98 protein-coding genes and 2 tRNA genes (1 of these 100 cut by a window edge) are annotated in these 115,343 nt (G+C 71.1%); 26 read left to right on the top strand and 74 right to left on the bottom strand.

Annotated features, from left to right (window positions below):
- Window positions 1-152: 152 nt before the first annotated feature.
- Entirely contained in the window at window positions 153-1,307 is a 1,155-nt protein-coding gene (locus tag ACFWU9_RS18590) for an ABC transporter substrate-binding protein (protein WP_384319798.1), read from the bottom strand.
- A 386-nt stretch (window positions 1,308-1,693) separates the two neighbouring features.
- Here ACFWU9_RS18590 and ACFWU9_RS18595 point away from each other — a divergent pair, with 386 nt between their 5' ends.
- Both ACFWU9_RS18595 and ACFWU9_RS18600 read left to right on the top strand, forming a co-directional pair.
- The gene (locus ACFWU9_RS18595) at window positions 1,694-2,461 is read left to right on the top strand and encodes a GntR family transcriptional regulator (protein WP_384319602.1); all 768 of its coding nucleotides are present in this window, start codon (window positions 1,694-1,696) and stop codon (window positions 2,459-2,461) included.
- A 110-nt stretch (window positions 2,462-2,571) separates the two neighbouring features.
- Window positions 2,572-3,825 carry an alpha/beta hydrolase family protein gene (locus tag ACFWU9_RS18600; RefSeq protein ID WP_384319604.1) on the top strand — a complete coding sequence of 418 codons (1,254 nt, stop codon included), beginning with the start codon at window positions 2,572-2,574 and terminating at the stop codon, window positions 3,823-3,825.
- Window positions 3,826-3,895: 70 nt separating this feature from the next.
- On the opposite strand, the gene dusB is transcribed toward ACFWU9_RS18600, so the two are convergent.
- Window positions 3,896-4,966 (bottom strand): tRNA dihydrouridine synthase DusB, encoded by a 1,071-nt coding sequence (gene dusB, locus ACFWU9_RS18605; RefSeq protein ID WP_384319800.1) that lies wholly within the window; start codon window positions 4,964-4,966, stop codon window positions 3,896-3,898.
- Window positions 4,967-5,136: 170 nt separating this feature from the next.
- On the opposite strand from dusB, the gene ACFWU9_RS18610 reads away from it, so the two are divergent.
- Window positions 5,137-6,651, top strand: a complete 1,515-nt coding sequence (locus ACFWU9_RS18610; RefSeq protein ID WP_384319606.1) for an MFS transporter — start codon at window positions 5,137-5,139, stop codon at window positions 6,649-6,651.
- An 18-nt stretch (window positions 6,652-6,669) separates the two neighbouring features.
- On the opposite strand, the gene ACFWU9_RS18615 is transcribed toward ACFWU9_RS18610, so the two are convergent.
- Complete coding sequence (locus ACFWU9_RS18615) at window positions 6,670-7,524, bottom strand: helix-turn-helix transcriptional regulator (RefSeq protein ID WP_384319608.1); 855 nt, start codon at window positions 7,522-7,524, stop codon at window positions 6,670-6,672.
- A 101-nt stretch (window positions 7,525-7,625) separates the two neighbouring features.
- Here ACFWU9_RS18615 and ACFWU9_RS18620 point away from each other — a divergent pair, with 101 nt between their 5' ends.
- Entirely contained in the window at window positions 7,626-9,098 is a 1,473-nt protein-coding gene (locus ACFWU9_RS18620) for an MFS transporter (RefSeq protein ID WP_384319610.1), read from the top strand.
- Window positions 9,099-9,183: 85 nt separating this feature from the next.
- Here ACFWU9_RS18620 and ACFWU9_RS18625 read toward each other — a convergent pair whose 3' ends face one another.
- The 3 genes from ACFWU9_RS18625 to ACFWU9_RS18635 all read right to left on the bottom strand — a co-directional run bounded on the left by ACFWU9_RS18625 (window position 9,184) and on the right by ACFWU9_RS18635 (window position 11,368).
- Window positions 9,184-9,444, bottom strand: a complete 261-nt coding sequence (locus ACFWU9_RS18625) for a DUF6243 family protein (protein ID WP_384319612.1) — start codon at window positions 9,442-9,444, stop codon at window positions 9,184-9,186.
- 231 nt (window positions 9,445-9,675) lie between these two features.
- Window positions 9,676-9,891, bottom strand: coding sequence for a hypothetical protein (locus ACFWU9_RS18630; RefSeq protein ID WP_384319614.1), 216 nt, complete (start codon window positions 9,889-9,891; stop codon window positions 9,676-9,678).
- A gap of 94 nt (window positions 9,892-9,985) precedes the next feature.
- On the bottom strand, window positions 9,986-11,368 hold the full coding sequence (locus ACFWU9_RS18635) for a glycine--tRNA ligase (protein ID WP_384319616.1): 1,383 nt from the start codon (window positions 11,366-11,368) through the stop codon (window positions 9,986-9,988).
- Between the two features lie 141 nt (window positions 11,369-11,509).
- Here ACFWU9_RS18635 and ACFWU9_RS18640 point away from each other — a divergent pair, with 141 nt between their 5' ends.
- From ACFWU9_RS18640 to ACFWU9_RS18655, 4 genes are all read left to right on the top strand, one after another.
- Entirely contained in the window at window positions 11,510-12,523 is a 1,014-nt protein-coding gene (locus ACFWU9_RS18640; RefSeq protein ID WP_384319618.1) for a metal ABC transporter substrate-binding protein, read from the top strand.
- Window positions 12,524-12,693: 170 nt separating this feature from the next.
- Window positions 12,694-13,464, top strand: a complete 771-nt coding sequence (locus ACFWU9_RS18645; protein ID WP_384319802.1) for a metal ABC transporter ATP-binding protein — start codon at window positions 12,694-12,696, stop codon at window positions 13,462-13,464.
- A 2-nt stretch (window positions 13,465-13,466) separates the two neighbouring features.
- Window positions 13,467-14,399 carry a metal ABC transporter permease gene (locus tag ACFWU9_RS18650; RefSeq protein WP_384319620.1) on the top strand — a complete coding sequence of 311 codons (933 nt, stop codon included), beginning with the start codon at window positions 13,467-13,469 and terminating at the stop codon, window positions 14,397-14,399.
- Window positions 14,400-14,457: 58 nt separating this feature from the next.
- Window positions 14,458-14,934 (top strand): Fur family transcriptional regulator, encoded by a 477-nt coding sequence (locus ACFWU9_RS18655; RefSeq protein ID WP_384319621.1) that lies wholly within the window; start codon window positions 14,458-14,460, stop codon window positions 14,932-14,934.
- A 43-nt stretch (window positions 14,935-14,977) separates the two neighbouring features.
- Here the strand turns inward: ACFWU9_RS18655 and ACFWU9_RS18660 are convergent, their stop codons facing one another.
- The 9 genes from ACFWU9_RS18660 to ACFWU9_RS18700 all read right to left on the bottom strand — a co-directional run bounded on the left by ACFWU9_RS18660 (window position 14,978) and on the right by ACFWU9_RS18700 (window position 25,442).
- On the bottom strand, window positions 14,978-15,856 hold the full coding sequence (locus ACFWU9_RS18660; RefSeq protein ID WP_384319623.1) for an isoprenyl transferase: 879 nt from the start codon (window positions 15,854-15,856) through the stop codon (window positions 14,978-14,980).
- A 13-nt stretch (window positions 15,857-15,869) separates the two neighbouring features.
- Complete coding sequence (gene recO / locus ACFWU9_RS18665) at window positions 15,870-16,619, bottom strand: DNA repair protein RecO (RefSeq protein ID WP_384319625.1); 750 nt, start codon at window positions 16,617-16,619, stop codon at window positions 15,870-15,872.
- Window positions 16,620-16,697: 78 nt separating this feature from the next.
- Window positions 16,698-17,399, bottom strand: coding sequence for a response regulator (locus ACFWU9_RS18670; protein ID WP_384319627.1), 702 nt, complete (start codon window positions 17,397-17,399; stop codon window positions 16,698-16,700).
- Complete coding sequence (locus ACFWU9_RS18675) at window positions 17,396-18,745, bottom strand: sensor histidine kinase (protein WP_384319629.1); 1,350 nt, start codon at window positions 18,743-18,745, stop codon at window positions 17,396-17,398. The genes ACFWU9_RS18670 and ACFWU9_RS18675 overlap by 4 nt, the downstream gene beginning before the upstream one ends.
- A gap of 64 nt (window positions 18,746-18,809) precedes the next feature.
- Window positions 18,810-20,984 (bottom strand): MMPL family transporter, encoded by a 2,175-nt coding sequence (locus tag ACFWU9_RS18680; RefSeq protein ID WP_384319631.1) that lies wholly within the window; start codon window positions 20,982-20,984, stop codon window positions 18,810-18,812.
- Between the two features lie 174 nt (window positions 20,985-21,158).
- The gene (locus tag ACFWU9_RS18685) at window positions 21,159-21,854 is read right to left on the bottom strand and encodes a TerB family tellurite resistance protein (protein ID WP_384319633.1); all 696 of its coding nucleotides are present in this window, start codon (window positions 21,852-21,854) and stop codon (window positions 21,159-21,161) included.
- Between the two features lie 154 nt (window positions 21,855-22,008).
- Window positions 22,009-23,793, bottom strand: a complete 1,785-nt coding sequence (gene leuA, locus ACFWU9_RS18690; protein WP_384319635.1) for a 2-isopropylmalate synthase — start codon at window positions 23,791-23,793, stop codon at window positions 22,009-22,011.
- Between the two features lie 257 nt (window positions 23,794-24,050).
- Window positions 24,051-25,016 (bottom strand): GTPase Era, encoded by a 966-nt coding sequence (era, locus tag ACFWU9_RS18695; RefSeq protein WP_384319637.1) that lies wholly within the window; start codon window positions 25,014-25,016, stop codon window positions 24,051-24,053.
- Between the two features lie 69 nt (window positions 25,017-25,085).
- Entirely contained in the window at window positions 25,086-25,442 is a 357-nt protein-coding gene (locus ACFWU9_RS18700; RefSeq protein ID WP_384319639.1) for a cytidine deaminase, read from the bottom strand.
- 301 nt (window positions 25,443-25,743) lie between these two features.
- Between ACFWU9_RS18700 and ACFWU9_RS18705 the strand changes: the two genes are divergently transcribed.
- The gene (locus tag ACFWU9_RS18705) at window positions 25,744-27,150 is read left to right on the top strand and encodes a polysaccharide pyruvyl transferase family protein (protein WP_384319641.1); all 1,407 of its coding nucleotides are present in this window, start codon (window positions 25,744-25,746) and stop codon (window positions 27,148-27,150) included.
- Between the two features lie 46 nt (window positions 27,151-27,196).
- On the opposite strand, the gene ACFWU9_RS18710 is transcribed toward ACFWU9_RS18705, so the two are convergent.
- From ACFWU9_RS18710 to hrcA, 12 genes are all read right to left on the bottom strand, one after another.
- The gene (locus ACFWU9_RS18710; protein WP_384319804.1) at window positions 27,197-27,550 is read right to left on the bottom strand and encodes an MmcQ/YjbR family DNA-binding protein; all 354 of its coding nucleotides are present in this window, start codon (window positions 27,548-27,550) and stop codon (window positions 27,197-27,199) included.
- A gap of 20 nt (window positions 27,551-27,570) precedes the next feature.
- Window positions 27,571-28,857, bottom strand: a complete 1,287-nt coding sequence (locus tag ACFWU9_RS18715) for a hemolysin family protein (protein WP_384319643.1) — start codon at window positions 28,855-28,857, stop codon at window positions 27,571-27,573.
- Window positions 28,854-29,351: an rRNA maturation RNase YbeY gene (gene ybeY / locus ACFWU9_RS18720; RefSeq protein ID WP_384319645.1), complete on the bottom strand. Its 498-nt coding sequence runs from the start codon at window positions 29,349-29,351 to the stop codon at window positions 28,854-28,856. The genes ACFWU9_RS18715 and ybeY overlap by 4 nt, the downstream gene beginning before the upstream one ends.
- 42 nt (window positions 29,352-29,393) lie before the next feature.
- Window positions 29,394-30,425: a PhoH family protein gene (locus ACFWU9_RS18725; RefSeq protein WP_384319647.1), complete on the bottom strand. Its 1,032-nt coding sequence runs from the start codon at window positions 30,423-30,425 to the stop codon at window positions 29,394-29,396.
- Between the two features lie 250 nt (window positions 30,426-30,675).
- Window positions 30,676-33,333 carry a GH92 family glycosyl hydrolase gene (locus tag ACFWU9_RS18730; RefSeq protein WP_384319649.1) on the bottom strand — a complete coding sequence of 886 codons (2,658 nt, stop codon included), beginning with the start codon at window positions 33,331-33,333 and terminating at the stop codon, window positions 30,676-30,678.
- 147 nt (window positions 33,334-33,480) lie between these two features.
- Entirely contained in the window at window positions 33,481-34,593 is a 1,113-nt protein-coding gene (locus tag ACFWU9_RS18735) for a carbohydrate kinase family protein (RefSeq protein ID WP_384319650.1), read from the bottom strand.
- Between the two features lie 115 nt (window positions 34,594-34,708).
- Entirely contained in the window at window positions 34,709-35,617 is a 909-nt protein-coding gene (locus tag ACFWU9_RS18740) for a ribonuclease Z (RefSeq protein WP_384319652.1), read from the bottom strand.
- 2 nt (window positions 35,618-35,619) lie between these two features.
- Window positions 35,620-35,979, bottom strand: coding sequence for a histidine triad nucleotide-binding protein (locus ACFWU9_RS18745; protein WP_384319654.1), 360 nt, complete (start codon window positions 35,977-35,979; stop codon window positions 35,620-35,622).
- Window positions 35,980-36,062: 83 nt separating this feature from the next.
- Window positions 36,063-36,803, bottom strand: a complete 741-nt coding sequence (locus ACFWU9_RS18750; RefSeq protein ID WP_384319656.1) for a 16S rRNA (uracil(1498)-N(3))-methyltransferase — start codon at window positions 36,801-36,803, stop codon at window positions 36,063-36,065.
- Window positions 36,800-37,873, bottom strand: a complete 1,074-nt coding sequence (locus tag ACFWU9_RS18755) for a nitronate monooxygenase (protein WP_384319658.1) — start codon at window positions 37,871-37,873, stop codon at window positions 36,800-36,802. Before ACFWU9_RS18755 ends, ACFWU9_RS18750 begins: the two co-directional genes overlap by 4 nt.
- A 96-nt stretch (window positions 37,874-37,969) precedes the next feature.
- Window positions 37,970-39,103, bottom strand: a complete 1,134-nt coding sequence (gene dnaJ / locus ACFWU9_RS18760) for a molecular chaperone DnaJ (protein WP_384319660.1) — start codon at window positions 39,101-39,103, stop codon at window positions 37,970-37,972.
- Complete coding sequence (gene hrcA / locus ACFWU9_RS18765) at window positions 39,104-40,120, bottom strand: heat-inducible transcriptional repressor HrcA (RefSeq protein WP_383640995.1); 1,017 nt, start codon at window positions 40,118-40,120, stop codon at window positions 39,104-39,106. It lies immediately after the preceding gene.
- 163 nt (window positions 40,121-40,283) lie between these two features.
- Here hrcA and ACFWU9_RS18770 point away from each other — a divergent pair, with 163 nt between their 5' ends.
- Together ACFWU9_RS18770 and ACFWU9_RS18775 are read left to right on the top strand one after the other, a co-directional pair.
- Window positions 40,284-41,003 (top strand): MBL fold metallo-hydrolase, encoded by a 720-nt coding sequence (locus tag ACFWU9_RS18770; RefSeq protein ID WP_384319662.1) that lies wholly within the window; start codon window positions 40,284-40,286, stop codon window positions 41,001-41,003.
- A 15-nt stretch (window positions 41,004-41,018) separates the two neighbouring features.
- Window positions 41,019-41,849 (top strand): DUF3097 domain-containing protein, encoded by an 831-nt coding sequence (locus tag ACFWU9_RS18775; protein ID WP_384319664.1) that lies wholly within the window; start codon window positions 41,019-41,021, stop codon window positions 41,847-41,849.
- A 491-nt stretch (window positions 41,850-42,340) separates the two neighbouring features.
- On the opposite strand, the gene hemW is transcribed toward ACFWU9_RS18775, so the two are convergent.
- Together hemW and ACFWU9_RS18785 are read right to left on the bottom strand one after the other, a co-directional pair.
- Complete coding sequence (gene hemW / locus ACFWU9_RS18780) at window positions 42,341-43,573, bottom strand: radical SAM family heme chaperone HemW (protein WP_384319666.1); 1,233 nt, start codon at window positions 43,571-43,573, stop codon at window positions 42,341-42,343.
- A gap of 62 nt (window positions 43,574-43,635) precedes the next feature.
- The gene (locus ACFWU9_RS18785) at window positions 43,636-45,789 is read right to left on the bottom strand and encodes a SpoIIE family protein phosphatase (RefSeq protein WP_384319668.1); all 2,154 of its coding nucleotides are present in this window, start codon (window positions 45,787-45,789) and stop codon (window positions 43,636-43,638) included.
- A 267-nt stretch (window positions 45,790-46,056) separates the two neighbouring features.
- Between ACFWU9_RS18785 and ACFWU9_RS18790 the strand changes: the two genes are divergently transcribed.
- Window positions 46,057-46,770 (top strand): two-component system response regulator, encoded by a 714-nt coding sequence (locus ACFWU9_RS18790; protein WP_384319670.1) that lies wholly within the window; start codon window positions 46,057-46,059, stop codon window positions 46,768-46,770.
- Window positions 46,771-46,821: 51 nt separating this feature from the next.
- On the opposite strand, the gene ACFWU9_RS18795 is transcribed toward ACFWU9_RS18790, so the two are convergent.
- Complete coding sequence (locus ACFWU9_RS18795; RefSeq protein ID WP_384319672.1) at window positions 46,822-48,711, bottom strand: AMP-dependent synthetase/ligase; 1,890 nt, start codon at window positions 48,709-48,711, stop codon at window positions 46,822-46,824.
- 245 nt (window positions 48,712-48,956) lie between these two features.
- The gene (gene lepA, locus ACFWU9_RS18800) at window positions 48,957-50,822 is read right to left on the bottom strand and encodes a translation elongation factor 4 (RefSeq protein ID WP_384319674.1); all 1,866 of its coding nucleotides are present in this window, start codon (window positions 50,820-50,822) and stop codon (window positions 48,957-48,959) included.
- Window positions 50,823-51,023: 201 nt separating this feature from the next.
- Between lepA and rpsT the strand changes: the two genes are divergently transcribed.
- Window positions 51,024-51,290, top strand: a complete 267-nt coding sequence (rpsT, locus tag ACFWU9_RS18805) for a 30S ribosomal protein S20 (protein ID WP_189108282.1) — start codon at window positions 51,024-51,026, stop codon at window positions 51,288-51,290.
- A 284-nt stretch (window positions 51,291-51,574) separates the two neighbouring features.
- Here rpsT and holA read toward each other — a convergent pair whose 3' ends face one another.
- Window positions 51,575-52,561 carry a DNA polymerase III subunit delta gene (gene holA / locus ACFWU9_RS18810; protein WP_384319676.1) on the bottom strand — a complete coding sequence of 329 codons (987 nt, stop codon included), beginning with the start codon at window positions 52,559-52,561 and terminating at the stop codon, window positions 51,575-51,577.
- A 69-nt stretch (window positions 52,562-52,630) separates the two neighbouring features.
- Here holA and ACFWU9_RS18815 point away from each other — a divergent pair, with 69 nt between their 5' ends.
- Window positions 52,631-52,885, top strand: coding sequence for a hypothetical protein (locus ACFWU9_RS18815; protein ID WP_384319678.1), 255 nt, complete (start codon window positions 52,631-52,633; stop codon window positions 52,883-52,885).
- A 72-nt stretch (window positions 52,886-52,957) separates the two neighbouring features.
- Here the strand turns inward: ACFWU9_RS18815 and ACFWU9_RS18820 are convergent, their stop codons facing one another.
- The 7 genes from ACFWU9_RS18820 to leuS form a co-directional block, all read right to left on the bottom strand.
- Window positions 52,958-53,839 (bottom strand): YceI family protein, encoded by an 882-nt coding sequence (locus ACFWU9_RS18820; protein WP_384319680.1) that lies wholly within the window; start codon window positions 53,837-53,839, stop codon window positions 52,958-52,960.
- Between the two features lie 173 nt (window positions 53,840-54,012).
- Window positions 54,013-54,840 (bottom strand): arylamine N-acetyltransferase, encoded by an 828-nt coding sequence (locus ACFWU9_RS18825; protein ID WP_384319682.1) that lies wholly within the window; start codon window positions 54,838-54,840, stop codon window positions 54,013-54,015.
- An 88-nt stretch (window positions 54,841-54,928) separates the two neighbouring features.
- Window positions 54,929-57,439 carry a ComEC/Rec2 family competence protein gene (locus ACFWU9_RS18830; protein ID WP_384319684.1) on the bottom strand — a complete coding sequence of 837 codons (2,511 nt, stop codon included), beginning with the start codon at window positions 57,437-57,439 and terminating at the stop codon, window positions 54,929-54,931.
- Complete coding sequence (locus ACFWU9_RS18835) at window positions 57,436-58,158, bottom strand: helix-hairpin-helix domain-containing protein (RefSeq protein ID WP_384319686.1); 723 nt, start codon at window positions 58,156-58,158, stop codon at window positions 57,436-57,438. Before ACFWU9_RS18835 ends, ACFWU9_RS18830 begins: the two co-directional genes overlap by 4 nt.
- A gap of 687 nt (window positions 58,159-58,845) precedes the next feature.
- Window positions 58,846-59,691, bottom strand: coding sequence for a DegV family protein (locus ACFWU9_RS18840; RefSeq protein WP_384319688.1), 846 nt, complete (start codon window positions 59,689-59,691; stop codon window positions 58,846-58,848).
- A 295-nt stretch (window positions 59,692-59,986) separates the two neighbouring features.
- Window positions 59,987-60,820, bottom strand: a complete 834-nt coding sequence (locus ACFWU9_RS18845; RefSeq protein ID WP_384319690.1) for a hypothetical protein — start codon at window positions 60,818-60,820, stop codon at window positions 59,987-59,989.
- 208 nt (window positions 60,821-61,028) lie between these two features.
- Entirely contained in the window at window positions 61,029-63,920 is a 2,892-nt protein-coding gene (gene leuS, locus ACFWU9_RS18850) for a leucine--tRNA ligase (protein ID WP_384319692.1), read from the bottom strand.
- A 562-nt stretch (window positions 63,921-64,482) separates the two neighbouring features.
- Here leuS and ACFWU9_RS18855 point away from each other — a divergent pair.
- Both ACFWU9_RS18855 and ACFWU9_RS18860 read left to right on the top strand, forming a co-directional pair.
- Window positions 64,483-66,066 carry a hypothetical protein gene (locus ACFWU9_RS18855; RefSeq protein ID WP_384319694.1) on the top strand — a complete coding sequence of 528 codons (1,584 nt, stop codon included), beginning with the start codon at window positions 64,483-64,485 and terminating at the stop codon, window positions 66,064-66,066.
- Window positions 66,063-67,658, top strand: a complete 1,596-nt coding sequence (locus ACFWU9_RS18860; protein WP_384319695.1) for an NADH-ubiquinone oxidoreductase-F iron-sulfur binding region domain-containing protein — start codon at window positions 66,063-66,065, stop codon at window positions 67,656-67,658. The genes ACFWU9_RS18855 and ACFWU9_RS18860 overlap by 4 nt, the downstream gene beginning before the upstream one ends.
- An 84-nt stretch (window positions 67,659-67,742) precedes the next feature.
- Here the strand turns inward: ACFWU9_RS18860 and ACFWU9_RS18865 are convergent, their stop codons facing one another.
- Together ACFWU9_RS18865 and ACFWU9_RS18870 are read right to left on the bottom strand one after the other, a co-directional pair.
- The gene (locus tag ACFWU9_RS18865) at window positions 67,743-68,642 is read right to left on the bottom strand and encodes a putative RNA methyltransferase (RefSeq protein WP_384319697.1); all 900 of its coding nucleotides are present in this window, start codon (window positions 68,640-68,642) and stop codon (window positions 67,743-67,745) included.
- A 75-nt stretch (window positions 68,643-68,717) separates the two neighbouring features.
- Window positions 68,718-68,790: transfer RNA gene (locus ACFWU9_RS18870), tRNA-Ala, on the bottom strand.
- A 119-nt stretch (window positions 68,791-68,909) separates the two neighbouring features.
- Here ACFWU9_RS18870 and ACFWU9_RS18875 point away from each other — a divergent pair.
- Window positions 68,910-70,214, top strand: coding sequence for a glycosyltransferase 87 family protein (locus tag ACFWU9_RS18875; protein ID WP_384319699.1), 1,305 nt, complete (start codon window positions 68,910-68,912; stop codon window positions 70,212-70,214).
- A 32-nt stretch (window positions 70,215-70,246) separates the two neighbouring features.
- On the opposite strand, the gene ACFWU9_RS18880 is transcribed toward ACFWU9_RS18875, so the two are convergent.
- The 3 genes from ACFWU9_RS18880 to ACFWU9_RS18890 form a co-directional block, all read right to left on the bottom strand.
- Complete coding sequence (locus tag ACFWU9_RS18880; protein ID WP_031231688.1) at window positions 70,247-70,480, bottom strand: hypothetical protein; 234 nt, start codon at window positions 70,478-70,480, stop codon at window positions 70,247-70,249.
- 3 nt (window positions 70,481-70,483) lie between these two features.
- On the bottom strand, window positions 70,484-70,648 hold the full coding sequence (locus tag ACFWU9_RS18885) for a hypothetical protein (RefSeq protein WP_384319701.1): 165 nt from the start codon (window positions 70,646-70,648) through the stop codon (window positions 70,484-70,486).
- Between the two features lie 82 nt (window positions 70,649-70,730).
- A complete protein-coding gene (locus tag ACFWU9_RS18890; RefSeq protein ID WP_384319703.1) occupies window positions 70,731-72,227 on the bottom strand; it encodes an MFS transporter in 1,497 nt (498 codons plus the stop codon).
- 111 nt (window positions 72,228-72,338) lie between these two features.
- Between ACFWU9_RS18890 and ACFWU9_RS18895 the strand changes: the two genes are divergently transcribed.
- Window positions 72,339-73,226: a helix-turn-helix transcriptional regulator gene (locus ACFWU9_RS18895; RefSeq protein WP_384319806.1), complete on the top strand. Its 888-nt coding sequence runs from the start codon at window positions 72,339-72,341 to the stop codon at window positions 73,224-73,226.
- Window positions 73,227-73,247: 21 nt separating this feature from the next.
- Here ACFWU9_RS18895 and ACFWU9_RS18900 read toward each other — a convergent pair.
- The 6 genes from ACFWU9_RS18900 to ACFWU9_RS18925 all read right to left on the bottom strand — a co-directional run bounded on the left by ACFWU9_RS18900 (window position 73,248) and on the right by ACFWU9_RS18925 (window position 77,207).
- Window positions 73,248-73,320, bottom strand: a tRNA-Ala gene (locus ACFWU9_RS18900).
- A gap of 132 nt (window positions 73,321-73,452) precedes the next feature.
- Window positions 73,453-74,106 (bottom strand): histidine phosphatase family protein, encoded by a 654-nt coding sequence (locus tag ACFWU9_RS18905; RefSeq protein ID WP_384319808.1) that lies wholly within the window; start codon window positions 74,104-74,106, stop codon window positions 73,453-73,455.
- Window positions 74,103-74,534: a ribosome silencing factor gene (gene rsfS / locus ACFWU9_RS18910; protein ID WP_384319705.1), complete on the bottom strand. Its 432-nt coding sequence runs from the start codon at window positions 74,532-74,534 to the stop codon at window positions 74,103-74,105. Before rsfS ends, ACFWU9_RS18905 begins: the two co-directional genes overlap by 4 nt.
- 75 nt (window positions 74,535-74,609) lie before the next feature.
- Window positions 74,610-76,349 carry an LCP family protein gene (locus ACFWU9_RS18915; protein ID WP_384319707.1) on the bottom strand — a complete coding sequence of 580 codons (1,740 nt, stop codon included), beginning with the start codon at window positions 76,347-76,349 and terminating at the stop codon, window positions 74,610-74,612.
- Window positions 76,350-76,368: 19 nt separating this feature from the next.
- Window positions 76,369-76,995, bottom strand: coding sequence for a nicotinate-nucleotide adenylyltransferase (gene nadD, locus ACFWU9_RS18920; protein ID WP_384319709.1), 627 nt, complete (start codon window positions 76,993-76,995; stop codon window positions 76,369-76,371).
- Between the two features lie 38 nt (window positions 76,996-77,033).
- Entirely contained in the window at window positions 77,034-77,207 is a 174-nt protein-coding gene (locus ACFWU9_RS18925; protein WP_384319810.1) for a hypothetical protein, read from the bottom strand.
- 186 nt (window positions 77,208-77,393) lie between these two features.
- On the opposite strand from ACFWU9_RS18925, the gene ACFWU9_RS18930 reads away from it, so the two are divergent.
- Window positions 77,394-78,509, top strand: coding sequence for a M48 family metallopeptidase (locus ACFWU9_RS18930; protein ID WP_384319711.1), 1,116 nt, complete (start codon window positions 77,394-77,396; stop codon window positions 78,507-78,509).
- A 43-nt stretch (window positions 78,510-78,552) separates the two neighbouring features.
- Here the strand turns inward: ACFWU9_RS18930 and ACFWU9_RS18935 are convergent, their stop codons facing one another.
- The 11 genes from ACFWU9_RS18935 to rplU form a co-directional block, all read right to left on the bottom strand.
- The gene (locus ACFWU9_RS18935; RefSeq protein ID WP_384319713.1) at window positions 78,553-79,647 is read right to left on the bottom strand and encodes a hypothetical protein; all 1,095 of its coding nucleotides are present in this window, start codon (window positions 79,645-79,647) and stop codon (window positions 78,553-78,555) included.
- Between the two features lie 139 nt (window positions 79,648-79,786).
- Window positions 79,787-80,380, bottom strand: coding sequence for a hypothetical protein (locus tag ACFWU9_RS18940; protein WP_384319715.1), 594 nt, complete (start codon window positions 80,378-80,380; stop codon window positions 79,787-79,789).
- A 70-nt stretch (window positions 80,381-80,450) separates the two neighbouring features.
- Complete coding sequence (locus tag ACFWU9_RS18945; RefSeq protein WP_384319717.1) at window positions 80,451-81,743, bottom strand: glutamate-5-semialdehyde dehydrogenase; 1,293 nt, start codon at window positions 81,741-81,743, stop codon at window positions 80,451-80,453.
- 93 nt (window positions 81,744-81,836) lie between these two features.
- Window positions 81,837-82,364 (bottom strand): hypothetical protein, encoded by a 528-nt coding sequence (locus ACFWU9_RS18950; protein ID WP_384319719.1) that lies wholly within the window; start codon window positions 82,362-82,364, stop codon window positions 81,837-81,839.
- A 145-nt stretch (window positions 82,365-82,509) separates the two neighbouring features.
- Window positions 82,510-83,637, bottom strand: a complete 1,128-nt coding sequence (gene proB, locus ACFWU9_RS18955; RefSeq protein ID WP_384319721.1) for a glutamate 5-kinase — start codon at window positions 83,635-83,637, stop codon at window positions 82,510-82,512.
- A gap of 179 nt (window positions 83,638-83,816) precedes the next feature.
- The gene (locus ACFWU9_RS18960) at window positions 83,817-85,964 is read right to left on the bottom strand and encodes a hypothetical protein (RefSeq protein WP_384319723.1); all 2,148 of its coding nucleotides are present in this window, start codon (window positions 85,962-85,964) and stop codon (window positions 83,817-83,819) included.
- 159 nt (window positions 85,965-86,123) lie between these two features.
- A complete protein-coding gene (locus ACFWU9_RS18965; protein WP_384319725.1) occupies window positions 86,124-87,626 on the bottom strand; it encodes an SDR family NAD(P)-dependent oxidoreductase in 1,503 nt (500 codons plus the stop codon).
- A 294-nt stretch (window positions 87,627-87,920) separates the two neighbouring features.
- Window positions 87,921-89,957: a glycosyltransferase family 4 protein gene (locus tag ACFWU9_RS18970; protein ID WP_384319727.1), complete on the bottom strand. Its 2,037-nt coding sequence runs from the start codon at window positions 89,955-89,957 to the stop codon at window positions 87,921-87,923.
- Between the two features lie 435 nt (window positions 89,958-90,392).
- Window positions 90,393-91,829, bottom strand: a complete 1,437-nt coding sequence (gene obgE / locus ACFWU9_RS18975) for a GTPase ObgE (RefSeq protein WP_384319729.1) — start codon at window positions 91,827-91,829, stop codon at window positions 90,393-90,395.
- A 142-nt stretch (window positions 91,830-91,971) separates the two neighbouring features.
- On the bottom strand, window positions 91,972-92,229 hold the full coding sequence (gene rpmA / locus ACFWU9_RS18980) for a 50S ribosomal protein L27 (protein WP_329387750.1): 258 nt from the start codon (window positions 92,227-92,229) through the stop codon (window positions 91,972-91,974).
- Window positions 92,230-92,243: 14 nt separating this feature from the next.
- Complete coding sequence (gene rplU, locus ACFWU9_RS18985; RefSeq protein ID WP_078077375.1) at window positions 92,244-92,567, bottom strand: 50S ribosomal protein L21; 324 nt, start codon at window positions 92,565-92,567, stop codon at window positions 92,244-92,246.
- Window positions 92,568-92,860: 293 nt separating this feature from the next.
- Between rplU and ACFWU9_RS18990 the strand changes: the two genes are divergently transcribed.
- Together ACFWU9_RS18990 and ACFWU9_RS18995 are read left to right on the top strand one after the other, a co-directional pair.
- Window positions 92,861-93,916, top strand: coding sequence for an acyltransferase family protein (locus ACFWU9_RS18990; protein ID WP_384319731.1), 1,056 nt, complete (start codon window positions 92,861-92,863; stop codon window positions 93,914-93,916).
- 48 nt (window positions 93,917-93,964) lie between these two features.
- A complete protein-coding gene (locus ACFWU9_RS18995; protein ID WP_384319733.1) occupies window positions 93,965-94,564 on the top strand; it encodes an acyltransferase in 600 nt (199 codons plus the stop codon).
- 66 nt (window positions 94,565-94,630) lie between these two features.
- Here the strand turns inward: ACFWU9_RS18995 and ACFWU9_RS19000 are convergent, their stop codons facing one another.
- The 8 genes from ACFWU9_RS19000 to ACFWU9_RS19035 all read right to left on the bottom strand — a co-directional run bounded on the left by ACFWU9_RS19000 (window position 94,631) and on the right by ACFWU9_RS19035 (window position 108,034).
- Window positions 94,631-95,914, bottom strand: coding sequence for a nucleotide sugar dehydrogenase (locus ACFWU9_RS19000; protein ID WP_384319735.1), 1,284 nt, complete (start codon window positions 95,912-95,914; stop codon window positions 94,631-94,633).
- Window positions 95,911-97,545 (bottom strand): glycosyltransferase family 2 protein, encoded by a 1,635-nt coding sequence (locus tag ACFWU9_RS19005; protein WP_384319737.1) that lies wholly within the window; start codon window positions 97,543-97,545, stop codon window positions 95,911-95,913. Before ACFWU9_RS19005 ends, ACFWU9_RS19000 begins: the two co-directional genes overlap by 4 nt.
- A complete protein-coding gene (locus tag ACFWU9_RS19010) occupies window positions 97,542-99,122 on the bottom strand; it encodes a glycosyltransferase family 4 protein (RefSeq protein ID WP_384319739.1) in 1,581 nt (526 codons plus the stop codon). Before ACFWU9_RS19010 ends, ACFWU9_RS19005 begins: the two co-directional genes overlap by 4 nt.
- On the bottom strand, window positions 99,112-100,137 hold the full coding sequence (locus ACFWU9_RS19015) for a Gfo/Idh/MocA family protein (RefSeq protein ID WP_384319742.1): 1,026 nt from the start codon (window positions 100,135-100,137) through the stop codon (window positions 99,112-99,114). The genes ACFWU9_RS19010 and ACFWU9_RS19015 overlap by 11 nt, the downstream gene beginning before the upstream one ends.
- Window positions 100,134-101,252 carry a DegT/DnrJ/EryC1/StrS family aminotransferase gene (locus tag ACFWU9_RS19020; RefSeq protein ID WP_384319744.1) on the bottom strand — a complete coding sequence of 373 codons (1,119 nt, stop codon included), beginning with the start codon at window positions 101,250-101,252 and terminating at the stop codon, window positions 100,134-100,136. The genes ACFWU9_RS19015 and ACFWU9_RS19020 overlap by 4 nt, the downstream gene beginning before the upstream one ends.
- A 348-nt stretch (window positions 101,253-101,600) precedes the next feature.
- The gene (locus tag ACFWU9_RS19025; RefSeq protein ID WP_384319745.1) at window positions 101,601-105,857 is read right to left on the bottom strand and encodes an Rne/Rng family ribonuclease; all 4,257 of its coding nucleotides are present in this window, start codon (window positions 105,855-105,857) and stop codon (window positions 101,601-101,603) included.
- Window positions 105,858-106,101: 244 nt separating this feature from the next.
- The gene (locus tag ACFWU9_RS19030) at window positions 106,102-106,884 is read right to left on the bottom strand and encodes a TIGR03936 family radical SAM-associated protein (protein ID WP_384319747.1); all 783 of its coding nucleotides are present in this window, start codon (window positions 106,882-106,884) and stop codon (window positions 106,102-106,104) included.
- 130 nt (window positions 106,885-107,014) lie between these two features.
- The gene (locus ACFWU9_RS19035; RefSeq protein ID WP_384319749.1) at window positions 107,015-108,034 is read right to left on the bottom strand and encodes a hypothetical protein; all 1,020 of its coding nucleotides are present in this window, start codon (window positions 108,032-108,034) and stop codon (window positions 107,015-107,017) included.
- 420 nt (window positions 108,035-108,454) lie between these two features.
- On the opposite strand from ACFWU9_RS19035, the gene ACFWU9_RS19040 reads away from it, so the two are divergent.
- Complete coding sequence (locus tag ACFWU9_RS19040) at window positions 108,455-109,429, top strand: SGNH/GDSL hydrolase family protein (RefSeq protein WP_384319751.1); 975 nt, start codon at window positions 108,455-108,457, stop codon at window positions 109,427-109,429.
- Between the two features lie 176 nt (window positions 109,430-109,605).
- Here the strand turns inward: ACFWU9_RS19040 and ACFWU9_RS19045 are convergent, their stop codons facing one another.
- The 3 genes from ACFWU9_RS19045 to ACFWU9_RS19055 are packed head-to-tail and all read right to left on the bottom strand — an operon-like array spanning window position 109,606 to window position 111,546.
- Window positions 109,606-110,016, bottom strand: coding sequence for an arsenate reductase ArsC (locus tag ACFWU9_RS19045; protein ID WP_384319753.1), 411 nt, complete (start codon window positions 110,014-110,016; stop codon window positions 109,606-109,608).
- Window positions 110,009-111,109, bottom strand: coding sequence for an ACR3 family arsenite efflux transporter (gene arsB / locus ACFWU9_RS19050; RefSeq protein ID WP_384319755.1), 1,101 nt, complete (start codon window positions 111,107-111,109; stop codon window positions 110,009-110,011). The genes ACFWU9_RS19045 and arsB overlap by 8 nt, the downstream gene beginning before the upstream one ends.
- Entirely contained in the window at window positions 111,106-111,546 is a 441-nt protein-coding gene (locus tag ACFWU9_RS19055; RefSeq protein ID WP_384319757.1) for an ArsR/SmtB family transcription factor, read from the bottom strand. The genes arsB and ACFWU9_RS19055 overlap by 4 nt, the downstream gene beginning before the upstream one ends.
- Before the next feature lie 78 nt (window positions 111,547-111,624).
- Between ACFWU9_RS19055 and ACFWU9_RS19060 the strand changes: the two genes are divergently transcribed.
- The 4 genes from ACFWU9_RS19060 (at window position 111,625) to ACFWU9_RS19075 (ending at window position 114,026) form a co-directional block, all read left to right on the top strand.
- A complete protein-coding gene (locus tag ACFWU9_RS19060; protein WP_384319759.1) occupies window positions 111,625-112,074 on the top strand; it encodes an ArsI/CadI family heavy metal resistance metalloenzyme in 450 nt (149 codons plus the stop codon).
- A 59-nt stretch (window positions 112,075-112,133) separates the two neighbouring features.
- Window positions 112,134-112,469, top strand: coding sequence for an ArsR/SmtB family transcription factor (locus tag ACFWU9_RS19065; RefSeq protein WP_384319761.1), 336 nt, complete (start codon window positions 112,134-112,136; stop codon window positions 112,467-112,469).
- Window positions 112,469-113,161 (top strand): cation transporter, encoded by a 693-nt coding sequence (locus ACFWU9_RS19070; RefSeq protein ID WP_384319763.1) that lies wholly within the window; start codon window positions 112,469-112,471, stop codon window positions 113,159-113,161. The genes ACFWU9_RS19065 and ACFWU9_RS19070 overlap by 1 nt, the downstream gene beginning before the upstream one ends.
- 76 nt (window positions 113,162-113,237) lie before the next feature.
- The gene (locus tag ACFWU9_RS19075; RefSeq protein ID WP_384319765.1) at window positions 113,238-114,026 is read left to right on the top strand and encodes a sulfite exporter TauE/SafE family protein; all 789 of its coding nucleotides are present in this window, start codon (window positions 113,238-113,240) and stop codon (window positions 114,024-114,026) included.
- 130 nt (window positions 114,027-114,156) lie between these two features.
- On the opposite strand, the gene ACFWU9_RS19080 is transcribed toward ACFWU9_RS19075, so the two are convergent.
- Both ACFWU9_RS19080 and ACFWU9_RS19085 read right to left on the bottom strand, forming a co-directional pair.
- The gene (locus ACFWU9_RS19080; RefSeq protein ID WP_384319767.1) at window positions 114,157-114,957 is read right to left on the bottom strand and encodes an alpha/beta fold hydrolase; all 801 of its coding nucleotides are present in this window, start codon (window positions 114,955-114,957) and stop codon (window positions 114,157-114,159) included.
- Between the two features lie 120 nt (window positions 114,958-115,077).
- Window positions 115,078-115,343 carry the 3' end of an MFS transporter gene (locus ACFWU9_RS19085; RefSeq protein ID WP_384319769.1) on the bottom strand. It continues 988 nt past the right edge of the window, so only the last 266 of its 1,254 coding nucleotides appear in the window; its start codon lies off the right edge, out of view; its stop codon occupies window positions 115,078-115,080.

Here is a 115,343-nt window from a genome sequence, read left to right on the forward strand (position 1 = left end):
GGGGCGGTTCGCGCTCCCCCCCGCGCTGCTCGCCGCCGGCGCGGGGGGGGGGGGGGCCCGGCGGGGGGGGGGCCCCCCCCCCCGCGGGGGGGCGCGCCGGCCCCCCCCCCCGGGGGAGGGGGTGCCCGGGGAGGGCGCGGCGGACAGGGCCATCAGGAGACGGCCTTGTCCCAGTTCTCGGCGAGTACGGCCTTGACGCTGTCGAGGTCGGCCGCCTCGGGGAACGTCGGGTCGCCCTGGACCTCGGGCAGCTTGGTCACGAAGGTCTTGTCGACGGTGCCGTCCTCGGTCATCGAGGGCAGCAGGACGGGCCTGGCGTACCCCTTCAGGAAGAGGTTCTGGCCCTCGGCGCTGTACAGGTACTCCATCCACAGGCGGGCGGCGGCCGGGTGCGGCGCGTCCTTGTTGATGGCCTGCGAGTAGTACTGGGCGTACACACCGTCGGTCGGTACGGCGACCTGCCAGTCGACGCCCTTGCCCTTGAACTGGTCGGCGTAGCCGGCGTTCAGATAGTCCCAGTCGATCGAGATGGGCGTCTCGCCCTTCTGGACCGTGGCCGGGGTGGACTCGACGGGGATGAAGTTGCCGCTCTTCTTCAGCTTGCCGAAGTAGTCGATGCCGGGCTGGATGTCGGTGAAGCCGCCCTTGTTGGCGAGCGACGCCGCGTACACACCGCCGAAGGCCGAACCGGACTTGTTCGGGTTGCCGTTGAGCGCGACCTTGCCCTTGTACTCGGGCTTGAGGAGATCCGCGAAGGTGGTGGGGCAGGTCTTGACGCGCGAGGCGTCGCAGCCGATCGAGATGTACCCGCCGTAGTCGTTGTACCAGAGGCCGTTCGGGTCCTTCTGGGCGGCGGGGATCTTGTCGAAGGACGCCACCTTGTACGGGGCGAAGAGCCCTTCGGCGGCGCCGCTGCGGTCGAAGGGGATGCCGAGGTCGACGACGTCGGGGGCGCGGTCCTGGCCCTTGCGGGACTTGATGGCGTTGATCTCGTCGGCGCTGGCGGCGTCCGGCGTCTCGACCTCCACCTCGACCTTGTACTTCGCCTCGAAGGACTTGATGATCTCGCCGTAGTTCGCCCAGTCCGGCGGCAGGGCGATCGCGTTGAGCGTGCCCTCCTTCTCGGCCGCGGCGACGAGGTCGTCCAGGGAGCCGAAGTCCGCGACGGACGCGGCGGCGCCCGCCTTCACACCGCCGGCCGTGTCGGCGTCGGCGGACGTGTCGGACTTGGCGCCGCAGGCGGTGAGCGTGGTGAGTGCGGCGGTACTGAGCGCGAGGGCGGCGACGAGCCGGCCGTTCGCACGCATGCGTATACGGGTCACGCGGGGACTCCCGGAAGCGATGAGGGTGGAGGTAAGGACTCAACTTGTTCATACAAGCTGGGATCAGTTCGCCCGGTGCGGATGACCGGTGGATGAACGGACGATGGCCGTTCCGGCACGGCCCGTGGAAGACGAAAACACCCACAAAGCACCTGATCGGCACAGGATTTCAGGAGGGTGGAGAGCGAACGCGCGGGAACGGGTACGGTGCCTGGAGGCATCCGCGTACAGGCGTACGTGTGCACAGCCGGTCCGGCTGACCGACCGGACCGGAACGACAGGCACGACGGGGTACGACGGCAGGGCGGGCACAGGGCATGGCGGCAGCACCGACACCGATCGGCACCGGTCGTCCCGGGGGGAGCAACGGCGTGGGAAATCCGGCGGGTTCGCGCTATCTGGAGATCGCGGAGGCGCTGCGGCAGTCGATCCTCGACGGGGAGTATCCGATCGGCGCGCGTCTGCCGTCCGAGAGCGATCTCGCGGCCCAGTGGTCCGCCTCGCGCGGCACGGTCCGCCAGGCGGTGGGACTCCTGGCGTCCGAGGGCCTGATCGGCTCACGCCAGGGGGCGCGCCGGGTCGTTCTGCGCCAGGAGCGGCGGCACAGCTTCCAGCAGCTCAACAGCTTCGCGCAGTGGGCGCGGGCGATGGGCAGCGAGGTCGCCAGCCGCATCCTGACCCGTACGACCCGCCTCGCCACCGCAGAGGAGACGGCCCGCCTCGGCATCGCCCCCGGCAGCGAGGTCCTCGACGTCCTGCGGCTGCGCCACCTCGACGGCGAACCGGTCCTCGTCGAGCGCACCGCGTACACGGACTGGGTGGCCCCCGCCGTCCGGGCCCTGCCCGAGGACTGTGTGTCGATCATGGACAGCATCGCGGCGGAGGCGGGCATAGTCGCCCACTACGGCGAGCATCTGATCGACGCGCTCGCGGCGGGCAGCGAGGACGCCCGGCTGCTCCAGGTCCGCAGGGGCAGCCCGCTGCTCCGTCAGCGCTATCTCACGTACACGGCGGCGGGCCGCCCCATCGAGTGGACCGACGACCGCTACCGGGCGGGCACCGTCGCCTTCAGCGTCTCCAACTCGGCTGCCGCGGCCCCGCTTGAGCGCCACGCGGCGCCGGGGGTCGCCGGCCGTTGACCGGACCTTCGGCGGTGTCGGCGCCGGAAGGTGAGGGGCGCCGAAAGGCGGGGGCGGCGGTCGACTTTCGTCCGTACGGCGGGGGCCGGCGCCTGCCTAGGCTGTCGGCCATGAACCGAACTCGCCGCAGAGCGGCCGCAGTTGTCCTCGCCCTCGTCCTTCCGCTGTGCGCCTCCACCCTCGCCCGGGCGGCCCCGTCGGCCACGGCGGTGCCCGCCCCCGACCGGGCGGCCCCGTCGGCCACGGCGGTGCCCGCCCCCGACCGGGCGGCCACCGCGCTCCAGATCCCGCGCCCCACCGGCCCGTTCGCGGTCGGGCGGGACATTCGCCATCTCGTCGACGACGAGCGCCGCGACCCGTGGGTACCCACCGCCGGCGCGCGCGAGCTGATGGTGTCGATGTACTACCCGGCCCGCCGGGACGGCTCCGGCACCCGCGCCCCGTATCTGACCGCGGCGGAGGCCCAGGCGCTCCTGAAGAGCCAGCAGCTCGAAGGCGTCGTCGACGTGGAACGGGTCACCGGCACACGGACCAACGCGCGCACCGGCGCACGCCCCGTCGACGGCACGCACCCGCTGGTGGTGCTCTCCCCCGGCTTCAGCCTCACCCGGGGAACCCTCACCACCCTCTCGGAGGAACTCGCCTCCCGCGGCCATGTGGTGGCCCTGCTGGACCACGCCTACGAGTCGTTCGGCACCAGCTTCCCCGGCGGGCGCACCCTCACCTGCGTGGCGTGCGACACGGTCGAGGCGGCCCCGACGGACGAGGCCTCACGCGAGCGGCTGGCCAGGGCCGCCGCCGACCGGGCTGCCGACATCTCCTTCGTCGTCGACGAACTGACCGAGCGCCCGGCCCCCGGAAAGCGCGCCTTCTGGCGGCACGCGGCGATGATCGACCCTCGGCGCGTCGGCGCGGCGGGCCACTCGCTCGGCGGCAACGCCTCCGCGCACGCCATGACCGTCGACCGCCGTATCCGCGCGGGTGTGAACATGGACGGCACGTTCTTCCAGCCGGTCCCCGCCACCGGCCTCGACGGGCGCCCCTTCCTGATGCTCGGCACGCTCGAAGGCCACGCCCCCACCAGTACGGACACCACCTGGCCCACCACCTGGGCCGCCCTGGACGGCTGGAAGCGCTGGCTCACGGTCCGCGACTCGGGCCACTTCACCTTCATCGATCTGCCGGTCCTCGCCGCCCAGCTCGGCATCACCGATCCCACGGCCCCGCTCCCCGGCGACCGCTCGGGCGAGATCACCACGTCGTACGTGGGCGCCTTCTTCGACCAGGAGCTGCGGGGCGTCCACCAGCCCCTGCTGGACGGCCCGTCGGCGGCCGACCCCGAGGTCACGTTCCAGAACCCCTGACCGGCCCCTCGTACGCCGGACCCGGCCGGGGCGAGCGCGCCGGCCGGGTCCACGGCGCGCGCCGGCGGGCTCAGCCGCCGGAGGTGTCCAGTTCCGCCTCCGCGCCGATGCCCGCGCAGTCGTACGGGTCCTTCAGCCAGCCGTCCGGGAGGACCACGCGGTTGTTGCCCGACGTCCGCCCGCGCGGGCCGTCAGCGCCGTCCGGCCACGGCTGGTCCAGGTCCAACTCGCCCAGCAGCGAGTCCAGTTCGGCGAGCGACGAGGTGATCGCGAGCTTCTTGCGCATCTCGGAGCCGACCGAGAAGCCCTTCAGGTACCAGGCCACATGCTTACGGAAGTCGATCACCCCGCGCGCCTCGTCGCCGATCCACTCCCCCAGCAGTTCCGCGTGCCGGCGCATGACCCCGGCCACCTCGCGCAGCGCCGGCCGGGCAAGCTCCCCCGTCCCTTCGAAGGCCGCGACCAGATCGCCGAAGAGCCAGGGCCGGCCGAGACAGCCGCGGCCCACGACCACTCCGTCGCACCCGGTCTCGCGGACCATCCGCAGGGCGTCGTCCGCCGACCAGATGTCGCCGTTGCCGAGGACGGGGATCTCCGGGACATGCTCCTTGAGGCGCGCGACGGCGTCCCAGTCGGCCGTGCCGCCGTAGTGCTGGGCGGCCGTCCTGCCGTGCAGGGCGATCGCCGTCACGCCCTCCTCGACGGCGATCCGGCCCGCGTCCAGATAGGTGAGGTGATCGTCGTCGATGCCCTTGCGCATCTTCATGGTGACCGGCAGGTCCCCGGCGTTGGACACGGCCTCGTGCAGGATCGCGCGCAGCAGGGGCCGCTTGTACGGGAGCGCCGAGCCGCCGCCCTTACGGGTGACCTTGGGGACGGGGCAGCCGAAGTTCAGGTCGATGTGGTCGGCCAGGCCCTCGTCCGCGATCATGCGGACGGCCTTGCCGACGGTGACCGGGTCGACGCCGTACAGCTGGATCGAGCGCGGTGTCTCGGTCGCGTCGAAGCGGATGAGCTGCATCGTCTTCTCGTTGCGCTCGACCAGCGCCCGCGTGGTGATCATCTCGCTGACGAAGAGCCCCTTGCCGCCCGAGAACTCCCGGCACAGCGTCCGGAACGGCGCGTTGGTGATCCCGGCCATCGGCGCGAGCACCACGGGCGGGCGCACGGTGTACGGGCCGACGGCAAGAGACTGGGGGCCGACGGCGAGGGGGCCGGGGCGGGCCGGGGACGGGGCGAGCGGAGCGGTCATCCGTCCATTGTCGCGCATGGCGCGGGAGGGCCGTCGGGCGCCGGACTTACCATCGCCCCATGCCCCTCCCCCGCCCCGCGTCGTGGTCGAAACCGTCCGAGGAGTCCGTGGAGGAGTTCGGTCCCCGCCGCCGCAAGGTGATCCTGGGGACCTGCTGCATGAGTCTGCTGATCGTCAGCCTCGACGCCACGGTGCTCAATGTCGCGCTGCCGTCGATGCAGCGGGACCTGGACACCACGGTCGCCGGCCTCCAGTGGACCCTGGACGCGTACACCCTGGTCATCGCCTCGTTGCTGATGCTCGCGGGTTCCACTGCCGACCGGGTCGGCAGACGGCGGGTCTTCAAGACCGGTCTGGTGATCTTCACGCTCGGCTCGCTGCTGTGCTCGCTCGCGCCGAATCTGGAGTCGCTGGTCGCGTTCCGGGCGCTTCAGGCGATCGGCGGTTCGATGCTCAACCCGGTCGCGCTGTCCATCGTCACCAACACGTTCACCGATCCCCGGGAGCGTGCCCGGGCGATCGGGATCTGGGGCGGGGTCTTCGGTATCTCGATGGCGGCCGGGCCGCTCATCGGCGGGCTGCTGGTGGAGACGATCAGCTGGCGCGCGATCTTCCTGATCAATGTGCCGATCGGGATCGCGGCGTACCTGCTGACCTGGCGGTACGTCCCCGAGTCACGCGCGGCCAAGCCGCGCCGCCCCGACCCGGTCGGCCAACTGCTGGTCATGGCCACCCTCGGCACCCTGACGTACGCGATCATCGAGGCGCCGGCGGCCGGCTGGACGTCACCGCTGATCCTGAGCGCCATCGGGGTCACGGTGTGCTCGCTGACGGGGCTGCTGCTGTACGAGCCGAGGCGCGCCGAGCCGCTGATCGATCTGCGCTTCTTCCGCAGCGCGCCCTTCAGCGGGGCGACGGTCATCGCGGTGTGCGCGTTCGCGGCCCTCGGCGGCTTCCTGTTCATGAACACGCTCTACCTCCAGAACGTGCGGGACCTCTCCGCGCTGGGCGCCGGTCTCTACATCCTGCCGATGGCCGCGCTCGTCCTCGTCTGCGCTCCGCTGTCGGGCCGGCTCGTGGGCTCGTACGGGGCGCGTGTACCACTGCTGATCGCGGGCCCGGCCCTCACGGTGAGCGGACTGCTCTTCGCGGTCTTCGAGGCGGAGACACATCTGGGCTCGCTGTTCGTCGGATACGTGCTGTTCGGCATCGGGTTCGGGATGGTGAACGCCCCGATCACCAACACGGCGGTGGCCGGGATGCCGCTGGCCCAGTCGGGAGTGGCCGCCGCCGTCGCGTCGACCAGCCGGCAGATCGGGCAGACGCTGGGCGTCGCCGTCATCGGGGCGGTGCTCGCGGCGGGCGCGGCGTCGCCCACGCGGCGCGGCGCGGTCGACCAGGCGGGTTTCGTCGTCGCGAGCCGGCCCGCGTGGTGGATCATCACCGGGCTCGGTGTGGGCGTGCTGGTGATCGGCGCGCTGACGAGCGGGGAGTGGGCACGGGGTACGGCGCGCCGGAACGCGCGACGGCTGGAACCGGCGTCGGAGCCCGGCTCGCCGGACTCCGGAAGCTGACCCGGCCCGCCGACGCGGTCAGCCGCGCGCGTGCGTCAGCTGGTGAAGCCGTTCCAGCCGCTCGCGGGACACCTCGTCGGCGGGCACGTAGGAGACCAGACGGCTGCCCGCGCCCGGGCTCAGCCAGAGGTTGGTGTGCTCCAGACTCAGCTCGCCCACACTCGCGTTGACGAACCGCTTCGTCCTGGAGCCCATGGCGACCACCTCGTGCCGCTCCCAGATCTCGCGGAACTCGGGCGACGCCGCCCGCAGCCGCGCGAGCAGCGCCTTCCAGGCGGGCTCCGCCAGATGCTCCGCCATGTCGGCGCGGAAACGGGCCGCCATCAGCCGGACGGTCTCCGCGCGATTGCCGAGGGAGGACTGCCACTGTTCATTGGTGAAGGCCAGCCAGAGGCAGTTGCGGTCCTCCGGCGGCAGCGAGTCGAGGTCGCAGAGCATCGTGCTGTACGTGCGGTTGTACGCCAGGATGTCGTAGCGCCCGTTCTGTACGCACGCGGGGAACGGGTCCAGCCGCTCCAGCATCAGCCGCACGGCGGGGGTGATGGTGGGGCAGGGCGTTCCGGGGGCCGGGTCGACGGCGCCCGCCAGCGCGAACAGATGGGAGCGCTCGCTGGGGTCGAGGAGCAGCGCGCGGGCCAGCGCGTCGATCACCTGGGCGGAGACCTGGATGTCGCGGGCCTGCTCCAGCCACGTGTACCAGGTGACGCCGACGGCGGACAGATGCGCGACCTCCTCGCGGCGCAGGCCCGGGGTCCGGCGGCGGCTGCCGCGCGGGAGCCCGACCTGCTCGGGGACGATGCGCTCGCGCCTGCTGCGGAGGAAGCCCGCGAGCTCGTGCCGTCGGATGTCCGGTTCGCGGACCACAGTGGTCATGGAGTCAGTCTCTCCTTCACCTCAGCCCATTACCAGGTACTTCCGCTACCAGGATAAAGAGACTCTGGTACCAGGCTGCGCGCTGAACGATCGTCGACGGGGTGAGTAGAACATCCGCACCTCTCTCCACACCCGCCTCGACCTCCTCCCCCGCGACGGCGGCGCCCACCACGGCCGCCGTCCACGACCACGGCTCCGTGCTGGGCCCGCTCGGGCTGTTCACCGTGCTTCTGGGCGCCGCGCTCCCGCTGATCGACTTCTTCATCGTGAACGTCGCCCTGCCCACCATCGAGCACGACCTGAACGCGGGCCCCGCCCTGCTGGAGCTGGTGGTCGCCGGCTACGGCCTCGCGTACGCCGTCCTGCTCGTCCTCGGCGGACGGCTCGGCGACATGTTCGGCCGCCGGCGCCTCTTCATGGCGGGCATGGCCGCCTTCGGACTCACCTCGCTCGCCTGCGGCCTCTCGCCCGACGCCTGGACACTGGTCGGCGCCCGCGTCGCCCAGGGCGCCGCCGCCGCGCTGATGCTGCCGCAGGTGCTGGCCACCATCCAGTCGGCGACGTCGGGACACCGCCGGGCGAAGGCGCTGAGCCTGTACGGCGCCACCGCCGGGCTCTCCATGGTCGTCGGCCAGATACTCGGCGGTGTGCTGGTGGCCGCCGACATCGCGGGCAGCGGCTGGCGTGCGATCTTCCTGGTGAACGTGCCGATCGCCCTCGCGGGGCTCCTGCTCGCCCTCCGTACGATGCCCGAGACCCGCTCCCAGCGCCCCGCGCCCATCGACGTACCGGGCACCGTGCTGCTCGCCGTCGCGCTGATGACGCTCCTCGCTCCGCTCACGGAGGGCCGGGCGGCCGGCTGGCCGGCCTGGACCTGGGTGTCGCTGGCCGCCTTCCCCGTCGCCGCGCTCGCGTTCCTCGCCGTGGAGCGGCGGGCCGACCGGCAGGGCCGTACGCCACTGGTGCCGCCGAGCCTGTTCGCGCTCGTCTCGCTGCGCCGGGGGCTCGCGCTCGTGCTGCCGTTCTCGATCGGTTTCGGCGGCTTCATGTTCGTCATCGCGATCGCCATGCAGCAGGGGCTGCGGATGAGCGCCGTCACCTCGGGAGTGGCGCTGGTGCCGTGCGCGGTGGCGTTCTTCTTCGCCACGCTGGCCGGGCCCCGGCTGGTACGGCGGTACGGCAGCCTCGTCGTGACGGTGGGCGCGGTGCTCCAGGCGGTCGGTATCGGGCTGCTGGCGTTCACGGTCTGGCGGGACTGGCCGTCGCTCGGGACGCTCGCGCTGCTGCCCGGCACCGCGATCGCGGGATTCGGCCAGGGCCTCCAACTGCCGGTCATCTTCCGGATCGTGCTCTCCGAGGTACCCCCGGAGCGGGCGGGTGTGGGCGGCGGCGTGATGATCACGACCCAGCAGTCCGCGCTGGCGCTCGGGGTGGCGACGCTCGGCTCGCTCTTCCTGAGTCTGACGGAGAGCTCCGGGATGGGCACGGCCCTGACCGTCACGCTGCTGGTGCAGCTGGCGGCGATCGTGGCGACCGGGCTGCTCAGTCTGCGGCTGCCGCGTGAGGTGAGGTGACGGACGCGGCGACGGCCCGGACCACCGAGGTGGTCCGGGCCGTCGTCGTGATGTATCAGTCGGAAGTGCCGGTCAGGACGGCCGGTCAGGACTGGGCGGCGGGCCCTTCGGCCGAGCCGGCCGTGTCCGTCGAGTCGGTGGCGCCGGCGCCGTTCGCGGTGTCTTCCCCGGACTCCGGCTCCGTACCGGTCGCCCGCTCGCGCATCTTGCGCACGAGCTCCTGCTTCTTGTCCTCGGCGACCTTGCGGTCGGCGTTCCGGGTGGGGCCGTTGCCCTGCTGGTCGGCGCGGGACAGCTTCTTTCGCTGTCCGCCCACGCCGAGAAGGTTGTTCCGGCTTTTTGCCACGGGTTCTCCCGAATTGGTGAAGGCGAAGTGATCTGCGGATGCGTCTGGTGAGAGGCGGACCGTGACCGCCGCGTTCTCACTCGTAGATCTGGAAGAACATGCCCGAGACGCTACCACCGGGCGGGTGGCGCCCGTCACCTCATTTCCGCCGGCCCGGCACCGGCCCGGCACGGGCACCGCGCCGCCCGGCCCCGGCCCGGCGACCGCTTCCGGCCGGCTCCGCGACCGTCCTCAGCCGTTGCCGGTCACCGTCGGATCCACCGTCGCCTGGTGCGCCTCGCCGAGATGTTCCTCCGCCTTGAGCCACGGCAGGAACTGCGCGTTCTTGCTCCAGCCGCAGGTGTCGCAGGTCAACTCCCGCTGGATGCCCGCCTTCTGGACATGGACGACATGCTCGCGGCCGTGCTGGTCCCATCGGCTTACTTTGCTGCTGGTCGTGGGCGGCATGGGTGCCTCCTGTTGACGAATGCGGCCACAGAGCAGTGTGCGACGAAGCCCCCGGCTCCGTCACGGAACCGGGGGCTTCGAGCCACGACCGTAATCAGCAGCCGAGCAGCCGCTCACCCAGGTACCCCTGGATCTGGCTCAGCGAGACGCGCTCCTGCTTCATGGTGTCGCGCTCGCGCACGGTCACCGCGTCGTCGTCGAGGGTGTCGAAGTCGACGGTGACGCAGAACGGCGTACCGATCTCGTCCTGCCTGCGGTAGCGGCGGCCGATCGCGCCCGCGTCGTCGAACTCGATGTTCCAGTTCTTCCTCAGGTCCGCCGAGAGCCCCTTCGCCTTCGGCGACAGCTGCGGGTTGCGCGACAGCGGCAGCACCGCGACCTTGACCGGCGCCAGCCGCGGGTCGAGCCGCATCACCGTGCGCTTCTCCAGCACACCCTTCGCGTTGGGCGCCTCGTCCTCGTTGTACGCGTCGAGGAGGAAGGCCAGCATCGCGCGGCCGACACCGGCGGCGGGCTCGATGACGTACGGGGTCCAGCGCTCACCGGCCTCCTGGTCGAAGTACGACAGGTCGTGGCCGGACGCCTTGGAGTGCGCGTTGAGGTCGTAGTCGGTGCGGTTCGCGACACCTTCGAGCTCGCCCCACTCGGAGCCGCCGAAGCTGAACCGGTACTCGATGTCCGCCGTGCGCTTGGAGTAGTGGGAGAGCTTCTCCTTCGGGTGCTCGAACCAGCGCATGTTCTCCTCACGCAGGCCCAGGTCCCGGTACCAGTTCCAGCGCTGCTCCATCCAGTAGTCCTGCCACGTCTCGTCCTCGCCGGGCTTGACGAAGAACTCCATCTCCATCTGCTCGAACTCACGGGTGCGGAAGATGAAGTTGCCGGGCGTGATCTCGTTACGGAAGGACTTGCCCATCTGCGCGATGCCGAACGGCGGCTTCTTGCGCGATGTCTGCTGCACCTGGGCGAAGTTGGTGAAGATGCCCTGCGCGGTCTCGGGACGCAGATAGGCGACCGAGCCGGAGTCCTGCGTCGGGCCGAGATGCGTGGAGAGCAGACCGGAGAAGGACTTGGGCTCCGTGAAGGTGCCCTTGTTGCCGCAGTTGGGGCAGTTGATGTCCTTCAGGCCGTTGGCCGGCGGCTTGCCGTGCTTCTCCTCGTACGCCTCCTCCAGGTGGTCGGCGCGGTAGCGCTTGTGACAGGAGGTGCACTCGGTCAGCGGGTCGGTGAACGTGGCGACATGGCCCGAGGCCACCCAGACCTCGGGAGCCAGGATCACCGACGAGTCGAGACCGACAACGTCCTCGCGCGAAGTGACCATGTAACGCCACCACTGGCGTTTGATGTTCTCCTTCAGCTCGACCCCGAGCGGCCCGTAGTCCCAGGCGGCACGCTGACCGCCGTAGATCTCGCTGCATGGGTAGACGAAGCCACGGCGCTTGCTCAGGTTGACGATGCTGTCGATCTTGTCGGCGGCCACGGTGCTCTCTTCATTACGACGGCGAACGGCGAATGCCTCAGATTAGCGGCGGGCGCACCCCCTGTATCAAATCGGTATCCCGAGGTGGCGCTCACCACCTCTTGTTGACAATCGTTTCCACTTTTGTTGAAAATGACTGTCATGAACATACGACGCCTGATACCCACCGCCGCGCTGGCCGGCTCCGTCACCCTCGGCCTGGTCGCGCTCTCCGCGTGCTCCCCGTCCGACGCGTCCGACGGCGCCGGCGGAGCCGCCGAGAAGAGCGGCGACAAGCTCGCGGTGGTCGCGTCGTTCTACCCCATGCAGTATCTGGCCGAGGAGATAGGCGGGTCCCACGTCGACGTCTCCACCCTCACCAAGCCCGGTGTCGAGCCGCACGAGCTGGAGCTGGGGACCCGGCAGGCCGCGCAGCTCGGCGAGGCCGACTACATCCTCTATCTCAAGGGCATCCAGCCCGCCGTCGACGAGGCGATCACCGCCGCGGGGGTGCCGAACACCGTCGACGCCGCCTCGCTCACCACGCTGGAGAAGCACGGCTCGGAGGTCGGCCACGACCACGGGGACGAGCACGGCGAGGAGCACGGCGGTGAGGAGCACGCGGAGGAGGACCACGCCCACGAGGGCGAGGCCGGTACCGACCCGCACATCTGGCTCGATCCCGTGAAGTACGCGGAGGTCGCCAAGGGCGTCGGCGCCTCGCTGGAGAGGGCGGACCCGGACAACGCCGCCGCGTACCGGAAGAACACCACCGACCTGGTCGAGCGGCTCACCACCCTCGACTCCGCCTTCGCGCAGGGTCTCGCCGGCACCTCCACGAAGACCTTCATCACCACGCACTCGGCCTTCGGCTATCTCGCCGAGCGCTACGGTCTCACGCAGGAGTCCATCGCGGGCCTCTCCCCCGAGTCCGACCCCAGCCCCGCGCGGATCAAGGAGCTGAGGTCCATCGCGGCCAGGGAGAAGGTGGGCACGGTCTTCTTCGAGACGCTCGTCAGTGACAAGACGGCGAAGACCGTCGCCGCCGACAGCGGTCTGAAGACCGATGTCCTGGACCCCGTCGAGGGAATCACGGAGAAGTCGAAGGGCGCTGACTACGTCGAGGTCATGAAGTCCAACCTCGCCGCGCTGGAGAAAGCCCTCGGCGCGAAGTGAACCAGCCGACCGGAGCAACGGAGGTACGGGAGATGGCGACGACGCAGACCGGACAGGCGGAACCGGCCGCGAGGCAGGCGCCGAAGGAGGCGGTGAGGGAGGCCGGGAGCGCGCCGGAGAGCCCCCCGGCCGACGGCCCCACACCCTCCCCCGCGCCCGCGCCCACCGTCATGTCGCTGCGCGGCGCCACCGCCACGCTCGGCTCCCGACCCGTCCTGCGCGGTGTCGACCTCTCGCTGCGGCGCGGCGAGGTCGTCGCGCTGCTCGGCGCCAACGGCTCCGGCAAGTCCACCGCCGTACGCTCCGTGATCGGCCAAGTCCCCCTCACCGGCGGCGAGGTGACTCTCTTCGGCACCCCGCTGCGGCGTTTCCGCGACTGGTCGCGCGTGGGCTACGTGCCCCAGCGCACCACGGCCGCGAGCGGCGTACCGGCCACCGTCCGCGAGGTCGTGGCCTCGGGGCGGCTCTCCCGTACGGGCCTGCTGCGCTGGCCCACCAAGGCCGACCGGGCCGCCGTCCAGCGCGTCATCGAGCTGGTCGGTCTCGCTGACCGGGCGAAGGACGCGGTCGGCGCGCTCTCCGGCGGCCAGCACCAGCGGGTCCTCATCGCGCGCGCCCTCGCCGCCGAACCCGAACTGCTGATCATGGACGAGCCGATGGCGGGCGTCGATCTCACCAGCCAGGAGATCCTCGCGGCCACGCTGCGTGAGCAGGTGGCGGCCGGGACGACCGTCCTGCTCGTCCTGCACGAACTGGGCCACCTGGAGCCGCTGATCGACCGCGCGGTGGTGCTGCGCGACGGCCGCGTGATCCACGACGGCCCACCGCCCAAGGCGGTGGGGCACCACGCGCCGCCCGGCCAGGAGCCCGATCCTCTGACCAATCAGGGCTGCCACCCGCACGCGGACGGCGAGCCCCTCCGTACAGGACTGCTGACCTGATCATGGAAATCCTCGAAACCGCCCTCATGCAGCGGGCCCTGATCGCGGCCGTACTGGTCGGCGTCATCGCGCCCGCCGTCGGCATCTACCTCGTCCAGCGCCGCCAGGCCCTGATGGGCGACGGCATCGGCCATGTCGCCATGACCGGGGTCGGCCTGGGCTTCCTGCTCTCCACCAGCCCGGTGTGGATGGCGACCGTCGTGGCGATCATCGGCTCCATCGCGATGGAGCTGATCAGGGCGTACGGCCGTACGCGCGGCGACATCGCGCTGGCCATGCTCTTCTACGGCGGTATGGCGGGCGGCGTCCTGCTGATCAATCTCTCGCCGACCGGCTCCAACGCCAACCTCAGCTCCTATCTCTTCGGCTCCCTCTCCACCGTCTCCGAGGCCGACCTGGACGCCATCTGGGTCCTGGCGGCGCTGGTCGTGCTGGTGACGGTGGGGCTGCGGCGGCAGCTGTTCGCCGTCAGCCAGGACGAGGAGTTCGCACGGGTCACCGGGCTGCCGGTGCGCGCCCTGAACCTGCTCGTCGCGGTCACGGCGGCGGTGACCGTCACCGTCGCGATGCGCGTCGTGGGCCTGCTGCTCGTCAGCGCGCTGATGGTGGTGCCGGTGGCCGCCGCGCAGCAGATCACCCGGTCCTTCGCCGTCACCTTCGTCCTGTCGGTGGTGATCGGCACGGCGGTCACGCTGGCCGGCACGGTCACGTCGTACTACCAGGACGTACCGCCCGGCGCGACCATCGTGCTGCTGGCCATCGGCGTCTTCCTCGTCCTGACCGTGCTCGCGACACCACTGGCGAGACGGCGGGCACGGGCGTCGCGGTCGGCGGAGGACGGACACCCCGTGACGCAAGGACCGGCCGGAGCGCCGGAGCCGGAGAGTCCGCCGGTTCCCGCCATGCGGGGGCCGTCGGACGAGGCCACGGCCTGACACGAACTGGCAGAATGACCCGACAGAGCGATTCCGGGCAGAAGTATTGGAGGCACCCGTGACGACTGCGCCTGGCGGTGGGGCGAGCGCCGCCCCCGTACGCGGCCGATCGACCCGGCAGCGTGCCGCGGTGGCCGCCGCGCTGGACGAGGTGGACGAGTTCCGCAGCGCGCAGGAGCTTCACGACATGTTGAAGCACCGGGGCGACTCGGTCGGTCTGACGACGGTCTACCGCACGCTCCAGTCGCTGGCCGACGCGGGCGATGTCGACGTACTGCGCACGAACGACGGGGAGTCCGTCTACCGGCGCTGCTCGACCGGTGATCACCACCACCATCTGGTCTGCCGGGTCTGCGGCAAGGCCGTCGAGGTCGAGGGACCGGCCGTCGAGCAGTGGGCCGAGACGATCGCGGCCGAGCACGGCTTCGTCGCGGTGGCCCACACGGTGGAGGTCTTCGGCACGTGCGCGGAGTGCGCCTCGGGGAACGGTCCCGGGGCGGCGGCCCCCGCCGGTCAGGACGTCTCCGACCGCTGACCGGAGCGGGTCGGCCCGTGAGGCCGCCCCGCCCCGGAACCTCCTACACGCCCTCGCTCCCGTCCCTGCCCGCGCCCTCGCCCGGGTGGTCCTTCTCGCTCAGCTCGCCCGACTTGTCCTGGTCGTTGGGCAGCGCGCCGCCGAAGCGGCGGTCGCGATGGGCGAATTCCAGACAGGCCCGCCACAGGTCCCGCCGGTCGAAGTCCGGCCACAGCACGTCCTGGAAGACCATCTCCGCGTAACTGCTCTGCCAGATCAGATAGTTGGACGTGCGCTGCTCACCGCTCGGCCGCAGGAAGAGATCCACGTCCGGCATGTCCGGGTAGTACAGATATTTCGCGAAGGTCTTCTCGTTGACCTTGGACGGGTCGAGCTTGCCCGCCGCCACGTCCGCCGCCAGCGCCCGCGCCGCGTCGGCGATCTCCGCGCGCCCGCCGTAGTTGACGCAGAAGTAGAGCGTCATGGCGTCGTTGTCCACGGTCTGCTCCTGTGCGACCTGGAGCTCCTGGACGACCGACTTCCACATCTTGGGCATCCGGCCGACCCAGCGGATCCTGATGCCGAGCTCGTTCATCTCGTCACGGCGGCGCCGGATGACATCGCGGTTGAAGTTCATGAGGAAGCGCACCTCGTCGGGCGTGCGCTTCCAGTTCTCGGTGGAGAAGGCGTACAGGGAGAGGTTCTTGACGCCCATCTCCAGGCAGCCCTTGAGCACGTCCAGCACGACGCCCTCGCCGACCTTGTGGCCCTCGGTGCGCGGCAGACCGCGCTCCTTGGCCCAGCGGCCGTTGCCGTCCATCACACACGCGACGTGCTTGGGCACCAGCTCGCCGGGGATCTTCGGCGGGACCGCACCGGAGGGGTGCGGCTCGGGGACCTTGTACTCGCGGCGGGGCCGGCCCAGGATTCCGCGTCGTGCCATGCGCTCGTGTCTCCTAATTCTTCTCTACATATCTGAGTGAGCGCAGACCGCGCTCCAGATGCCAGTGCAGATACGCGGACACCAGCCCGCTGCCCTCCCGGACATGACGAGCCTCGCACGCGTCCGCCGTCCCCCAGTCACCGGTCAGCAGCGCGCTGAGCAGACCGACCGCCTCCGGTGAGGGTACGACGCTGCCGGGCACCCGGCACTCGGCGCATATGACGCCGCCCGCCGCGACCGAGAAGAACCGGTTCGGCCCGTCGAGACCGCACTTGGCGCAGTCGTCGAAGCTCGGCGCGTAACCGTTGACCGCGAGGGAGCGCAGCAGGAAGGCGTCGAGGATCAGATGCGGGGCGTGCTCACCGCGCGAGAGCGTGCGCAGCCCGCCGACGAGGAGCAGATACTGCTGGACCGCCGGTTCGCCCTCGTGGTCGGTGAACCGCTCGGCGGTCTCCAGCATGGCCGTACCGGCCGTGTAGCGGGGGTAGTCGGTGACGATGGCGCCGCCGAACGGGGCGATGGTCTCGCTCTGCGTACAGAGCGGCAGCCCGCGTCCGACGAGTTCGCTGCCGCGTGCGAAGAACTGCACGTCGACGTGGGAGAACGGTTCGAGCCTGGCGCCGAACTTGGACTTCGTACGGCGGACTCCGCGCGCGACGGCCCGGACCCGGCCGTGGCCACGGGTGAGGAACGTGATGATGCGGTCCGCCTCACCCAGCTTCTGGGTGCGCAGCACGATGCCGTCGTCGCGGAACAGGCTCATGGGCGCCATTCTCCCGTACGGGGAGGCCGGCGGGTCCCCCGCCCCGGTTCTCCCCCGGGGGACCGTTCGCCGGGGCCCTCAGCCGGCGTCGGCGCCGGCCGTCCGGTCGTCGCGCGGTGTGACCAGCCCCGACTCGTAGGCGATGATCACGAGCTGCGCCCGGTCCCGGGCCCGGAGTTTGCCCATGATGCGGCTCACATGTGTCTTGGCGGTCAGCGGGCTGAGGCCGAGCGACTCCGCGATCTCGGCGTTGGTGAGGCCGCGCGCGACCAGGGCGAGCACCTGCCGCTCGCGGACGGAGAGACAGTCGGGGCCGCCGGCCGTCAGCGTCTCCGGGATCCGGCTGCGGGCGCTGAGTACGCGGGCGATCAGCCGCGCCGTCGGGCCCGGGGAGAGCAGGGAGTCGCCGGCCGCGACCGTCCTGATGGCGGTGAGGAGTTCGGCGGGCCGGGTGTCCTTCACGAGGAAGCCGGACGCGCCGGCGCGCAGCGCCTCCACGACGTGGTCGTCGGTGTCGTACGTGGTGAGGACGAGCACCTTGACGCCGGCGAGGTCGTCGTCGGCGGCGATCAGCCGGGTGGCCTCGATCCCGTCGGTGTCGGGCATCCGGATGTCCATGACGACGAGGTCGGCGCGGGCGGAGCGGGCCAGCTCGACGGCCTCCCTGCCGGTCCCGGCCTGGCCCACGACCTCCATGTCGGGTGCGGACTCGACGAGCATCGCGAAGGCGGCCCTGACGAGGCGCTGGTCGTCGGCGAGCAGGACACGGATCACGCTCATGCGAGGGACTCCCGTCGGGCGGTGGCGGCGGCGCCCCGGGTGGGTTCCGCGGACTTCGTGAGCCGCACGGGCTCCTTGTCGGGCCGGTCCTCCGCCACCCGCTCGCCGCGCTCCCGCAGCGGCAGGACGGCCGACACCCGGAACCCGTCGTCGTACGGTCCCGCTTCGAGCGTGCCGCCGACGCTGCGGGCCCGCTCGCGCATGCCGACGATGCCGTAGCCGGGGTCGGCGGGCACCGCCCTGCCGCCGGGTGTGCCCCCGTTGTCGGTCACGGTGACGCGCAGGGCCCCGTCCGAGGTCTCGACGCGGACCCGCACCCGCGGCGTGGGGCCCGCGTGCCGTACGGCGTTGGTGAGCGACTCCTGCACGATCCGGTACGCCGCCGCCTCGGCCACCGGGGGCACCCGTACGCCCTCCACCCGCACCGTGAGCTCCGCCTCCGCGCCCGCCGTCCGCGCGGACTCCACGAGGCCTTCGAGCGCCGCCAGATCGGGCAGGGCCCCTCCCCAGGCGCCCTCCTCGTCGCCCGTGCCGTTGGCGCGCAGCACCTCCAGCGTGGTGCGCAGTTCGGAGCGCGCGTCGCGGCAGGTCTCCGAGATGCCGTCGAGCGCCTGGGAGATGGCGGCCCGGTCCAGCCGGTCGGGGTCGACGGCCAGGACGTGCGAGGCCACCGACGTCTGGACACCGATGAGCGTGATGCTGTGGGCCAGCAGGTCGTGCAGATCGCGGGCGATCCGCAGACGCTCCTCCGCGACCCGGCGGGCGGCCTCCTCCTCCCGGGTCCGCTCCGCGCGTTCGGCCCGTTCCACGACCGCCGCGATGTATTTGCGGTAGACGCGTACGTCCATGCCGATGACGACGACCGCGATGATCCAGCCCGACGTCCGGAGCATCTTGAGGCCCAGGTCGACGTCGACGGCGAACATCACGGTGAGCGTGAGACAGACCATGCCCACACCGATCAGCGCGGCACGCATCGGCGGGGTGGTGACGGAGACGGTGTAGAGGGCGACCATCATGGCCGGTGTGGTGGCCGCGTGCGAGTAGTCCAGCGCGTGGTACGGGGCGACGAGGGCCACCATCACCAGCAGGACGGCCACCGGGTGGCGCCGCCGCAGTGCCAGGAGACCGGAGACGGCGGCGAGTATCGCCCAGCCGACGGCGTCGAGTGCCAGGCCGTCGTCGGGCACGACGAAGGCGAGCACCGCGCCCAGCACGCCGACGGCGCCGCTGACCACCACGTCCGTACGCAGTTGGTGCGGCGCGTCGAGCGGGTCGCGGTTGAGCACGGCGAAGACGCGCTCGGTGCGGCGTCCTCTGGCGGGGGTCTCTGACACGGGACTCATCCTCTCTCGTCGCACTCCGGCGCGGTACGGCCTCCGCTCCCGGAGCCGTACCGCACCGGTCGGTTCACGCCTCTCGGGCGCCGGTGCCCACCGACTCCCGCTCGCGGTCGCCCCGTTCCCCCTCGGGGCGCGGCGCGGCCGGCGGCCGGGAGAGCGCCCCCGGCCACCAGACCTTGCGGCCGAGCAGCACGCTCGCGCTGGTCACCAGATACGTCCGCACCAGGAAGGTGTCCAGCAGGACGCCCACGGCGACAAGGACACCCATCTCCGCGAGCGGGACCAGCGGCAGGGAGGCGAGGACGGCGAACGTCGCGGCGAGCACGATGCCGGCCGACGCGATCACCCCGCCGGTGCTGCGCAGCGCGCTCAGCGCGGCCTGCTCGGGCTCGGCCCCCTTCAGGGCCTCCTCGCGCATGCGGTGCATCAGGAAGATGCCGTAGTCGACGCCGAGGGCGACGAGGAAGACGAACGAGAGCAGCGGAAGCCCCGGATCGATCCCCTCGAAGCCGAGCAGCGGCTCGAAGACCAGTCCGCCGATGCCCATCGCGGCGCCCCACACGACCACGACGGCGACCACCAGCATCAGGGGCGCCACCAGGCTGCGGAGCAGGGCGATCAGGATCAGCAGGACGGCGAGGACGACGAGCGGGATGACGAGCATCCCGTCCCTCGCGCTGGTGTCGGCGAGGTCGAGCTGCTGGGCGCTGGGGCCGCCGACGTACGCCCGGTCGTCCGTCCGCTCGTGGAGGGTGGTGCGCAGCCGTTCGATGGTGGCGGTCTCGCCCGCCGACTCGGGCTCGTCCTCGGCGAAGACGGCGATCTCGGTCCAGCCGCCGCCGCTGCGGCCCCGCTGGGCGTCGGCGACACCCTCGACCGTACGGACGGTGTCCAGCGCCGCGTCGGCCCGGCCGGTCGGCGCCATGACGCTGATGGGCTGGGCGCTCTGCTCCGGGTAGGCCTCGGTCAGCCGCTGCATGGCGGTGACGGACTCGGGCCGGTCGATGAAGCTGTCGTCCTGCTTCAGGGTGCCGGGCAGATTGAGGATGCCGACGGCGAGGGCGCCGAGCAGCACCAGTCCGGTGCCGAGCACGGCGACCGGTCTGCGGGCGGCCGAGGTGCCCATGGCGGCGAAGAAGGAGCGGCGGCGCTTGACCTCGCTGCCGTAGGCGGGGATCAGCGGCCAGAAGACGCGCCGGCCGAGCAGCACCAGGACGGCGGGAAGCAGCGTGAGCATCGCGACGAGCGCGCACACGACCCCGATGGCGGCGATCGGTCCCATACCGCTGCTGCTGTTGAGGTCGGCGACCAGGAGGCACAGGAGACCGGCCGCCACCGTGCCGGACGAGGCGAGGACGGCGGGGCCGCAGCCGCGCAGCGCGGTGCGCATGGCGTCGTACGGCCGGGGGAACCGGCGCAGCTCCTCGCGGTAGCGCGAGACGAGCAGCAGGGCGTAGTCGGTGCCGGCGCCGAAGACGAGCACGGTCATGATCGCCGCGCTCTGGCTGGTGACGGTGGTGTCGAAGCCCTCCACCAGGCCGTAGACGACGGCCCGGGAGCTGATGGCGGCGACGCCGACCACGACCAGCGGGACGATCCAGAGGAAGGGGCTGCGGTAGGTGAGGATCAGCAGGAACGCGACGACAAGGACGGTCGCGATCATCAGGGTGCCGTCGATGGACTCGAAGACGGACTCCATGTCGTTCTGGAGCGCGCCCGCTCCGCCGACCTCGATGTCGAGCCCCTCGGCCGCCTCGGACCCGCTGCTGCCGCCGCCCGCCCCGCTCCCGCCGGCGTCGGTCGTGGCGACGGCCCGTACCTCCTCCACGAAGGCCTTCCGCGCCTCTTCCTTGTCCGCGCCCGGCTCGGCGGACGCGGCGCTCGCGATCGGGTACATCAGGGTCGTGCCGTCCTTCGACGGGACGCCCTCGGGCGGGGCGGTGAGTCGCTGCTCGGTGGCGATCCGGGCGAGCTGCTCGCCGGCGGTCGCGCGGTCGGCGGCGGTGAGCCCGCCGTCGCGGTGGTAGACGACGATCAGATCGGTCGTCTCGCCGCCGGGCAGCTTCGCCCGGACCTTCTCCACATGGGTGGAGTCGGCGCTCGCCGGAAGATAGTCGACGGCGCCGTCGCGCTGGACGTCGGCGAGTCTCCCGGCGAACATGGCGGCCACGGCGATCACGATCACCCACAGCCCGACCACCGCCCAGGGCAGCAGACGTCTGCGTTCGTTCTCGGCCCCCATCGCGGGCCCCCCTTCTGCACTGCCGGTCAGAGTCTGGTCCCAGCCTCGGGCCGTGCGGGGGCGGAATCGTCGCGCGTGAGGGCGAGATGGGGGTTACTGCCGGGGGTGACGGGGGCGCCCCGCTACTCCCGGGGGAGTACCGCCGGGGAAGCATCCGGCGGTGGGCTCGCCGGATCAGGGAGAGGGCGTACGGGCCGATTCGAGCAGCCGGGCCGTGTCGTCGGCGCACAGCTGCAACGCGCCGCCGACGGTGGAGAGCACGTCGCGCTCCGCCGCGCTGTAGGGCCCGTCCGCGAGGGCGATCCGGGCGGCCTGGAGCAGGATCGACTCCCGGCCCGCCGCGGCGAGGTGCGGGGCCAGCGGCTCCAGCGCCTCGTGCAGCTCGATGGCGAGCGCCGCGCCGCAGGGTCCCGGGTCGAGCAGGAAGCGCCCGGTGTCGGCGGCCAGCGCGTCCACCAGCTCCGTGAGCTGCTCCTCGGTGCAGTCCTCGATCCCGGCGGCCCTGACCGTGCCGACGGCGGTCTCCCGCACCGTACGGGAGGAGGTGCCGCCCGCGGCGAGGACGGCGAGCGCCACCGTGTGCACGGCGTCGCGGAGCATCGCGGAGAAGCGGACGGTGGTGGGGTGGTCGAGGATGTCGGTGCCGAAGTGGCCGTGGCAGGCCGCGCATTCGACGACCGGGCCGGCCTCGCCGCGGGGCACCAGCGGAACGCCGAGGACGGTGAAGCGGCGACGGCCGGTGCGCCGGCGGTAGTTGCGGTCGCCCCCGCAGTCGGGACAGAAGAACTCCCCGTCCCCGATGGTGTTCCACGCGGTCGTGATGCCGCAGATGCGCAGTTTCCTGCCGTTCGGTCCCTGGCCTGGCAGCACGTCGCGCACCTCCGTAACGCTTCGGCAACTTTGCCGCATTGACGTGATGTTAACCACAGCAACGACGCGGCGTCATTACCCCGGCGTCAGGTCGCCACGACATGGCCGAACCCCGCCCACCGCGATCGGTGGACGGGGCCCGTAAACGCTGAGGTCAGCGCGGTGCGCGATTGACCGCGGAGACGACGGCCTTCAGCGAGGCGCGTGTGGTGTTGGCGTCAATACCGATACCCCACAGCACCTTTCCGTCGATGGCGCACTCGATGTACGAGGCGGCCTGCGCGCTCGCGCCCTCGCTCATCGTGTGCTCCGAGTAGTCCAGCAGCCGGGCGTCGATCCCGACGGCGGCCAGCGCGGCGAAGAAGGCCGAAATCGGTCCGTTGCCGGTGCCGGTCAGCACGGTCTCCACGCCGTCCACGACCGCCTCGACGGTGAGGGTGTCGGAGCCGTCCTTCTCGGTGGTGGTCTGGCCGGAACGCAGCTGGATCCGGCCCCAACGGGCGCCCGGCTCCTCCGCGTTGGGCAGGTACTCGTCCTGGAAGACCGACCAGATCGCCTTGGGGGTGACCTCGCCGCCCTCGCTGTCGGTCTTCGCCTGGATGATCCGCGAGAACTCGATCTGCATCCGGCGGGGCAGGTCCAGCTTGTGCTCGTTCTTCAGGACGTAGGCGATGCCGCCCTTGCCGGACTGGGAGTTGACCCGGATGACCGCCTCGTACGAACGGCCCACGTCCTTGGGGTCGATCGGCAGATACGGCACGGCCCACTCGATGTCGTCGACCGTCCTGCCCTGCGCGGCGGCGTCGGCCTCCATCGCGTCGAAGCCCTTCTTGATGGCGTCCTGGTGGGAGCCGGAGAAGGCGGTGTAGACGAGGTCGCCCACGTAGGGGTGGCGCGGGTGGATCTCCATCTGGTTGCAGTACTCGCTGGTGCGGCGGATCTCGTCGATCTGCGAGAAGTCGATCTGCGGGTCGACACCCTGGGAGAACAGGTTCATACCGAGGGTCACCAGGTCGACGTTGCCGGTGCGCTCGCCCTGGCCGAAGAGACAGCCCTCGATCCGGTCGGCCCCGGCCATGATCGCCAGCTCGGCGGCGGCGACGGCGGTGCCGCGGTCATTGTGCGGGTGGACGGAGAGGCACACGTACTCACGGCGGGACAGGTTCCGCGACATCCACTCGAAACGGTCGGCGTGCGTCGAGGGCGTGGACCGCTCGACGGTGGCCGGCAGGTTGAGAATGATCTCGCGGCCCTCCTCGGGCTGCCAGACGTCCATGACGCCCTCGCAGACCTCCAGGGCGAAGTCCAGCTCGGTGTCGGTGAAGATCTCCGGGCTGTACTGGTAGCCGAAGACCGTCTCCGGGCCCAGGATCTTCTCCGCGTACTCGGAGACCAGCCGCGTACCGTCCACGGCGATCTGCCGCACCTGCTCGCGGGTGCCGCGGAAGACGACGCGGCGGAAGGTGGGGGCGGTGGCGTTGTACAGGTGGACGGTGGCGCGGTGGGCGCCGACGAGCGACTGGACGGTGCGCTCGATCAGCTCTTCCCTGGCCTGGGTGAGGACGGAGATGGTCACGTCCTCGGGGATCGCGCCGTCCTCGATGATCGACCGTACGAAGGCGAAGTCGGTCTCGCCGGAGGACGGGAAGCCGACCTCGATCTCCTTGTAGCCCATGCGTACCAGCAGGTCGAACATCTCGCGCTTGCGCGCGGGCGACATGGGGTCGATCAGGGCCTGGTTGCCGTCGCGCAGGTCGGTGGAGAGCCAGCGGGGCGCCTGGGTGATGCGGTTGTCCGGCCAGGTGCGGTCGGGGATGTCCACGGCCTCGTAGCGGCCGTACTTGTGGATCGGCATCCCGGACGGCTGCTGCGTGTGCGTCGCGTTGGTGAGCGGGGTGGGACGGCCGACGGCCGGTCCGGTGACAGCGGGGTCAGACATTGCGTAGGGCTCCTCGGGTGTCCGCTGGGCGGCCGACGGGGCGGGAAAACCGCATCACCAGACTCCGCGGGGAGGGGGTCGGCCTACGACTGGGGACCCTCGCCGCGGCAGCTAAGGAGAAGCAGCCCGAAACGCATGATGCTGCGCAGCGTAGCCGAGCCGGGTGTTCCGCGCGGGGCTGTATCAGTATGCGGGATCGCGGGAGGTATGGTCCAAACCCGGTCCAAAGCCTCGTTCCGAGGGATGCGGCGGCGCTTCTAGAAGCCGAGTTTGCGCAGCTGCTTCGGATCGCGCTGCCAGTCCTTGGCGACCTTGACGTGCAGATCGAGGAAGACCGGGGTGCCCAGCAGCGCCTCGATGTGCTTGCGGGACTTGGTCCCGACCTCCTTGAGCCGCTTGCCCTTGGGGCCGATGATGATCCCCTTCTGGCTCGGCCGCTCGATGTAGACGTTCGCGTGGATGTCCAGCAGCGGCTTGTCGGCCGGCCGGTCCTCGCGCGGCAGCATCTCCTCGACGACGACCGCGATCGAGTGCGGCAGCTCGTCCCGTACGCCTTCGAGCGCGGCCTCGCGGATCAGCTCGGCCACCATGACCATCTCGGGCTCGTCGGTGAGGTCGCCCTCCGGGTAGAGCGGGGGGCTCGTCGGGAGCAGCGGGACGAGAAGGTCGGCGACGAGCTCGACCTGGTCACCGCTGACGGCCGAGACGGGGATGATCTCCGCCCACTCGAAGCCGAGCTCCTTGCCGAGCTGGTCGATCGCGATCAGCTGCTCGGCGAGGACCCGGGAGTCGACGAGGTCGGTCTTGGTGACGAGCGCGACCTTCGGCGTCTTCCTGATCCCGGCGAGCTCCTTGGCGATGAAGCGGTCGCCGGGGCCGAGCTTCTGGTCGGCGGGCACACAGAAACCGATGACGTCGACCTCGGCCCAGGTGGTCCGCACCACATCGTTGAGCCGCTCGCCGAGCAGCGTGCGCGGCTTGTGGAGACCGGGGGTGTCGACCAGGATCAGCTGCGCCTCGGGCCGGTGCACGATGCCGCGCACCGTGTGGCGCGTGGTCTGCGGCCTGCTGGAGGTGATCGCCACCTTCTGGCCGACCAGAGCGTTCGTGAGGGTGGACTTGCCCGCGTTGGGGCGACCGACGAAACAGGCGAAACCGGCCCGGTGGGGGGCTTCGATCGGTTCGGCGGAAGTCTCGGGAGACGTAGGGGTACGAGCGCTCATGGCGCCCATTCTCCCCGATCGCCCCGCCCCCGCCGACCAGTCGGCCCGGAGGCCGCCCCTCCGGATGCCTCAGCCGGCGGTGACGGTCCCCCGCAGGGTCCCGTCGGGGGCGGCGAGCAGCACCGGCGTATCGGGCCCGCCGAGATCGCGCACGGCGGCCCGGTCCTCGTCGCTCGCGCCCGCCGCCTCGGTGACGACCGCGGCGGCCTCCAGGGAGGTGGCGCCGCTCGCGACGGCCATGGCGACGGCGGTGCGCAGCGCGCTGAGCCTGAGCGACTCCAGACCGACGGTCCCGGCGACATAGGTCCGCCCGTTCTCGTCCCGTACGGCGGCCCCCTCGGGGACCCCGTTCCTGACCCGCGCGCTGCGCGCCAACGTGATGATCTTGCGGTCCTCGGGGTCGAGTTCGGTGCTCTGCGTCGTCATACGCCGAGCATAGAGAGCCCGCCCGGCCGAGCGGACAGAAGGGATACCCACCGCCCGACACAGCGCGCCGCCCCTCTGACGAAGCGTGAGGCGGTTCGGTTGCGGCATGATGCGGGAGCGATAGATCACATGAACAGCGTCCCAACAAAGCATGAATTAGCCATGTCTTCTAGCTTTTGATCTCGGGTATCGTCCCGTTCCACGCGGCCGGGTCAGCTGACCAGGATCGGTGCCGCCGGGGGATGAGCGCGCTTTGCCGGGCTCCCGGGCAGGTTGTCCGAGCAAAACGAGGGAGAAGGTCATGAAGCGCATACTCATACGCTCCGGTAAGAGCCCGTTCTACGTGGCCAGCCAGCAGGAGTTCATCCAGAAGGACCTGATCGGGACGAACTCGGGGAACCTGCTCTTCAGCGACGCCGCGCACAAGATCCTTCTCACCGAGCGCACGGAGATCACCTCCAACGGGCTCAGCACCGTCCCCACGCCGGAGCGGGCGCGGCAGATCAACGAGCGGTACGACGTCTTCGTCGTCCCTCTCGCCAACGCCTTCCGGCCCTCCTTCAAGGGCGCGCTCGACAAGCTCTCCACCCTCATCGAGCAACTCACCATCCCCGTGGTCGTCGTGGGCGTCGGCGCGCAGGCGACCGAGGACTACGACACCGCGCGGCTCGCGCCCATCGAGGCCTCCGTGAAGAGGTTCGTCCACGCCGTCCTGGAGAGATCCACCTCCATCGGAGTACGCGGCGAGCTGACCGCCTCCTTCCTGGAGCGGCTCGGCTTCAAGAAGCACGTCGAGGTCATCGGCTGCCCGTCGATGTTCCTGCACGGCGACACCTTCCCCACGCCCCGCGACCCCGGCCCGATAGACGCCCACTCCCGCGTCGTGATCAACATGTCGCCCGGAGCGACGGCCGTCGGCGACATGGAGGGCATGGCCCGCCACGCGCTGGAACGCTTCCCGCACCTGCGGTACTACGCGCAGAACCTCGCCGACGCGGAAATACTCTTCTGGGGCGACACCTCCGCCGTCACCGGCCCCAAGACCCGCTTCCCCCGACGGCTGACCCACCCGCTGTTCGAGGAGAACCGCGTCAGGGTCCCCCTGGACCCCAAGACCTGGATGGACGAGCTGGCGACGTACGACTTCGTCTACGGCACCCGTATCCACGGCAACATCGCGCCGCTGCTCGCCGGCACCCCCAGCGTCGTCCTCGTCCACGACTCCCGGACCCTCGAACTCTGCCGCTACTTCGGCATACCGCACCGGATGCTCAGCGCCACGCCCGCCGACATCCACCCCCAGGACCTCTACGAGCAGGCCGACTACAGCGAGATGCTGAACGGCCACAAGGAACGCTTCGACCGCTTCGTCACCTTCCTCGACAACAACGGCCTGGAGAACACCTTCACCCACGGCGACGGCGGCGCCGCCTTCGACCTGCGGCTCGCCGCCCTCGACCTGCCGCCCTCACTCGGCGTCTGGGACGGCACCGACGACGGCTCGCTGCACTACCGCTTCAGCCGGCTGCACGAGCGTCACACCGTCACCGACCGCCGCATCGAGACCCTCACCAAGAAGAACAACGAACTCCAGAAGAAGCTCAGCGCCATGGAGCGGCGCCTCTCCGACCTGGAGAACGGCTCACCCCTGCGCATCGGCCCGGCCGTCCGCCGCCGGGTGCGCCGCCGCCTGCGGCCCAAGGGCTGACCCCACCGGCGGCTCTCCCGTGAGGTCCTGTCCGCCGGGACAGGACCTAAGGCCGGTCCAGCCGAAGACGCTCCGCCTTCGGCAGACCGGCCACCACCAGGTCGTAACTGTCCTCGATCAGCTCGCGCACCATCCGCGCGGGCAGCCCGGCGACCGTGACCGTGTTCCAGTGCCGCTTGTTGAGATGCCATCCGGGGACGATCTGCGGATGGGCCCCGCGCAGCCGGATCGCCTCGTCGGGGTCGCACTTGAGCGAGACCTGCAACGGCTCGGCGTCCAGGACCGTGAGCGCGAACACCTTGCCCACCACCTTGAACACCGAGAGGTCGGGGGAGAACGGGAACTCCTCCGTCACCGCGTTGAACTCCAGGCAGAACAGGCGCAGTTCGTCCCGCGACAACGGGCCGGCCGCCGGGGCGCTCATCGCGAGGCCGCCGGCTCCGCCGGCTCGGCGAGCACCGTCACGATCTTGTTCCGCCGGCCCGCCGGGGACTCCGCCGTCAGCCGTAGCGTACGGCCGTCCGGCAGCTCCACCAGCGCGCTGGCACCGGCGATCGGCACCCGGCCGAGCGCCTTCGCCAGCAGACCGCCGACCGTCTCCACGTCCTCGTCGTCGAACTCGTCCAGCCCGTACAGCTCGCCGAGATCCCCGATGTCGAGCCGGGCCGTGACCCGGTAGGAGTCGGTGCCGGTCTCCTCGACGGGCGGCAGCTCACGGTCGTACTCGTCCGTGATCTCGCCGACGATCTCCTCAAGGATGTCCTCGATGGTCACGATGCCGGCCGTGCCGCCGTACTCGTCGATGACGACGGCGACATGGTTGCGCTCCTGCTGCATCTCCCGCAGCAGATCTCCCGCGTTCTTCGTGTCCGGCACGAAGGCCGCCGGGCGCATCGCCGTGGAGACCAGATCGGACTCCGACTCGCGGTTGATGTGCGTCTTCCTGACGAGGTCCTTGAGATAGACGATGCCGACGATGTCGTCCTCGTTCTCCCCCGTGACCGGGATCCGGGAGAAGCCGGAGCGCAGCGCCAGCGTCAGGGCCTGGCGGATCGTCTTGTACCGCTCGATGGAGACCAGGTCCGTACGCGGCACCATGACCTCGCGCACCAGGGTGTCCCCCAGCTCGAAGACCGAGTGCACCATGCGGCGCTCCTCGTCCTCGATCAGCGACTCCTGCTCGGCGAGGTCCACCATCGCGCGCAGCTCCGCCTCGCTCGCGAACGGTCCCTTGCGGAAGCCCTTGCCCGGCGTCAGCGCGTTGCCCAGGAGGATCAGCAGCTGCGGGACCGGGCCCATGATCCGGGCCAGCGGCAGCAGTACGTACGCCGCGACGGTCGCCGTGTTCAGCGGGTGCTGACGGCCGATGGTGCGCGGCGAGACGCCGACGGCGACGTACGAGACGAGCACCATCACCCCGATCGCGACCAGCAGCGCGGCCCAGGTGTCCTGGAACTCCTCCAGGCAGACATAGGTGACCAGCACCCCGGCCGCCATCTCGCAGGCGACGCGCACCAGCAGGGCCACGTTCAGATACCGCGTCGGGTCGGCGGCGATCTGGGCCAGCCTGTCGGCGCCGCGCCGCCCCGAGCGCTCGGCCTCGGCGGCCCGGAAGCTGGAGACGCGGGCGAGCCCCGCCTCCGCGCACGCCGCCAGCCAGGCGACGACGACCAGCGCGACCGCCCCGATGATCAGTTGCGTGATCACGAGACGGTCGGCGCGGGAGAGGGACCGGTCAGGCCCTGTTCGGCCCGCCACCCGTCCACGATGGCCGCCTGGAGGCCGAACATCTCGGCCTTCTCGTCGGGCTCCTCGTGGTCGTACCCGAGGAGGTGCAGCACACCGTGGACGGTGAGGAGCTGGAGCTCCTCGTCCATGGAGTGCCGCGTCGGCGCTTCCTCGCCCTGGGTCCTGGCGACCTCGGGGCAGAGCACGACGTCACCGAGGAGCCCCTGCGGGGGCTCCTCGTCGTCCTTCACCGGCGGACGCAGCTCGTCCATCGGGAAGGACATGACGTCGGTCGGACCCGGGAGGTCCATCCACTGCATGTGCAGCTGCTCCATGGCGGCGGAATCCACCACGATCACCGAGAGCTCGGAGAGCGGATGGATACGCATCCGGGTCAGCGTGTAGCGGGCGGCCCCGAGGATCGCCTGCTCGTCGACCTCGGTGCCTGACTCGTTGTTGACGTCGATCGACATGGTGCGGTGTGAATCTCCCGGTTAGTGCCGCGGGGCGCCGGTTCAGCGCTGCTGGTCATTGCCGTCGCGGCTGTCGTACTGCTCGTAGGCGTCGACGATACGGCCGACGAGCTTGTGCCGGACGACATCGTCGGAGGTAAGCCGGGAGAAGTGCACGTCCTCCACGCCCCCGAGGATCTCCTGGACCTCCCGCAGACCGCTCTTCGTGCCGCCGGGGAGGTCGACCTGGGTCACATCGCCGGTGATGACGATCTTCGAGTCGAAGCCGAGCCTCGTCAGGAACATCTTCATCTGCTGCGAGCTGGTGTTCTGCGCCTCGTCGAGGATGATGAACGCGTCGTTCAGCGTCCGGCCGCGCATGTACGCCAGGGGCGCGACCTCGATCGTGCCCGCCGCCATCAGTCGGGGGATCGTGTCGGGGTCGAGCATGTCGTGCAGCGCGTCGTAGAGGGGCCGCAAGTAGGGGTCGATCTTCTCGTAGAGCGTGCCGGGCAGGAAGCCGAGCCGCTCCCCCGCCTCCACCGCGGGCCGGGTCAGGATGATCCTGGTGACCTGCTTGGACTGGAGGGCCTGCACGGCCTTGGCCATCGCGAGATAGGTCTTGCCGGTGCCCGCGGGGCCGATGCCGAAGACGATCGTGTGCTTGTCGATCGCGTCCACGTAGCGCTTCTGGTTGAGCGTCTTGGGGCGGATCGTGCGGCCACGGCTGGAGACGATGTTCTGAGTGAGAACTTCGGCGGGGGTCTCGGGTCCGTCCGCGCCGCCGTTCTCGCTCGCCCTGAGCATGGCGATCGAGCGTTCCACTGCGTCCTCCGTCATCGGCTGACCGGTGCGGAGCACCAGCATCATCTCGTCGAACAGGCTCTGGATCAGCGCGACCTCGGCCGCGTCGCCCACGGCGCTGATCTGATTGCCCCGGACATGGATGTCGGCGGCCGGGAACGCCTTCTCGATCACGCGCAGCAGCGAGTCACCGGAACCCAGGATCGTCACCATCGGGTGCTTGGCGGGGATGGTGAACTGGGCTCGCGCCTGACCGGGCGCGGGGGTAGGGGCTGTGGGTGTCTGAGTCATGGGCCGGCACTGTGGCCTGCACATACCTCCCGTTGCAGGGTTCTCGCCGCTCGACAACCTCTGGCTACCAGCGTACGACTCCGCACTGACAAGCCCGTAGGGCTTTTACACGCGCCTTTGCGCCCGTCTCCGCGCGGACGGCCCCGGCCGGACCGGACGATCCCGCCGGGGCCGCTCGCGGTGCGTGGCGGCGTGCTGCGCGATGTGGCGCTACATCGCGCTATGTGGTGCTACGTGGTGTCCGCCCCCGCTAGCGCCTTCTGACCTTCACCACGACCGTGTCGCTCGTGGAGCCGGTCGCCCGCTCCCCCTCGGCCGGGACGTACTCGGCCGTGAACACGCGGTTACCGACCGTGGTGTCCGACTTCAGCGTGTACGTCGCCTTGCCCGCCCGCACCGGCGCGGTGGCGAGCTTCTGCCCGCCCGACCGGAAGACCACGGTCCCGGCCGGTACGGCCTCCGGGTCCAGCGTCACCTTCGCGGTGAGCTCGACCGGGTCCTTCGTGCCGTACCACTGCGAGTCGTCCGACGCCTTGAGCCTCACCGTCGACGTCGCCGCCGGGGCCTCCTGCGCGCCCGGCATGGCCGGCGGCCGGTTCTCCGCGCCCCGGCCCCATGTGCTGCTCGGGCCGTCGGTGGTGAGCTTGACGTCGACCGTGCCGGCCGAGAGCAGGTCGTGCTCCGAGATCCAGCTGCGCGCGGTCCTGTCGCCCGCGACGGTCAGCGTGTCGATGTACTGGATCGTCGACGCCTTCGCGCCCGGGGCGTTCAGGGTCAGCCGGGTGCCGTCGGGCCGCGTGATCACGGCCTTGGGGAACATCGGGGCGGAGAAGACGTAGTTGCCGGAGCCGGGCTGGGCCTCGAAGAAGCCCAGCATCGCGAACGCGGCCATCGCCGAGCTGGCACCGAGGTCGTCGTTGCCGGGAACGCCGTTGTACGTGTCCGTGTAGAGCGCCCGCTGCGCGCGGGTGACCGCGGAGGTCTTCCAGGGACTGTCCGTCCACGCGTACATCCACGGGGCGTGGAAGTCGGGCTCGTTGTTCGGGTTGAACTCGAAGTGGCCGTTGTAGTCGATCGGCCCGGTCACCCAGTGCTTGGAGGCGGCCGTCGAGACGTCCTCCTCGATCGCGGGGAAGGTGAAGAACGTGTCGAGCCGCTTCTCGGCCTCGTCGGCTCCGCCCATCAGCTCGAAGAGCGCCTCGGGGTGCTGCTGGCCGAGCCACTGGTACTGCCAGGCGGTGCCCTCCTTGAAGCCCTTTCCGTTCACCACCTCGTCGGTCGGCACGAAAGTACCGTCGCCAGCGCGAACCTGCGGGAATCCGGTGTATCCCTTGGACTCGGCGTCCGGATTCCAGATGTGGGCGAATTCGTCGCAGCGCGGGCGGAGTCGGTCCGCCTCCTCGAACTTCTTCAGACCGATCGCCATCGTGCCGAGCGCGCAGTCCGCGAGGGAGTATTCGAGACCGATGGAGGCGGCCTCGTTCGCACTCAGCTCGGCGGGAATGTAACCCTTCGCCAGATACTGCGGATTGAATTCACGCGCCTTGATGTTGGTCGCCGGCGGCGGCACCTCGTTGACGTTCTTCCACAGGGCGGCGAAGAGCTTCTCGGAGAGTTCGTCGTCGAGCAGACCACGTGAATAGAGAGTGACGATGAACGGGGTCACCGGGTCGCCGCTGGTGGCATTCGTCTCGGCCTGGCCGAGCGACCAGCGCGGTACCCAGCCGCCCTGTTCGTAGATCGCCAGGATCGAACGGGCGATGTCCGTCGCGCGCTTCGGTTCGAGGAGAGCGACCAGCTGGTTCTGGGAACGGTACGTGTCCCACATGGACAGCATCTGGTAATAGTCGTCGCCCGGCGCGACCTTGTGCGGCTTCTTGTCGAAGCCCAGGTAGGTGCCGTCCACGTCCTGGGCGACGGACGGGTGCAGCAGGCTGTGGTACAGCTCGGTGTAGAAGGTCTTCAGGTCCTCGTTCGAGTCGCTGGCGACCCGTACGCTCCTCAGCTGCTTCTGCCACGCCTTGTGGGCGTCGGTGCGGACCGTGTCGAAGGACTTCAGCTTGTTCTTGGGGGCCTTCGCGTTCTGCGGGCCCTTGGAGCCGGGGCCCTTGGAGCCGGTGGAGAGCTCGGCGACGCGGTTCTTCTCCGCGCCCTCGACCGAGGTGTAGGAGACGCCGGTGTGGGTGACGACCGGGGCCTTGCCGCCGGGCGCGAAGGAGAGCACGGCGCCGCCGGTGGCGGCCGTACGGCCGGCGACCGGGAGCTTCTCGCCGCGGTTCCAGGTGGCGACCTCGGTGATCGGCTCGGAGACGGTCATGCTGAAGTGGAGGGTGTAACGGCTGGGCCGGTCGGGGCCGCAGAAGGAACCGCTCGTCACGGAACCCTGGATCTTGTCACCGACCACCTTCACGTCACTGGCGAAGGTCTGGCCCCACACGTCCGTCACATTGACGATCAGCTTGCGGTCCCGCGCGTCCTTGTCATAGGTGAAACGGTCCACTCCGGTGCGGGTGGTCGACGTCAACTCGGCGCGGATGTTGTTCTTCTCGAGCGTGACGCCGTAGTAACCCGGCTTCGCCACCTCGGTGTCATGACTGAATTTCGACATGTTCGCCGACAGGGAGGTGTCGGTGATGTCGCCCACGGTCGGCATCAGCCGGATCCAACTGCCCGCGGGGCAGCCGATACCGGAGAGATGCACCTGGCTGAAGCCCGTCAGCGTGGTCGCGTCGTAGTTGTACGCGGCGTTTCCCACATTGGTGTCGGGGCTGTTCTGCACCATGCCGAACGGCAGGGCGGCGCCGGGGAATGTCATTCCCGAAGTGGTCGTCCCCACCATCGGATTGACATAGACGGTCGGATCCGAGACCAGGGGCGGTGCGGCGCTGGCCGCGGGCGCCCCGAGCATGCCTGCCACCACCGCTGCCGCGACTGTTCCCACCGCCGTTCGCCAGCGTGTGCCGAATCTGGACATCTTGAGCCCTTCCCGATTGACAACGTTGTCTTACAGCAGCTCGGATGTTTACAGTTGGCACCGTCCACGTCAAGGGATCGGTCAGCCCGAGCGCCCGAAGCCGATCGTCGGCACCGCCCTGCGCAGCGGCCACGGCCGGGTCGGCGCGGGCAACAGCCCTGTCAGGAAGGCGTATCGGCGCAGCGCGGCCGGATCCTGGTCCGGGAGCTCCTGTACGTAACTCCACCAGGCCGCCACCTCCGCCCAGCCCGGCGCCGACAACGATCCGCCGAACTCCTGGACCGACAGCGCGGCCGTGAGCCCGGAGAAGGCGAGCCGGTCCGCGAGCGGCCAGCCGGCGAGCGTGCCGGTGACGAACCCGGCGACGAACACGTCTCCCGCGCCCGTCGGATCGAGCGCCTCCACATCGATCGCCGGCACCTCGGCGGTCGTGCCGGCGGCGCTGTCCACCGCGTACGCCCCCTCCGCGCCGAGCGTCACGACCACCAGCGGCACGACCTCGGCGAGCGCCCGCGCGGCGGCCTTGGGGCAGTCGGTACGGGTGTAGCGCATCGCCTCCTCGGCGTTGGGCAGAAACGCCTCGCAGTGCGCCAGGTCGGGAAGGCCCGCGAGGTCCCAGCGGCCGGTGTCGTCCCACCCCACGTCGGCGAAGACGCGCGCCCCGTGCCCGGCGGCGCGGGCGATCCATCCGTCGCTGCGGCCCGGCGTCAGCGCGGCGACGGCGGCACGCGCGCGGGGCGGGCACTCGGGCGCGGCGCTCTCGGGCGGCGGGGCCTCGTGACCGTGCGAGACCATCGTGCGCTCGCCCTCGTACGCCATCGAGACCGTGACCGGTGAGTGCCAGCCGGGGACGGTGCGGGAGCGGGAGAGGTCGATGCCCTCGCCCTGCTCCAGGGCGTCCCAGCAGTACTCGCCGTAGTGGTCGTCACCGAAGGCGGCGGCGAGCGAGGTGCGCAGTCCGAGCCGGGCCAGCGCGCTGGCCATGTTGGCGATCCCGCCGGGACTCGAACCCATGCCCCGGGCCCAGGACTCGGTGCCGCGCACGGGGGCGCTGGCGAGGCCGGTGAAGATGATGTCGAGGAAGACCGTGCCCGTCAGGTAGACGTCGCATTCCGGGTCGTCCGGGGCGCGGAGCGCGCCCAGCGGGTCGACATCGGCGGTGTGCCGCTGCGGCGTTCCTTCGGTTGGGGTCACGGTCGCGCTCCCGGATCGGCTAAACGGTCCGGACAGTGTGCCCGATGGCACTGACAGTCGGCGTGAGGGCAGGCCGTGGCGGCGGTCCCCGGGTCGGCGGCGGAGCGGGAGCGGGTCAGCCGGCGCGCTTGGGCAGCGGTACGCGGACGAGGTCGGCCGCGACGGTCAGCTCACCCTCGTAACCGGCCGCCCTGGCCTGCCGCTCGAAGTCCGCGGGATCGGAGTAGCGCTGCGAGAAGTGCGTCAGGACGAGATGCCGTACGCCCGCCTCCCGCGCCACCTCCCCGGCCTGACCGGCGGTCAGATGCCCGTGCTCCTCGGCGAGTTGCCGGTCCTCGTCGAGGAACGTGGACTCGATCACCAGCATGTCGCAGCCGTCGGCGAGGGCATCGACCCCGGCGCAGAGCCGGGTGTCCATGACGAACGCGAAGCGCTGGCCCCTGCGCTCCTCGCTGACATCGGCGAGCGTCACGCCGCGCAGCTCCCCGTCCCGCTGGAGCCGTCCCACGTCGGGCCCCTCGATCCCGTGCGCGGCGAGGCGTTCGGGGAGCATCCTGCGGCCGTCGGGCTCGGTGACCCGATAACCGTAGGACTCGACGGGGTGGGAGAGCTTGTGGGCTTCGAGGGTGTAGGAGTCGGTCCGGGCGATCACGTCGTCGGCGTCGACGGGCGCCTCGGTGATTCCGACGGTCTCGCGGTACGCGGTCGCGTACCGCAGCCTCCTGAAGAAGGCCTGGCCGCTGGCCGGGTAGTGCGCGGTGACCTCGTGCGGGACACGGTCCAGGTTGATGCGCTGGATCACTCCGGCGAGGCCGAGCGAGTGGTCGCCGTGGAAGTGCGTGACGCAGATCCGGTTGATGTCGTACGCGGCGACTCCGGCCCGCGACATCTGGCGCTGGGTGCCGTCCCCGGGGTCGAAGAGGATGCCCTCGCCGTCCCAGCGCAGCAGATACCCGTTGTGGTTGCGGTGCCGGGTGGGGACCTGGCTGGCGGTGCCGAGGACGACGAGTTCGCGGACGGACACGGCTATCCGGGCGGCCAGTTGAGGCCGCGTCCGCCCAGCACGTGGGCGTGCGCGTGGAACACGGTCTGGCCCGCGCCGCTGCCGGTGTTGAAGACGATCCGGTAGCCGCTGCCGACGGTCTTGTCCTCGGCGGCGACCTCGGCCGACTCGCGCAGGAGGTCGGCGGCGATCTGCGGCTCGGCCGCCGCCAGCGCGGCGGCGTCCGGGTAGTGGACCTTGGGGATCACCAGCACATGCGTGGGGGCCTGGGGGTTGATGTCCCTGAAGGCCACGGTGGTGTCCGTCTCGCGTACGACGGTGGCCGGCACCTCCCCGGCGACGATCTTGCAGAACAGGCAGTCGGCCTGTCGTTCTCCCGCCATGGTCCGGGTCTCCTCATCGGTCGGCCGGTCGCCCTGGTCACTTCCGTACGGAGGCATGCTATCCGCCCGTCGGCGTCCCGCGATCAGGACCAGCGGCCCGTGCGGCCCAGCAGCAGCGCGCAGGCGGCCGTGCCGGCGGTGGAGGTGCGCAGCACGGTGCGGCCGAGCCGGTACGGCGCGGCCCCGGCGTCCGCGAAGAGTGCCAGCTCGTCGGGGGAGACGCCGCCTTCGGGTCCGACGACGAGCACGATGCCGCCGGCGGCGGGCAGTTCGGCGGTGGCCAGCGGCTCGCTCCCCTCCTCGTGCAGAACGGCGGCGAACTCGGCCCCCGCCAGGAGCGCCGCGACCTCTTTGGAGGTCATCGCCTCACCGATCTCGGGGAAGCGGAGCCTGCGGGACTGCTTGCCCGCCTCACGGGCGGTCGCGCGCCATTTCGCCAGGGACTTGGCGCCCCGCTCGCCCCTCCACTGGGTGACGCAGCGCGCGGCCTGCCAGGGCACGATCGCGTCGACGCCGGTCTCGGTCATCGTCTCGACGGACACCTCGCCCCTGTCGCCCTTGGGCAGCGCCTGGACGACGGTGATCCGGGGACGGGGCTCGTCCTCGGTCCGTACACCGGTGACGGCGACGTCCAGCCGGTCCTTGCCGTGGACGGCCTCGACCGTGCCGTGGGCGCCGGTGCCCGCGCCGTCCGTCAGGACCACCTCCTCCCCGACGCGCAGCCTCCTTACGGAGACGGCGTGCCGGCCCTCGGGACCGTCGAGGGTGACGGTGCCCGGGCGCAGGGCGACGGCGGGGTCGACGACGAAGACAGGTGCGGTCATGAGGCGTTTCCCTGGGTCAACGAGGCGCGGACGGCGTCGAGTTCGTCGGCGAGGACCCCGACGAGCTGCCCGGCGGGCAGGTCGCGGGCCATCCGGTGGCCCTGGCCCGCCCACAGGGCCATGCCCTGGGGGTCGCCGACCTTGGCGGCGGCCTTGCGCACCCCGGCGGTGAGGTGGTGCACCTCCGGGTAGGCGGGCGGGGCGTAGGGGCCGTGTTCGCGCATGAAGCGGTTGACGAGGCCGCGCGCGGGCCGGCCGGTGAAGGCGCGGGTGAGTTCGGTGCGGGTGAACAGCGGGTTGGTCATGGCCCGTTTGTGGAGCGCGTGGGCGCCGGACTCCGGGCAGACGAGGAACGCGGTGCCGAACTGGGCGGCATGGGCGCCCGCGGCCAGTACGGCGGCGATCTGCCCGCCGCGCATGAGCCCGCCGGTCGCGATGACCGGCAGCCGTACGGAGTCCCGTACCTGCGTCACGAGCGACAGCAGCCCGATGCCCGCGCCGTCGGTGGCGGGGTCGTCGCGGTGCGTGCCCTGATGGCCGCCGGCCTCGACGCCCTGGACGCAGACGACGTCGGCGCCCGACCACTCGGCGGTCTGGGCCTCCTCGGGCGTGGTCACGGTGACGACGGTGAGGGTGCCGACGCGGGTGAACGCGTCGAGGGTGGTGGGCGTGGGGCAGCCGAAGGTGAACGACACGACCGGGACGGGATCGTCGAGCAGTATCGCGAGCTTGGCCTCGTACCCGTCGTCGCGGCCCGCGTCGGGGTCGCCGAGCGGGGTCTCGTACCAGTTCGCCTCACCGGCGAGCTGTTCGCGGTAGACCTCCACGGCGGCGTGGTCGTCGTGGTGCGGCTGCGGCATGAACAGATTGATCCCGAACGCGGCGGAGCTGAGCCCCCGGAGCTGCTTGACCTCCTCGTACATCCCGTCGGCGGTCTTGTAGCCGGCGGCGAGGAAGCCGAGTCCTCCGGCGTCGCCGACGGCCGCGACCAGCTGCGGGCACGACGCGCCGCCGGCCATGGGAGCCTGCACGATCGGATACCGGCAGAGATCGGTCAACACGGAGGACATGCACGCATGGTGCCATGGCCCCCGTGGAGCCTTGGTACCGGTTCGTCCTCGGGCGCCGGCCGGGCGGAAGAGCCCGGCCGGGCCCGAGGAGTCGGTCTAACGACCGTTGAACGCGTCCTTCAGCCGGGAGAAGAGTCCCTGCTGCCCCGGTTGAAACTGGCCGGTGGGCCGTTCCTCGCCCCTGAGCTTCGCCAGCTCTCGCAGCAACCGCTCCTGCTCCGGGTCGAGTTTCGACGGGGTCATGACCTCGACATGGACGATCAGGTCGCCCCGGCCGCCGCCCCGCAGATGTGTGATGCCCCGGCCGTGGAGCGGGATCGACTGGCCCGACTGGGTGCCCGGCCGGACGTCGATGTCCTCGACACCGTCCAGCGTCTCCAGCGGGCACTGTGTGCCCAGGGACGCCGCGGTCATCGGGATGGTGACCGTACAGTGCAGATCGTCGCCCCGGCGCTGGAACACCGCGTGCGGCAGTTCATGGATCTCGACGTACAGATCGCCCGCCGGACCGCCACCGGGCCCGACCTCGCCCTCGCCGGAGAGCTGGATACGGGTGCCGTTGTCGACGCCCGCGGGGATCTTGACCGTGAGCGTACGGCGCGACCGGATACGGCCGTCGCCCGCGCACTCGGGGCAGGGGGTCGGCACGACCGTACCGAAGCCCTGGCACTGCGGGCACGGCCGCGACGTCATGACCTGGCCCAGGAAGGACCGCGTGACCTGCGAGACCTCACCGCGACCGCGGCACATGTCGCAGGTCTGCGCGGAGGTGCCGGGTGCGGCGCCCTCGCCCGAGCAGGTCGTACAGACGACCGCCGTGTCGACCTGGATGTCCTTCGTCGTGCCGAAGGCCGCCTCGTTGAGGTCGATCTCCAGCCGGATCATCGCGTCCTGGCCGCGCCGCGTCCGCGACCTCGGCCCGCGCTGCTGCGACGTCCCGAAGAACGCGTCCATGATGTCGGAGAAGTTGCCGAAGCCACCGGCCCCGAAGCCGCCGGCCGCGCCGCCCGCCTGCGAGAGCGGGTCACCGCCGAGGTCGTAGACCTGCTTCTTCTGCGGGTCCGACAACACCTCGTAGGCGGCGTTGATCTCCTTGAACCGCTCCTGCGTCTTGGGATCGGGATTGACATCCGGGTGCAGCTCGCGGGCGAGCCTGCGGAATGCCTTCTTGATCTCGTCCTGTGATGCGTCGCGGCGTACGCCGAGTACGGCGTAGTAGTCCGTGGCCACTTACGACTCCGCCAGGATCTGTCCGACGTAACGTGCCACTGCGCGTACCGCTCCCATCGTTCCGGGGTAGTCCATGCGGGTCGGTCCGACCACGCCGAGTTTGGCGACTGCCTCGTCGCCCGAACCGTAGCCGACCGCGACGACGGACGTGGAGTTGAGGCCCTCATGGGCGTTCTCGTGCCCGATTCGTACGGTCATGCCCGAGTCCTCGGCCTCGCCGAGCAGCCTGAGGAGCACGACCTGCTCCTCAAGTGCCTCCAGCACCGGCCGAATGGTCAGGGGGAAGTCGTGCCCGAAGCGCGTCAGATTGGCGGTGCCGCCGATCATCAGCCGCTCCTCGGTCTCCTCGACCAGTGTCTCCAGCAGCGTCGCCAGGACCGTGGACACGGTGCCCCGGTCCTCCAGGTCGAAGGATTCGGGCAGCTCCTGCACCAGCAGCGGCACGTCGGAGAACCTGCGTCCCACGACCCGGGCGTTGAGCCGGGCCCGCAGGTCCGCCAGCGACGTGTCGCCGAACGGCACCGGACAGTCGATCATGCGCTGCTCGACCCGGCCGGTGTCGGTGATCAGTACGAGCATCAGCCGCGCGGGGGCCAGCGAGAGCAGTTCCACGTGCCGCACCGTCGAACGGGTCAGCGAGGGGTACTGCACGACCGCGACCTGCCGGGTCAGCTGCGCGAGCAGCCGCACCGTACGGCCCACCACGTCGTCCAGATCGACGGCGCTGTCGAGAAAGTTCTGGATGGCCCTGCGCTCCGGCGCCGACAGCGGCTTGACGCCGGCCAGCCGGTCGACGAAGAGCCGGTAGCCCTTGTCCGTCGGAATACGCCCCGCGCTCGTGTGGGGCTGGGCGATGAAGCCCTCGTCCTCCAGGACCGCCATGTCGTTACGGACGGTGGCCGGGGACACACCGAGCTTGTGCCGCTCGGTCAGCGCCTTGGAGCCGACGGGCTCCTCGGTGCCGACATAGTCCTGGACGATGGCGCGCAGCACCTCAAGCCTGCGTTCGCTCAGCATCGCGCACACCTCCAGCTCTGGTTCCTCGGATCCGGCTTGGCACTCGGTGCGTAGGAGTGCCAGCATTCCCCGGGCCAGTGTACGGCCGTGAGGTACGCCCCTAGCAAGGCCGACCGGTCACGCTACCGCGCGGCACCGCCCGCCCCACGGATAGCGTCGCGGTATGAACGTCCGTTGGGAAGAGCATGGCTGGGAACGGATCGCCCCGGGGGTCGGCAGACGGCGGCTGCCTGGCTGGGATGCGACGGTCGGACTGGTCGTGGGCGAGGACGCGGTCCTTCTGTACGACACGGGCTCCACGCTCCGTGAGGGCGCCGAGATCCGCGTACAGGCGCAGTCGCTGTGCGGCCGCCGCGTCACCCACATCGCGCTCAGTCACCCGCATTTCGACCATGTCCTCGGCACGGCGGCGTTCGCGGGCGTGGAGGTCTACGGCGCGGTGGGGCTCGGCGAGCTGATGCTCCACGACAGCGAGAAGCTGCGGGACTCGGCCGTGCGGCACGGCGTACGCGCCTCCGAGGCGGCGTCGGCGGTGGACGTGCTGGTGGTGCCCGGTCACCCCGTGTCCGGCGAGTGGACGCTCGATCTCGGCGGGCGGCGGGTACTTCTCGCCAATGTCGGCCCCGGGCACTCCGGGCACGATCTCGCCCTGCTCGTCCCCGGCGACCGGGAGATCGTCTTCTGCGGCGACCTGGTCGAGGAGTCGGGCGAACCGCAGGCCGGCCACGACGCGATCCCCTCGCGCTGGCCGGCCGCGCTGGACCGGCTGCTGGCCCTGGGCGGCGAGGACGCGGTGTACGTTCCCGGCCACGGCGCGGCGGTCGACGCGGCGTTCGTACGGGCCCAGCGGGACGCGCTCGCCGCACGATTCGGCACGGCCTGACGTTATCGTCGGCGGATGCGCAGCTACAGCCCCGATCTGACCCCGCCCTGGAAGCGCCCGAAGCCGGCGCCCGAGGTGCCCGCCGAGCCGGACCTGGTGGTCGAGGAGGTGTCGACGGGCTTCTGCGGGGCGGTGATCCGCTGCGAGAAGACGGCCGAGGGGCCGACGGTCACCCTGGAGGACCGCTTCGGCAAGCACCGGGTCTTCCCGCTGGTGGAGCGCGGGTTCCTGCTCGAAGGCCGGACGGTCACGCTGGTCCGGCCCACCGCCGGCGGCCCGGCCCGGCCCACCCGTACGGCCTCCGGCTCGATCGCGGTCCCGGGGGCACGGGCGCGGGTGGCCCGCGCGGGGCGGATCTATGTCGAGGGGCGGCACGACGCGGAGCTGGTCGAACGGGTGTGGGGCGACGACCTTCGCATCGAAGGCGTGGTCGTGGAGTACCTGGAGGGCATCGACGACCTCCCGGCGATCGTCGCCGAGTTCGGCCCGGCGCCGGACGCGCGGCTCGGCGTGCTGGTGGACCATCTGGTGCCCGGCTCGAAGGAGTCCCGCCTGGCCGAGCGGGTCACCGGGGAGGACGTCCTGATCGTGGGCCACCCGTACATCGACGTCTGGGAGGCGGTGAAGCCGTCGTCGGTGGGCATCCCATCGTGGCCGACGGTACCGCGCGGCCAGGACTGGAAGACGGGGGTGTGCCGCTCCCTGGGCTGGCCGGAAAACACCGGTGCGGCGTGGCAGCGGATCCTGTCCTCGGTCCACACGTTCCGCGACCTGGAGCCGGCGCTGCTGGGCCGTGTGGAGGAACTGATCGACTTCGTCACGGCGACGGCGACGGAGCCGGGGTAACGGGGCCGGTTCGCGTACCGGCCTGTGCCTGGCCGGGGTCGGCCTCAAGCGCCAGCCGGGCTGGGGGTGGTCGCTGTGGTTGCCGGGTGCCGCTCCGGGGTCATGCCCGGACGGCGTGATTTACGCCGCGTGCACCCCTCGTCGGACCCGAGGAGACCAGGTTGTCCACGCGGCACAAATCAGCCTGAGTGTCCGGACACGACCCCTGCGCGTCCCCCTTCCCCCCCGCGGACCGGAGGCTTGAACAGCGCCACGTGACGGTGTGAGGGGGGCGGGGTCGCAGGAGGGGTGTGTTCGGACACTCGGGCTGATTTGTGGCGCGTGAACAAGAACCTCTCATCGGGACCAACGAACCCCGCACGCGCCGTAAATCACGCCGTCCGGACACACCCCTCCGGAGACCCCGAACCCCGCCCCTCGGCAGACAACCGCAACCCGAAACGCCCCCGCACCCCAAGACACCCGCGCCGGACGGCGACCCCGCCGGGACGTCAGTCCACCAGATCCCGCACCACCGCGTCCGCCAGCAACCGCCCCCGCAGCGTCAGCACCGCCCGCCCCTCCCCGTACGGCCCCGCCTCCAGCAACCCCCCGGCCAGCGCCCGCTCGGCCGCCTCCCGCCCCGCGGACCGCAGCAGCGACAGCTCCACGCCCTCCGCCAGCCGCAGCTCCAGCAGGATCCGCTCCACGCGCCGGTCCTCCGCCGTGAGGAGCTCCCGCCCCGCCCCCGGCGACCGCCCCTCCGCCAGCGCCGCCGCGTACGCCCCCGGGTGCTTCACGTTCCACCACCGGACCCCGCCCACATGGCTGTGCGCGCCGGGCCCCGCGCCCCACCAGTCCGCGCCGCGCCAGTAGAGCTCGTTGTGCAGGCACCGGCCGGCCGGTGTGGTCGCCCAGTTGGAGACCTCGTACCAGGAGAACCCCGCCGCGGCCAGCGTCTCGTCCGCGATCAGATACCGGTCCGCGTGCTCGTCGTCGTCGGTCATCGGGATCTCGCCCCGGCGGATACGACGCGCCAGCCCCGTGCCCTCCTCGACGATGAGCGCGTACGCCGAGACATGGTCGGGCCCCGCCCCCACCGCCGCCGCGAGGGACTCGCGCCAGTCGTCGTCGGTCTCCCCGGGCGTGCCGTAGATCAGGTCGAGGTTCACATGGTCGAACCCGGCCGCGTGCGCCTCCGCGACGCACTCCTCCGGCCGCCCGGGGGTGTGCGTGCGGTCCAGCACCTGAAGGACGTGCCGCTTCGCGCTCTGCATGCCGAAGGAGATCCGGTTGAACCCGCCCGCGCGCAGCTCCGCGAGATAGGCGGGGCCGACGGACTCCGGGTTCGCCTCGGTGGTGATCTCGGCGTCGTCGGCGAGGCCGAACTCGTCGCGTACGGCACCCAGCATCCGTACGAGGTCGGAGGCGGCGAGCAGCGTGGGCGTACCGCCGCCGACGAAGACCGTGCGCACGGGCCGGGGGTCGTCGCCGAGGACCTTCCGGGCGAGCCGGATCTCGTCGGTCAGGGTGTCGGCGTAGTTGTCGCGGGACGCCAGGACGCCGCCCGAGCCGCGCAGCTCCGTCGCGGTGTAGGTGTTGAAGTCGCAGTAGCCGCAGCGGGTGGCGCAGTACGGCACGTGCAGGTAGAAGCCGAGCGGCCGGTCCGCCGCGCCGTCGAGGGCGTGCGGGGGCAGTGCGCCGGAGTCGGGCATGGGGTCACCGTCGGGCAGGGCGGAAGGCATGCCCCCAGTGTCCCGCACCGCCGAGGCGGACCCACGCGGGAGAGGCGCCCCGGCCCGGAGGGCTACTCCGCGCGCAGCACCAGCATCGCCAGGTCGTCCGACGGCGGACTCGGGTCGAAGTCGTGCACGGCGCGTCTGATCCGCTCGGCGACGCCCTGGGCGCTCAGGCCCGTGCAGCCCGCCAGGATCGCGGCGAGGCCGTCGTCGTCGTCCAGGAGCAGCCGTCCGGAGCGGCGCTCGGTGATGCCGTCGGTGACGCACAGGAGGGTGTCCCCCGACGCCAGGTCGAAGCTCAGGCTCTCGTAGGCGACGTGTTCGTCGACCCCGAGGAGCAGCTGCGGCTCCGCGGCCACGCGTACGGTCCCGTCGGGCCGCAGCAGCAGCGGCAGCGGGTGGCCGGCGCTCGCGAGGGTGCAGCGGGCGCCGCCGCCGGTGCCGGGGAGCGGCGCGAGTTCGCCGTACAGGAGGGAGAGGAAGCGCGACTGGCCGCCGTCGGCGAGCCCGCCGCCCCGTCCGCCGTCGCCGGCGCTCTGCTCGATGGCGCCGATGTCGCGGATCTCGCCCATGTCGCTGAGCGGCCCGAGGTCGCTGAGCCCGGGGAGCGCGCCGTCGCCGCCCGTCAGATCCTGCCCGCCGGCGACGGCGACCATCAGCGCGGCGGCCTCGGCGGCCTCCATCGCGTCGTCGAGCAGGAGCCGGTTGAGGCGGTCGAGGACCTCGCCGACGCCGTACCCCTCACGGGCGAGGAGCCGCAGCCAGGGCCGGGCGAGGCCGGTGACGACGGCGGCTTCGGGGCCGCTGCCCTGGACGTCGCCGAGCATGAAGCACCAGCGCCCGCCCGGCGGCGCGGGGAAGACGTCGTAGAAGTCGCCGCCGACCACGCCGTCGTCGGCGGGCTCGTACACGAGGTGGCTCTCGACGCCCGGGATCCGCGCGACCTGGCTGGGCAGCAGGCTGCGTTGCAGGACACGGCTGATGGTGGCCTGCCGGGTGTAGCGGCGGGCGGCGCCGATCGCGAGGGCGACGCGGCGGGCGAAGTCCTCGATGAGCGCGATCACTTCGTCGGGCATCCGGGCGAGCCGGCGCCGGCCGAGGACCAGGGTGCCGAGGGGCCGGCCGTTGGCGACGAGCCGGCAGGCGACGGCCGCGCCGTCGTGGGCGCCGGTCTGGCCCGAGCCGGGCCAGGGGACGGGCACCGGAACGTTGCGCCCGCCGGCCGCGCCGCCCGTCCCGTCCTGCCCGCGCTGGGAGTCGAGCAGTCTGGGCGGCTCCTTCTCCAGGAGGGCGCGCAGCAGCTCGATACGGGACTCGTCGGCGTGCCAGACGCGGGCGAGCCGGGGCGTGCCCGCCCTGCCGTGTCCTTCTTCGCCGTCGAGCCAGATCGCGCACCAGTCGGCGAGCCGGGGCACGAGCAGCTGGCCGGCGAGCGCGGCGACCAGGTCCTCGTCGAGCTGCCCGGCCAGCAGGTCGGAGGCTTCGGCGAGGAAGGACAGGGCGCCCCGGCTGATCCAGTCCGGGTCCTCGCGGGGCATTCCGCGCGGTGCGGCGGCGAGGATCTCGGCGGCGCGCAGGCCGCGGCGCAGGGCGGGTTCGCCGACGACTCCGCCCGCTCCGGCCACCGCGTCGGCGCCGGAGGTGGTCTCGGTGGCCGGCCCGTCGATCGGGAGGCGGGCCCAGACGGTCTTGAGGCCGGTGCGGTACGTGATGCCCCAGCGCTCCGCGAGGGCGGCGATGAGCTGGAGGCCCCGGCCGTAGTCGGGGGCGCCGCCGCCCGCCGGTCCGTGCGCGTCGCTGCGTACGGAGCGGGCCGGGTGGTGGTCGGACACCTCGATGACGAGCGCGGCGGGCTCCTGCTCGGAGTCGGTGTCCGGCCCCGGGACCTCGACGGGTGTGCTGTCCGGTTCCGGCGGTGCTTCGAGACGGCAGAGGAGTTCGACGTTGGTGCCCGCGTGCACGACGGCGTTGGTGACGAGTTCGTCGACGATCAGCACCGCGTCGTCGACCAGCGCGTCCGAGTTGTGCCCGCCCTGGGGGCACTCCGCGTCGGCCTGGCAGAGCGCGCAGGCGGTGAGCAGTCCGAGGCTGGTCCACTCGGCGAGCGCCGCGCGCACGAACCGGCGCGCGGCGGACGGAGCGAGCGGGTTCCCCGGCAGGCTGGTCCGTGCCGTGCGTCGCTCATCGTTCCGTAACGTCCGGCCCCGTGACGGATCAGGCACTTCCGGATCGTTCGGGTCCCGAGGGTCCCCTATAGGCACCACGTGCGGCTCCTGGTTGTTTCTTTCGTTGCGCCGCTTACGACCCCGACAGAGTGACAGACTGAGCGTGCCCATAAGCGTCGAGTCATCGAAACGGGCGAAGAAGCGGGCGAAGAAATTCGGCGAAGAACGGAGCTCAGAGGCCACTTCCCGGCCGCCGTACCCCCGACACACTACGCACCCGGATCCCCCAAATCCCGGCCATCACCTACTCGGACGCCACCAACGATGAGCACCCAGATACCCACCGACCCAGCCGCTGACACCCCGGTCGCCGACCGAGCGGGAATTCTCCTCGTCGACGACATGGAGGAGAACCTCCTCGCGCTCGAAGCCGTACTGGCATCCCTCAACGTCCCTCTGGTGCGCGCCCGTTCGGGCGAGGAGGCGATGCTGGCCCTGCGCCGTGAGCGGTTCGCGCTGGTCCTGCTGGACGTACGGATGCCGGGCATGGACGGCTTCGACACCGCCGCCGGCATCAAGCGGCTGGACCAGGCGAAGGACGTCCCGATCATCTTTCTGACCGGGAGCGATCCCGACAGCGGTTTCGCTTTCCGCGGATACGCGACGGGGGCCGCCGACTTCATCCCCAAGCCGTTCGACCCCTGGGTGCTGCGCGCCAAGGTGACGGTCTTCCTCGAACTGCACCGCAAGAACCGCCAGTTGGAGGCCCTGCTGGCCCGTGACCACGCACAGCTGGCGGAGATGGCCCGCCGGCTGGCCGCGATCGAGTCCATGCTCGGCGGTGACGGCCCGTCCGGTCATGACGAGGGCCCCGAGGGGGACGGCGCGGGCGCGTCCGACGGCGCGGGCGAGGGCCCGGCCGGGGACGACACGAACACCCTGCGCGGCCCCGGCGAACTGGCCGCGCTGCGCGCCCATGTGGCCGGGCTCGACAACATACTGCGGGAATTACGCCGCGGACGGAGCCTTCAGCCGTAGACCCCGGCCGCCGGCTCCGCCCGCGTACTCATGTCCCACGCGTATGCGCCCCTACGACTCCCGTGTGCCGTCGTACATCTCGTCGAGCAGGTACGCGTACTCCCGCTCCACCACCGGCCGCTTGAGCTTCAGACTCGGCGTCAGCTCACCGTGCTCGATGTCCAGGTCGCGCGGCAGCAGCCGGAACTTCCTGATCGCCTGCCAGCGCTGAAGGCCCTCGTTGAGCTCGTTCACATAGCCCTCGATGAGCTCCCGCGTCCGGGGCGAGGCGACGACGTCCGCGTACGAGGCGCCCTCCATGCCGTTCTCGGCCGCCCAGCCGAGCAGGGACGGCTCGTCCAGGGCGATGAGCGCGGTGCAGAAGTTCCGGTCGGCGCCGTGCACCAGGATGTTGGAGACGTACGGGCACACCGCCTTGAACTGGCCCTCGACCTCGGCCGGGGCGATGTACTTGCCCGCGGACGTCTTGATCAGGTCCTTCTTGCGGTCGGTGATCCGCAGATAGCCGTCGACCGACAGCTCACCGATGTCGCCGGTGTGGAACCAGCCGTCGGATTCGAGGACTTCGACGGTCTTCTCGGGCAGCCCGTGGTAGCCGTCCATGATGCCGGGACCGCGCAGCATGATCTCGCCGTCGTCGGCGATCCGGACCTCACAGCCGGGCAGCGGCTTGCCGACGGTGCCGGTGCGGTAGGCCTCGCCCGGGTTGACGAAGCTGGCCGCGCTGGACTCGGTCAGGCCGTAGCCCTCCAGGATGTGGATTCCGGCGCCGGAGAAGAAGAAGCCGATGTCGGGCGCGAGGGCGGCCGACCCGGAGACGGCGGCGCGCAGCCGGCCGCCGAACGCCTCACGGAGCTTGGCGTAGACGAGCCTGTCGGCGACGGAGTGCTTGGCACGCAGGGCGAAGGGCGCCGAAGCGGTGCCGGTGTGACGGAAGTTGTCCTGGCTGACCTTGGCGTACTCGCGGGCCACCTCCGCGGCCCACTTGAAGATCTTGTACTTCGCCGCGCCGCCCCCGCGCGCCTTGGCCGCGACACCGTTGTAGACCTTCTCGAAGATCCGGGGCACCGCCGCCATATAGGTCGGCCGCACCACCGGCAGATTCTCGATGATCTTGTCGACGCGGCCGTCGACCGCGGTGACATGGCCGACCTCGATCTGGCCGGACGTCAGCACCTTGCCGAAGACGTGCGCCAGCGGCAGCCAGAGGTACTGGATGTCCTCCTTGGTGATGAGCCCGGTGCCGACGGTGGCCTTGGCCATGTAGGACCAGCTGTCGTGCCGCAGCCGTACGCCCTTGGGGCGGCCGGTGGTGCCCGAGGTGTAGATGAGGGTCGCGAGCTGTTCGGCGGTGATGGCGCCGACCTGCTCCTTGACCGCCTCGGGGTGCTCCTCCAGATACTTCGTCCCGCGCTCCTCCAGCTCGGCGAGGGAGAGCACCCAGCCGTCCGGGTCGCCCTCGGCGGGCTTCGCGTCGGCCGCCTCGATCACCACGACATGGGCGAGATCGGGCAGCTCGGCCCGGCGCTCGCGGGCCTTGGCGAGCTGCTCGGCGTCCTCGGCGATGAGGACGCGGCTCTCGGAGTCGGCGAGGATGTACGCGCACTCCTCGGTGTTCGTCGAGGGGTAGACGGTCGTGGTCGCGGCGCCCGCGCACATCACACCGAGGTCGGCGAGGATCCACTCGACCCGGGTGGCGGCGGCGAGCGCGACACGCTCCTCGGGCCGTACGCCCAGCGAGATCAGACCGGCGGCCATCGCGTACACCCGCAGGGAGGCCTGACCCCAGCTCAGGGACTTCCAGTCGTCGGGGCCCTGACCCGTGGCGGAGGGAACCGGATAGCGGTACGCCTCCGCGTCCGGCGTGGCCGCCACGCGCTCAATGAAGAGGGTCGCCACCGACGGCGGCCGATTCTCGATCAAGGTCTTTGTGTCGCTCACGACGTCCTCCGGGCCCCGCAATGTTTGCGCGACAGGCTTGTTGTTTAACTGGTGAGTAACCATCGAGCAGTGATCAGACTAGAGCGGACCCGCCCGGTACGTAAGGGGACGCGGGGAGCCGCTTCATAAAGAACCGGACCCGCGAACGACCGTCGGGTCCGCGCGCCTGTGCGCCCGGACCCGACCGGCCCTACTCGCGAGTCACTTCCGGGCCGCTCGCGGGCCGACCCGCCGCGCCCCCGGGGTCACTTCTTCTTCCCGGCCGACTCGTCGCTCGACAGCACCGCGATGAAAGCCTCCTGCGGGACCTCGACGCTGCCGACCATCTTCATCCGCTTCTTGCCCTCCTTCTGCTTCTCCAGCAGCTTGCGCTTACGGGAGATGTCGCCGCCGTAGCACTTGGCGAGGACGTCCTTGCGGATGGCGCGGATCGTCTCGCGGGCGATGACCCGGGATCCGATCGCCGCCTGGATGGGCACCTCGAAGGCCTGGCGCGGGATGAGCTCCCTGAGCTTGGCGACGAGCCTCACCCCGTACGCGTACGCCTGGTCCCGATGGGTGATGGCGGAGAAGGCGTCGACCTTGTCGCCGTGCAGCAGGATGTCGACCTTGACGAGCTGGGCGCTCTGCTCACCGGTGGGCTCGTAGTCCAGGGACGCGTAGCCACGGGTCTTCGACTTCAGCTGGTCGAAGAAGTCGAAGACGATCTCGGCGAGCGGGAGGGTGTAGCGGATCTCCACCCGGTCGGCGGAGAGGTAGTCCATGCCGAGGAGCGTGCCGCGGCGGGTCTGGCAGAGCTCCATGATCGAGCCGATGAACTCGCTGGGCGCGAGGATCGTGGCCCGGACGACCGGCTCGTGCACAGAGTCGATCTTCCCCTCGGGGAACTCGCTCGGGTTGGTGACGGTGTGCTCCTTGCCGTCCTCCATCTCCACCCGGTAGACGACGTTCGGCGCGGTGGCGATCAGATCGAGGTTGAACTCCCGCTCCAGCCGCTCCCGGATCACATCGAGGTGCAGGAGCCCGAGGAACCCGACCCGGAAACCGAAGCCGAGGGCCGCGGAGGTCTCCGGCTCGTAGACCAGGGCCGCGTCGTTGAGCTGGAGCTTGTCGAGGGCGTCGCGCAGCTCGGGGTAGTCCGAGCCGTCCAGCGGATAGAGGCCGGAGAACACCATCGGCTTGGGGTCCTTGTAGCCGCCCAGCGCCTCGGTCGCGCCCTTGACGAGGGAGGTGATCGTGTCACCGACCTTGGACTGCCGCACGTCCTTCACACCGGTGATGAGATAGCCGACCTCGCCCACACCGAGGCCGTCGGCCGGCGTCATCTCGGGCGAGGAGACACCGATCTCCAGCAGTTCGTGGGTGGCACCGGTGGACATCATCCGGATGCGCTCGCGCTTGTTGAGCTGGCCGTCGATGACACGTACGTAGGTGACGACGCCCCGGTAGGAGTCGTACACCGAGTCGAAGATCATCGCGCGCGCGGGCGCGTCGGCGACGCCGACCGGCGGCGGCACGTCCTTGACGACCCGGTCGAGCAGGACGTCGACGCCCACGCCGGTCTTCGCGGAGACCTTGAGCACGTCCTCGGGCTGGCAGCCGATCAGGTTCGCCAGCTCCTCGGAGAACTTCTCGGGCTGCGCGGCCGGCAGGTCGATCTTGTTGAGCACCGGGACGATGGTGAGGTCGTTCTCCATCGCCAGATAGAGGTTGGCGAGGGTCTGTGCCTCGATGCCCTGCGCGGCGTCCACCAGCAGGATCGTGCCCTCGCAGGCGGCGAGCGAGCGGGACACCTCGTACGTGAAGTCGACGTGGCCCGGTGTGTCGATCATGTTCAGGACATGGGTGGTGCCCTTGTCCGGCCCCTCGTTGGGGGCCCAGGGCAGCCGGACCGCCTGGGACTTGATCGTGATGCCGCGCTCGCGTTCGATGTCCATCCGGTCGAGATACTGGGCGCGCATCTGCCTCTGGTCGACCACGCCCGTCAGCTGGAGCATCCGGTCGGCGAGCGTCGACTTGCCGTGGTCGATGTGCGCGATGATGCAGAAATTACGGAGCAGCGCCGGGTCCGTACGGCTCGGCTCGGGCACGTTGGTAGGGGTCGCGGGCACGCAGGGTCCTGATTCTTGAGACGCGCGGCGTCTCGTCTCGGGTCGACATCGGATCGATACGTAGGCTCCATCGTCCCACGGGTACGGGGCTGCGCCCGGTTTGGGCCGGTCGGGCGGTCACTGGTAGCGTTGTCAGCTGTGTCTGCCGCCGTCTCGGCGCGGACGCTCATTCAAAGATCATCGAACCTGAAAAGGCATTTCGTGGCGAACATCAAGTCCCAGATCAAGCGGAACAAGACCAACGAGAAGGCGCGCCTGCGCAACAAGGCCGTCAAGTCGTCGCTCAAGACCGCGATCCGCAAGGCCCGCGAGGCTGTCGCCGCCGGTGACGTCGAGACGGCGAACGTGGCCGTCCGTGAGGCGTCGCGCAAGCTCGACAAGGCCGCCTCGAAGGGTGTCATCCACAAGAACGCCGCCGCCAACAAGAAGTCGGCGCTGGCGTCGAAGGTTGCCGCCCTCCAGGGCTGAGCGGCTGTCTGCTCACTCTTGATTCCAACCGCCGGAACGGACTCAGCGGGCCCTCTCTACCGCTCCTGACCGGTGTCTTTCGGATCCGCGCACGACTGCGTTCGCCACGCGGGTGCGGGTCCACCCAGGTTTGACGACGAAGGCCCCGGTACGTACGCCGTACCGGGGCCTTCGGCATGCGGGTCCTGCTGCCCGTCCGGGGTGCTGCTCGTCCGGGGTGCTGCTCGTCGGGGGTGGGGGGCGTCCCGGGTCTCGGCGGCGGGCGCGGGCTCGTCGGGCGGCTGTCAGCGGCCGGCGCGGGCCGCGCGGGCGACCGTCACGACGGCCTTCTCCAGCGCGTACTCGGGGTCCGCGCCGCCGCCCTTGACGCCTTCGTCGGCCTCCGCGACCGCGCGCAGAGCCGCCGCCACCCCGTCGGGGGTCCAGCCGCGCATCTGCTGGCGCACCCTGTCGATCTTCCAGGGCGGCATGCCCAGCTCACGGGCGAGATCGGCGGGTCTGCCGCCGCGCGCCGACGAGAGCTTGCCGATGGCACGCACGCCCTGTGCGAGGGCGCTGGTGATCAGTACGGGCGCGACTCCGGTCGACAGCGACCAGCGCAGCGCTTCCAGCGCGTCGGCCGCGCGGCCCTCGACGGCCCGGTCCGCGACGGTGAAGCTGGACGCCTCGGCCCGGCCCGTGTAGTAGCGGGCGACGACGGCGTCGTCGATCGCGCCCTCGACGTCGGCGGCGAGCTGGGACACCGCGCTCGCCAGCTCCCGCAGGTCACTGCCGATCGAGTCGACCAGTGCCTGGCAGGCCTCGGGCGTCGCCGAGCGGCCGAGCGCACGGAACTCCGACCGTACGAAGGTGAGCCTCTCGGCGGGCTTGGTCGTCTTCGCGCAGAGGACCTCGCGGGCGCCGGCCTTGCGGGCGGCGTCGAGCAGGGCCTTGCCCTTGGGCCCGCCCGCGTGCAGCAGCACGAGCGTGATCTCCTCGGCCGGCGCGTCGAGATACGCCTTGACGTCCTTGATCGTGTCGGCCGCGAGATCGTGCGCGTTCCGTACGACGACGACCTTGCGCTCCGCGAAGAGCGAGGGGCTCGTCAGCTCGGCGAGGGTGCCCGGATGCAGCTGGTCGGAGGGGAGGTCGCGCACGTCGGTGTCCGGGTCGGCGGCGCGGGCCGCCGCCACGACCTGCTGAACGGCGCGGTCCAGCAGCAGGTCCTCCTGGCCCACGGCGAGCGTGAGGGGGGCGAGCGGATCGTCGGGGGAAGTCTTCCTGGTGGCCATCGCCGTCCAGCATCGCACGGCCCACCGACAGCGCTCCGCCCGCCGGTTCCCGTGACGGAGAATGGGCGGGTGAGCGATGTTCGACATGTACTGGTGCTGCCCGACCGCGACGCCGCCGAGGAGGTGGCGGGTGAACTCGCCGACCGCTTCGGGGTGGTGGAGGAGCCCCAGCTCGTACGGGACGCCCTGGCCGGCGAGGACGACGCCGAGGACGCGCAGTGGCTGGTGGTGATCGAGGACGCGACGGAGCGGCTCGACCCCCGGGCGCTGGACGCCTTCGCCGCGGAGTACGAGGGGTGGCTGGAGGCACCGCCCGAGGAGTGACGCGGGGGTGTCTCCGGGGGAAGTTCCTGGGGCTGGGGAGGCGGCGGCGGGCGGAGTGCCCGGCGGCCGGTCTCAGGACTTGCGGACGATCTGGACGTCCAGGTCGATGGAGATGCTGGAGCCGACGACGGCGATGCCCCGGGCGACCATCGTCTGCCAGGTGAGGGTGAAGTCCTCACGGTGCAGCTCGGTCGTCGCACGGCAGGCCGCCCGGGTCTCCCCCTCCATGCCGGTGCCGATGCCCAGGTAGCGGGTGTCCAGGGTGACCGTACGGCTCACGCCGTGCAGGGTCAGCGCGCCGGTCACGCCCCACTGCCCGCCGCCCCGGTGGACGAAGCGGTCGCTGTAGAACTCCAGCGTCGGGTAGTTCGCCACGTCGAGGAAGTCCGCCGAGCGCAGATGGTCGTCGCGCATCCGGACATTGGTGTCGATGGACGAGGCGTCGATGATGACGTGCATCGCGGACCGGTCCATCCGCTCGGCTATCCGTACGGCCCCGGCGAAGGTGTTGAACCGCCCGTGGATACGCGCCAGTCCGATATGGCGCGCGGTGAAGCCGATCTGGGAGTGCATCGGCTCGATCTCCCACTCCCCCGGCTCGGGGAGCGGCGGGGGAGTCGCGATCTGGAGGGTCACGTCGCCGAGGCCTGTGTGCGCGCCCTCGCCCACGGTGGCGTCGCGGTGGTAGGGCGTGAAGCCGTCGGCCGTGACAGCGAGCCGGTAGTCACCGGCCGGGACGGTCGCCATGAGCGAGCCGAACGGATCGATCTCCCCTCCGACCACCTTCCGCCCCGAGCCGTCGCTGACGACGAACTCGGCCCGCCGGACCGGCTCACCGCCGGGATCCAGAACGCGGCAGCTCAGTACGCCCGCCGACGGCGGCACCGGCACGTCCGCGAGCGGACCGGCCTCCGCCGCTGTGGCCCCGCGCCCGCCGAACCAACGTCCGAACATTCCTGCCCCACCCCCGTGCCCTTCGGGACCCGTCCGTGCGCGGCATCGCATCGTTGCCGAATACATGGACCTCTGACGAAGAGGCATTCGATCACCCTTGTGCCGTTGAGGGCAAACACGCGTACTCGAAGGGGGTTTGGCCGCTCACCTTCCCGCACGTACCTGACGCCCCGTTACGTCCTCTCTCCCGTCCGGCCGGCCATGACCTGAGGCACCTCGTCCAGGTCGAGACCGAAGTGCTCGCGGTAGGCGGCGAGGATCTCCGCGTCCCCGTCGAGCTCCCGCTCGTGCCGGGCGCCGTTCACGGTGGTGACGAGCCTGCCGCCGCTGAGCGTGATCCGGCCCTCCGGGGTGTTCCGGGAGCAGACCAGGGACCGGGTGAACGGCGAGTCGGGCGACGTCCGGTGGTACCAGGATCCGGCCGTGAAGTCGGCCAGCGCACGCGGCCGTTGGTCGACACGGAGCTGAGGCTTCCCGTCCCGCAGCACATCCAGATCGCCCTCCGGGGTCTCCACGAGCCGGAACGTACCGGCCGGATCCCGCTGGTCACCGCGCTCGTCGAAGGCCAGCGGACGGACGCAGTGGTTCCCGAAGCCGACGTCGGCCAGCCACCGCCGCACCCCGCGCCCCGACCCGGTCCCGTCCGGGTCGGGCGTCTCGACGAGAAGCGTCAGGTGGTCGTACGGGATCCCCAGCCCGCCGTCCCCGGTGAAGACGCGGGCCTGAAGGAGCGTCACCGGGTAGCCGAGCGCGCGCAGCAGCGCGGCGAAGGCACCGTTGAGTTCGTAGCAGAAACCACCCCTTCTCCTCTCGACGACCTTGGCCACCAGCGCGGCGTCCTCCAGAACGATCTCCTCCCTCCGGTGGACCGAGAGATTCTCGAACGGCACGGCCAGCAGATGCCGGAACTGAAGATCCCTCAAGGCGGCGGCGTCCGGTACGGCCGGCCGGTCGGCGCCGATCCGGTGCAGATAGTCGGAGATGGTCCGATCCGTGTTCATGTGCTCAGTCTGGCCGGGCCCCCTCCTTCTCACCATGCGTCGTTCGTCCTGGTCCGGAGGACGGGGAACACCCGCCTCCGGCCCTCCGTCACCCGAACCCGCGCGGCACGGCCCGCAGTTCCCTCCCCGCGCCCGTGACCGCGACCGCGCCGTCCCTGTCGGTACGCATCACCACCGCTCCCCCGGCCCTCAGCGCGCCGACCGTACGCGGCGAGGGATGGCCGTACGGGTTGTCCCTGCCGCAGGAGATCAGGGCCAGCCGGGGCCGTAACGCGCGCAGCAGGCCCGGGTCCTGGAAGGCCGAGCCGTGGTGGGCGACCTTCAGTACGTCCACCGGCGGCAGGGTCGGGTGGGCCCTCGACAGCCCCTGCTGGGCGGGCGGTTCGAGATCACCGAGCAGCAGCAAGGTGGGACCGCCGACCGTCCGGACGTACAGGGTGACGCTCGCGTCGTTCGGCCCGCCCGCGCCGAGCCCGGGCCCGGCCCTCGGCCACAGCACCCGCCAGTCGAGCGGCCCGACCCGGCGTCGCTCGCCCGGTGTCGCCCGCACCAGCGGCACCCGTGCCTCCCGCGCCGTGCGCCGTACGAACTCGCTCTGCTCCCACGGCTCTTGAAGGGTGGTGGTCTGGATGACGCCGACCCTTCTGCCACGCAGCACCCCTGGCAGCCCGGTGACATGGTCGGCGTGGAAGTGGCTGACCACCAGCAGCGGTACACGGGTGATCCCGAGGTCGCGCAGACAGCGGTCGGCCAGCCGGGGATCGGGACCGGCGTCCACCACCACCCCCGCGCCCTCACCGGCCGCGAGCACCAACGTGTCCCCCTGCCCGACGTCGCACATCGCCACCGCCCAGCCCGGCGGCGGCCAGCCGGTGACCATCCGGGTGAAGGGGGCCGGCCGCAGCACGGCCAGCATCAGGAGCACCGCGCACAGGGCGGCGACCCACGGGTGACCCCGTATGCGCCGTACCGCGTACACGACGAGCACGGTGACGACGGCGAGCAGCGCCCCGCCCCGCCAGCCGCCGGGCCACTCGGACTCGGCACCCGGAAGCGCCGCGCCGGTCCGCGCGACCGAGGCGATCCATCCGGCGGGCCACCCGGCGCACCGCGCCAGCAGTTCGGCCACCGGCATCGCCATCGGCGCCGTGGCGAGCGCCGCGAACCCGAGCACCGTCGCCGGAGCCACCGCCAGCTCCGCGAGGAGATTGCACGGGATCGCGACGAGACTCACCCGCGCGGCGAACACCGCCACCACCGGCGCGCAGACCGCCTGCGCCGACGCCGCGGCGGCCAGCACCTCGGCGAGCCGGGGCGGCACCCCACGCCGCTGGAGCGCCGCGCTCCAGCGAGGCCCGACGGTGAGCAGCGCGCCCGTGGCGAGGACGGACAGCACGAAGCCGAAACTCCGCGCCAGGGCCGGGTCCCACAGGACGAGGAGCAGTACGGCGGCGGCCAGCGCCGGGATCAGCGATCTGCGCCGGCCCGTGCCGATGGCGAGCAGGGTGATCAGTCCGCAGGCCGCCGCCCGCAGCACGCTCGGCTCCGGTCGGCAGACCACCACGAAGGCGAGCGTGAGCGCCCCGCCGCAGAGAGCGGTCGACCGCAGCGAGATTCCCAGACGCGGCGCGAGTCCGCGCCGCTCGGCCCTCAGCGCGAGCCCCGGCGGCCCGATGAGCAGGGTGAGAACGATCGTCAGATTGCTTCCGGAGACGGCGAGCAAGTGGGAGAGGTCCGTCGCCGTGAACGCGTCGTGCAGCTCGGGCGGGATTCGGGAGGTGTCCCCGACCACCAGTCCGGGCAGCAGGGCGCGGGCGTCCGCGGGCAGCCCTTCCGTCGCCTCCCGAAGCCCGGCCCGGAGCCGGCCGGCGGTCCGTTGCAGCCCGGTCGGCGGACGTACAACCTGTGGCGGTCCCCTGCCCTCCACCCGCAGCAGCGCCGCGTACCTCTCGTCCCCCTCCGTCGGCGGAGCGAGCCGACCCGCCAGCCTGAGCCGGGTGGACGGCAGCAGCCGCTGCCACGCCTGGGCCCCGTCCCCGGCACCGGCGCCCGCGAATACGAGCACGGGCGTACGGACGGCGGTGACGGCCCCGTCCCGGGACGTCACCCGGATGAGGTCGGCGTCGAGGACCAGCCCTGCCGACGAGAGCCTGTCGCCGTGCACCCGAGGTCTGATCGGACGCGGGTCGGAGGTGACGGTCAGCTCCACGGTGACGCGCCCGTACCCCTCCGCCAGCCCTGGCACCGGGCCCCGGTGCCGGTCCGCGCCGTGCAGCCAGGCGGACCCGGCCCCCGCGACGGCACAGAGCAGCGCGGCGGCGACAGCGACGCCGTTCACCCGCCGCCGCGCATCCCTCGGTCCCGTACTCGCCCGTCGCCCCGGTACAAGGGCCGCCCGGACCAGCAGCAATCCCGCCACGGCCAGTCCGGCGAGCACCGCTCCGGCGGTCCAGTCCCCCGGAGCGCCGGTCGCCACCGCCGCCGCGGCCCAGGCGGCCAACGCGGGCGGGACCAGCCGTAGATCGGCCGGGCCCTCCTGCCGAGGAGCGGCGGCACCCAGCGGGTGCCCCGAGGAGGCGTGTACGGCCGCGCGGGTCACGGCTGCACGCGGGGCTCGATGTCGGCGAACCGGCGTTCGCCGATCCCGTTCACCTCGCGCAGTTCGTCGACGGACCTGAATCCGCCGTGCCGGGTGCGGTAGTCGACGATGTGCTGCGCGAGGACCGGGCCGACGCCGGGCAGGGTGTCGAGCTGTTCCACGGTGGCCGTGCTGAGACTCACCGGCGCCGCGCCCGGACCCGCCCCGCCGGGACCCGGACCCGCCGCGCCTCCACCGGGAGCCAGCGGCCCGGGTGGCGGCGGGCCGCCGACGACCACCTGCTCGCCGTCCACCAGCACGCGTGCCCTGTTGAGCCCGCTCAGATCGGTACCGGGCCTGACTCCCCCGGCGGCCTTCAGCGCGTCGGTGACCCGCGACCCGGCGGGCAGCCGGCGGACGCCGGGACTGCGGACCTTGCCGCTGACGTCGACCACCACTCGCCGGGCCGGCGAGGGGGCGGTGGCGGTCGGCGGTGGACCCGGCGACGGCGCCGGGTCTCGCTCCGGCCCCGTCGCGGCCACCTCGTCACGGACCGTCTCCGGCGCGCTGACCGACCGCGGGCGCCCGGACAGGAAATGCTGGGCCGCAAGAACGGTGGCGACGACCAGCACCACCGCCAGCGCGGCGAGCGTCTTCGGCTCCAGCCCGCATCTGAGCTGCACCCACAACGGCAACCGCTCCCGCACGGCCAGCCGCACCCGCTCCCGCCGCCCCACCACCGGAACGACCGGAGCGGGAGACGGAGATGACGCGGGGGCCGGCGTCGAAGTCGACATCGGAGGCGGAGTTGAAGTCGGAGTCGGAGTTGAAGTCGGAGGCGGAGGCGGAGTTGAAGTCAAAGCCGGCACGGGACTCGCGACCGGAGCCGCCGCCGGACTCGGCCTCGGAACCGGGTCCGGCGCCGCGCTCACGGGCGCCGGACCCGGCATCGGCCCGGGGCCCGGCGGTGCCGGAGCCGAACCGCCCACCCCCGCCGCCACCCGAGCCGCCCCCACGTCGGCGAGCCCACCCGCACCCACAACACCCGTCCCGACACCGCCCGGCGCCACGCCGAAGAGAGCGTCGGCCCGGCGGCGTAAGGCCGTCGTCCTGGGCGTCGTCCCGGCGCGCCTGCGGCGCGAGCGCGGGACCGAGGACGCGAACGGCCGCCCCCGCCCGGGGCGAGCACCCGGGCCACCCCGCGCCCCACGTGCACCACGTGCCCCAGCCGCACGGACATCGGACGCCGGGGAACGGCCCGGCCCACTGCTCACGGAGTGTGATCGAAGAGTCATGCCACCAGACGGTAGGCACTCCCACGGAATCTCGCCGAAGACATCGAATTACCGTGGATAACTCACCAGTTGTGGATAACTCGGCCACCCGAACGAGCGATTCCGCGCGGGCGAGGAGACCCCTGGAGCAGCTCAGCGCGGCGAGACCACGGCCCCCAGCAGCCCCGGCCCGGTGTGCGCCCCGATCACCGCGCCCACCTCGCTCACATGCATCTCGGCGAGGCCCGTCACCCGCTCCCGCAGCCGGTCGGCGAGCGCGGCGGCCCGCTCCGGCGCGGCCAGATGATGCACGGCGATGTCGACCTCACCGGCGCCCGCCCGCTCCGCGACGATCTCCTCCAGGCGCGCGATCGCCTTCGACGCCGTACGCACCTTCTCCAGCAACTCGATCCGTCCGCCGTCCAGTTGGAGCAGCGGCTTCACGGCGAGCGCCGAGCCGAGCAGCGCCTGCGCGGTACCGATTCGGCCGCCGCGCCGCAGATAGTCCAGCGTGTCGACGTAGAAGTACGCGTACGTCCCCGCGGCCCGCTTCTCGGCGGCCGCCACCGCGTCGTCGAGCGTGCCGTCCGCCTCCACCGTCTCGGCGGCCGCCAGGGCGCAGAAGCCGAGGGCCATCGCGACCATCCCGGTGTCCACCACCCGTACCGGCACGGGCGCGTCCCGCGAGGCGAGAACCGCCGCGTCGTACGTCCCGGAGAACTCCGCCGACAGATGCAGGGAGACGATCCCGGTCGCCCCGGCCTCGGCGGCTGCCCGGTAGGCGGCGGCGAAGACCTCGGGGCTGGGCCGCGAGGTGGTCACGGAGCGGCGCTTCTGCAGCGCGAGCGCGAGCGATCTGGCCGAGATCTCGGTGCCCTCTTCGAGCGCCCTGTCGCCGAGCACCACGGTCAGCGGCACCGCGGTGATGCCATGGCGTTCCATCGCCTGGGGCGGCAGGTAGGCCGTTGAATCGGTGACGATCGCGACATGGCGGGACATGAGCGGGAGGTTACCCGCCGCGACCGCCGGTCGGGAGCCCGGCCCCGCCGGGCCCGCCGAATTCGAAGAGGTCCCCATCGGCCTCCGCCCTCTTCCCCGCCTCGGCGTTCTCGATCTCGACGGGTTCACGCCCACGACGGCCCGCCGTCGCCCTGCGTGTGCCCCGTCCGACCACCCGCAACCCGTCCACGGGCCATCCGATCATCCGCGAGAACTGCCCCCGGGGCCAGGACCGGACCGGCCCCACCACCCGGCGCCGCACCCCGACCACCCGTCAACTACCGGGCGTGAGAGGTCAGTTCGTCGTCTCCGGGCGCGCCGACTTCTCCTGCCAGGGATATGTGGTCTTCCGGGGGTCGGGCGGCTCGATCGCCTGCGGCCCCTCGCCCGCCGGCGGCGGCTCGGGCCATGTCTGGTCGGCGAGCGTGGGCTCCGGGCGCGTCGCCCGCCCGCCGTGTGCCGCCGCGCTCTCCGGGCCGGTCGGGGGCTCCGGCTCGGGCCACTCCATCGGCTGAGGCTGTGCGGCCGTCTGTCGATTCTCTTCCGAGCGTGAGTTCGGGTCCGTGCCCGGCTGCGCCGGGTCGACCGACGCCCAGTGCCGCAGCGCCCCCGACTCGACGTCGATCTGTTCGCTCAGGAGCGCCAGCTCGTCCTCGGAGAACTTCCGTGCCCGGTCCCTGGCCGCCCACCGCAGCGAATCGGCCGACTTCGTGATCCGTTCCGTCCGTTCCCGCAGCTCGGGGAGGCGCTGGGAGATCGTCGCCCGGTCCGGGTCGCGCTCCAGCCGCCTGAGCTCGTCGTCCAGCTCGTGCCCGTACACACTCAGCCGCCGGAAGAGGCTCAGCGACTCGGCCAGCGAGGCGTCCTCCGCCTCGTTCGCCCGGAGCGCCTCCTGGGTCGCGCGCATCGACGTGCGCAGCGAGAGCCTGAGCTGCGCCAGCTCGGCGGTCACGCCCGTCTGCCCGAGGCTCTTGGCTCTCAGGGTGGTGTCCTCCACCGTCCGGCGGGCCTGCGTGATCGTCCGGTCCACGCCTCGCTTGGCCGCCCGCACCGCCTTGACGCCCACATATACGCCCAACGCCACGAATGCGACGAAGAACAGCGCCAGGATCAAAAGCAGGGCCTCCATCAGGATGCCTCTCCGGTGTCGACGTCGGTCTCTCCAGCGTAAACGGAGCGGGCAGCCTGAGGGTTCCGTCGGAACCCCCAAACTGCCCGTAAGGGAAAGCCCTGTGCCCGCCGACAGCCCGCCCACGGCCCCCGGACGCACCGCGGGCCCGCACCTGGACCCGCGCCCGGACCCGGGACCTACGCCCGACCTACGCCTACGCCCGCGCCTACGCCGTCACGATGTTGACCAGCTTCGGCGCGCGCACGATCACCTTGCGGATACCCGTGCCCCCCAGCGCCGCGACCACGGCCGCGTCCCCCAGCGCCAGCGCTTCCAGCTCCTCGTCCGAGATCGACGGGGAGACCTCCAGCCGCGCCTTGACCTTGCCCTTGATCTGGACGACACAGGTGACGGTCTCGTCCACCACGTACGCCGGATCCGCGACCGGGAAGGCCACGTGCGCCACCGAGCCGGTGTGCCCCAGCCTGCGCCACAGCTCCTCGGCGATGTGCGGCGCCAGCGGCGCCACCAGCAGCACCAGCCGGTCCGCGACGGACCGGGCGACCGGCCCGCCCACCTTGGTCAGATGGTTGTTCAGCTCGGTGATCTTGGCGATGGCGGTGTTGAAGCGCAGCGTCGCCATGTCCTGGCCGACCCCGTCGATCGCCTTGTGCAGGGCACGCAGCGTCGCCACGTCGATGTCGGCCTCGGGGATGTCGACGACGGTGACCTCACCGGTCGCCTCGTCCACGACATTGCGCCACAGCCTCTGCAGCAGCCGGTACTGGCCCACCACCGCGCGCGTGTCCCAGGGCCGTGACACGTCCAGCGGACCCATCGCCATCTCGTACAGCCGCAGCGTGTCGGCGCCGTACTCGGCGAAGATCTCGTCCGGAGTGACCGCGTTCTTCAGGGACTTGCCCATCTTGCCCAGCAGCTTGCTGACCTTCTCGCCCCGGAACCAGTGCCCGTCCGGGCGCTCCTCGACCTCGTTGGCCTCGACCGCGATGCCCCGGCTGTCGCGGTAGACGAAGGCCTGGATCATGCCCTGGTTGTACAGCTTGTGGAACGGCTCGACCGACGAGACGTGCCCCAGGTCGTACAGCACCTTGGACCAGAAACGCGCGTACAGCAGATGCAGCACGGCGTGCTCGGCGCCACCCACGTACAGGTCGACACCGCCGTGCGGCATGCCGTCGCGGGGGCCCATCCAGTACTGCTCGACGGCCGGGTCGACCAGCTTCTCGCTATTCCGCGGGTCCAGGTAGCGCATCTCGTACCAGCACGAACCGGCCCAGTTCGGCATGGTGTTGGTCTCGCGGCGGTAGCGCCGTACGCCCCTGCCGTCGCCCAGGTCCAGCTCGACCGCCACCCAGTCCTCGTTGCGCGACAGCGGTGTCTCGGGCCGGGTGTCGGCGTCGTCCGGGTCGAACGTGCGTGGTGAGTAGTCGTCGACCTCGGGCAGTTCCAGCGGCAGCATCGACTCGGGCAGCGCGTGCGCGACGCCGTCCTCGTCGTAGACGACGGGGAAGGGCTCGCCCCAGTAGCGCTGCCGGCTGAACAGCCAGTCGCGCAGCCGGAAGTTGACGGTTCCCTCGCCGATGCCCTCGGCGGCCAGCCATTCGGTGATCCTGGCCTTGGCGTCGACGACACCCAGCCCGTCCAGCGTGACGGCGGGGGACGACGAGTTGACGATCTTCGCGTCGTACGCGACGAAGGCGTCGTCCCACTCGGCGGGGTCGGTGCCGCGCCCGTCGCCCGGCTCCACGACACAGCGCATCGACAGCTCGAAAGCGCGTGCAAACGCAAAGTCACGAGTGTCGTGCGCCGGGACGGCCATGATCGCGCCGGTTCCGTATCCCATCAGCACGTAGTCCGCGATGAAGACCGGAATGCGCTCACCGTTGACCGGATTGGTCGCGTAGGCACCGGTGAAGACGCCCGTCTTGTCCTTCGCCTCGGCCTGCCGCTCGACGTCGGACTTCGAGGCCGCCTGCTTGCGGTACGCGCCGACGGCGTCGGCGGGCGTCGTGTGGCCGCCCGTCCACACCTCGTGCGTGCCCTCCGGCCAGACGGCCGGGACGATCTTCTCGACCAGCTCGTGCTCCGGCGCCAGGACCATGTACGTGGCGCCGAACAGCGTGTCCTGACGGGTGGTGAAGACGGTGACGGCACCGGCGTCGCCGACCGGGAAGTCCACCCGCGCGCCCTCGCTGCGCCCGATCCAGTTGCGCTGCTGCTGCTTGATGGCATCGGGCCAGTCCAGCGCGTCCAGGTCGGTCAGCAGCCGGTCGGCGTAGGCGGTGATGCGCATGTTCCACTGGCGCAGCTTGGACTTGAACACCGGGAAGTTGCCGCGCTCGGAGCGTCCCTCGGCGGTGACCTCCTCGTTCGCCAGGACGGTGCCCAGGCCCGGACACCAGTTGACGGGGGCGTCGGAGGCGTACGCCAGCCGGTACTCGCCCAGGATGTCGGCGCGCTCCTTCTCGGTCAGCGCGTCCCAGCTCCGGCCGTCGGGCGTCGGGCGCTCGCCGCTCTCGAACCGGGCCACCAGCTCGCCGATCGGGCGGGCCCGGTCGGCTTCCGGGTCGTACCAGGAGTTGAAGATCTGTACGAAGATCCACTGCGTCCAGCGGTAGAACTCGGGGTCGATCGTGGCGATCGAGCGCCGCTTGTCGTGCCCGAGGCCCAGTCGGCGCAGCTGCCGCGTCATGTTCTCCATGGCGGCCTCGGTCGACTCCCGGGGGTGGGTGCCGCTGCTGATCGCGTACTGCTCGGCGGGCAGGCCGAAGGCGTCGAAGCCCAGCGTGTGCAGCACGTTGTACCCGCTCATGCGCTGATGGCGGGCGTAGACGTCGGTGGCGATGTAGCCGAGCGGGTGCCCCACGTGCAGCCCGGTCCCGGACGGGTACGGGAACATGTCCATGACGTACTTCTTGGGGCGGGCGACGACGGCCGGGTCGCCGGCCAGCTCACCCGTCGGGTTCGGCGCCTCGTAGGTGCCCTCGGTGTCCCAGAAGTCCTGCCAGCGTGCCTCGATGTCGGCGGCCATGGCAGCCGTGTAGCGGTGCGGCGCGGTCGTCTCCGCGCCGGCGGCGGCCGGATTCGTCTCGCTCATGTCCTCTGAAGCTCCATCGATCGTCTCTGCTGCGGGCGTCTCTGCTGCGGGAATGAAAAAACCCCTCACGCAGGAGGGGGCAGCCACGCTGATTCCGGCCGGATCCGTGATCCGTCGGGTCTGGTCAGCGCGGCTCGCTAAGCAGAAGGCGTACGGCACGCATGCGAGCAGGGTACCGCAGCGGGCGGACGGCTCGCACGGCGGATTCCGTACGGAGGCGATGGGTCGCCGGGGCGTGGAGCAAACGAGACGGTTCGCAAACTGTCCGGGGCGGCCGTCGGCCGTTCGAAACCCATACAAGATCGTTCGAGACGAGAACAGGCCAACGCGAATATGTGATTCTTCGAACCTTCGGCGTCCGAATTACTCCGCGTATCGACCCTATCCGGGGCAACCTCCGGGTCAGTTGACGCTCAATCCCCGCGGTAAACCTGCAAACGGCGTACTGCCCAGTATGGAGCGACTTAGCATGCGGCAACGGGACCGCTTTGCCGAGCCATTCGGAGTTGCCCCCATGAAGCTTCAAAGCAAGATCCGTTCATCGCCTCCCCAGAACCACGGCATGAGCCCCTCCGTCAGGGGCGGGCTGTCGGTCGCGGCGCTCGTTCTGGTGCCCCTCCTCGCGGTCGCGGGGAGCGACGGGTTCCAGGCGATGCTCGACTTCACCACCGGTGTTCTGTCTCTCGTGTCCCTCACGGCGGCCGTCGCCTGGGGACTGATGGCCACCGACCGGCTGCTGCTCTCCCCGCGCCACCGGCTGCTCGCCCAGGGCATCCACCGGTTCACCGCGATGGCCTCCCTCGGTTTCCTGCTGCTGCACGCCACGGTCAAGATCTCGCTCGGGCATGTCGCCCTGATCGGCGCCGTGCTTCCGTTCAGCCTCGGGATCACCGGCACGAACGCCCTCATCGGATTCGGCTCGCTCGCCGGCATCCTGATGGTGATCGCCGCCGCGACCGGCGCGCTGCGCAGCGCCTTCGCCGTGCCCGGCAGGATCGCCGGCCGCTGGCGCACGCTGCACATGCTGGCCTATCCGGCCTGGTGCTTCGCGCTGATGCACGGCCTGTACGCGGGGCGCGCCGCCGCGACCTGGGTGGTCACCATGTACTGCCTGGCGCTCGTCGCGGTCATCGGCGCCGTCTCCGTACGGATGCTGCCCCAGCCGGTCAAGCGGCGGATCGCCGACAAGATCCTCAAGCTGACCGGCGGCGTACGGGAGGCTCCCGAGCCGGAGCAGTCGGCGCGGCGCGATCTGAGCCGCGAACCGCTGCCGGGCGCGGCGAACATGCCGCGGGTGGAGTTCGAGCAGCAGTTCCCGCGCCAGCGGTCCGGCTCCCCCGGGGCGGTGCCGCTGGGCTCGACCCGGGTCCCGCCGCGCATCGCGCCGCCGTCGCCGCCTCTTTACGAGGCCGGGCGAGCGTCGAGTGCGGACCCGCTCGCGGACACCTTCGTCGCCGACTCCTTCGCGCCCCCGTCGGCCGCGCCGTACACCGCGGGCCCGCCCGCCTCCCCCGGTCCCGCTCCCTACGCGGACCCGCTCGCGGACACCTTCCTCGACCCGGGCGCCGCGGGACGTGGCTCCGGGCCCGGTACGAGGCTGTCGGCCGGCTACCGGGCGGTCTCCCTCGGCGCCGACCCCTCCGGCCTTCCGGAGGCGCCCTCGCCCTTCGCGGCGCCGTCGGGCCCGGCCGCCCCGGTCCCCCCGGCCGGCCCGTCCGACCCGCTGACGTCCCCTGAGATCCCCTACGCCGAACGCATCCCGATGACCGAGGAGATTCCGGTCATCAGCGAGCCGTCGGCGGCCGGGGCGGGCATGTGGCCCACGCCCTCTCCCCCGCCCCCCGCACAGGCCCGGGGCCAGGAGCCGGGCGCGGGCGCGCCGCCGCCGGTGGCCGACCCGTACCAGCAGCAGTCCCCGTACCTCCAGCAGGAGACTTACGCCCCGGCTGAGACAAACCCGCCCTCCGACACGTACCTACAGTCGGCCCCCTATCCGGGGCCCGAGGCCACACCGGCACCGGACCTCTACCAACAGGCCGATCTGTACCGACAGTCGGACAACGCGTTCCAGCAACCCCCCGCCGAAGGCGGGGTAACCCCGAGTGCCGGTGAACCCTGGTACCCACCCGCAGGAGACCGACAGTGAACGCCCCTCTCCCCGATGTCCCCGAAGTCCGTGTCGTCGGCCTTCCCCAGCTGACACAGGGATTCGACCTCGTCGAGCGACTCGACCTCTCGATGCATCTCAAGGTGCACGGGCCGCTGGAGCCGCTGACCGGGGAACTGCTGGCGCAGCTCGCCGAGAACATCAGTCTGCGCGGGCGCGGTGGCGCCGGATTCCCCTTCGGCAAGAAGCTGCGCGCGGTCGCCAAGGCGTCGATCCGGCGCGGGGTGCGCCCCGTCGTCGTGATCAACGGCAGTGAGGGCGAGCCGGCCTGCCGCAAGGACACGGTGCTGCTCAACCGCGCGCCCCATCTCATCCTGGACGGCGCCCTGTTGGCGGCCGAGGCGCTCGGCGCGCGCACCCTGGTCGTCGCCGTCACCCGCAACTCCACCGAGATATCGATGCGGGCCGCGCTCGCCGAGCGCGGCCTCTCCGACCGGCGCGGGCAGCAACTGCGGGCGCGGGTGGTCCGTACGCCCGAGCGCATGGTCTCCGGCGAGGCCTCCTCCGTCATCCGCGCGGCGAACGGCGGGCCCGCCCTGCCGCCCGGCCGCCGCGAGCGGGCCGCGGAGTCGGGTGTCGGGGGCGCCCCGACGCTGCTGTCGAACGCCGAGACGTACGCGCAACTCGCCATCGGCGCCAGGATCGGCGCGCGCCGCTACGGACACACCGGGCTCGACGCGGAGCCGGGCACCGTCATGCTCACGGTCTCCGGAGCCGTCGCGCGCCCGATGGTGGTGGAGGTGCCGACGGGGGTGCCGCTGCGCTACGTCCTCCAGCTCGCCGGCGCGCCGCCGCTGCCCCAGGGCGTGCTGACCGGCGGCTACCACGGCAACTGGATCGACTCCGTGGCCGCGCACGACGCCGTCGTCTCGCGCGAGTCGCTCGCCGCGGTGGGCGGTTCGCTCGGCGCGGGCGCGATCCTGCCGATCGGCCCGGAGACCTGCCCGCTGGGTGAGGCGCTGCGGGTGGCCAACTGGCTCGCCGCCGAGACGGCCGGTCAGTGCGGCCCGTGCAAGCTGGGCCTGCCGGCCGCCGCGGGCGGTCTGAGCGACGTCCTGAACGGGGGCGGCCCCGCGGCCCTGGAGGCGCTGCGCGAGGTGACCCAGGCGGTACGGGGGCGAGGGGCGTGCAAGCACCCGGACGGGTCCGCGCGGTTCTTCATGTCCACCCTCTCCGCGTTCACCGACGACCTCGCCGCCCATGTGCTGGACGGCGGCTGCGGGCGCGACACCACCGGCGTGCTGCCGCTGCCGGGGCCGGGCTACGAGACCGCCGAGGAGTCCATCCCGAGCGGCGAGAAGCTGGCCGTGGACTGGACGCTCTGCCAGGGGCACGGCCTCTGCGCCGACATCGTGCCCCAGCTGATCCGGCTGGGCCCGGACGGTTTCCCCGCGCTCGCCGACGCCTCCGTGCCGATGCATCTGCGGGGCAGTGCCCAGCGTGCCGTACGGCGCTGTCCGGCGCTCGCGCTCCGTATCGAGCAGCCGGCACCGCAGCGTCCCGCGCGCCAGGGAGGCCCGGCGGCGCTGCCGCCCGGCGGTGGCAGGAAGGCTCTGGGCAGCGGGCGTTGACCCGTCCTCCGTAAGGAGGCCGGGGCGGGCGCGGTCTCCTTACGAGGACGCGTCCGGCGCGGCTGTCTCCGTGCGCTGTCCGCGTCAGTGCGGCCGGTAGACGGAGACGAGGAAGGAGACGGTCACCGGAAGCGGCGTGGACAGCGACGCGACGCTCCGGTGCACCTCTTCGGGGCCGAGGTGATGGGCGCTCGGACCCATCAGGATCAGATCGCGCACGGACTGGTCCGTCATGGCGATCTCCCGCTCCACCACGTCGTTGCGCTCCTGCCGGAAGTGGCCGGACAGGGTGCGGTGCAGCCGGTCCTCCTTGGCGGCGTCGACGGACAACATGCCGAGGGTCCCGGTGAGTTCCCCGAGGTGGCGCGCGGTGGGCGTGACGACGACGAGAGACCCGTCCGGCCCCAGGACGCGCCGGAACTCCGGGCCGTTGCGGGGCGCGAAGACGTTGATCACGACATCGGCCGCGCCGCTCCTGACCGGCAGCGGCTTCCAGATGTCCCAGGTCGCGACGCCCGCTCTCGGATGGGCACCGGCGGCCCGGCGCAGGGCGAACTTGGAGACGTCGAGGCCGAGTCCCACGGCTTCGGGCAGTGCGTCGAGGACGGTGGCGAGGTAGTAGCCGGTGCCGGCCCCGGCGTCCATGACGGTGCCGCCCGGTGGACACAGCTCGGCGACGGTCCCGGCCAGGGCCCGTGCGAGGGGCTCGTAATGGCCGGCCTTCAGGAAGTCCGTCCGGGCCGTCACCATGTCCGCGGTGTCGGCGTTCGCCGCGTTCGTACTGCCGGCCAGCAGGCCCAGGTAGCCCTGGCGGGCGACGTCGAACGAATGGCCGTCGGCGCACCCGAGGGACTTGACGCCCCGGAGGGTCTCGAACAACGCCGGCTCGCCCTGCGGGGGCGCGAGCGCTCCCCCGCACAGCGGGCACCTCAGCACATCGAGCAGCCGGTGCCAAAGGTGGGGCGCGGTGGGCGAGTTGGACACGGCGTTCCTCCGCGACGGGCTGTGAACGAGAAGAACCCGCCCGGACAAGGAGTCCGGACGGGAACTTCTGTGCTGTGGAGCTAAGGAGAATTGAACTCCTGACCTCCTGCATGCCATGCAGGCGCTCTACCAACTGAGCTATAGCCCCTTGTGACGTACCGCACTTCAGGAATCCCCTCGGCGGCGGTGCCAACATTACACGGTCCCTCGGCCCCATCGCCAAATCGTTTCCGATTTGCACCGATAGGACTGCTACTGTCACCCTTCGTGACCGTATTTACTTCCGTACTCGCGCGGGTCACCGCCGACCGTCGTTCCGTCCTCGTCGGCGCCGGTGTCTGCCTGGTGTCCTTCGCCGGGTTCTGGATCGCGCAGCGCGCCGCCGCGGTCTCGATGATCGACGTGATGGTCTACCGGGCCGAGGGCCGTACGGTGCTCGACGGGCTCGACCTCTACGCGATGCGCGCGACCCGGGCGGGTCTGCCGACGACGTATCCGCCGTTCGCGGCGCTGCTGTTCACACCGCTGACGCTGCTGGGCGTCCCGGAGATGCGCACCCTCGCCACGGCGGGCAATCTCGTGCTCCTCGTCGTCTTCCTCCGGCTGTCGCTGCGGCTGGCCTTCCGCGACGCGGTGCGGCCGGGCGCCGTGCTGTGGGTGGCGGCGGCGGCCGTCTGGTGCGAGCCGGTGTGGACGACCCTGCGCTACGGGCAGATCAACCTGCTGATCGGCATCGCGGTCCTGTGGGACCTCACCCGCCGTGACGGCAACCGCTGGGCGGGCGTCGGAATCGGTCTGGCCACGGCGGTCAAGCTGACCCCCGGGCTCTTCGCGGTCATGCTGCTGATCACCGGCCTGCTCAGGTTCCGGGAGGCGGGCTGGAACCCCTGGCTGCGGAAGACCGCCACGGCGGTCGGGGCGTTCCTCGTCGCGACCCTCGGGTCCGCCGTCGTCCTGCCGAGGGACTCCCACCGTTTCTGGACCGACATCGTCTTCCGCGCGGACCGGGTGGGGCGTGTGGAGGCCGCCGCGAACCAGTCGCTGCGCGGGGTGTTCGCACGGGTGCTGCACACCGTCGACCCGGCTCTGTGGTGGCTCCCGGTGGCCGCCGTCGTCGCCGTGGCCGGGCTCGCGGTGTCGGTGACCGCCGCCCGGCGCGGGCGGACGGCGGAGGCCACCGTCGCCTGCGCGGCCACCGCGCTGCTGATCAGCCCGATCTCCTGGTCGCACCACTGGGTATGGTGCATGCCGATGGTGCTGCTCCTGGTGGCGCACGGGAGGGCCGAGTGGGCGACGGCGGTGGGGATGGGCTTCTACTCGTTCGCCCTGTGGCGCGTACCGCACGGCGCCGTCGAACGGCTTGAACTCGACCAGAACCGGTCGCAGATGATCCTCACCGCGCTCTATCCGACCATGGCCCTCGGGCTGTTGCTGTATCTGTCGGTCGTCGACCGGAGGGAACGGGAGCCCGGCGGTCGTCCGCCCGGGGACCTGACGGTGGCCAAGCAGCCGGGACGGACCACGAGTTCGACGGCCGGGGGGTCGGCCTTGACGAAGGAGCCGGCGGGCTAGGGCGTGTGCGGACGGGACCTCGCGGAGACGCCCTAAGCGGTGGCGAAGGAGTAGAAGCGCTTGAGTGTGCAGTGCTCGTCGAGGAGCCGACCGTAGATGGGCTCGCCCTCCAACTCCCGGTAGGTCTCGATGGGGTCGCCTTTTATGATCAGCGCCCGGGCGCACTCCTCGCACCAGTACTGGAACGAGGCGTTGAGCGGGTCCATGTCCCGGACGATGGGGGTGCCACTGCCGCACCAGTCGCATTTTCTCCTGTGTGCACCCATCACTCAGCTCCAGCTGTGGCCGCAGGCCGTGCACACGTAGGAAACTCCGCCGTTGTCGCCGAGTACTTGGGCCACATGGAACGAACCGCACGACGGGCAGCTCAGGCCGTTGGCCCACTCCGTCGCCGCGAGCAGCACACCGACCTGGTCGATGCTGCTGGCGGGCATCGCGCTCTCTCCTCCCCATCCGTGCCGTCGTCCCCCTCCGGCGGTCCGATTCTGTCACGGCATCGCAAGGAGGGCAGCATGATCAGGCCTGGGCTTTGCCTTCGGCGAGGGCTTTGCCCGGTCCTGCGGCATTGCCGTCCGCCGCGGCCCGCCGCCGCCCGAGACCGGCCACCGCGCCGAGAACCGCGGTGCCCGACAGCGCGAGCGCGCAGGCCCACGCGGCCTCGCCGGAGGCGCCGGGGCCGGGACCGTCCAACTGGCCCAGGAAGAGCGTGCCGAAGACCGCGACGCCGATCACCTGACCGAGCTGGGTCACGGTCACCAGCAGTCCGCTGGCGTCCGCCGCGTCCTCCTTACGTACGTCCGCGAGCGCGCCCGTCAGGGTGGGGCTGAACCCGAGCGCCAGACCCGCGCCCATGACCAGTTGGGCGGCATACATCCACACCCCTCCGTCGCCGCCGTCGCGGAGCACCAGTCCGAAGGCCGCCGTGGACAGTGCGGTGAGCACGAACCCGGCCGGGATCAGCCTCCTTTGGACGCGGGCGGGATACCGACGCCAGGTCAGGCCGACCGCGCCGAAGAGCAGTGCCCCCGGCGCGAAGGTCAGACCGGTACGCAGGGCGCTGTGGCCCAGGCCACCCTGGAAGTGCAGCGTGAAGATGAAGAGGAAGCCCGCGTTCACGGCCATCACCGCCATGATCCGCACGACCGCCGTGCCCATCCCCGGGATACGCAGCACACGCGGCGCGATCAGCGGGACGCCGCCGTGCCGGGCGAGCCGGGACTCGTACGCGAGGAAGGAACCGAAGGAGACGGCGGCGGCACCGAGCGAGAGCCAGGTCCACAGCGGCCAGTCCTGCTCCTGACCGAGGACGAGCGGGACGGTGAACAGCGAGACGGCCCCGGCCAGCAGCACCAGACCCGGCAGATCCAGGCCCCGGGTCCGGCGGGCGGCGACGGGCCGGTCGTCCGGCAGCACCCGCGCGCCGAGGACGAGCAGCGCGAGACCGACCGGGACGTTGACCAGGAACACCGGCCGCCAGCCGGCGCCGAAGAGATCGGCGGCGACCAGCAGCCCGCCGGCGACCTGCCCGGAGGCCGCGCCGGTCGCGAGCACCGCCGCGTAGGCGCCCAGCGCGGGCATCCGCCGCTCACCCGTGAAGTCGCGCTGGATGAGGCTGAGGACCTGCGGGATCATCAGCGCCGCGCCGGCGCCCTGCACCAGCCGGAAGGCGATCAACTGACCGGTGTCCGCGGCCAGTCCGCAGGCGAGCGAGGCCGCGGTGAACACGGCGAGCCCGCCCAGGTACGCACGGCGGTGGCCCAGCAGCTCGCCGATCCGTGAGCCGGTGATCAGCAGGACGGCGTAGGAGATGGTGTACCCGGCGATGACCAGTTGCAGCCCGGATCCGGACGCGTCGAGTTCGGTACGGATCGTGGGCGCGGCCACATTGACGATGAAGTTGTCGAGCAGGGCCATGAACTGCGCGGCGAGCACGACGCCGAGCAGCAGGCCCGGCCGTCTGTCAGTGCCACCGGCTTTACTGGACAGCGGGATGTCGGTCGAGGTGTGCGTCATGACGGCGAGCCTCGACCGGTTCGGACACGGGTGCCGAGAGCCCCTTGATACGGGTACTGACAGCACCTGGCAGGGGCGGGGCGGCCATCGCAGGATGGAGGTGTGACGACGATGACGGTGACACGGGCGACGGGCCGCCGGCGCAGGCCCGAGCTCGCGGCGTTTCTCCGGAGCCGGCGGGCGCGGGTGACGCCCGCGGACGTCGGGATGCCGCCGGGGCTGCGCCGACGCACGCCCGGCCTGCGCCGCGAGGAGGTCGCCCAGCTCTCCGGTGTCGGGGTGACCTGGTACACATGGCTGGAGCAGGGCCGTCCCATCAACGCCTCGGCGCAGGTGCTGGACGCGGTGGCGCGCACGCTCCGGCTGGACCGGACCGAGCGCGAGCATCTGTACCAGCTGGCGGAGGTGCCGTACGCGCCGGACCATGAGACCGCCGCCCCGCGAGGTGTCGACGGTGAGATGCGGGGCATCCTCGACGCGCTCGACCCCCGTCCGGCGGTCGTCTACAACGCGCGCTACGACATCCTTGCCGCCAACGCCGCCTACCGAGATCTCTTCGACGTCCGTGCGCTGCGGGCCATCGGGGTCCGCAATGTGCTGTGGATGCTCTTCGCGGTGCCGGAGCCCCACTGTCCGCTGGTGTTCCGGGAGACGGAGCTGCCGGTGATGGTGGCGACGCTGCGCGGGGCGTACGGACGCCATGTGGGCGAGCCGGCCTGGGAGTCGTTCGTGCGGCGCCTCTCGGCGGCCAGCCCGTACTTCGCGGAGCTGTGGGCCGGCGGGGACGTGCTGCGGCCCGGTCACCGGGTGAAGACGTTCCGGCACGAGGCGGTCGGCGAGATACGGATGACGTCGGTGTCCCTGTCGGTCGACGGGATGCCCGAGTGCCGGATCGTCGTCTACACCCCGGACGACGAGGAGAGCCGGCGCAGGACGGCGGCGCTGCGGGAGTTCCGGGAGGACGCGGGGCCCCGGAACGAGGAAATCCCGCCCTCGTGACGAGGACGGGATTCGATGATGTGGAGCTAAGGAGAATTGAACTCCTGACCTCCTGCATGCCATGCAGGCGCTCTACCAACTGAGCTATAGCCCCTCGTGTTCCCCGCGCTCCGGGCCGGTGAACAAGAAGAACTTTAGCCTGCGGTCAGCCGGAAAGTGAAATCACGTCCGCCGAGGTCCGGCGGCCCTCGTCAGGGGTCCGGGACAGCCCGCGGGCACGGGTCGTTCAGTCGTCGTCGCCGAGCACCGGCTCGGGGAGCGTCCCCGCGTTGTGCTCCTGGAGACGCCAGCCGCGCACGCCCTCGCCGAGAATCGACCAGCAGCAGTTGGAGAGCCCGCCGAGGCCTTCCCAGTGGTGTGCCTCCAGGCCCAGCAGCCGGCCGATCGTGGTGCGGATCGTGCCGCCGTGGCTGACCACGACGAGCGTGCCGTTGTCGGGGAGCTTGTCCGCGTGGCGCAGTACGACGGGGGCCGCCCGGTCGGCCACCTCGGTCTCCAGCTCGCCGCCCCCGCGCCGTACGGACTCGCCGCGCTTCCAGGCCAGATACTGCTCGCCGAACCGCTCCAGGATCTCCTCGTGGGTGAGGCCCTGCCAGGCACCCGCGTAGGTCTCGCGCAGCGCGGGGTCGTAACTGACGGGGAGCCCGGTCAGCGTGGCCAGCTCATGGGCCGTGGCGACGACGCGCCGGAGGTCGGACGCGACGATCGCGTCCGGCCGCAGCGACGCCAGCAGCCGGGCGGAGCGGCGCGCCTGCGCGACGCCCGCCTCGGTCAGCTCGATGTCCGTCGTGCCCTGGAAGCGGCGCTCCAGATTCCAGGCCGTCTGGCCGTGTCTCCACAGGATGACGCGGCGGCCCCTGCCGCCTCTGCCGCCGTTCAGCTCAGCTCACCTTCCATGGAGCCGTTCGCGTCCGCGTGCTCGGCGCCCTTGCCACGGGTCTTGACGGCGTCCTCCGGCAGCGGCAGCTCCGGGCAGTCCTTCCAGAGGCGTTCGAGCGCGTAGAAGACCCGCTCCTCGCTGTGCTGGACGTGGATCACGATGTCGACGTAGTCCAGGAGGATCCAGCGGGCGTCGCGATCCCCCTCACGGCGCACCGGCTTGGCGCCGAGGTCCTTGGACAGTCGCTCCTCGATCTCGTCCACGATCGACTTGACCTGGCGGTCGTTGGGCGCGGAGGCGAGGAGGAACGCGTCGGTGATCGACAGCACGTCACTGACGTCGTACGCGATGATGTCGTGCGCGAGCCGGTCTGCCGCCGCCTGGGCGGCGGCGGTGATGAGCTCGGTGGAGCGGTCCGTGGCGGTCACAGGCGATGCTTTCGTCGGCGGTCTGGAGACCCCCAGGGTCTCACGGACCGCCGACAAGCACTCACAGCGTTTCTATCAGCCGCTTTCGTAGTCTCCACCGAGGGTGACCAGGACATCCGCGTTCGGCGGTGCCTTGTCCTTCTTGACCGCGCTCACCGGCAGGCCGAGCGTCTTGGCGACCTCTTCCGCCTGCGCCTTGTTCTTCGCGTCACCGTAGACGACCTGCGACGAGGCGGCCGGATCGGCCGTACCGCCGTCGACGAAGGTGTAGCCGCCGTTGATGATCGAGACCCGCGCGGCGTCCGTGTCCGCCTTGTCGCCCGTGGCGTTCTTCACACCGACCCGCAGGGCGGCGCCCTCCTCGGGAGCGCTGACGGTGCCGCCGAGGACGTCCTTGACGACGGTGTCGGTGGCCTCCTGACCGAGGGAGCCGTCCTCGGCCACCGGCAGGACCGTCGTCCTGTAGTCGCCGACCTTGGCGTGGGCCGCGAGGTTCGCCAGGGCCGCGCCCAGGTCCTGCTCGGTCATCGGGGGTTCGAGGATCTGCGCCAGGGTCTCGACGGTGATCGTCGCGCCCTTCGGGTCGTCCGAGATCTTCCGCAGGACGCCCTGCATGACCGCGCCGAACCGCTCCAGCTGTTTCACCTCGGGCTCGTCGGGTCCCCGATGGGTGGCGTACGCGACGGCCGCCTGCCCGTTGAGTGTCTCCTCCGCGCCCTTGGTGACGAGCGGGTCCTCGCCCTTCTTGGCGGCCGGGATGTCGACGTCCGTGGTGATGTCGATGTTGCCGACCAGCTCGACGAGATTCTCCAGATACGGGGTGTCGAGCCGCCAGGTACCGGAGATCTTGGTGCCGAGCAGGGTGTCGACGGACTCACGGGTGCTCTGCGAGCCGCTGTCGGCGACGGACTTGGCGAGCGTGCCGGTGGCCCCGGTCTCCCCGTCCGCCACGAGCGTGGAGTTGGGCAGCAGGACGGTGGTGCCCTGCTTGGTGGTGGAGTTGTTGACGAGCAGCGCCGTGGAGGTGCCCTTGTCCTTCGTGTTGTGCAGATTCACCATGATCACGTCGCGCTTCTGCGGACCAGTGGCGGTGTTCTGCTTCTCCTCGTCGGACGAGAGGCCGGGCAGCTTGCCCGCGTACCAGAGGTAGCCGACGCCGCCGGCCACCACCAGCGCCATCACGACCACCAGGGCGACGACGCGGCTGCGGCCCCGGCGTCGGGCCTCCTCGCGGCGCTCCGAGCGGCTCTCGGTGAACTTGAGCCAGTCGATGACGTCTTCGGAGTCGGCGTCCGGCTCCTCTATGAAGGAGAACTGGTCCGTCTTGTAGTCGCCGTCGGGCGCGGACCGCCGCTGTCCGGGCACGGCGGCCTCGGGAGCCTCGGCGGGCGCGGACACGGAAGCGGACGCCTGCGCGGGCTCCTCGACGGGTGCCGACTGCCGCGGGGGCGTCTGGTGCGGTTGTTGCTGCTGCGGGATGTTCCACTGCGTGGTGTCGACCGCCGCGGGCCCCCGGCCGGTGTCGTAGCCGTAGCCCTGCTGATCTTGCGGCTGTTGCTGTTGCTGTTGCGGTTGCTGTTGGGCGTACGGGTCGTACGGAGCCTGCTGCTGTCCGTACGGGTCGTAGCCGTACCCCTGCTGCTGGTGCTGCTGCTGGGCGTACGGGTCGTACTGCTGGTCCTGAGGCGGCTGTTGAAGCTGCCCCTCCTGCTGCTGTTGCTGCTGGTACACCGGTTGCCCGTACTCGTCGTAGCCCACGATCTGCGGCTGGGCGTAATACGGGTCGTACGGGTCGTACGGCTGCTGGTCGTTCACCGGTGCCCCTCTCCGTGGCTCATTCGCCGCGGTACAACTGGCGCTTGTCGATGTAGCGCACCACACCGTCCGGCACCAGATACCAGACCGGATCGCCCTGCGCGACCCTTGCCCGGCAGTCGGTCGACGAGATCGCCAGCGCGGGAACCTCCACCAACGAGACCCCGCCCTTGGGCAGTCCGTCGTCCGTCAGATCGTGTCCGGGCCGGGTGACACCGATGAAGTGGGCCAGCGCGAACAGTTCTTCGGCGTCCCGCCAGCTGAGAATCTGGGACAGCGCGTCAGCCCCGGTGATGAAGAAGAGATCCGCGTCGCCGTGCAGGGAGTGCAGGTCCCGCAGCGTATCGGTGGTGTAGGTCTTGCCGCCACGGTCGATGTCGATACGGCTGACCGAGAACTGCGGGTTGGAGGCCGTCGCGATGACCGTCATCAGATAACGGTCCTCCGCCGGCGAGACCGCCGAGTGGCTCTTCTGCCACGGCTGGCCCGTCGGTACGAACACCACCTCGTCGAGGGCGAACAGCGCGGCCACCTCGCTGGCCGCCACCAGGTGCCCGTGGTGGATCGGGTCGAACGTCCCGCCCATCACCCCGAGACGGCGTTTGCCGTCCTGTCCGGCGCCGGCCGGTGCTGCCTGTTTTCCCATGCCCCCGGAGCCTACCGGCACGCCGTTACGGTCCCGTCTCAGCGGTCGCGGTTGAAGCGGGTGGTGATCCACAGCGCCAGCAGCAGCGCGAACAGCGCGCCACCACCGGTGAGGTACGGGCTGAGGGTCTCGTGGTTGCCGCCGTGCTCTCCACCCTCGGCGGCGACGGTGACCATGCTGGCGGCGGTGCTGTAGAGACTCATCTTCGGCATGACCTATTCGATCGGGAGCGGAGGACGTCGCGGACATCGTATGCGGGCCCGTCGGGCACGCTCACGCCGACTCGGACGTTGATGTCGACGACGGAGCGCAGCGGCCCCGCACAACGGTAGTCGCAGCGCATACGGTGGGGACTGTCAGGGGGACGAGCCGATGACTCGTACGAACAGGGGAATTCAATGACCGCAGACGGCCACGGTGCAGCCAGTCACGAGAATGTGCCGAGCAGGCAGCGCAAGCGCTTCCCCGGGATCTCCTCACGGGCGTACGAACATCCCGCGGACCGGTCGGCCCTGGTGGCGCTCCGTAAGCTGAGCGGTTTCGACACGGTCTTCAAGGCGATGAGCGGCCTGCTCCCGGAGCGGAGCCTGCGGCTGCTCTTCCTCTCCGACTCGGTGCGCGTCAGCGACGTGCAGTTCGCGCATCTGCACACGATGCTGCTGGACGCCTGTTACATCCTGGACCTGGAGAAGGTCCCCACGATGTACGTCGCGCAGAACCCGACGCCCAACGCCATGTGCATCGGTCTCGACGAGCCGATCATCGTGATCAACACGGGTCTCGTCGAGCTGCTGGACGAGGAGGAGATGCGGGCGGTCGTCGGCCACGAGGTGGGCCACGCGCTGTCCGGGCACTCGGTCTACCGGACGATACTGCTCTTCCTCACGAACATCGCGCTCAAGGTCGCCTGGATCCCGCTCGGCAATGTCGCGATCATGGCGATCGTGTCGGCGCTGCGCGAGTGGTTCCGCAAGTCGGAGCTGTCGGCGGACCGGGCCGGGCTGCTGGTCGGCCAGGACCCCCAGGCGTCGATGCGCGGTCTGATGAAGATCGCGGGCGGCAATCATCTGCACGAGATGAACGTGGACGCGTTCCTGGAGCAGGCCCGGGAGTACGAGGCCGCGGGCGATCTGCGCGACTCCGTGCTCAAGATTCTGAACGTGCTGCCGCGTACGCACCCGTTCACGACGGTGCGCGCCGCCGAGCTGAAGAAGTGGGGCGAGAGCCGCGACTTCCAGCGGATCATGGACGGCCACTACCCGCGCCGTACGGAGGACAAGGACACGTCCGTCAGCGACTCGATCCGTGACTCCGCCTCGCACTACGCGGACAGCGTCCGCACGAGCAAGGACCCGCTGATGAAGCTGGTCGGCGACATCGCGGGCGGCGCGGGCGACCTCGGCGGCAAGCTCCGGGACAGGTTCACGGGCGGTTCGTCGGGGAACGGGGGCGGGGGCGGCACCGGCGGCGGCGAGGGCGGGAACGGCGCCCGGCCGGCCGACGAGGGCAAGTAGCCGAGCCACCGGGCCCCCACCGCGTCCCCAGCTGTTACGGGGATCAGCCGCGGGGCTGTGCGCCCTCGTCGAGGACACCGCACAGCCCGGCGGAGGGCGGCCCCTTCACATACGGATCGGTGCCGGCCGGTCCCGTGGCCTTGGCCCTGCCACCGGCCAGCAGAGGCCTCAGGGTGGTCGGCGGCTCGTTCGAGCAGGCCTGCGGGCCGGCCTGCACCTCGCTGGTCACCAACTCGGCCTGGTGTCTGGGCAGATCCTCACGGTCGAGGCGGAAGTGCAGGGTCCGCCGGACGGTGAAGAGCGAGGCGTTCTCCCCCGCCGGTTTCCCGGCCGGTCTCAGCGCGTAGACGAAGGTGTGGTCCGAGAGGACGTCGATCGTGCCGGGCGCGGTCTCCGAGTAGCGCAGCGTGCCCCGGACACGGACGGCCGATTCGGCGAGCGCCACCGTGTCCGGGTCGAAGCGCGTCAGCCAGCCCGCCGGAGCGTGTCTGCCGTCGTCGGCGGGTTCGTCGAAGGTCTGGTCGAACTGGGCGAGCTGACCCGGGTCCAGCATCATCCGCACCGAGCGCCGTTCCGTGCCGGTGAGGACATCCGGGTCGAGGGACGAGGCGACGAGGTAGTCCTTGGCGGTGGCCAGGGCGCTCATCACCTCGTTCTCCGTGAAGTGCGGTGTGCGGCGCGCCAGGGGCAGCGGGATCCCGGAGGCTCCGGTGCCGAACTCCGCGGCGGGACTGCGTCTCAGCAGACTGCCGGGGTCGCCGCCCGGGACCACGCCGGGCGGGGCGAGCGGAATGAACGTCGTACGCAGCGGCTCCGCCGACCGGGTGAACGGCGGCCGGTACGGGGGCCGTACACCTACGTAGACGGCGGTACCGAAGGCGACGGCGACTATGAGGACGAGCAGCAGCGCCTGGACCGATCCCCTGCGGGGTGTCCGGGAGCCTGCCCGGGACCTCTCGGCGGGGTCCCGTCTGCGGACGGCGTGCGAGTGGTGGCCCATCCGTTCCTGGGCGGAGAACTCCTGGAGCCGGGCAGCACGGACGAACGATTCGTCGAAGACGACGGATCGGAATTCGTCCTCACCATTGCCGGGGGTTCCCTCGGGAGTGCCCTCGGGTGGGTCTCCGCGCCCTGCCATACCTTCAGGTTAGGTCGGCTCGGCCGAACATAAACTCGGACGCCGTCCTCAAGAACGGCATGAGCGGGGAGGGTCAGGGCGCCCTTACCGGGGTACGCGCGAGGGGCTCACGCGCGGGCGCACAGGCGGCGCGGGCGGTTCAGGGCGTGCTGCGCGGCACGGCCGAGACCTTGGGGACCGAGTACTCCGTCGAGGCGGTCGGCGCGCCCCCGCCGCGCGAGCTGTCGACGCCGGTGGTGGCGGGAGGCGGCACGCGGTCCTGCCGGTTGCCCGACGCCCCGCGGTAGACAGCCGTGAACGCGAGGGCGACCATCCCGATGCCCATCACCACGGCGAGGATCCAGGCCACGGGCCGGTGCCAGCGGGCCCGGCCCCGGTAGGGCCGCAGAGAGCCGCCATGGCGTCCGTAGGGGCCGAAGTCGCCGTCGGGGTCGTCCGGGTCGTAGCCGCCGCCGTACAGCCGCTCGTCGTACTCGCCGGACGGGCCGTAGCCCTCGTCGTAACGGTCGTCGTCCGAGGGGCCGCCGTAGGCCCGTGCGCGGGCCGCCTCCGCCTCCGCGCGCGCCTGCGCGGCGGCCAGCAGCCGCTCGACGGCGGTCGGTTCATGAACGGGTGCGGACCGGATGAATTCCTCGTCGAACACCACGGAGGCGAAGTCCTCGTCCGCGCCTCCGCGGTCGTCGTCAGGCTCCCAGCCGTCCGGGAACGGCTTGCCCCCCACGTCGTCCGGCACCTTCTCAGAGTAGACCGGGCAGGGCGTTTTCGGCAGAGACCGTGCAGATTCCCCGGGATTCCCCTCCCTACTACCGTGTGTGACCGTCGCCCGTGACGATGTACTTGGTCGAGGTCAGCTCGGGCAGTCCCATGGGCCCCCGCGCGTGCAGCTTCTGCGTGGAGATGCCGATCTCGGCGCCGAAGCCGAACTGGCCGCCGTCGGTGAACCGCGTCGACACATTGACGCCGACGGTCGTGGAGTCGACCAACTGGGTGAAACGGCGGGCCGCGGCCTGCGAGGTGGTGACGATGGCCTCGGTGTGACCGGAGGACCAGAGCCGGATGTGGGCGACGGCGCTCTCCAGCGAGTCGACGACGGCGGCGGCGATGTCGTACGACAGGTACTCGGTCTCCCAGTCCTCCGCGGTCGCCGGTACGACCGTGGCCGCCGTGCCGCCCGCAGCCTGCGCGTACTCCAGCACCCGCTCGTCGGCGTGGACGGTGACACCGGCCTCGCCGAGCGCGTCCAGCGCGCGCGGCAGGAAGGCGCCGGCGATGTCCTGGTGGACCAGGAGCGTCTCGGCGGCGTTGCAGACGCTGGGGCGCTGGGCCTTGGAGTTGATGAGGATGTCGACGGCCATGTCGAGATCGGTCTCGGCGTCCACGTACACATGGCAGTTGCCGGTGCCCGTCTCGATGACGGGGACGGTGGACTCCTCGACGACCGTACGGATCAGCGAGGCACCGCCGCGCGGGATCAGCACGTCCACCAGGCCGCGGGCGCGCATCAGTTCACGTACGGAGTCGCGGTTCTCGCCGGGCACGAGCTGGACGGCGTCGGCCGGCAGCCCGGCCCCGCCGACGGCGTCGCGCAGCACGCGCACGAGCGCGGTGTTGGAGGCGTACGCGGACGACGAGCCGCGCAGCAGCACGGCGTTGCCCGACTTCAGACAGAGCGCCGCCGCGTCCACGGTGACATTGGGGCGGGCCTCGTAGATGATCCCGACGACGCCGAGCGGGACCCGGACCTGGCGAAGGTCGATCCCGTTGGGCAGGGTCGAACCCCGCACCACCTCACCGACGGGGTCGGGCAGCGCGGCCACGTCCCGTACGTCGGCGGCGATGGCCCGCACGCGCTCGGGCGTGAGGGTCAGCCGGTCGATGATCGCCTCGCTGGTGCCCGCCTCCCTGGCACGCGCGATGTCCTCACCGTTCGCCTTGATGATCTCCTGCGTACGGACCTCAAGAGCGTCGGCGATCGCCAGCAGTGCGTCGTCCTTGACCGAGCGCGGCAGTGGGGCGAGATCGGCGGCTGCGGAGCGGGCGCGGTAGGCGGTCCTGGTGACCGGGGTCAGGTTGTCGTACGGCGAGAGCGAGGTCATGCCCGCAGAGTAATGCGCGCGCTGCGGGCACTTCCCCCGTATCCCGTACTACGAGACGGCCGCGGCCCCCGCCGCGCGGGACCGCCCCGGCTGTCAGAACGGGTGGACGCCCACCGGCGCGGCCGGCGGCGGACCGTAGCCCTCCGCGATACGCAGGTGGTAGGTCTCCCGGTCGATGACCTCCAGGCCGACGATCTCCCAGGGCGGCAGCCTGGCGCTCGACCGGTGCTCGCCCCAGAGCCGCAGCGCGACGGCCGCGGCGTCGTGGAGATCCCTGGCCTCTTCCCAGTAGCGGATCTCCGCGTGATCGTTGGCGTATCTGCTGGTCAGCAGGAACGGATGGTCGTGGGCGAGCTGTTCGAGGCCCCGTCTGACCTCGGGAAGCGGCGCCTGTGGACCCGACACGCTGAGCGTGATGTGCCAGAGCTTCGACACCGCGCGGTCCTCACCGCGCGACTGCGTCTGCCGGGACGTGCCCTGATCCTGTACGTCCTCGTAGTCGTCGAAGTCCGCCCCGGCTCCGACGCTGGTCAGCGTCCGTTCCTCCCCCGCGGCCCTCCGGGCGTGCAAGGTGCCTCCTCCTGACCCGAGGGACCCCGCCCCCGGGCGCGTTCTTCTCACCGGCGGCCTCCTGTCGCTGCTTCGTCGTACTGCTACCCCGCCTCTAACCCCTGAGACAAAGTTGACCAGCCCTGGGCGGGGCATGGGGTGCTTTCGGTAAAGGTCCCTTCCAAAAAACCGGACTTTCAGCCGTTTCAGGGGAAGGTCAAGGTCGCAGGATGACCAGATCATCCCTGTGCACGACCTCGCGCTCGTACGCGGGTCCCAGATCCCGTGCCAGATCCCGGGTGGAGCGGCCGAGGAGCTGGGGGATCTCCTTGGCGTCGAAGTTGACCAGACCGCGGGCGACGGCGCGGCCCGCGGTGTCGCGCAGCTCGACCGGGTCCCCCGCGCTGAACTCCCCCTCGACCGCGGCGATTCCGGCCGGCAGCAGCGAGGTGCGGCGCTCGACGACCGCCCGTACGGCGCCGTCGTCGAGGGTCAGCGCGCCCTGCGGGGTGGACGCGTGGGCCAGCCAGAGGAGGCGGTCGGCCGAACGGCGCCCGGTCCGGGCGAAGTAGGTGCCGGTGTCGCGGCCGGCGAGGGCGTCGCCCGCGCGGCCCGCCGACGCCAGGACGACGGGGATGCCGGCCGCGGCGGCGATCCGGGCCGCCTCGACCTTGGTGACCATGCCGCCGGTGCCGAGCCCGGCCTTGCCCGCGCTGCCCATGGAGACGCCGACCAGATCGGCGGGACCGTCGACGCGCTCGATCCGTGAACTGCCGGGCTTGCTGGGATCGCCGTCGTACAGGCCGTCGACGTCCGAGAGCAGGACGAGCAGATCGGCGCGGACGAGATGGGCGACGAGGGCGGCCAGCCGGTCGTTGTCGCCGAAGCGGATCTCTTCGGTGGCGACGGTGTCGTTCTCGTTGACGACGGGGACGGTGCCCATCGTGAGCAACTGGTCGAGCGTGCGGTAGGCGTTGCGGTAGTGGGAGCGGCGGCTGGTGTCGTCGGTGGTGAGCAGGACCTGCCCGACGCGGAGCCCGTACCGCGAGAACGACGAGGCGTAGCGCGCGACGAGGAGCCCCTGACCGACGCTGGCGGCGGCCTGCTGGCGGGCGAGGTCCCGGGGGCGGCGGGCGAGGCCGAGCGGGGCGAGTCCGGCGGCGATCGCGCCGCTGGAGACGAGGACGATCTCCTTCTCGCCGCCACCGCGTGCCTTGGCGAGTACGTCGACGAGGGCGTCGACCCGGTCGGCGTCGAGCCCGCCGGAGGCGGTGGTGAGCGAGGAGGAGCCGACCTTGACGACGACCCTGCGAGCTTCGGTTACGTGCTGCCTTGCCACTGTCACGGCCCCGAATCTATGCCAGCGCCCGGGCCCGGCGCGCGCTCGTTTCACGCGCTGGACAGCCGCGGGGGCGCCCCTGGGCCGGGCGCCGGGGGGCGTACGGGGTTGGCCGAGGCGGGGACATGCGCCCGGCCCGGCCGCCCCCTCCGGGAGGGGCGCCGGGCCGGGCGGCCGGTGGGGCGTCAGCGGGGGACGGGGGTGCTCGTGGTGGTCGGTTCCGGGAGGGCCGCCGGCTCCGCGGGGTCGGCCTCCGGGTCGGGGGCGGGCTCGCGCTCCGGCTGGGTGCCCGGCTGTTGCTGGGCGCTCAGGCGCTGCGCCACGCCCACGTTCCGGGCGACCGCCTTGGCGCCCAGCGCGGCCACCGCGGCGTTGAACTGCTCGATCGACGTCGGCTCGTCGGGCCCCAGCAGATACGTCTTCAGCTCGCGCCTGGCGGGCGCCAGCCGGTCCGCCGCCGGATCGGCGACCGCGTTCAGCAACTCGTCCAGTTCGGCCGCGCTGTTGGACAGGACGACGGCGGCCCGTACGGCGGTGTTCTGCCGCTTGAACTCCTCCACGCCCAACTGCGCGGAGTCCGTCACCGCGTACGGCTTGCCGCTCGCGATGAAGTCCGACACGACGCTGGAAATGTCCGAAACCATCCCGTGGGACTGGTTGAAGCAGTCGTACAGCTTGGGCTCGGCGCCCGTCACGATTTTATGTTCCCACCAGCCGAACGTACGCCAGTACGCGTCGTCCCACTCGGCCCTCAGCGCCTTCGCCCGGTCCAGGCGCTCATAGTCGGCGAGCGAGACGCGCGACTCCTCCGACTCGTCGCCGCCCGCGCGGCCGGTCTCGGTGAGCGCGGCCAGCCGCTCCTCGATACGGGCCAACTCCGCCCGCGCGGCGACCTGTTCCGCCTGCGCGTCCGCGCTCTCCTTCGCCCAGCGGGGCTCGGCCGCGCGTGCCACGTTCGCCGCGTTCACCATCGCCGTGATCCGGTCGTGGACGGCCTTGGCCTTCTTGTCGCGGATCCCGGTGAAGGGGTGCGGCTTGTAGATGACGCGGACCGGCCTGTCGGCCTTCAGCAGCCGCTTGACGATGTTCTCGCCGGCCAGCAGGAGCGAGGTGTTGCCGGGGTTGTCGTCCCAGCCCTCCCAGGTGGGGGCGTACAGGATCGTCGGTACGGGGTGCCCGGGCGCGTCCGCGCCGGTCCTGATGGGCGCGAGCTGCGGTCGGCCCACCTCAACGATGTCGTCGTCGCGGACGCCGACGTCGGCCAGCGCGTAGCGGTCGCGCCCGGCCCGGCCGGCCGTCCACACCTCGTCGTACACCTTGCTGAACGGGTTGACGCTGGCGATCTTGTCGCTGTCGCCGTGGCCGATGAAGACGTGCTTCATCGTCGGCACGCGCAGCAGATGGATGTTCTTGCCGACGTTGGCCGCGTAGAGCGCGACCTGGACCGACGACAGGTCGAGGTTCATCAGGTGCGTGCCGCCGGGGACGCAGAGCACCGGCAGCCAGGTCGGGGCGAGTTGGGTCATGATGGCCCGCTCGCGCAGCAGGACCAGCGGCCGGCCCTCGGACTGCTCCAGGGTCTCCAGCCACATGTTGACCTGGTACGCGGACTCCTTGGAGCCGGAGAAGTACAGGACGACCGAAGGCTGGTACTCCCGCAGCCAGTTGTCGACCGCGCCGAGGACGACGGGCGGCTTCGGCACCCGGCGGCTGCGGCGCAGGTACGGCACCAGCAGCAGGATGTAGACGAGGCCCAGCACGAGCGTGACGCCGAGTCCCGCGTACCCGTACGCGTCGGTGCCGGACTGCGCGGCGACCAGCAGACCGGCGATCGCGAACAGGTCGAGGTGGAGCATCTTCTCGGCGGAGCGGTCGACCAGATAGCCGGGCGGGGCGTCCGGGATACGCAGGGCGTGCAGGTCCACGTTGCGGGCGACGACGGGCATGCCCCGGCGCAGCCGGATCAGGGTCGCCAGCGCGCCCTGCGGTGCCTGGATGCCGTAGAAGAGCAGGAAACCGGCGACCGCCGCGTAGAACAGGGGCTGCTCGGCCAGGCCCATCCGGGCCAGGAGCAGCACCAGCAGCAACTGCCGCACCAGGAAGCGGATCGACAGACCGGCCCGGACCTTGTTGAGCCGGTTGACGAGGTAGCTGTTCCGCTGATGCAGATATCGGTCCGCGCCGTAGGTCACGGCGCAGGCGGCCGCGAAGAACCAGAGGTTCGGGATCAGCGCTGCGAGCATGACGCACGGGTATCCCAGCCCCAGCAGGGCCGCCGCGGCCAGCTCGGCTCGGCTGCCCACACGGGCCAGGCGAATTGCGGTCGAAATCACGAAGAACCTGCTCCAGGAGGGGGTGCCGGTTATTTCACAGTTGCCGGTTGTTTCACGGTTGGCGGGAATTGTGAAGCCGGGGCTTCACGCACACGGGCCTCTGCAATTCGCCGAATGGCGACCGCAAAGGCCCGTTTAATGCAAACTTATGGCGAATTATTACACATCTTCCTGGCGGTCAAGGACGGAGGCCAGCGCCTGCTCGAATCCCGACGCCTCGGAAGAGGCTTCCCGGGTCGGGTCCTGCTGCCGTACGTCGATCACATGTCCCGTCAGCTCCGAGAGCAGCACGTCGAGCGACGTGCGCGCGACGGCCTCGGAGGAGAGCAGCGAGCCGGCGGGCTCGGCGCCGAACGCCTTGGTGCGCATCGGGGTCGCCGTACGTTCCGGATTGACGCAATTCACCCGGATGCCGTCCGTCGCCCATTCGTCCGAGAGGGCCTGGGTGAGATTCACCATGGCCGCCTTGGTCGACGAATAGAGGCTGTATTCGGCGCGTCCCCGGGTGTAGCTGCTCGATGTGTAGAGGAGAAGCTGGCCCTGGGTCTCGGCCAGATACTTGTACGACGCCCGGGCGATCTGGACGGGCGCCAGATAATTGACGTTCAGCGCTTCCTGAATCGTGGTGTTGTCCGTCTCGGCGAGCTTGCCGATGCGCAGGACACCCGCCGTGTTGATGACGTAGTCGATCCGGCCGGTCGCCGAGTAGGCCTTCGACAGCGCGTCGTCGACGTGCTCCGGGTTCTCGACATGGGTCCCGGTGGTGGAGCGGCCGAGCGCGTACACGTTCGCCCCGTACCGCTCGGCGAGGGCGGCGATGTCCGCGCCGATGCCGTACGAACCGCCGAAGACCACCAGCGTCTTGCCGGAGAGCAGTTCGCGGTAGGCCGCCTCGTCCGCCTGCACGGGGGCGGCGGTGGAGGCGAGTTGGAACAGCTTGTCGGCGATGAAGACGTCGACCGGCTGGGTGACCTTCATGTTGTACTCGTCACCGGCGACGACGTAGATGGGCACGTCGGGCAGATAGCGCAGGACCACCGAACAGTCGTCGGTGGCCTGGAAGTTGGGGTCGCCGGCCGCGATCTCGTACGCCCTGCGGATCGTGGACAGCTTGAACGCCTGCGGTGTCTGGCCGCGCCGCAGCCGCGAGCGGTCGGGGACCTCGGTGATGAACTCCCCGTCGCCGCCGTGGGTGCGGGTCACGATGATGGTGTCCGCGGACGGGATCGCGACATCGACGGCCTGATAGCGGTCGAGGGCGTCCACACAGTCCTTGATGACGCGCTGTGACAGAAGCGGACGGACCGCGTCATGGAACAGGACGTTGCGGTCCTCGCCCTCGGCGAGTCCCTCGCCCAGCGCCGAAATGGCGCGCTCCGTCGTCTCGTTACGGGTCTGGCCGCCCTCGATGACCTTGGTCACCTTGGTGAGACCCGCCTTGGCGACGATCTTCTCGACGTCGGGCACGAAACCCGGTGCCATCAGCACGATCACGTCGTCGATCGAGTCGGACTGCTCGAAGATCGACAGCGTGTGCTCGATGACAGCCTTTCCCGCGATCTTCAGCAGCTGCTTGGGGATCGACAGGCCCACGCGCTGGCCGGTACCACCGGCGAGCACGACTGCCGTGGTGCGGGGATGGGCTGCATGCGGCACAGACACGGAACGACCTACCTTGAGACGAGTGGGGGACGCCCTGATGGTCGCACTCTCCGTGACCGTCTCGCAAGGCGGACGTCCGATGCCCATCACCTATAGGAAACCATCCGTTCACCCTCTGGCCAGCCAGATTGAGACCGGGCCGGGCCGGGCGCGGCGTGATCGACACCACATCCCCGCGCCGACCAGGCAGTTACCTCCACCGGACCTTTACTTCGCATCCGCGATTTCCCGACCGCCATATAAGCGCTAGGTAAGCGAAATCCGCCGCTCGTCAGCGGATTCCGCGGTCCCACGCTATTTCTGCGGAGCGTCCGCCACGTTGACGATGAGGTCGTTGGTCCCCATGTACATGATCCTTACCCGCACCCACTGGGCCGGTCGACTCCTGAGTTTACGGACCACTCGGCGCAACGGTCCCCAGGGCCTGCTCTTACGGACTTCCGTGACCGGGTATTCGTAGATCGGCCGCTTCTCCACGACATCGTCCAGCACCCGCGCGACCTTGACCGGCGCGGCGTCCGGGGCGTACTTGAGCAGCAGGTCCCACGACTCCGACCTGGCGACCTGGCGCGCGGCCGGCCCGGACGCGGGGAAAGTGAAGCGGAATCCGCGCTCCCCCTCCCTGCTGCCCGCGTACGTCAACTCCTCGGCGGGCTTGCCCCGTCGGCGTACCACCAGCGACGGCCGCTGGGCCATCGTGCCGGCGCCGAGCAGCTCACCCGCGACCGTGATCCGCTTGCCTTCGACACGGATGTCACCGGCCTCCGCGTGGACCGGGCGCACCCAGGCACGGAGCGCCAGATGCTTCTGGGGCCGTGTCGCGTACGGGACAAGATTATGGACGGGCTCGCCGTGCCGCGCGCGTTCGCAGGCGCTCATCGCGCCGCGCTGGTCGATGGAGCGGGCGGCGATCCGTACCCGCCGTCCCGACTCCGGGAGTTCGGCGAAGCACTCCCAGACGCCCTCGGTGAACTCGGCGTCCGCCGGAATCGTGACCGTGCCGTTGCCGGAGAGGGCGAAGACGCGCTCCTGGGTACGCATGTCGGCGCGTACGCAGACCAGTTTCAGCCCCTGGTGGACGACGGCGGCGGCCTGCGGCGCGACGAGCGAGAAGGCCAGCGCGCCGGCCGGCTCCACCACGCAGTCGGCGACCGGCGCGAAATCGCCCACGGCCGCGCGCTGGGCGGCGACCGTACGCAGCTCGCCGAAGAGCTCCTCGTACTTCTTGGCGACCTGGCTGGGATCGAACCGTGAGGCGTTGCGCACGGCCGCCGCGCTCATCCGGCGGCGGAGCGGCTCGTCGTCGATGAGCGTGAGCAGTGCCTGGGCGACCGCGTCGGGGTCCGACACCGGCACCAACAGGCCGTCCACACCGGGCTGGAGGATCTCCCGGGGGCCGTAGTCGCAGTCGCTGCTGACGACGGGCAGGCCGCAGCGCATGGCCTCCACGAGGGTCATGCCGAAGGACTCGTGGCGCGAGGTGGACGCGGCGATGGCGCCCTTCGCCCACTCCGGCTCGATCGGCGAGACGGAGCCCATGAGCCGCACGCTGTTGTAGAGCCCGAGCGAATCGATCTGCCGGCGCAGGTTCTCCTTCTCCGGGCCGCCGCCGTAGATCCGCAGGTCCCACTCGGGGCGCGCGGCGACGACCTTGGCGAACGCGTCGACGAGCACGCTGTACTGCTTCTCGGCGGAGAGCCGCCCGGCGGCGACGATCGTGGTGCCCGAGCCCGTGGACGGCTGGATCGACGGCTCGGGAACGCTGTTGGAGATGGCCAGCACCCGGGTCGCGGGCAGCGGCATCTGCGCGCGGTAGACGGCGGCGTCGCCCTCGGAGACGGTGACGTAGGCGTCGAGGGCGTCGATGTGCTGGTACATCTCGTTGCGCAGCGCGGGCTTGTGGTGGTTGTACGTCATGTGCTCCTGGCCGATGAGCACGGCGCTCGCCGGGGCGAACTGGGCCACGTACGCGGCGAGTCCTGGCCTGGTGCCGATGACGACGTCGGCGTCCGACTCCGCGTAGTGGTCCCTGACCCGCTCGTCGGTCAGCTTGCTGTACTCGCGGTAGCGGGCCTCGTTCCGCGGGAAGTACTCGGCGGGCTGGAGATGGAGCGGGTGGTCCTTCTCGTACGCCGGGGACTCCTTCCAGGTGTGGATGAGCGGGACGAGCGTGATGCGCGGGTCGACGTCGAAGAGCGGGACGGGCCGGTGTCTGAAGACCGAGACGATCTCCACCTCATGCTGGTCGGCGAACTCCTCCGCGAGGTTGAGCGTGGTGCGGATGGTGCCGCCGATGCCATAGATGGTGTGGATGAGGAAGGAGATCTTCATCAACGCTCCGTTCGGTGTTCGGAATCCCGGGCGGTCATCCCAAGTTCCCCTTCAGTTCCGGACGGGTTTACGCAGCCGTCATGGCTGTGCCCCGCATGCAAGACGGGCGAAGTCCACCGACGGTTGTGCGAGTACTTGAAAAGAAACCGCATGACTCATTATTCCGCCCATATCGCTCCATGCCCGCAGTTGGCTTTCGGCCATCCGGCGCGTCGCGCCGTGCGCGCACGACGAAGGCCGCGGTCCGCTCCGGTGGGAGCGGACCGCGGCCTTCGTGGCGCGTGGGGCGGATCGGGGCACCGGGGGCGCGACGGCGTGTAGTCGCTCCGTCACCGATCGAAATCGACGCTTACGGAACCGAACCGGGTCCGGACCTGTGCGAAGCCCGGGCGGACCGGAGCCGGGGCGAGGCCCCGCGCGGCGCGATCCCCCTCGCTAGAACGGCTTGAACTCGTCGTACTCCTTGTCCGCGTCGTCGCGCTCCGCGTCCCGGTCCCTGCGTCGTACGGCCGCCGGGCGCGGCGCGTCCAGCCGGTGGTCCTCACCACGCCGGCCGAGCATCTCGGCGCCGGCCATCACCGTCGGCTCCCAGTCGAAGACGACCGCGTCGTCCTCGGGACCGATCGCGACGCCGTCGCCGGAGCGGGCACCGGCCTTCATGAGCTCGCCCTCGACGCCGAGCCGGCTGAGCCGGTCGGCGAGATAGCCGACCGCCTCGTCGTTGCTGAAGTCGGTCTGCCTGACCCAGCGTTCGGGCTTCTCGCCCCGTACCCGGTAGAGGCCGTCCTCCTCCAGCTCGACGGTGAAGCCCGAGTCGTCGACCGCCTTCGGGCGGATGACGACCCTGGTGGCCTCCTCGACGGGCTTCGCCGCGCGCTGGGCGGCGATGATCTCGGCGAGCGCGAAGGAGAGCTCCCTGAGACCGGTACGGGCCACGGCGGACACCTCGTACACACGCAGGCCGCGCGCTTCGAGTTCGGGGCGGATCATCTCGGCGAGATCCAGCCCGTCCGGGATGTCGATCTTGTTGAGGACCGCGATGCGCGGGCGGTCGTCGAGACCGCCGTACTGCTTCAGCTCCTCCTCGATCGTGTCGAGGTCGGAGATGGGGTCGCGGTCGGACTCCAGCGTGGCCGTGTCCAGGATGTGCACGAGGACCGAGCAGCGCTCCACATGGCGCAGGAACTCCAGGCCCAGACCGCGGCCCTGGCTGGCGCCCGGGATCAGACCGGGGACGTCCGCGATGGTGTAGACGGTCGAACCCGCCGTGACGACACCGAGGTTGGGGACGAGCGTCGTGAAGGGGTAATCGGCGATCTTCGGCTTGGCCGCGGAGAGTACGGAGATCAGCGACGACTTGCCGGCGCTCGGGTAGCCCACGAGCGCGACGTCGGCGACGGTCTTGAGCTCCAGGACGATGTCGCCGGAGCGGCTGGGCTCGCCGAGCAGCGCGAAGCCGGGGGCCTTGCGGCGCGCGGAGGCGAGGGCGGCGTTGCCGAGACCGCCGCGGCCGCCGTCGGCCGCGACGTAGGTGGTGCCCTGGCCGACGAGGTCGGCGAGGACGTCGCCGTTCCTGTCGAGGACGACGGTGCCGTCGGGAACGGGCAGGACGAGGTCCTGGCCGTCCTTGCCGGAGCGGTTGCCGCCCTCGCCGGGCCTGCCGTTGGTGGCCTTGCGGTGCGGCGAGTGGTGGTATTCGAGGAGCGTGGTCACCGACTGGTCGACGACCAGGATGACGTCTCCGCCACGGCCGCCGTTGCCGCCGTCGGGGCCGCCGAGCGGCTTGAACTTCTCCCGGTGAACGGAGGCGCAGCCGTGGCCTCCGCTACCCGCGGCGACATGCAGCTCGACGCGGTCCACGAAGGTGGTCATGGTGGTGCCTCCAGTACTCCGGTACATACGGAAATGCGTGTGCTCACAGGCGTGAACAAGCGAAGGGCGGACCCGCTTCCCCTACGGGAAGTGAGGTCCGCCCTCGCGAGAAACCGATCGAAATCGCTCTACGGGTACCGAATTACTCGGCGACCGGAACGATGTTCACGACCTTGCGGCCACGGTGGGTGCCGAACTGGACCGCCCCGGGGGCCAGCGCGAACAGCGTGTCGTCGCCACCACGGCCCACACCCGAACCGGGGTGGAAGTGGGTGCCACGCTGACGGACGAGGATCTCACCGGCGAGCACGACCTGACCGCCGAAGCGCTTCACGCCGAGCCGCTGAGCGTTCGAGTCGCGCCCGTTACGGGTGGACGATGCGCCCTTCTTGTGTGCCATGTCTCCTCAGTCCCTTACTTCTTCGCGGCCGCGGGAATCGCGGTGACCTTGATCGCCGTGTACTGCTGGCGGTGACCCTGGCGACGGCGGTAACCGGTCTTGTTCTTGTAGCGAAGGATGTCGATCTTCGCGCCCTTGTGGTGGTCCACGACCTCGGCGGTGACCTTGATGCCGTTCAGGACCCACGGGTCGCTGGTCACGGCGTCGCCGTCGACCACGAGCAGGGTCGAGAGCTCGACCGTGTCGCCAACCTTGGCAGTGGGAATCTTGTCAACCTCAACGATGTCGTCAACAGCAACCTTGTGCTGACGACCACCGCTGCGCACGATGGCGTACACGCGGATCTCACTCTCGCTCGGAACGGGACTCCTGATGCCAGCCGCCCACGGGACCCGGGGGCCCCGCTTGCATCCGAATAGGACGAACGGCCTCCTCCGACACCGCCGACGACGGCCACGGAAGGTGAGGTGCTCAGAAGCAGGCGCGCACAGAAACACGCCGAGGGTCAAGACTACGGGGCGGCTGTGCGGGGGGTCAAACCAGGTGGGGGGCACCAGGACGGGGCCGGAGGGCCCGGCCGCCGTCGGGCCCGCCGGGGCAAGATCCACCACGCACCACCTAGGGTGTCGTGATGGTGTCCTCTCTCTCCCAGGAGCGCCCCCAAGCCCCCGCCGCCGCCGGCGCCGGGGAGCGGGATCCGTTCTTCGACAACGCGAAGTACCTGGCCATCGTCCTGGTCGCCGTCGGGCACTCGTGGGAGCCGCTGCCGGGCAGCGGGCGGTTGGTCGAGGCGTTGTACAGCTTCGTCTACGCGTTCCACATGCCGGTCTTCATCGTGATCGCGGGTTACTTCTCGCGCGGCTTCGACCTCGGTCCGAAGCGGGTGTGGCGGCTGGTCACCGGCATCCTGGTGCCCTACCTGGTCTTCGAGGTGGCGTACACCCTCTTCCAGCGGACGGTGGAGACCCCCGGTTTTCCCCTGACGCCGGCGGACCCGTACTGGATCCTGTGGTTCTTGCCCGCGCTGTTCCTGTGGCGGATCACCTCCCCGTTCTGGCAGCTCGTCCGGTGGCCGGTGGCCGTCTCCCTGGCCATCGCCGCTCTCGCGTCGATGTCGACCGGGATCGGGGACGATCTCCAGCTGATGCGCGTCCTTCAGTTCCTGCCCTTCTTCGTGCTGGGGCTGCGGCTGCGCCCCGAGCACTTCGTGTATCTGCGCCGTACCTCTGTGCGGGTCGCAGCCCTGCCGGTCGGGCTGGTCGCGTTGCTGGTGGCGTACTGGTCGGTGCCTCGGATGTCCACCTCGTGGTTCTTCCGCAGCTACAGCGCCCGCCAGCTGGACGAGCCGGTCTGGGCCGGTGCCGCGATGACCCTGGTCCTGTTCGCCGCGGCGCTCGTGCTGGGCGCGTGCTTCCTGGCGTGGGTGCCGCGCCGTCGTCTGTGGATGACGGCCCTGGGCGCCGGCACTCTCTACGGCTATCTGCTGCACGGCTTCTTCATTCGCGGCGCGCGGTTCCTCGGCGGCTACGACGACCCGTTCCTGGAAACCCCCTCGGGCCGGATCGCGGTGACCCTGGCCGCCGCGCTGCTCGTGACAGCGCTGTGCACGCCGCCCGTGCGACGTGTGTTCCGGTACGTGGTGGAACCCCGGATGGACTGGGCACGGGCGGACGGGGGCCGCCGCTGACCCCGACGTATGCTCAACCGTCGGAAACGTACACGGAGAGGCGTCAGCGTGAACTACAGGGTCCAGCCAACCGCGCAGGTCGACGAGAGCGCGGTGGTCGGTGACGGGAGCAGTGTGTGGGAGCTCGCGCAGATCCGGGAGAACGCGCGTCTTGGCGGGAACTGCGTCGTCGGGCGCGGCGCCTATGTCGGGACCGGGGTACGGATCGGTGACAACGTCAAGATCCAGAACTACGCGCTGGTCTACGAGCCCGCGGAGCTGGCCGACGGGGTCTTCATCGGGCCCGCCGTCGTCCTCACCAACGACCTCAACCCCCGTTCCGTGGACCCCGACGGCAAGCTGAAGCGCGGTTCCGACTGGGAGGCCGTCGGCGTCACGATCGAGGAGGGTGCCTCGGTCGGTGCCCGGTCGGTGTGCGTCGCGCCCCTCCGTATCGGCCGCTGGGCGATGATCGCCGCCGGCGCGGTCGTGACGAAGGACGTACCGGACTTCGGGCTGGTCGTGGGTGTGCCGGCCCGGCGGGTCGGCTGGGTCGGGCGCGCCGGGGTGAAGCTCGTGGAGCGGGACGGGGAGCCCGGTGTGTGGGAGTGCCCCAGGACCGGCGCGCTGCACGACGAGAAGGACGGCGTCCTCACCGAGCGCGCCTGACCCCCTTGTGGCGAAGAGGCCCGAACCGGTGCGGTTCGGGCCTCTCTCCGGTCCTGGGGGCGGGTGTCAGCCGCCGATGACGACACGGCGTACGCCGCGCCATGCCTCGGGGTCGGTGGTACGGCGCCCGTCGACCAGCACCGTGACGTCCGGCAGGTCGGCCGGCTTCAGGTCGCGGTACTCGGCGTGGTCCGCCTGGAGCACCGCGGCCGTGACCTTCTCGCCCTGGTGCGGCGGCAGGCCGTGCGCGGTCAGTTCCTCGGCGGTGTACATGGGGTCGGAGACGTACGGTACGGCGCCCCGCGCGCGCAGCGCGTCCACGGTCGGGAAGACACCGGAGAACGCGGTCTCCTTGACGCCGCCGCGGTAGGCCGCGCCCAGCACGAGCACATGCGCGCCGGTCAGATCGCCGTACGCCGCCGCCAGCAGGTCGACCGCGTAGTCGGGCATCGCCGCGTTCGCCTCGCGCGCCGAGCGCACGACGGTCGCGGCGGGGTCGTTCCACAGATACATCCGCGGGTAGATCGGGATGCAGTGGCCGCCGACGGCGATGCCGGGCTGGTGGATATGGCTGTACGGCTGGCTGTTGCAGGCCTCGATGACCTTCTTGACGTCGATGCCGTTCTGGTCGGCGAAGCGCGCGAACTGGTTGGCCAGGCCGATGTTGACGTCGCGGTACGTGGTCTCGGCGAGCTTCGCCAGTTCGGAGGCCTCCGCGGTGCCGAGGTCCCACACGCCGTTCGGGCGCGGCAGGTCCTCGCGTACGTCGAAGTCGAGGACGGCCTCGTAGAAGTCGACGCCGTGCTTGGTCGAGGCCTCGTCGATGCCGCCGACGAGCTTGGGGTAGCGGCGCAGATCGGCGAACACCCGCCCGGTCAGGACGCGTTCGGGCGAGAAGACGAGGTGGAACTCCTCGCCGGGGGTGAGCCCCGAGCCCTCCTGGAGCATCGGCGCCCAGCGGGTGCGGGTGGTGCCGACGGGCAGGGTGGTCTCGTAGCTGACGAGTGTGCCGGGCTTCAGGCCCTTGGCGATCGCCTTCGTCGCCGAGTCCATCCAGCCGAAGTCGGGCACGCCCTCGGCGTCCACGAAGAGCGGGACGACGACCACGACGGCGTCGGACTGGGCGACGGCGGCGGTGGTGTCGGTCGTGGCCGTGAGCAGCCCGGCGTCGACGGTCCGCTTGAGCTTGACGTCGAGGTCGTGCTCGCCGGGGAAGGGCTCCGTGCCCGCGTTGACGAGCTCGACGACCTTCTCGTTGACGTCGGCGCCGATGACGCGGTGGCCCTTGGCGGCGAACTGCACGGCCAGTGGCAGACCGATCTTGCCGAGCGCGACTACACAGATGTTCATCGTGTTGCTTTCCTCTTCAGCCGGGGCAGCAGGCTTCGTACCCGCGCGCGGAGGGACAGTGCGGGCTCCCACAGCGGAGCCGTGGTGATCACCAGCCGCCCCTTGGGGTTCACGTTGGCCGACGCGCGGTGGGGGACGGTGTCGCCCCAGCGGCGGGCGAGCGGCATCGGCAGACCGCGGGTACGGACGGGGATCTCGTACGTGGAGCCGGCGACGTCCACGTAGACGCGGACGCCCGCCTTGGCCTTGGCCGCCGAGAGGGGGATCCGTGCGGTCAGGACGGTCCCGCCGCCCCCGTCGGGCTCCGGAGCGCGGGTGAACTCGCCGATCGGATCGGGGAGTCGGTGGTCGGCCGGCAGGCGGCGGGCCGCCGCCTTGTCCGCGCTCTTGGGCATCGCGGTCGGGGCCAGCCGGATCACCGCGGAGTCGGTCTCTCCGTGGACCCCGATCCGTACGGTGACCGACAGGAAGAGGGAGTCGCCGCTCTGGTCCCAGGCGGCCGAGATCAGCCGGGTGCCGTTGGCCAGCCGGCCGGGCACCGCCTCCCCCACCAGTTCGTAGGCACGGTCGGGCAGTTGGAGGGCCGATTCACGCAGACCGGGATAGGCGGCGAACGCCCGCCCGCCCTCCAGCAGGAACGGCGGCGCGCCGTGCTCGGCCTCGTCCGCGATCGCCTTGGTGAGTTCGGCCACCGCGCCTCGCTGGGCCAGCACGATCCGCACCCGTCGCTTCACGTCGAGCGAATCGCGCAGCTCGTCCGTCAGGTACTCGTCGGCGAGTTCGGCTATTCCGGCGCACAGCTCGCGCTGCGTCCCGGGGTCGAGAGGCAGGAAGTCGTCCTGGATCAGCTTGGCGAGCTCCCAGGTGAAGTGGCGCTTGAGAACGGCGTCGCGCTGGGGGCCCGGGGCGATCAGACCGGCCGTGTGCCGCATGATGCGGGTGGTGCAGTGCAGCCTGGACAGATGGTCTGCGCGGTAGGTGATGTTGCTCGCGTCGCCGCGCTTGACCGCGTAGTAGTACGTGTAGTCACCGAGGACGGAGATCCGGGAGGCGCGGACGCATGCCTCGATGGTGAAGGGCTGGTCGCTGCCGACCGGCAGGTCCTCGGGGAAGCGGAGCTTGTACTTCTCGACCAGCTCACGTCTGAAGAGCTTGGTGTTGGCCAGCGCGAACGGAAGGTCGGAGCCGTACAGACTGACGTCCGGATCGTTCTTCTTGTACATCGTCTGGCGGACGTAGCGGCCGTTGGTGCCGACCATCTTGCCGATCACCACGTCGGACCCGTTGTCGTCGGCGCAGGCGACCATCCGCTCGAGCGCCTCTTCACCGAGGTAGTCGTCGGAGCCGATGAAATAGACGAACCGTCCGGTGGCGATCTCCAGGGCGCGGTTGCTGGGCGCCGCCGGGCCGCCGCTGTTCTCCTGGTGGATGACCTTGACCGTGTCCGGGTACAGCTCGGCGAAGCGGTCGAGTTCGGCGCCGCTGCTGTCGGTCGAGCCGTCGTTGACGGCCACCACCTCCAGCCGTTCCCGACCGATGGTCTGGCCGACGAGCGAGTTCAGGCACTCGGTCAGATACGGCATCGTGTTGTACACCGCCACCACGACCGTCACATCAGGTCTGTCGCTCATGCCGCCACCCGGCTCTTCGGTGCTCCGGTCCTGCCGCGCGGGTGGCCCAGGAGCCGGGAGTAGACGCCGTCGAGGATCTCGGCCTGGGCCTCCCAGGTCCATTCGGTGAGCAGGCCCCGGTCCTCGTAGACGTCGCGGTACTTCTTGGGGTCGGCGAGGACCGACGTGACCGCGCGGACGTAGTCCGAGACGTCCTCAGCCGTGAAGACCTCGCCCTGTCCCGTCTTCGCGACCATCTCCCCCATCGTCTTCACGTCGCTGACGACGAACGGCAGCCTCGCGTGGGAGTACTCGAAGAACTTCGTGATCAGGGCGATCTCATGGTTGGGCCAGTGGTGGATCGGGATCACACCCACGTCCGCCGCCGAGAGGAACGGCACCACCTGGTAGTGCGGTACGTACGGCAGTATGTGGACCCGCTCGGCCACACCCAGCTCCGTCGCCCGTACCAGCAGCGAGGTCATGTACTCCGACGTCGGCCGCAGCACCACGAACGCGACATGGACCCCCGGCAGCCGGGGCAGCGACTCGACCATGATGTCGAGGCCGCGCTGCGGGGCCGCCGCGCCGCTGTAGACCGTGAGGGGGACGTCGGGGCCGATCCCGCACAGTTCGCGCAGGTCCGGCACCGGCTCGGCCGCCTCCTCCGGGGAGATCTCCGCGTCCGGCGCGTTGAGCACGATCTCGGGGGTGGCGGTGAGCCCGTGGCGCTCCACCAGCATCTCGCCGAGCGTCGCCGAGACGGTGGTGACCGCGTCGGCGTACTTCGCGTACTCGCGCTCGTGCGCGCACTGCGCGAGGTGCCAGCGGGGATGCGGGTTCCACGGCTTGATGCCCGGCAGGAACTCGTGCGCGTCCCAGACCAGCTTGATCTCGCGGCCCCGGCCCTTGGCGCGGAGCTTCGCCCGCGCGCCCACGCCGATCATGCGGAAGTCGTTCGCGTGGATCAGATCGGGTTCGAGGGCGTCGATGACCTTGCCGTATGCCAGTTCCAGATCCCACAGGAACGGGTCGAGCCGGCGCCAGGCCCTGTCCCCCATCGTGCGCTCCCAGAACGCGGTGGAGAAGCGGTCCAGCCGGGACGTCATGTCCTTGCGGCGCTGCTCCAGCGCGCGCGTACGGCGGGCCCGCAGTCCCACCCACTTGCTCAGCGCCTTGGCGGCCAGCCGCGGGGGGACCAGTGCCAGCTTCCGTACGGTGGAGCCCGCCAGCCGCGCCTCGATGAGCCGGAGGTTGAGCTCGGCGCGCCACGCCTTCATCCGCTGCCTGCGGTAGGCGGCGAGCGGACCCGGGGGGTAGGCGAGCGGGGAGCGCAGGATCGCGCGCCGGTACTCGTGGCGCCTGCGGTGCATCGGGCCCGGTACGTGCAACAGCCTGACCTCGGCGTCCCCCAGACGCCAGGTCTGCTCCTTCTTGGTGGGCGACTTGCCCAGCAGTACGACGTCCCAGCCCGCCGCCGCGGCCGACCGGGCTTCCTTCTGTACGCGCGAATCGCCGTTCACGCCGTTGTCGACCAGCATCACGATCCGCCCACGCGGGGCCTCGCGCCGCTGCGCCACCACTTTGTCAGCCGACATGGCTCGCGGGGTCTCCCGTCTCGACAGCCATCGTGCGGCCGCTCGCGGCCGACTCCAGCACCGACGCTGCTACCTCGACCGTACGAAGACCCTGCCGCAGTGTGCAGATGTCGTGGGACTCGCCGAGAACGGCGTCACGGAACAGCTCGTGCTCCACGAGGAGCGGCTCGCGCTTGGGGATGGCGTAGCGGATCATGTCGCCCTCGGCCACGCCGCGGAAGGCGCGCAGCGCCTCCCACTCGGTCGTGACGGCCGCGTTGGAGTAGAAGGTCAGGTCGGCGGTGAGCGTGTCGGCGACGAAGCAGCCTCGTTCGCCGGTGACCGAGGTGAAGCGCTCCTTGAGCGGGCTCAGCCAGTTCACCAGGTGGTTGACCATGGTGCCGTCGGAGAGCCGGCCCACGGCGGAGACCATGTCCTCGTGCGGGCGGCCGCTCTTGGAGACGGTGTGGGCGGAGATCGAGGTGTACTCCTGGCCCGTCACCCAGCCGGTCAGGTCGATGTCGTGGGTGGCGAGGTCCTTGACCACGCCGACGTCGGCGATCCGGTGCGGGAAGGGACCCTGACGACGGGTCACCACCTGGTACACGTCGCCGAGCTCGCCCGCCTCCAGCCTCGCGCGGAGGCTGCGCAGCGCCGGGTTGCAGCGCTCGATGTGGCCGACGCCCGCGACGAGGCCGCGCGATTCGAAGGCCTCGACCAGCCGGCGCGCGCCCTCGACCGTGTCGGCCAGGGGCTTCTCGATGAGCGCGCCGACGCCGGCCTCCGCGAGCTGGAGTCCGACCTCCTCGTGCAGGGCGGTCGGGCAGGCGACGACGGCGTAGTCGACGCCGAGCGCGAGCAGTTCGTCGACGGTGTCCAGGACGGGCGCGCCCTGCGCCAGCCCGTTCTTGTCGCCGAGCGGGTCGACGACCCCGACGAATGTGACGCCGTCGAGTCCGGCCAGCACGCGCGCGTGGTGACGCCCCATCGAACCGAGGCCGATCAGGCCGGCGCGCAGTCCCCCATCAGTGGTCACAGCTTCTCTCCCAGCTTGTTCACAGCGGTCGCGATCCGCTCCAGCTCCGCGTCGGACAGCGAGGGGTGCACCGGAAGCGAGACGACCTCGGCGGCCGCCCGCTCGGTCTCCGGCAGGTCCCAGTGGCGTCCGGCCTTCTGGTCCGGCTCCCAGAACGGCCGCAGCCGGTGGATGGGGGTCGGGTAGTACACGGCGTTGCCGACGCCCGCCTCGGTGAGCGCGGCCATGGCGGCGTCGCGGTCGCCGGTGATCCGGACCGTGTACTGGTGGTAGACGTGGTGCGCGCCCTCGGCGACCGGCGGTGTCACCACACCGGGCGCGGTGATGTTCTCCGTCAGGTACGCGGCGTTGGCGCGGCGCCGCTCGGTCCAGCCGGGGAGCTTGGTGAGCTGCACCCGGCCGATGGCGGCGGCCACGTCGGTGAGACGCATGTTGGCGCCGACGATCTCGTTCGCGTACCGCTGCTCCATGCCCTGGTTGCGCAGGAGGCGCAGGGTGCGGGCGACCTCGGCGTCACCGGTGGAGATCATGCCGCCTTCGAGGGAGTGCATGTTCTTCGTCGGGTAGAAGCTGAAGGTGCCGCCGGAGCCGAAGGCGCCGACCGGTGTGCCGTGCAGGGACGCGGCGTGCGCCTGGCAGGCGTCCTCGACGACGGCGAGCTTGTGCTTGTCGGCGATGGGCATCAGCCTGTCCATCGAGGCCGGGTTGCCGTACAGGTGGACCGGCATGATCGCGGCGGTGCGCGGGGTGATGGCGGCCTCGACCGCGGCCGGGTCGAGACCGAAGTTGCCGGGCTCGATGTCGGCGAAGACGACGTCGGCGCCGACCAGCCGGACGGCGTTGGCGGAGGCGGCGAAGGAGAACGACGGTACGACGACCTCGTCGCCCGGGCCGATCCCGAGGGCGAGCAGCAGCAGGTGGAGCGCCGAGGTGCCGGAGTTCACGGCCACGCAGTGGCGGCCGGCGACGAGCTCGGAGAAGCCTTCCTCGAACGCGGCCACTTCGGGGCCCTGGACGACCCGGCCGGTGCGCAGCACGCGTACCGCGGCCTCGATCTCTTCTTCCCCGATGACCGGGCGGGCAGCGGGGATGGGCTGCACTTCACTGGTCGACATGGACGTCGTCCTCCTTGAACACCGCGAAAGCTCTCTGGGGCAGAGGTCAGGAGTGCAGCGCGCGTCTGATGAGGCCGCGTGTACTCCTGCGGCGCGATGGCCGACGCCCTGCCGAGGAATATGGGACAGCTGTCCCTGTACGGGCCGGTCCCCGACCGCAGGTTCCGGGCGGGGACTGTCGTCGGCGGGGACCGCCAGTCACATTATCAGGAATTTCCGACAGAATTCCGGGGCTGTTAACCGGCAACGGCATCAAGTGCGACACAAAGGCCCGTGCCCCACCACTGGATTCCCAGGGCGGGGCACGGGCCGTTCAACTGTGAGTCACCAAAGGTTCAGCTCAGGTGCTCAGCCATCCGTGGGTACCGACACGACGGACGCCGACTGGAGCTCGGCCGAAGACGTCTTCTTCGCCGCGGACTTCGAGGCCGTCTTCTTCGTGGTGGTCTTCTTGGCGGCGGTCTTCTTGGCAGCCGTCTTCTTTGTGGCCGCCTTCTTGGCAGTGGCCTTCTTGGCGGTCTTCCGGGCCGTCTTCTTTGCCGGAGCCGAAGATTCCGCGTCGCCGTCGCCACTCTCGCCGCTCTCGCCACTGTCACCGGTGTCGCCCGACCCGGCGGCGGGTGCGGCGGATTCGGTGGCCGCTGCGTTTTCCGTGGCTTCCGTGGCTGCGGCGGCTTCGGCCGAAGGAGTGGTCTCCGCCGTCGCATCCGAACCCAGGACGACCACGGCCGCCTCCTCGGCGCCCGCGGGCGATCCGGCCGGGGCCGACGCCTTACGGGTCGCCCGGCGACGGGCACGCGGCGGCGCCGCCACCTCGGTCGCCTCGCCCGTACGCGCCTCATCGGCGGGCGCCTCGGCGGCGGCCTCGGACCGTACGGCCTCCGGCTCCGCCGCGGCGGACGGCGCCGACGGCTCGACGACAACCTCGGCCGCCTGCTCCGCGGCCTCGTCCGACCCGGCCGTCCGCGGCGAACCGGCCGGGGCCGACGCCTTACGGGTGGCCCGGCGACGGGTACGGCCCTGCGGAGCGGCCTCGTCCACGACCGGCTCGGGCTCGGCCGCCGGCACGGACGACGCGACCGGGGCCGGCACCTCCGCCGGCTCCTCGGCCCTGGCCTTCGGCTCGGCCTCCGCCGACCTGGGCGAACCGGCCGGAGCCGACGCCTTGCGCGACGCCCGGCGGCGCGAACGCCCGCCCCGGGCGGCCGTCTCGGCCTCCGCGACGCTGCTGTACAGCTCCTCGTCGGGCACGAACTCCGGCGCCGGCAGCGCGACCGGGGCGGCGACCTCCGCCGCCACCTCGGCCTCGGACTCCGTCTCCGCGTCCGTCAGCACGTCGGCCGCCGTCTCGTGCTCATGGTCCTGGCCGTGGTCGTGGTCCGCGCCGGACCCGCCGCGGCGCTTCTTCGCGCGCTTGCCGTTGCCGCCACCGCCCGCGTTGCCACCGCCACCGCCGGTGCCGGTCGGCTGCTCCATGTGGACGATGACACCGCGTCCGTTGCAGTGGACGCAGGTCTCGGAGAACGACTCCAGCAGACCCTGGCCCACCCGCTTACGGGTCATCTGGACCAGGCCGAGCGAGGTGACCTCGGCGACCTGATGCTTCGTACGGTCCCGGCCCAGGCACTCCAGCAGTCGCCGCAGCACCAGATCCCGGTTCGATTCGAGGACCATGTCGATGAAGTCGATGACGACGATGCCGCCGAGGTCGCGCAGCCGCAGCTGACGCACGATCTCCTCGGCCGCCTCCAGGTTGTTCCGGGTGACGGTCTCCTCCAGGTTGCCGCCCTGGCCGGTGAACTTCCCGGTGTTGACGTCGACCACGATCATGGCCTCGGTCTTGTCGATCACCAGCGAACCGCCGCTGGGCAGCCAGACCTTGCGGTCCAGCGCCTTCATCAGCTGCTCGTCGATCCGGTACGTCGCGAAGACGTCGACCTCGCTCGTCCAGCGGTTCAGCCGGTCGGCCAGGTCGGGCGCCACGTGCTCCACGTAACCGTGGATGGTCCGCCACGCCTCGTCGCCGCTGACGATGACCTTGGTGAAGTCCTCGTTGAAGATGTCGCGCACGACCCGGACGGTCATGTCGGGCTCACCGTAGAGAAGGGTGGGGGCGTTGCCGCTCTTCGAATTCTTCTGGATGTCCTCCCACTGCGACTGGAGGCGCTCGACGTCGCGGCGCAGCTCGTCCTCGCTCGCGCCCTCGGCGGCCGTACGGACGATGACGCCCGCGTCCTCGGGGACGATCTTCTTCAGGATGGTCTTCAGCCGCGCCCGCTCGGTGTCGGGGAGCTTGCGGCTGATGCCGGTCATCGAGCCCTCGGGGACGTACACGAGGTAACGGCCGGGGAGCGAGACCTGGCTGGTGAGACGCGCGCCCTTGTGGCCGATGGGGTCCTTCGTCACCTGGACGAGGACCGACTGGCCGGACTTGAGCGCGGTCTCGATACGGCGGGGGCCGCCCGCCATGCCCAGCGCCTCGAAGTTGACCTCACCGGCGTACAGGACGGCGTTGCGTCCCTTGCCGATGTCGACGAACGCGGCCTCCATGGACGGCAGTACGTTCTGCACCTTGCCCAGGTAGACGTTGCCGACGTAGCTGGTGGCCTGCTCCTTGTTGACGTAGTGCTCGACGAGCACGTTGTCCTCTAGAACGCCGATCTGGGTGCGCTCGCCGTTCTGCCGGACGACCATCACGCGCTCGACGGCCTCGCGGCGCGCCAGGAACTCCGCCTCGGTGATGATCGGCACGCGGCGACGGCCCTGCTCGCGGCCTTCGCGGCGGCGCTGCTTCTTCGCCTCCAGCCGGGTCGAGCCCTTGATGGACTGGACCTCGTCCACGCCCGTACCGGGCTCGGTGTCCTTCGTACGGCGCTCTCGCGGCTCGCGGACCTTGACGACCGTACGCTCCGGGTCGTCCACGCCGTTGTTCTCGCTGTCGGAGGCACCGTCGGCGCTCCGACGGCGCCTGCGGCGACGCCGCCGGCTGCTGCTGCTTCCGCCGCCCGACTGGCCGGCGGAGTCGTCGTCGCCGTCGTGCTCGTCGGACTCGGCGGCCTCCGTGTCGGAGCCGTCCTCGTCGTCGGCGTCGTGCTTCCTGCCGCGGTCCTGACCGCGCTCCTCGTGCCCGTCCTCGGGGTGCTCGTCCGACTGCTCGTCGGCCTCGGCCGACTCACCGCGGCGACGGCGACGGCCACCCCGGCGGCGGCGCCGCGAGGGACGGTCGAACTCGTCGGAGTCCTCGGCGTCGGAGTCGGACTCGTCGCCCTCGGCGGACTGCTCGGGCTCCCGCTCGTCGTCGGCGTCCCGCTCGGCGGCGGAGGCCGGGGCGGGCGCGTGCTCGGCGGCGTCGGCGGCCTCGCCGCGGCGGCGACGCCGACGGCGGCCCGAGGGCTCGGGTGCGGGCGCGGGGGCCTCGGCCGGCGCCTCGTCCTCGATGTCGAGGTCGTCGTCGTCCTCGATGTCGATGGCGGCGGCCATCGCGGCGGCCGTCTCGGGGGTCTGGAACATCGGCTCGGCGAAGACCGGCGCCTGGAAGACGGCCACGGCGGGCCGGGTGGCGCGCCGGCGCGACCGCTCGGGCGCCTCGGTCTCGGTGTCCTTGGCGGGGGAGGGCGCGGAGCCGCCCGACTGCTCGGCCTTCCTGGACCTGGGCTCGGCCTTCGGCTCCGCCGCAGCCTCGGCGGGGGTCTCCTGCGCGGCGCCGGTCCTGCGGCGCGAGCGGCCACGGGTGGCGGCCTTCTCGGCGGCCTCGACCTGCGCCTCGTCGGCGGTGATCTGGGTGACGGCGTTCGCGGGGAGCGTCTCGCCCTGCGTGATCTCGTCGTCGTCGGCGTCCGCGTCGGCGGGCCGGGTGGTGGTGGCCGGGGCGGTCACCTTACGGGTGGCGCGGCGGCGGGTACGGGGCGGCGCGGCCTCGTCGGCGGCGGGCGCGGGCTCGGCTGCCGCCTCGGCGGGGGCGGGCTCGGCGGCCGACTCGGGCGCGCTCTCGGCGGGGGCGGCGACCTTACGGGTCGCACGACGGCGCGTACGCGGCGGCGCCGGCTCGTCCGCGACGACCGCGGGCTCGTCGGCGACGGCCTCGGCCGCGGCGGGCTCGACAACAGGTTCGATCACGGGCTCGGCGACCGTCTCGGCGGGAGCGGCGACCTTACGGGTGGCGCGGCGGCGCGTACGCGGCGGCGCGGGCTCGTCGGCGACGGGCGCGGGCTCGGTCTCGGCTGCCGGTGCGGCCACGGGCTCGACAACCGGCTCGACGACCGGCTCCGGCGCACTCTCGGCGGGGGCCGCGACCTTACGGGTCGCACGACGCCGGGCACGCGGCGGCGCGGGCTCGTCCGCTCCGGCCTCGGCGCGGGCCGGGTCCGTGCCGTTGTCGCCACCGGCCGCGGCCCCGTGGTCGGTCACGTTCGCCGCGAGATTCGCGGTGACGGTCGCAGTGGCGTTCTCTGTAGGGTTCGCCCCCTCGGCGGCCTCGGCCGCCGAGGACGGCGGCCCCGCCGGACGCGACGCGGCGCGGCGCCTGCGGCGCGGCGGCAGTGTGTCGCTGGGGCTGTTCAGTTCTTCTTCGGTCTCCCGGGTCGTACCGGGTTCGTTCTGGGACATGCGGGCGGTTCTCCCGTCACGCTCCCGGGCGCCACGCCTTGATCCGGTCCGGCCGCGGCCCGCGCTGAGGCGCGATTGCCGCCGTCCGGGGCGCGGGCGCCGCACAGGAGCTGTTATGTCTGGGTCGCCGGTTCCGTACGTACGCGTTGCACGTACGGCCTGGCGAAAGTCTTCGTGGTCAGCGCGCCGCCCGGCCCAGGTGGCTCCCGAGGCTGTTCGCAAGGGCAGCGCTACAACAACCGTCCTAGGCGGAAACTGCACCTTCAGGCGCCTTCGCGGCGGCGGGTCCGGCGGCCGTGGTTGGGCCTGCCGTGACTGCCTCGCGGTCGGGCGCGAGCGGGTCGGTCACCGTTCCGGACTCCTCGTCGAAGAGCCCCTGCGCCAGCCTGGTCACCGCTGCGGGGACCGGCGGCGCCAGGTCGGCCACAGCTCGGAGACCGGAAAGGACGTCGTCGGGTCGTACGGCGGGTGTCACGTGCCGAACAACCAGCCGCAGTATCGCACAGCGCCCGCCCTGCGGCCTATCGGCCTGTGGAGGAAGTGTCCGCAGGTCGACGACGGGCTCCCGGGCGTCGAAGGTCCGCATCCCGTTCTTCGCACGGCGTTCGACCTCCACCACCTCGGCGGCGAGGAAGGCGGTCACCGCGCGCTCGGCCTCTTCGTGCCCCACGCCGTCGAGCCGGAGCTCCCACTCGGAGGCGGTCAGCCGGTCGGCGAGTCCCGATGTACGGGCCTCGACGGCGTCGATGATGTCGAGGCCGGTGGGCAGCGACTCGTCGAGCAGCTCGCGCAGGGTGTGCGGGTCGCGCGGCGCCGCGAGGGCGATCTCCAGATACTCGGCCTCGCTGCCCGTGCCGGTGGGGGCGGCATTGGCGTACGACACCTTCGGGTGCGGGGTGAATCCCGCCGAGTACGCCATGGGGACGTCGGCTCGGCGCAGGGCCCGTTCGAAGGCGCGCTGGAAATCGCGGTGGCTGGTGAACCGGAGGCGGCCACGCTTGGTGTAACGCAGTCTGATGCGCTGCACCGCAGGCGCGGGCGGGGGGCCTTCGGGCTGTCGCTTGCCCAGTGGTTCTTCTCCTCGGTGCGGGGTGCGCGTGGTTGCGCACACCCTCGGACGCGCGGCCGACCGGGCGGTCGGCCCCGGAAAACCCGGCTCACATCTGCTTGCGCAGGGTGGCCTCGGGTGCGGGTACCGCGCCGGGGACGGTTGTTGTACCTCCAAGCGTACGCGCACCGCCGAGCGGAGCCTCCACAGGCTCGGCCGGGCGCGGAGCCCCGACCAGGGCGCGCCAGGCGTCGCGCCGCGCCTGCCCGACCGTGTCGCCGACGGACCGCAGCGCGCTGCCGACCGCCCGGCCGGTCTCGACGGCCGCCTTCTTGGCCGGGGCCCACACGTAGTCGCGCACCACATGCCCGACGGGCGTGCAGACGGTGCGGTAGAACCAGCTCGCCGGCACCCCGACCAGAATCCAGGCCAGCCATTTCAGTCCTCGGCCGATCGCCCGGGAGATCTGTCCGGCGATGCGCCAGGCGACGCCGACCGCGTCGGCGATCTCGCGGCCGACGGGGGTGAGGACGCGCTTGTACAGCCACACCCCCGGCACCACGAACCCGTACCGCACCACCGGCACCAGCACATAGCGCCACAGCCCCAGCCAGGGCCAGACGAACAGCAGCTTGCCCAGGAACAGCAGCACGGCTCCCAGGGCGTGCCCGACCGGGGTGAGCAAGGTCTCGTACAGCCAGGAGCAGACGACGGCGATGCCATGGCCGATCGGGGTGAGGACCTTCTCGTACAGCCATACCCCCGGCACCACGAGCCCGTACCGCACCACCGGTGCCAGCAGATACCGCCACAGGGCCACCCACGGCCGGACGAACAGCAGCCTGGCCAGGAACAGCAGCGCCACGCCGAGGGCGCGCCCGGCCGGGGCGAGGGCGGTCTCGTACAGCCAGGAGCAGGCAACGCCGATGCCCCGCCCGACCGGCCGGAGCACGGCGCGGTGCACCGCCTTCGCGCCGACGGCGAGCAGGTCCCAGACAAGGCGTACCGGGACGACGAGGACGAGTACGACAACGCGGACCGGAATCCGGATCGCGGTGGTCAGACAGCCCTCACCCGGCTCGAATCGGTCGGGCGGTCGGGGCGGGGCCGGAGTCTTGTCCAGATCCATGCCTCACAGGACGCGGTCGACGGCTGTCGGGATCCCGGATCGGGGGCCGGTGTCGGCTTCGTACCCGATTCGAGACAGTGGCCGCGACCGGCCGGGGGGACACGCCGAGAAGGAAAGGCGCCTCGGCGTGTTCGGGGGCGCATCGCGACGCGCCCGGCGCGCCGATGATCGAGAACAGGACAGCGGCCGAGAATTGACATCGCGCCGGGACCGGCCGAGTTGATCAAGCGCCTGTCCAGCGTCGTACAAATACCGTGCCGCACCTGTCAGTTGTCGGACACGAATTCTCAACACACCGAAGCAAACCGCCCGAAAGAACCTTTCCACGATCATCGATGACTGTCCGTAATGGATCTAGTGCGATGAGCGACGATCTCCGTACGGTCATGGAGGCACCAACGCCGTACACATGGAGGATTCGTGACCCGTTTCCGTAAGCGCCTCACACTGCTGGGCTCGACCGCCGCTCTCGTCGCGGGAGCCCTCGTGCCCACGCAACTCGCGGGTGCCGCCCCGGCGGCCGCGGCGTCGGACTACCAGTGGGTGGCCCTGGGAGACTCGTACACCGCGGGGGTGATCCCGGCCGCGGGCGACACCTTCGAAGTTCCGCGTGACGGCTGCGAACGCACCGATCGCTCCTACCCGCAGGTCGTCGACCGCGACCTCGGCTCGCTCCTCGATCTGACCAACGTCAGCTGCGGCGCCGCCACGATCGAGGACATCACCTTCAGGGCCCAGGAGCCGATCGGGCGTCATCTGCCGCCCTTCTCGGAGGACCCGGACTATCCGTTCCCCCCGGTGCCGCCCCAGTCCCAGGCGGTCGACCCGGGCACCGACGTGGTCACCGTCGGCGTGGGCGGCAACAGCCTCGGCTTCGCCGACATGCTGCTCAACTGCCTCCAACAGGGCTCGGGCAGCGGCGGCGTGGGCACACCGTGCCGGGACGAGCTGGCCCACACCGTCCCCGATCGGCTGAACAAGGTGAGCGCCGAGTACGGAACGATGCTCGCCACGCTCCACGAGAGGGCCCCGCACGCCAAGATCCTGAGCGTCGGATACCCGACGGTCATCCCCGAGGACACGTCCAAGTGCCGGTACGACGACTGGGAGCAGTTCGCGTCGATCACCCAGGGCGACCTGGACTGGCTGCGCACGGACGTACTGGAGCCCCTCAACAAGGTCATCGAGAAGGCGTCCGGCGACCATGACGCGTCGTTCGTCAACCTCTACGACTCCTCCCGGAACCACAGCGTCTGCGACTCCGGCAAGTGGGTGGAGGGGATCTTCGCCCAGTTCCCGAGCGAGGTGGCCTTCGTGCACCCCAACGCCAGGGGCCACCAGAACGCGGCCGACCACGTCACATCGGCGCTGCTGAACGCGATCAGCCCCAACTGACCGCACTTCCGCGCGGTAGTCGGCCCCCCGTCGGCGAGCTGCCTCCGGTCCGACAGCCGGAGGCGGCTCCGCCATGTCCGCGCGCCATGCGCGCACCGATCTCCCGCCGTGCACACGCCGATCAGACACGGATCGCCCGCCGATCGCCCGCCGGGGGTGTTGCGCCGTCGAACCGGCTACGTGGGGACGATCTCGCCGATCAGCCCCCGGATCCGTCGCTCGATCTCGTCACGGATGGGGCGTACGGCCTCGACACCCTGCCCGGCGGGGTCGGGCAACTCCCAGTCGAGGTACCGCTTGCCGGGAAAGACGGGGCAGCTGTCGCCGCAGCCCATCGTGATGACGACGTCGGACGCCCGCACGGCGTCGACGGTGAGCACCTTGGGCACCTCCGCCGAGATGTCGACGCCCACCTCGGCCATCGCCGCGACGACGGAGGGGTTCACGGTGCCGGCCGGGGTGGACCCGGCGGAGCGGACCTGTACACGGTCGCCCGCGAGGTGGGTGAGGAACGCGGCGGCCATCTGTGAACGTCCCGCGTTGTGGACGCAGACGAACAGGACGGAGGGCAAGGGGGTGTCAGGCATGGGCGGGGTCTTCCTCGGTCGGGGGCACGGCGACGGTGAAGAAGCGCCGGGCGTACAGGGCGACATGGACGAGGCCGATCAGCACCGGCACCTCGATGAGAGGGCCGACCACACCGGCGAGCGCCTGTCCTGATGTGGCGCCGTACGTGGCGATGGTGACCGCGATGGCCAGTTCGAAGTTGTTGCCCGCCGCGGTGAACGCGAGCGTCGTCGCGCGCGGGTGATCGAGGCCCACGGCGCGGCCGACCGCCATCGAACCGGTCCACATGACCGCGAAGTACACGAGCAGCGGAAGCGCGATACGGACGACGTCGAGCGGCTGCGAGGTGATCGCGTCGCCTTGCAGCGCGAAGAGCACGACGATCGTGAACAGCAGTCCGTACATGGCGAACGGCCCGATCCGCGGGATCAGCCTCGCCTCGTACCAGGTACGGCCCCTGGCCCTCTCGCCGATCCGGCGCGTGAGGTAGCCGGCGAGGAGCGGGATTCCCAGGAAGATCAGCACGCTTCGGGCGATCTCCCACACGGAGACGTCGAGTCCGGCCTGTTCCAGGCCGAGCCACCCGGGCAGCAGGGACAGATAGAACCAGCCGAGGGCCGAGAACGCGAGCACCTGGAACACCGAGTTCAGCGCGACCAGGACGGCGGCGGCCTCGCGGTCGCCGCAGGCCAGGTCGTTCCAGATGATCACCATGGCGATACAGCGCGCCAGTCCCACGATGATCAGGCCCGTGCGGTACTCGGGGAGGTCGGGCAGGAACAGCCACGCCAGCGCGAACATGAGCGCCGGACCGACGATCCAGTTCAGCAGCAGCGAGGGCAGCAGCAGGCGGCGGTCGCGGGTGACGGTGTCGAGCCGGTCGTAACGCACCTTGGCGAGGACCGGGTACATCATCACGAGCAGGCCGAGCGCGATCGGCAGCGATACACCGGTGACGGTGACCTCGGCGAGCGCGTCCCCCAGGCCGGGCACGGCGCGGCCGAGACCGAGTCCGAGCGCCATCGCGGTGAGAATCCAGACGGCGAGATACCGGTCGAGGAACGACAGGCGGCCGGCGACCGCCGCCTCCTCCTGCTCGGGTGCGGTGCTCACACGGTCACGTCGGCGGGCACGGACGCGGACGCGTCGGCGAGGCCCTTCACGCGGGCGTTCGCGGGCGCGGGTGTGTCGGCCGGGCGCGTCAGGATGCCGGCGAGGCGGTCGGTCATCTCGGGCAGCAGCCAGTAGTAGACCCATGTACCGCGCCGCTCGCAGTCGATGAGCCCGGCCTGCCGGAGCAGCTTGAGGTGATGGGAGATCGTCGGCTGTGACAGGTCGAAGGCGGGGGTCAGATCACAGACGCAGACCTCGCCCCCGGCGCGCGACGCGATCATCGAGAGCAGGCGCAGCCGTACCGGATCGCCCAACGCCTTGAAGACCTTGGCCAGTTCCACGGCCTGTTCCCCGTCGAGGGGGGCGGTCAGCAGCCCGGGGCAGCAGGCGCCGCTCTCGTCGTTCTGACCGAGCACCGGAAGCTCTTGTTTCGACATGCTTCTATGTTGACATCCGTCGATACAAGTCGCAACCTTGCATCGAAAGACATCGATACAGTCGATCGGAGCGCCACCATGTCCCGTGCACAACTCGCCCTGCGCGTCAGCGACCTCGAGGCATCGGTCACCTTCTACTCGAAGCTGTTCGGCACCGAACCGGCCAAGCGACGCGAGGGATACGCCAACTTCGCCATCACCGAGCCCCCGCTCAAGCTCGTGCTGATCGAGGGCGAGCCCGGCCAGGAAACCCGGCTCGACCACCTCGGCGTAGAGGTGGAGGCCACGGAGCAGGTGACGGCCGCGACCACCCGGCTCAAGGAGGCGGGTCTCGCCACGTTCGAGGAGAACGACACCTCCTGCTGTTACGCCCTCCAGGACAAGGTGTGGGTGCACGGCCCCGGCAGGGAGCCCTGGGAGGTGTACGTCGTCAAGGCCGACGCCGACACCCTCGGCAGGAGCGCCGACCCTGCTGACACCGCCGGTGACGCCTGTTGCGCGGACGGAGCCGTACGGCCTGCCTTGTGAAGCCATCCGGCCAACTATCCACGCTTCCATGAATTCAGCGTTCGCTGTACTGTCATCGGGTGCTGACCGTTGCCTCCGACATCGAGGTGCTGGCTCGTTTCGGCCGCGCGCTCGCCGACCCGATCCGCTGCCGGATCCTTCTCGCCCTGCGCGAGGCTGCGGCGTACCCCTCCGACCTCGCCGAGACTCTGGAGGTCTCCCGGACCCGACTGTCGAACCATCTGGCCTGTCTGCGTGACTGCGGGCTGGTCGTCACGGTGCCCGACGGCCGGCGCACGCGGTACGAGCTCGCCGACGAGCGCCTCGGCGGCGCGCTGGATCACCTCTTGGCGGCGGTGGTCGCGGTCGAGTCCGACACGACCTGCGCGGACAGCGCCGAGAAAGGCTGCTGCTGATGGTCTCGACATCCATCGGCCCGTCCCCAACCCGCCGCGATGTCCTCGCCCGGCGCGTACGCCTGCTGGTGGCGGCGACGATCAGTTACAACGCCGTCGAGGCCGTCGTCGCCATCACCGCCGGCACCCTCGCCTCGTCGACCGCCCTGATCGGCTTCGGTCTCGACTCCGTGATCGAGGTCTCGTCGGCCGCCGCGGTCGCCTGGCAGTTCTCCGCCCGCGACCATGCCCTGCGGGAGGCCCGGGAGAAGACGACACTGCGGATCATCGCGGTCTCCTTCCACGTACTCGCCGCCTACGTCACCTTCGACGCCGTCCGCGCCCTGGTCGGCAACGGCGAGGCCGACCACTCCATCCCCGGCATCGTCATCGCCGCCCTGTCGCTGGCGATCATGCCGTTCCTCTCCGCCGCCCAGCGCCGGGCGGGCCGCGAACTCGGCTCCGCCTCCGCCGTCGCGGACTCCAGACAGACGCTGCTGTGCACCTATCTGTCGGCCGTCCTCCTGGTGGGCCTGGTCCTCAACGCCACCCTCGGCTGGTCCTGGGCCGACCCGATCGCCGCCCTGGTCATCGCCGGCGTCGCGGTCAAGGAGGGCCGTGACACCTGGCAGGGCAAGGGCTGCTGCGCGCCCGCCTCCCGCCCGGCGGCCGATACCTGTGGCCCCGGTCCGGGCCGTACCCGCTGTTCGTGAACATCGCGTTGCGGGCCGCCTCCGTGTCGCCCTCCGCCACTGATACTGGCCGGGTGATCGAGAAGCGGGGTCGGGCGTGGAGTGGACGGTCTGGGCGGGATTCGCCGCCGGTCTGCTGATCTCGACGGTGACCGCGCCGGTCGGCGTCTCCGGGGCCGTCTTCCTTCTCCCGGTTCAGCTCAGCGTCCTCGGCGTCCCCAGTCCCGCGGTCACACCGACGAACCTGCTGTTCAACGTGGTCGCCGGGCCGGGCGCGCTGTGGCGCTACCGCCGCGACGGCGCCCTGCGCGGCTCCCTCGCCCGGCGCCTCGTCCTGTGGACCCTGCCCGGCGTCATCGCCGGCGCCGTCGTCCGCGTCTTCGCCCTCCCGGGCCCCGACGTCTTCCGCACACTGGTCGCCGCCTTCCTGCTGCCGCTCGGAATCTGGCTGTGCCTGCGCACCCTGCGTGCCGCCCGCCACCGGCCGCGTACGGGCTCCCCCGAGCCGTCCCCGGCCGCGCTCGCGGTGCTCGCCCTGACTGTCGGCGTGGTCGGCGGGATCTACGGAATCGGCGGCGGCTCCCTTCTCGGGCCCGTCCTCGCCGCACGCGGCATGCCGCTGGCCCGCATCGCACCGGCCACCCTCGCCGCCACCTTCACCACCTCGGTCGCCGGCGCCGCCGCCTACGCGGTACTGGCGACGACGACCACCGGACCCGTCGCGCCCGACTGGTGGCTGGGTCTGGCCTGCGGCGCCGGCGGCCTCATCGGCGGCTACCTCGGCGCCCGCCTCCAACCCCGCCTGCCCGAGGCCGTACTCAGCCTTCTGCTCGGCATCCTCGCCGCCGCCCTCGGCACGCTCTACGCCGTCCAGGCCCTCACCTGAGCAACCCTCCCCGGGCCGGGCTGCCATGCCGGGCTCCCGACCTCCCGGAGCCGTACCCGCTCCGTACGACTACGCGCGAACAAACCCCTGGGGAAACCTCTGGGGCTTGTCCGCGCGCATCCGGCCCCCGTCAGCCCACGACGCCGGCCAGCAGCCTCGCCGTGGCCTCGGGCGCCTCCACCGGGAAGTGGTGGCTGCCCAGGTCGACCAGCACGATGTCGAGACGGTCCGCGTAGCGGTCGAACGCCTCCCGCGCGACCAGATCACGAATGCCGAACACGGTGATCGGCTGCCTCACCTCGCGCAGCGCCGCGTCCATGTCCCAGTGCACCAGGCCCTCGATGGCACGCAGACCCCCGGGCTGGCGCACACTGACCATCTTCTGGAAGTAGGCGTCCTTGCGCGCCGGGTCGGTCCCGGCCGGGGAGCCCCCTTCGACCAGGCCGCGCACCGCCGTGGGGAAGTCGTCGCGGAACATGCCCAGCAGCGCGTCGGCCTCATCCTCGCTCTGCGCCGGGAACAGGGACAGGTAGTGCAGCCCGTCGAGTGCGACCACGTGCGTGACGGTGCCGGGGAGCAGCCGGGCGACCTCGACGGCGACCGCCGCGCCGTGGGAGTGCCCGGCCACGACGGCCGTGGTCACGGACTGGGCCTCCAGCACCGCCGCCACGTCGCGGGCGAACTCCTCTACGGTCCAAACGGCCCGTGTCGAGCGGGACTCGCCGTGCTCGGCGAGGTCGACGGCGAGGACCCGGTAGCTGTCGGGCAGGTGGCCGGTCACGGCGTCGAAGTCACCGCGGTCGCACGCCCAGCCGTGGACGAGGACCAGGACCGGCCCGTCGGCGGGGCCGGTGGCGGTGTACCGGATGGTCGTGTGGTCAGACCGGCGGACGAGGAGGTTCTCGCCGGTCGTGCGGCTTGAGGTCGTCACGGTGCTTCCTTCTTTCGTACGTAGGGTGCCGGATGGTGCTTCTTGGGAGACGGGGCGGTTCCAGGGGGCGGTGGGGCGGGTGGCCCGGGGCTCATGCCCGTGCCCCGGTCGCCGGGGGCCTCAGCCGCACGGGGTCGCAGCGGCGCGGCGCCGCGACCGCAGCTGGCCCAGCCGCAGGAGGAAGGCGGCGGAGACGATCGCCACGATCGCCAGGGCGTAGATCTCGGTGGCGGTCCGCAGGCCGACGGCGGTGACGGCGATGCCGCCGAGCACGGCGGGCACGCTGTTGCCGAGGTAGTTGATGATGTTCGCCGAGGCGAAGACCGCGCCGCGCTCGTGCGGTCCGGCGAGCCGGGCGAACGTGCCGAACGTCGCCAGTACCGACG

The organism is Streptomyces sp. NPDC058653 (assembly GCF_042716895.1).
Lineage (GTDB): Bacteria > Actinomycetota > Actinomycetes > Streptomycetales > Streptomycetaceae > Streptomyces.

Coding starts and splice junctions, on each gene's coding strand:
- ACFWU9_RS18590 (WP_384319798.1), bottom strand. CDS start 1,307: ATGCGTGCGAACGGCCGGCTCGTCGCCGCCCTCGCGCTCAGTACCGCC.
- ACFWU9_RS18600 (WP_384319604.1), top strand. CDS start 2,572: ATGAACCGAACTCGCCGCAGAGCGGCCGCAGTTGTCCTCGCCCTCGTC.
- dusB (WP_384319800.1), bottom strand. CDS start 4,966: ATGGCCGGGATCACCAACGCGCCGTTCCGGACGCTGTGCCGGGAGTTC.
- ACFWU9_RS18610 (WP_384319606.1), top strand. CDS start 5,137: ATGCCCCTCCCCCGCCCCGCGTCGTGGTCGAAACCGTCCGAGGAGTCC.
- ACFWU9_RS18615 (WP_384319608.1), bottom strand. CDS start 7,524: ATGACCACTGTGGTCCGCGAACCGGACATCCGACGGCACGAGCTCGCG.
- ACFWU9_RS18630 (WP_384319614.1), bottom strand. CDS start 9,891: ATGCCGCCCACGACCAGCAGCAAAGTAAGCCGATGGGACCAGCACGGC.
- ACFWU9_RS18640 (WP_384319618.1), top strand. CDS start 11,510: ATGAACATACGACGCCTGATACCCACCGCCGCGCTGGCCGGCTCCGTC.
- ACFWU9_RS18645 (WP_384319802.1), top strand. CDS start 12,694: ATGTCGCTGCGCGGCGCCACCGCCACGCTCGGCTCCCGACCCGTCCTG.
- ACFWU9_RS18650 (WP_384319620.1), top strand. CDS start 13,467: ATGGAAATCCTCGAAACCGCCCTCATGCAGCGGGCCCTGATCGCGGCC.
- ACFWU9_RS18660 (WP_384319623.1), bottom strand. CDS start 15,856: ATGGCACGACGCGGAATCCTGGGCCGGCCCCGCCGCGAGTACAAGGTC.
- recO (WP_384319625.1), bottom strand. CDS start 16,619: ATGAGCCTGTTCCGCGACGACGGCATCGTGCTGCGCACCCAGAAGCTG.
- ACFWU9_RS18670 (WP_384319627.1), bottom strand. CDS start 17,399: ATGAGCGTGATCCGTGTCCTGCTCGCCGACGACCAGCGCCTCGTCAGG.
- ACFWU9_RS18675 (WP_384319629.1), bottom strand. CDS start 18,745: ATGAGTCCCGTGTCAGAGACCCCCGCCAGAGGACGCCGCACCGAGCGC.
- ACFWU9_RS18680 (WP_384319631.1), bottom strand. CDS start 20,984: ATGGGGGCCGAGAACGAACGCAGACGTCTGCTGCCCTGGGCGGTGGTC.
- leuA (WP_384319635.1), bottom strand. CDS start 23,793: ATGTCTGACCCCGCTGTCACCGGACCGGCCGTCGGCCGTCCCACCCCG.
- era (WP_384319637.1), bottom strand. CDS start 25,016: ATGAGCGCTCGTACCCCTACGTCTCCCGAGACTTCCGCCGAACCGATC.
- ACFWU9_RS18700 (WP_384319639.1), bottom strand. CDS start 25,442: ATGACGACGCAGAGCACCGAACTCGACCCCGAGGACCGCAAGATCATC.
- ACFWU9_RS18705 (WP_384319641.1), top strand. CDS start 25,744: ATGAAGCGCATACTCATACGCTCCGGTAAGAGCCCGTTCTACGTGGCC.
- ybeY (WP_384319645.1), bottom strand. CDS start 29,351: ATGTCGATCGACGTCAACAACGAGTCAGGCACCGAGGTCGACGAGCAG.
- ACFWU9_RS18725 (WP_384319647.1), bottom strand. CDS start 30,425: ATGACTCAGACACCCACAGCCCCTACCCCCGCGCCCGGTCAGGCGCGA.
- ACFWU9_RS18730 (WP_384319649.1), bottom strand. CDS start 33,333: ATGCTCGGGGCGCCCGCGGCCAGCGCCGCACCGCCCCTGGTCTCGGAT.
- ACFWU9_RS18745 (WP_384319654.1), bottom strand. CDS start 35,979: ATGGCGGGAGAACGACAGGCCGACTGCCTGTTCTGCAAGATCGTCGCC.
- ACFWU9_RS18750 (WP_384319656.1), bottom strand. CDS start 36,803: ATGACCGCACCTGTCTTCGTCGTCGACCCCGCCGTCGCCCTGCGCCCG.
- ACFWU9_RS18755 (WP_384319658.1), bottom strand. CDS start 37,873: ATGTCCTCCGTGTTGACCGATCTCTGCCGGTATCCGATCGTGCAGGCT.
- hrcA (WP_383640995.1), bottom strand. CDS start 40,120: ATGCTGAGCGAACGCAGGCTTGAGGTGCTGCGCGCCATCGTCCAGGAC.
- ACFWU9_RS18770 (WP_384319662.1), top strand. CDS start 40,284: ATGAACGTCCGTTGGGAAGAGCATGGCTGGGAACGGATCGCCCCGGGG.
- ACFWU9_RS18775 (WP_384319664.1), top strand. CDS start 41,019: ATGCGCAGCTACAGCCCCGATCTGACCCCGCCCTGGAAGCGCCCGAAG.
- hemW (WP_384319666.1), bottom strand. CDS start 43,573: ATGCCTTCCGCCCTGCCCGACGGTGACCCCATGCCCGACTCCGGCGCA.
- ACFWU9_RS18790 (WP_384319670.1), top strand. CDS start 46,057: ATGAGCACCCAGATACCCACCGACCCAGCCGCTGACACCCCGGTCGCC.
- holA (WP_384319676.1), bottom strand. CDS start 52,561: ATGGCCACCAGGAAGACTTCCCCCGACGATCCGCTCGCCCCCCTCACG.
- ACFWU9_RS18820 (WP_384319680.1), bottom strand. CDS start 53,839: ATGTTCGGACGTTGGTTCGGCGGGCGCGGGGCCACAGCGGCGGAGGCC.
- ACFWU9_RS18825 (WP_384319682.1), bottom strand. CDS start 54,840: ATGAACACGGATCGGACCATCTCCGACTATCTGCACCGGATCGGCGCC.
- ACFWU9_RS18840 (WP_384319688.1), bottom strand. CDS start 59,691: ATGTCCCGCCATGTCGCGATCGTCACCGATTCAACGGCCTACCTGCCG.
- ACFWU9_RS18845 (WP_384319690.1), bottom strand. CDS start 60,820: ATGGAGGCCCTGCTTTTGATCCTGGCGCTGTTCTTCGTCGCATTCGTG.
- leuS (WP_384319692.1), bottom strand. CDS start 63,920: ATGAGCGAGACGAATCCGGCCGCCGCCGGCGCGGAGACGACCGCGCCG.
- ACFWU9_RS18855 (WP_384319694.1), top strand. CDS start 64,483: ATGAGCCCCTCCGTCAGGGGCGGGCTGTCGGTCGCGGCGCTCGTTCTG.
- ACFWU9_RS18880 (WP_031231688.1), bottom strand. CDS start 70,480: ATGGGTGCACACAGGAGAAAATGCGACTGGTGCGGCAGTGGCACCCCC.
- ACFWU9_RS18885 (WP_384319701.1), bottom strand. CDS start 70,648: ATGCCCGCCAGCAGCATCGACCAGGTCGGTGTGCTGCTCGCGGCGACG.
- ACFWU9_RS18890 (WP_384319703.1), bottom strand. CDS start 72,227: ATGACGCACACCTCGACCGACATCCCGCTGTCCAGTAAAGCCGGTGGC.
- ACFWU9_RS18895 (WP_384319806.1), top strand. CDS start 72,339: ATGACGGTGACACGGGCGACGGGCCGCCGGCGCAGGCCCGAGCTCGCG.
- nadD (WP_384319709.1), bottom strand. CDS start 76,995: ATGGGAAAACAGGCAGCACCGGCCGGCGCCGGACAGGACGGCAAACGC.
- ACFWU9_RS18925 (WP_384319810.1), bottom strand. CDS start 77,207: ATGCCGAAGATGAGTCTCTACAGCACCGCCGCCAGCATGGTCACCGTC.
- ACFWU9_RS18930 (WP_384319711.1), top strand. CDS start 77,394: ATGACCGCAGACGGCCACGGTGCAGCCAGTCACGAGAATGTGCCGAGC.
- ACFWU9_RS18935 (WP_384319713.1), bottom strand. CDS start 79,647: ATGGCAGGGCGCGGAGACCCACCCGAGGGCACTCCCGAGGGAACCCCC.
- ACFWU9_RS18945 (WP_384319717.1), bottom strand. CDS start 81,743: ATGACCTCGCTCTCGCCGTACGACAACCTGACCCCGGTCACCAGGACC.
- ACFWU9_RS18970 (WP_384319727.1), bottom strand. CDS start 89,957: ATGAAGATCTCCTTCCTCATCCACACCATCTATGGCATCGGCGGCACC.
- obgE (WP_384319729.1), bottom strand. CDS start 91,829: ATGACCACCTTCGTGGACCGCGTCGAGCTGCATGTCGCCGCGGGTAGC.
- rpmA (WP_329387750.1), bottom strand. CDS start 92,229: ATGGCACACAAGAAGGGCGCATCGTCCACCCGTAACGGGCGCGACTCG.
- ACFWU9_RS18990 (WP_384319731.1), top strand. CDS start 92,861: ATGGTGTCCTCTCTCTCCCAGGAGCGCCCCCAAGCCCCCGCCGCCGCC.
- ACFWU9_RS19000 (WP_384319735.1), bottom strand. CDS start 95,914: ATGAACATCTGTGTAGTCGCGCTCGGCAAGATCGGTCTGCCACTGGCC.
- ACFWU9_RS19005 (WP_384319737.1), bottom strand. CDS start 97,545: ATGAGCGACAGACCTGATGTGACGGTCGTGGTGGCGGTGTACAACACG.
- ACFWU9_RS19010 (WP_384319739.1), bottom strand. CDS start 99,122: ATGTCGGCTGACAAAGTGGTGGCGCAGCGGCGCGAGGCCCCGCGTGGG.
- ACFWU9_RS19020 (WP_384319744.1), bottom strand. CDS start 101,252: ATGTCGACCAGTGAAGTGCAGCCCATCCCCGCTGCCCGCCCGGTCATC.
- ACFWU9_RS19025 (WP_384319745.1), bottom strand. CDS start 105,857: ATGTCCCAGAACGAACCCGGTACGACCCGGGAGACCGAAGAAGAACTG.
- ACFWU9_RS19035 (WP_384319749.1), bottom strand. CDS start 108,034: ATGGATCTGGACAAGACTCCGGCCCCGCCCCGACCGCCCGACCGATTC.
- ACFWU9_RS19045 (WP_384319753.1), bottom strand. CDS start 110,016: ATGCCTGACACCCCCTTGCCCTCCGTCCTGTTCGTCTGCGTCCACAAC.
- ACFWU9_RS19055 (WP_384319757.1), bottom strand. CDS start 111,546: ATGTCGAAACAAGAGCTTCCGGTGCTCGGTCAGAACGACGAGAGCGGC.
- ACFWU9_RS19060 (WP_384319759.1), top strand. CDS start 111,625: ATGTCCCGTGCACAACTCGCCCTGCGCGTCAGCGACCTCGAGGCATCG.
- ACFWU9_RS19070 (WP_384319763.1), top strand. CDS start 112,469: ATGGTCTCGACATCCATCGGCCCGTCCCCAACCCGCCGCGATGTCCTC.